General features: G+C 40.2%; 117 protein-coding genes and 1 tRNA gene (2 of these 118 cut by a window edge). 45 read left to right on the top strand and 73 right to left on the bottom strand.

What is annotated here, in order from left to right; translation table 11 throughout:
* On the bottom strand, nt 1-454 hold the 5' portion of the coding sequence (locus NSQ64_RS05685) for an ABC transporter ATP-binding protein (RefSeq protein ID WP_008348877.1). Its footprint begins 287 nt before the window's first position; 454 of the gene's 741 nt are visible here — the first part of the coding sequence; its start codon is at nt 452-454; its stop codon lies off the left edge, out of view.
* A gap of 487 nt (nt 455-941) precedes the next feature.
* On the opposite strand from NSQ64_RS05685, the gene NSQ64_RS05680 reads away from it, so the two are divergent.
* The 3 genes from NSQ64_RS05680 (at nt 942) to NSQ64_RS05670 (ending at nt 3,252) form a co-directional block, all read left to right on the top strand.
* On the top strand, nt 942-1,370 hold the full coding sequence (locus NSQ64_RS05680) for an HIT family protein (protein WP_024719993.1): 429 nt from the start codon (nt 942-944) through the stop codon (nt 1,368-1,370).
* Nucleotides 1,371-1,528: 158 nt separating this feature from the next.
* Entirely contained in the window at nt 1,529-2,608 is a 1,080-nt protein-coding gene (gene serC / locus NSQ64_RS05675; RefSeq protein WP_039167563.1) for a 3-phosphoserine/phosphohydroxythreonine transaminase, read from the top strand.
* Nucleotides 2,609-2,733: 125 nt separating this feature from the next.
* Nucleotides 2,734-3,252 carry a tryptophan transporter gene (locus NSQ64_RS05670; RefSeq protein WP_008348886.1) on the top strand — a complete coding sequence of 173 codons (519 nt, stop codon included), beginning with the start codon at nt 2,734-2,736 and terminating at the stop codon, nt 3,250-3,252.
* Between the two features lie 47 nt (nt 3,253-3,299).
* Here the strand turns inward: NSQ64_RS05670 and NSQ64_RS05665 are convergent, their stop codons facing one another.
* Nucleotides 3,300-3,491: a hypothetical protein gene (locus NSQ64_RS05665; RefSeq protein ID WP_008348888.1), complete on the bottom strand. Its 192-nt coding sequence runs from the start codon at nt 3,489-3,491 to the stop codon at nt 3,300-3,302.
* Between the two features lie 128 nt (nt 3,492-3,619).
* On the opposite strand from NSQ64_RS05665, the gene NSQ64_RS05660 reads away from it, so the two are divergent.
* Nucleotides 3,620-3,976: a YtxH domain-containing protein gene (locus NSQ64_RS05660; RefSeq protein ID WP_007497160.1), complete on the top strand. Its 357-nt coding sequence runs from the start codon at nt 3,620-3,622 to the stop codon at nt 3,974-3,976.
* 187 nt (nt 3,977-4,163) lie between these two features.
* Complete coding sequence (locus NSQ64_RS05655) at nt 4,164-4,778, top strand: HTH-type transcriptional regulator Hpr (RefSeq protein WP_008348891.1); 615 nt, start codon at nt 4,164-4,166, stop codon at nt 4,776-4,778.
* Here the strand turns inward: NSQ64_RS05655 and NSQ64_RS05650 are convergent.
* A complete protein-coding gene (locus tag NSQ64_RS05650) occupies nt 4,756-5,100 on the bottom strand; it encodes a YhaI family protein (protein WP_007497157.1) in 345 nt (114 codons plus the stop codon). The genes NSQ64_RS05655 and NSQ64_RS05650 overlap by 23 nt on opposite strands.
* 234 nt (nt 5,101-5,334) lie before the next feature.
* Between NSQ64_RS05650 and NSQ64_RS05645 the strand changes: the two genes are divergently transcribed.
* Nucleotides 5,335-5,853 (top strand): DUF3267 domain-containing protein, encoded by a 519-nt coding sequence (locus NSQ64_RS05645; RefSeq protein ID WP_268381641.1) that lies wholly within the window; start codon nt 5,335-5,337, stop codon nt 5,851-5,853.
* An 82-nt stretch (nt 5,854-5,935) separates the two neighbouring features.
* Complete coding sequence (locus NSQ64_RS05640; RefSeq protein ID WP_072368131.1) at nt 5,936-6,121, top strand: hypothetical protein; 186 nt, start codon at nt 5,936-5,938, stop codon at nt 6,119-6,121.
* A 51-nt stretch (nt 6,122-6,172) separates the two neighbouring features.
* Here the strand turns inward: NSQ64_RS05640 and NSQ64_RS05635 are convergent, their stop codons facing one another.
* Both NSQ64_RS05635 and NSQ64_RS05630 read right to left on the bottom strand, forming a co-directional pair.
* The gene (locus NSQ64_RS05635; protein WP_034647786.1) at nt 6,173-6,262 is read right to left on the bottom strand and encodes a YjcZ family sporulation protein; all 90 of its coding nucleotides are present in this window, start codon (nt 6,260-6,262) and stop codon (nt 6,173-6,175) included.
* A gap of 145 nt (nt 6,263-6,407) precedes the next feature.
* Nucleotides 6,408-6,494 carry a YjcZ family sporulation protein gene (locus NSQ64_RS05630; protein WP_008361129.1) on the bottom strand — a complete coding sequence of 29 codons (87 nt, stop codon included), beginning with the start codon at nt 6,492-6,494 and terminating at the stop codon, nt 6,408-6,410.
* Nucleotides 6,495-6,655: 161 nt separating this feature from the next.
* On the opposite strand from NSQ64_RS05630, the gene NSQ64_RS05625 reads away from it, so the two are divergent.
* The gene (locus tag NSQ64_RS05625) at nt 6,656-7,531 is read left to right on the top strand and encodes a peptidylprolyl isomerase (RefSeq protein ID WP_024719991.1); all 876 of its coding nucleotides are present in this window, start codon (nt 6,656-6,658) and stop codon (nt 7,529-7,531) included.
* A 60-nt stretch (nt 7,532-7,591) separates the two neighbouring features.
* Here the strand turns inward: NSQ64_RS05625 and NSQ64_RS05620 are convergent, their stop codons facing one another.
* The 4 genes from NSQ64_RS05620 to NSQ64_RS05605 all read right to left on the bottom strand — a co-directional run bounded on the left by NSQ64_RS05620 (nt 7,592) and on the right by NSQ64_RS05605 (nt 12,964).
* Nucleotides 7,592-7,822: a sporulation YhaL family protein gene (locus NSQ64_RS05620; protein WP_017360318.1), complete on the bottom strand. Its 231-nt coding sequence runs from the start codon at nt 7,820-7,822 to the stop codon at nt 7,592-7,594.
* Nucleotides 7,823-7,930: 108 nt separating this feature from the next.
* Nucleotides 7,931-8,884 carry a 3'-5' exoribonuclease YhaM gene (gene yhaM / locus NSQ64_RS05615; protein ID WP_007497151.1) on the bottom strand — a complete coding sequence of 318 codons (954 nt, stop codon included), beginning with the start codon at nt 8,882-8,884 and terminating at the stop codon, nt 7,931-7,933.
* 62 nt (nt 8,885-8,946) lie between these two features.
* Nucleotides 8,947-11,733: an ATP-binding protein gene (locus NSQ64_RS05610; protein ID WP_341015486.1), complete on the bottom strand. Its 2,787-nt coding sequence runs from the start codon at nt 11,731-11,733 to the stop codon at nt 8,947-8,949.
* A 16-nt stretch (nt 11,734-11,749) separates the two neighbouring features.
* Nucleotides 11,750-12,964: a metallophosphoesterase family protein gene (locus tag NSQ64_RS05605; RefSeq protein WP_341015483.1), complete on the bottom strand. Its 1,215-nt coding sequence runs from the start codon at nt 12,962-12,964 to the stop codon at nt 11,750-11,752.
* 173 nt (nt 12,965-13,137) lie between these two features.
* Between NSQ64_RS05605 and NSQ64_RS05600 the strand changes: the two genes are divergently transcribed.
* Entirely contained in the window at nt 13,138-13,326 is a 189-nt protein-coding gene (locus NSQ64_RS05600; RefSeq protein ID WP_024719988.1) for a YhzD family protein, read from the top strand.
* 35 nt (nt 13,327-13,361) lie between these two features.
* Here NSQ64_RS05600 and NSQ64_RS05595 read toward each other — a convergent pair whose 3' ends face one another.
* Nucleotides 13,362-14,177: an enoyl-CoA hydratase gene (locus NSQ64_RS05595; protein WP_081105402.1), complete on the bottom strand. Its 816-nt coding sequence runs from the start codon at nt 14,175-14,177 to the stop codon at nt 13,362-13,364.
* A gap of 526 nt (nt 14,178-14,703) precedes the next feature.
* On the opposite strand from NSQ64_RS05595, the gene NSQ64_RS05590 reads away from it, so the two are divergent.
* Nucleotides 14,704-15,201 carry a cation:proton antiporter regulatory subunit gene (locus NSQ64_RS05590; protein ID WP_017366937.1) on the top strand — a complete coding sequence of 166 codons (498 nt, stop codon included), beginning with the start codon at nt 14,704-14,706 and terminating at the stop codon, nt 15,199-15,201.
* 3 nt (nt 15,202-15,204) lie between these two features.
* Nucleotides 15,205-16,428, top strand: coding sequence for a cation:proton antiporter (locus tag NSQ64_RS05585; RefSeq protein WP_007497140.1), 1,224 nt, complete (start codon nt 15,205-15,207; stop codon nt 16,426-16,428).
* A gap of 38 nt (nt 16,429-16,466) precedes the next feature.
* On the opposite strand, the gene NSQ64_RS05580 is transcribed toward NSQ64_RS05585, so the two are convergent.
* The 5 genes from NSQ64_RS05580 to NSQ64_RS05560 form a co-directional block, all read right to left on the bottom strand.
* Nucleotides 16,467-17,741: a lysine N(6)-hydroxylase/L-ornithine N(5)-oxygenase family protein gene (locus NSQ64_RS05580; RefSeq protein ID WP_341015481.1), complete on the bottom strand. Its 1,275-nt coding sequence runs from the start codon at nt 17,739-17,741 to the stop codon at nt 16,467-16,469.
* Between the two features lie 75 nt (nt 17,742-17,816).
* Nucleotides 17,817-19,316, bottom strand: coding sequence for a coproporphyrinogen III oxidase (locus tag NSQ64_RS05575; RefSeq protein ID WP_039167580.1), 1,500 nt, complete (start codon nt 19,314-19,316; stop codon nt 17,817-17,819).
* 113 nt (nt 19,317-19,429) lie between these two features.
* Nucleotides 19,430-20,296, bottom strand: a complete 867-nt coding sequence (locus NSQ64_RS05570; protein ID WP_008348923.1) for a Cof-type HAD-IIB family hydrolase — start codon at nt 20,294-20,296, stop codon at nt 19,430-19,432.
* A gap of 446 nt (nt 20,297-20,742) precedes the next feature.
* On the bottom strand, nt 20,743-21,099 hold the full coding sequence (locus tag NSQ64_RS05565) for a YlbF family regulator (RefSeq protein ID WP_008348927.1): 357 nt from the start codon (nt 21,097-21,099) through the stop codon (nt 20,743-20,745).
* 122 nt (nt 21,100-21,221) lie between these two features.
* On the bottom strand, nt 21,222-22,355 hold the full coding sequence (locus NSQ64_RS05560) for a DUF445 domain-containing protein (RefSeq protein WP_135009093.1): 1,134 nt from the start codon (nt 22,353-22,355) through the stop codon (nt 21,222-21,224).
* Between the two features lie 214 nt (nt 22,356-22,569).
* Here NSQ64_RS05560 and NSQ64_RS05555 point away from each other — a divergent pair, with 214 nt between their 5' ends.
* The 7 genes from NSQ64_RS05555 to NSQ64_RS05525 all read left to right on the top strand — a co-directional run bounded on the left by NSQ64_RS05555 (nt 22,570) and on the right by NSQ64_RS05525 (nt 28,820).
* Nucleotides 22,570-23,676, top strand: coding sequence for a YheC/YheD family protein (locus NSQ64_RS05555; protein ID WP_341015475.1), 1,107 nt, complete (start codon nt 22,570-22,572; stop codon nt 23,674-23,676).
* Nucleotides 23,633-24,991, top strand: coding sequence for a YheC/YheD family endospore coat-associated protein (locus NSQ64_RS05550; protein ID WP_341015473.1), 1,359 nt, complete (start codon nt 23,633-23,635; stop codon nt 24,989-24,991). Before NSQ64_RS05555 ends, NSQ64_RS05550 begins: the two co-directional genes overlap by 44 nt.
* Nucleotides 24,992-25,136: 145 nt before the next feature.
* Nucleotides 25,137-25,346 (top strand): YheE family protein, encoded by a 210-nt coding sequence (locus NSQ64_RS05545; protein WP_008348933.1) that lies wholly within the window; start codon nt 25,137-25,139, stop codon nt 25,344-25,346.
* Nucleotides 25,347-25,366: 20 nt separating this feature from the next.
* Complete coding sequence (locus tag NSQ64_RS05540; protein WP_268381631.1) at nt 25,367-26,242, top strand: helix-turn-helix domain-containing protein; 876 nt, start codon at nt 25,367-25,369, stop codon at nt 26,240-26,242.
* Between the two features lie 139 nt (nt 26,243-26,381).
* Entirely contained in the window at nt 26,382-27,488 is a 1,107-nt protein-coding gene (locus tag NSQ64_RS05535; RefSeq protein WP_268381630.1) for an ABC transporter ATP-binding protein, read from the top strand.
* 226 nt (nt 27,489-27,714) lie between these two features.
* A complete protein-coding gene (locus NSQ64_RS05530) occupies nt 27,715-27,918 on the top strand; it encodes an alpha/beta-type small acid-soluble spore protein (RefSeq protein WP_008348940.1) in 204 nt (67 codons plus the stop codon).
* Nucleotides 27,919-28,202: 284 nt separating this feature from the next.
* Nucleotides 28,203-28,820, top strand: a complete 618-nt coding sequence (locus NSQ64_RS05525; RefSeq protein WP_008348943.1) for an NAD(P)-dependent oxidoreductase — start codon at nt 28,203-28,205, stop codon at nt 28,818-28,820.
* Nucleotides 28,821-28,945: 125 nt separating this feature from the next.
* Here the strand turns inward: NSQ64_RS05525 and NSQ64_RS05520 are convergent, their stop codons facing one another.
* Together NSQ64_RS05520 and NSQ64_RS05515 are read right to left on the bottom strand one after the other, a co-directional pair.
* On the bottom strand, nt 28,946-30,961 hold the full coding sequence (locus NSQ64_RS05520; protein WP_047946617.1) for an ABC transporter ATP-binding protein: 2,016 nt from the start codon (nt 30,959-30,961) through the stop codon (nt 28,946-28,948).
* Nucleotides 30,958-32,715: an ABC transporter ATP-binding protein gene (locus tag NSQ64_RS05515; RefSeq protein ID WP_024719974.1), complete on the bottom strand. Its 1,758-nt coding sequence runs from the start codon at nt 32,713-32,715 to the stop codon at nt 30,958-30,960. Before NSQ64_RS05515 ends, NSQ64_RS05520 begins: the two co-directional genes overlap by 4 nt.
* 559 nt (nt 32,716-33,274) lie before the next feature.
* Here NSQ64_RS05515 and NSQ64_RS05510 point away from each other — a divergent pair.
* Nucleotides 33,275-33,781, top strand: coding sequence for a universal stress protein (locus tag NSQ64_RS05510; RefSeq protein WP_017360333.1), 507 nt, complete (start codon nt 33,275-33,277; stop codon nt 33,779-33,781).
* A 48-nt stretch (nt 33,782-33,829) separates the two neighbouring features.
* Here the strand turns inward: NSQ64_RS05510 and dat are convergent, their stop codons facing one another.
* Complete coding sequence (gene dat, locus NSQ64_RS05505; RefSeq protein WP_212360696.1) at nt 33,830-34,684, bottom strand: D-amino-acid transaminase; 855 nt, start codon at nt 34,682-34,684, stop codon at nt 33,830-33,832.
* A 295-nt stretch (nt 34,685-34,979) separates the two neighbouring features.
* On the opposite strand from dat, the gene NSQ64_RS05500 reads away from it, so the two are divergent.
* A complete protein-coding gene (locus tag NSQ64_RS05500; RefSeq protein WP_024719972.1) occupies nt 34,980-35,834 on the top strand; it encodes a polysaccharide deacetylase family protein in 855 nt (284 codons plus the stop codon).
* Nucleotides 35,835-35,872: 38 nt separating this feature from the next.
* On the opposite strand, the gene NSQ64_RS05495 is transcribed toward NSQ64_RS05500, so the two are convergent.
* The 3 genes from NSQ64_RS05495 to NSQ64_RS05485 all read right to left on the bottom strand — a co-directional run bounded on the left by NSQ64_RS05495 (nt 35,873) and on the right by NSQ64_RS05485 (nt 37,988).
* A complete protein-coding gene (locus NSQ64_RS05495; RefSeq protein ID WP_373368002.1) occupies nt 35,873-36,604 on the bottom strand; it encodes an NAD-dependent protein deacylase in 732 nt (243 codons plus the stop codon).
* A gap of 29 nt (nt 36,605-36,633) precedes the next feature.
* Nucleotides 36,634-37,722 (bottom strand): mechanosensitive ion channel family protein, encoded by a 1,089-nt coding sequence (locus tag NSQ64_RS05490; RefSeq protein ID WP_017360337.1) that lies wholly within the window; start codon nt 37,720-37,722, stop codon nt 36,634-36,636.
* 164 nt (nt 37,723-37,886) lie between these two features.
* Nucleotides 37,887-37,988, bottom strand: coding sequence for a YhdX family protein (locus NSQ64_RS05485; RefSeq protein ID WP_017360338.1), 102 nt, complete (start codon nt 37,986-37,988; stop codon nt 37,887-37,889).
* A gap of 306 nt (nt 37,989-38,294) precedes the next feature.
* On the opposite strand from NSQ64_RS05485, the gene NSQ64_RS05480 reads away from it, so the two are divergent.
* From NSQ64_RS05480 to NSQ64_RS05470, 3 genes are read left to right on the top strand one after another with little or no spacing between them, the layout of a single operon-like run.
* Nucleotides 38,295-39,011: a glycerophosphodiester phosphodiesterase gene (locus NSQ64_RS05480; protein ID WP_135009101.1), complete on the top strand. Its 717-nt coding sequence runs from the start codon at nt 38,295-38,297 to the stop codon at nt 39,009-39,011.
* Nucleotides 39,011-39,412 carry a fluoride efflux transporter CrcB gene (gene crcB / locus NSQ64_RS05475; RefSeq protein WP_045034844.1) on the top strand — a complete coding sequence of 134 codons (402 nt, stop codon included), beginning with the start codon at nt 39,011-39,013 and terminating at the stop codon, nt 39,410-39,412. The genes NSQ64_RS05480 and crcB overlap by 1 nt, the downstream gene beginning before the upstream one ends.
* Nucleotides 39,413-39,778: a CrcB family protein gene (locus tag NSQ64_RS05470; RefSeq protein ID WP_007497111.1), complete on the top strand. Its 366-nt coding sequence runs from the start codon at nt 39,413-39,415 to the stop codon at nt 39,776-39,778.
* Here the strand turns inward: NSQ64_RS05470 and NSQ64_RS05465 are convergent.
* Both NSQ64_RS05465 and NSQ64_RS05460 read right to left on the bottom strand, forming a co-directional pair.
* Entirely contained in the window at nt 39,775-40,167 is a 393-nt protein-coding gene (locus tag NSQ64_RS05465; protein ID WP_341015466.1) for a transcriptional regulator, read from the bottom strand. The two genes, NSQ64_RS05470 and NSQ64_RS05465, sit on opposite strands and share 4 nt — an antisense overlap.
* 89 nt (nt 40,168-40,256) lie before the next feature.
* Nucleotides 40,257-41,639, bottom strand: a complete 1,383-nt coding sequence (locus NSQ64_RS05460; protein ID WP_025207018.1) for a hemolysin family protein — start codon at nt 41,637-41,639, stop codon at nt 40,257-40,259.
* 335 nt (nt 41,640-41,974) lie between these two features.
* On the opposite strand from NSQ64_RS05460, the gene NSQ64_RS05455 reads away from it, so the two are divergent.
* Both NSQ64_RS05455 and NSQ64_RS05450 read left to right on the top strand, forming a co-directional pair.
* Entirely contained in the window at nt 41,975-42,415 is a 441-nt protein-coding gene (locus NSQ64_RS05455; RefSeq protein ID WP_008348973.1) for a MerR family transcriptional regulator, read from the top strand.
* A gap of 58 nt (nt 42,416-42,473) precedes the next feature.
* Nucleotides 42,474-43,805 (top strand): hemolysin family protein, encoded by a 1,332-nt coding sequence (locus NSQ64_RS05450; RefSeq protein ID WP_341015463.1) that lies wholly within the window; start codon nt 42,474-42,476, stop codon nt 43,803-43,805.
* A gap of 40 nt (nt 43,806-43,845) precedes the next feature.
* Here NSQ64_RS05450 and NSQ64_RS05445 read toward each other — a convergent pair whose 3' ends face one another.
* The gene (locus NSQ64_RS05445; RefSeq protein ID WP_045034841.1) at nt 43,846-44,448 is read right to left on the bottom strand and encodes a lysophospholipid acyltransferase family protein; all 603 of its coding nucleotides are present in this window, start codon (nt 44,446-44,448) and stop codon (nt 43,846-43,848) included.
* 386 nt (nt 44,449-44,834) lie between these two features.
* Here NSQ64_RS05445 and NSQ64_RS05440 point away from each other — a divergent pair, with 386 nt between their 5' ends.
* Genes NSQ64_RS05440 through NSQ64_RS05430 form a run of 3 tightly spaced genes read left to right on the top strand, consistent with a single transcriptional unit; the run spans nt 44,835 to nt 46,655 of the window.
* Nucleotides 44,835-45,326: a sigma-70 family RNA polymerase sigma factor gene (locus tag NSQ64_RS05440; protein WP_008348979.1), complete on the top strand. Its 492-nt coding sequence runs from the start codon at nt 44,835-44,837 to the stop codon at nt 45,324-45,326.
* On the top strand, nt 45,319-46,377 hold the full coding sequence (locus tag NSQ64_RS05435) for an anti-sigma factor (protein WP_341015460.1): 1,059 nt from the start codon (nt 45,319-45,321) through the stop codon (nt 46,375-46,377). Before NSQ64_RS05440 ends, NSQ64_RS05435 begins: the two co-directional genes overlap by 8 nt.
* On the top strand, nt 46,365-46,655 hold the full coding sequence (locus NSQ64_RS05430; RefSeq protein ID WP_008348984.1) for a hypothetical protein: 291 nt from the start codon (nt 46,365-46,367) through the stop codon (nt 46,653-46,655). The genes NSQ64_RS05435 and NSQ64_RS05430 overlap by 13 nt, the downstream gene beginning before the upstream one ends.
* A gap of 44 nt (nt 46,656-46,699) precedes the next feature.
* Here the strand turns inward: NSQ64_RS05430 and NSQ64_RS05425 are convergent, their stop codons facing one another.
* Nucleotides 46,700-48,100, bottom strand: a complete 1,401-nt coding sequence (locus NSQ64_RS05425) for an amino acid permease (RefSeq protein WP_024719963.1) — start codon at nt 48,098-48,100, stop codon at nt 46,700-46,702.
* Nucleotides 48,101-48,556: 456 nt separating this feature from the next.
* Nucleotides 48,557-49,387: a C40 family peptidase gene (locus NSQ64_RS05420; RefSeq protein ID WP_007497097.1), complete on the bottom strand. Its 831-nt coding sequence runs from the start codon at nt 49,385-49,387 to the stop codon at nt 48,557-48,559.
* 354 nt (nt 49,388-49,741) lie between these two features.
* Here NSQ64_RS05420 and NSQ64_RS05415 point away from each other — a divergent pair, with 354 nt between their 5' ends.
* Entirely contained in the window at nt 49,742-51,106 is a 1,365-nt protein-coding gene (locus NSQ64_RS05415) for an alkaline phosphatase (RefSeq protein ID WP_096881187.1), read from the top strand.
* Between the two features lie 50 nt (nt 51,107-51,156).
* Here NSQ64_RS05415 and NSQ64_RS05410 read toward each other — a convergent pair whose 3' ends face one another.
* Nucleotides 51,157-52,581 (bottom strand): SpoVR family protein, encoded by a 1,425-nt coding sequence (locus NSQ64_RS05410; RefSeq protein ID WP_007497093.1) that lies wholly within the window; start codon nt 52,579-52,581, stop codon nt 51,157-51,159.
* Nucleotides 52,582-52,648: 67 nt separating this feature from the next.
* Nucleotides 52,649-53,848: a globin domain-containing protein gene (locus NSQ64_RS05405; RefSeq protein WP_326242551.1), complete on the bottom strand. Its 1,200-nt coding sequence runs from the start codon at nt 53,846-53,848 to the stop codon at nt 52,649-52,651.
* 183 nt (nt 53,849-54,031) lie between these two features.
* Between NSQ64_RS05405 and NSQ64_RS05400 the strand changes: the two genes are divergently transcribed.
* Both NSQ64_RS05400 and NSQ64_RS05395 read left to right on the top strand, forming a co-directional pair.
* Entirely contained in the window at nt 54,032-54,463 is a 432-nt protein-coding gene (locus NSQ64_RS05400; protein WP_041507532.1) for an Rrf2 family transcriptional regulator, read from the top strand.
* 160 nt (nt 54,464-54,623) lie between these two features.
* On the top strand, nt 54,624-56,099 hold the full coding sequence (locus tag NSQ64_RS05395; RefSeq protein ID WP_024719958.1) for a catalase: 1,476 nt from the start codon (nt 54,624-54,626) through the stop codon (nt 56,097-56,099).
* 45 nt (nt 56,100-56,144) lie between these two features.
* On the opposite strand, the gene NSQ64_RS05390 is transcribed toward NSQ64_RS05395, so the two are convergent.
* Nucleotides 56,145-56,528, bottom strand: coding sequence for a YqzG/YhdC family protein (locus NSQ64_RS05390; protein WP_341015449.1), 384 nt, complete (start codon nt 56,526-56,528; stop codon nt 56,145-56,147).
* A gap of 128 nt (nt 56,529-56,656) precedes the next feature.
* Between NSQ64_RS05390 and NSQ64_RS05385 the strand changes: the two genes are divergently transcribed.
* Nucleotides 56,657-56,905 carry a YhdB family protein gene (locus NSQ64_RS05385; RefSeq protein ID WP_008349000.1) on the top strand — a complete coding sequence of 83 codons (249 nt, stop codon included), beginning with the start codon at nt 56,657-56,659 and terminating at the stop codon, nt 56,903-56,905.
* Nucleotides 56,906-57,063: 158 nt separating this feature from the next.
* On the opposite strand, the gene NSQ64_RS05380 is transcribed toward NSQ64_RS05385, so the two are convergent.
* The 11 genes from NSQ64_RS05380 to NSQ64_RS05330 all read right to left on the bottom strand — a co-directional run bounded on the left by NSQ64_RS05380 (nt 57,064) and on the right by NSQ64_RS05330 (nt 70,746).
* Nucleotides 57,064-57,714, bottom strand: coding sequence for a response regulator (locus tag NSQ64_RS05380; protein ID WP_007497084.1), 651 nt, complete (start codon nt 57,712-57,714; stop codon nt 57,064-57,066).
* Nucleotides 57,711-58,856: a GAF domain-containing sensor histidine kinase gene (locus NSQ64_RS05375; protein WP_041507534.1), complete on the bottom strand. Its 1,146-nt coding sequence runs from the start codon at nt 58,854-58,856 to the stop codon at nt 57,711-57,713. Before NSQ64_RS05375 ends, NSQ64_RS05380 begins: the two co-directional genes overlap by 4 nt.
* A 151-nt stretch (nt 58,857-59,007) precedes the next feature.
* Nucleotides 59,008-60,753 carry a phospho-sugar mutase gene (locus NSQ64_RS05370; RefSeq protein ID WP_268357609.1) on the bottom strand — a complete coding sequence of 582 codons (1,746 nt, stop codon included), beginning with the start codon at nt 60,751-60,753 and terminating at the stop codon, nt 59,008-59,010.
* A 144-nt stretch (nt 60,754-60,897) separates the two neighbouring features.
* Nucleotides 60,898-62,559 (bottom strand): glycerol-3-phosphate dehydrogenase, encoded by a 1,662-nt coding sequence (glpD, locus tag NSQ64_RS05365; protein WP_268381622.1) that lies wholly within the window; start codon nt 62,557-62,559, stop codon nt 60,898-60,900.
* A 139-nt stretch (nt 62,560-62,698) separates the two neighbouring features.
* Entirely contained in the window at nt 62,699-64,195 is a 1,497-nt protein-coding gene (gene glpK, locus NSQ64_RS05360) for a glycerol kinase GlpK (protein WP_007497075.1), read from the bottom strand.
* Nucleotides 64,196-64,210: 15 nt separating this feature from the next.
* The gene (locus NSQ64_RS05355; RefSeq protein WP_008349011.1) at nt 64,211-65,026 is read right to left on the bottom strand and encodes an MIP/aquaporin family protein; all 816 of its coding nucleotides are present in this window, start codon (nt 65,024-65,026) and stop codon (nt 64,211-64,213) included.
* Between the two features lie 215 nt (nt 65,027-65,241).
* Nucleotides 65,242-65,799, bottom strand: coding sequence for a glycerol-3-phosphate responsive antiterminator (locus tag NSQ64_RS05350; RefSeq protein ID WP_017360356.1), 558 nt, complete (start codon nt 65,797-65,799; stop codon nt 65,242-65,244).
* Nucleotides 65,800-66,128: 329 nt separating this feature from the next.
* A complete protein-coding gene (locus NSQ64_RS05345; protein ID WP_144666981.1) occupies nt 66,129-67,466 on the bottom strand; it encodes an aspartate aminotransferase family protein in 1,338 nt (445 codons plus the stop codon).
* A 241-nt stretch (nt 67,467-67,707) separates the two neighbouring features.
* Nucleotides 67,708-69,300, bottom strand: coding sequence for a PucR family transcriptional regulator (locus NSQ64_RS05340; protein WP_341015440.1), 1,593 nt, complete (start codon nt 69,298-69,300; stop codon nt 67,708-67,710).
* Nucleotides 69,301-69,328: 28 nt separating this feature from the next.
* The gene (locus tag NSQ64_RS05335) at nt 69,329-70,246 is read right to left on the bottom strand and encodes an AEC family transporter (protein ID WP_007497064.1); all 918 of its coding nucleotides are present in this window, start codon (nt 70,244-70,246) and stop codon (nt 69,329-69,331) included.
* 83 nt (nt 70,247-70,329) lie between these two features.
* Nucleotides 70,330-70,746: a VOC family protein gene (locus NSQ64_RS05330; RefSeq protein WP_341015436.1), complete on the bottom strand. Its 417-nt coding sequence runs from the start codon at nt 70,744-70,746 to the stop codon at nt 70,330-70,332.
* Between the two features lie 166 nt (nt 70,747-70,912).
* Between NSQ64_RS05330 and NSQ64_RS05325 the strand changes: the two genes are divergently transcribed.
* Nucleotides 70,913-71,329 carry a hypothetical protein gene (locus NSQ64_RS05325; RefSeq protein ID WP_024719949.1) on the top strand — a complete coding sequence of 139 codons (417 nt, stop codon included), beginning with the start codon at nt 70,913-70,915 and terminating at the stop codon, nt 71,327-71,329.
* A gap of 45 nt (nt 71,330-71,374) precedes the next feature.
* Here the strand turns inward: NSQ64_RS05325 and NSQ64_RS05320 are convergent, their stop codons facing one another.
* The 3 genes from NSQ64_RS05320 to NSQ64_RS05310 form a co-directional block, all read right to left on the bottom strand.
* Nucleotides 71,375-72,913 (bottom strand): bifunctional GNAT family N-acetyltransferase/carbon-nitrogen hydrolase family protein, encoded by a 1,539-nt coding sequence (locus tag NSQ64_RS05320; RefSeq protein ID WP_007497061.1) that lies wholly within the window; start codon nt 72,911-72,913, stop codon nt 71,375-71,377.
* A gap of 14 nt (nt 72,914-72,927) precedes the next feature.
* Entirely contained in the window at nt 72,928-73,593 is a 666-nt protein-coding gene (locus tag NSQ64_RS05315) for an HAD family hydrolase (RefSeq protein ID WP_024719948.1), read from the bottom strand.
* Nucleotides 73,594-73,900: 307 nt separating this feature from the next.
* Nucleotides 73,901-74,242, bottom strand: a complete 342-nt coding sequence (locus NSQ64_RS05310) for a DUF5365 family protein (protein ID WP_341015433.1) — start codon at nt 74,240-74,242, stop codon at nt 73,901-73,903.
* 111 nt (nt 74,243-74,353) lie between these two features.
* On the opposite strand from NSQ64_RS05310, the gene NSQ64_RS05305 reads away from it, so the two are divergent.
* Nucleotides 74,354-75,256 carry an RluA family pseudouridine synthase gene (locus NSQ64_RS05305; RefSeq protein ID WP_341015429.1) on the top strand — a complete coding sequence of 301 codons (903 nt, stop codon included), beginning with the start codon at nt 74,354-74,356 and terminating at the stop codon, nt 75,254-75,256.
* Between the two features lie 34 nt (nt 75,257-75,290).
* Here NSQ64_RS05305 and NSQ64_RS05300 read toward each other — a convergent pair whose 3' ends face one another.
* The 3 genes from NSQ64_RS05300 to NSQ64_RS05290 all read right to left on the bottom strand — a co-directional run bounded on the left by NSQ64_RS05300 (nt 75,291) and on the right by NSQ64_RS05290 (nt 82,241).
* Nucleotides 75,291-75,857: a class D sortase gene (locus NSQ64_RS05300; RefSeq protein ID WP_025207002.1), complete on the bottom strand. Its 567-nt coding sequence runs from the start codon at nt 75,855-75,857 to the stop codon at nt 75,291-75,293.
* A 32-nt stretch (nt 75,858-75,889) separates the two neighbouring features.
* Nucleotides 75,890-78,796 carry a 5'-nucleotidase C-terminal domain-containing protein gene (locus NSQ64_RS05295; protein ID WP_341015424.1) on the bottom strand — a complete coding sequence of 969 codons (2,907 nt, stop codon included), beginning with the start codon at nt 78,794-78,796 and terminating at the stop codon, nt 75,890-75,892.
* 82 nt (nt 78,797-78,878) lie between these two features.
* Nucleotides 78,879-82,241: a CheR family methyltransferase gene (locus NSQ64_RS05290; protein ID WP_341015422.1), complete on the bottom strand. Its 3,363-nt coding sequence runs from the start codon at nt 82,239-82,241 to the stop codon at nt 78,879-78,881.
* Nucleotides 82,242-82,385: 144 nt separating this feature from the next.
* Between NSQ64_RS05290 and NSQ64_RS05285 the strand changes: the two genes are divergently transcribed.
* Nucleotides 82,386-83,030 carry a spore coat protein gene (locus NSQ64_RS05285; protein ID WP_017366909.1) on the top strand — a complete coding sequence of 215 codons (645 nt, stop codon included), beginning with the start codon at nt 82,386-82,388 and terminating at the stop codon, nt 83,028-83,030.
* Nucleotides 83,031-83,059: 29 nt separating this feature from the next.
* Here the strand turns inward: NSQ64_RS05285 and NSQ64_RS05280 are convergent, their stop codons facing one another.
* Together NSQ64_RS05280 and NSQ64_RS05275 are read right to left on the bottom strand one after the other, a co-directional pair.
* Entirely contained in the window at nt 83,060-83,935 is an 876-nt protein-coding gene (locus tag NSQ64_RS05280; protein WP_138278319.1) for a hypothetical protein, read from the bottom strand.
* Between the two features lie 154 nt (nt 83,936-84,089).
* Nucleotides 84,090-84,596, bottom strand: coding sequence for a YhcN/YlaJ family sporulation lipoprotein (locus NSQ64_RS05275; protein ID WP_008349054.1), 507 nt, complete (start codon nt 84,594-84,596; stop codon nt 84,090-84,092).
* A 153-nt stretch (nt 84,597-84,749) separates the two neighbouring features.
* Here NSQ64_RS05275 and NSQ64_RS05270 point away from each other — a divergent pair, with 153 nt between their 5' ends.
* Nucleotides 84,750-85,166 (top strand): hypothetical protein, encoded by a 417-nt coding sequence (locus NSQ64_RS05270; protein ID WP_045034826.1) that lies wholly within the window; start codon nt 84,750-84,752, stop codon nt 85,164-85,166.
* Nucleotides 85,167-85,200: 34 nt separating this feature from the next.
* On the opposite strand, the gene NSQ64_RS05265 is transcribed toward NSQ64_RS05270, so the two are convergent.
* Nucleotides 85,201-85,581 carry a hypothetical protein gene (locus NSQ64_RS05265; protein WP_268381617.1) on the bottom strand — a complete coding sequence of 127 codons (381 nt, stop codon included), beginning with the start codon at nt 85,579-85,581 and terminating at the stop codon, nt 85,201-85,203.
* Nucleotides 85,582-85,675: 94 nt separating this feature from the next.
* On the opposite strand from NSQ64_RS05265, the gene NSQ64_RS05260 reads away from it, so the two are divergent.
* Entirely contained in the window at nt 85,676-86,767 is a 1,092-nt protein-coding gene (locus tag NSQ64_RS05260) for a GGDEF domain-containing protein (RefSeq protein WP_039169236.1), read from the top strand.
* 211 nt (nt 86,768-86,978) lie between these two features.
* Nucleotides 86,979-87,179 carry a cold shock-like protein CspB gene (gene cspB / locus NSQ64_RS05255; RefSeq protein WP_008349061.1) on the top strand — a complete coding sequence of 67 codons (201 nt, stop codon included), beginning with the start codon at nt 86,979-86,981 and terminating at the stop codon, nt 87,177-87,179.
* A gap of 114 nt (nt 87,180-87,293) precedes the next feature.
* Here the strand turns inward: cspB and NSQ64_RS05250 are convergent, their stop codons facing one another.
* From NSQ64_RS05250 to queG, 9 genes are all read right to left on the bottom strand, one after another.
* The gene (locus NSQ64_RS05250) at nt 87,294-87,653 is read right to left on the bottom strand and encodes a hypothetical protein (RefSeq protein WP_017360371.1); all 360 of its coding nucleotides are present in this window, start codon (nt 87,651-87,653) and stop codon (nt 87,294-87,296) included.
* A 13-nt stretch (nt 87,654-87,666) separates the two neighbouring features.
* Complete coding sequence (locus tag NSQ64_RS05245) at nt 87,667-88,191, bottom strand: NAD(P)H-dependent oxidoreductase (RefSeq protein WP_008358701.1); 525 nt, start codon at nt 88,189-88,191, stop codon at nt 87,667-87,669.
* A gap of 17 nt (nt 88,192-88,208) precedes the next feature.
* Nucleotides 88,209-89,828, bottom strand: a complete 1,620-nt coding sequence (locus NSQ64_RS05240; RefSeq protein WP_041507548.1) for a DHA2 family efflux MFS transporter permease subunit — start codon at nt 89,826-89,828, stop codon at nt 88,209-88,211.
* A 39-nt stretch (nt 89,829-89,867) separates the two neighbouring features.
* On the bottom strand, nt 89,868-90,500 hold the full coding sequence (locus NSQ64_RS05235) for an HlyD family efflux transporter periplasmic adaptor subunit (RefSeq protein ID WP_007497037.1): 633 nt from the start codon (nt 90,498-90,500) through the stop codon (nt 89,868-89,870).
* A 363-nt stretch (nt 90,501-90,863) separates the two neighbouring features.
* A complete protein-coding gene (gene yhbH, locus NSQ64_RS05230; RefSeq protein ID WP_007497035.1) occupies nt 90,864-92,027 on the bottom strand; it encodes a sporulation protein YhbH in 1,164 nt (387 codons plus the stop codon).
* A gap of 140 nt (nt 92,028-92,167) precedes the next feature.
* Nucleotides 92,168-94,063, bottom strand: a complete 1,896-nt coding sequence (locus tag NSQ64_RS05225; protein WP_017360374.1) for a PrkA family serine protein kinase — start codon at nt 94,061-94,063, stop codon at nt 92,168-92,170.
* A 443-nt stretch (nt 94,064-94,506) separates the two neighbouring features.
* Nucleotides 94,507-94,980, bottom strand: coding sequence for a tRNA (uridine(34)/cytosine(34)/5-carboxymethylaminomethyluridine(34)-2'-O)-methyltransferase TrmL (gene trmL / locus NSQ64_RS05220; protein WP_003211950.1), 474 nt, complete (start codon nt 94,978-94,980; stop codon nt 94,507-94,509).
* A 43-nt stretch (nt 94,981-95,023) separates the two neighbouring features.
* Entirely contained in the window at nt 95,024-95,926 is a 903-nt protein-coding gene (locus tag NSQ64_RS05215) for an amidase domain-containing protein (protein WP_019743970.1), read from the bottom strand.
* Nucleotides 95,927-95,987: 61 nt separating this feature from the next.
* Entirely contained in the window at nt 95,988-97,136 is a 1,149-nt protein-coding gene (queG, locus tag NSQ64_RS05210) for a tRNA epoxyqueuosine(34) reductase QueG (protein ID WP_268356814.1), read from the bottom strand.
* 83 nt (nt 97,137-97,219) lie between these two features.
* Between queG and NSQ64_RS05205 the strand changes: the two genes are divergently transcribed.
* The gene (locus tag NSQ64_RS05205; protein WP_445684637.1) at nt 97,220-97,816 is read left to right on the top strand and encodes a hypothetical protein; all 597 of its coding nucleotides are present in this window, start codon (nt 97,220-97,222) and stop codon (nt 97,814-97,816) included.
* 96 nt (nt 97,817-97,912) lie between these two features.
* Here NSQ64_RS05205 and NSQ64_RS05200 read toward each other — a convergent pair.
* The 12 genes from NSQ64_RS05200 to NSQ64_RS05145 form a co-directional block, all read right to left on the bottom strand.
* Nucleotides 97,913-97,986, bottom strand: a tRNA-Gly gene (locus NSQ64_RS05200).
* 127 nt (nt 97,987-98,113) lie between these two features.
* Nucleotides 98,114-98,770 carry a hypothetical protein gene (locus tag NSQ64_RS05195; RefSeq protein WP_251185306.1) on the bottom strand — a complete coding sequence of 219 codons (657 nt, stop codon included), beginning with the start codon at nt 98,768-98,770 and terminating at the stop codon, nt 98,114-98,116.
* 79 nt (nt 98,771-98,849) lie between these two features.
* Nucleotides 98,850-99,131 carry a hypothetical protein gene (locus tag NSQ64_RS05190; protein WP_008349089.1) on the bottom strand — a complete coding sequence of 94 codons (282 nt, stop codon included), beginning with the start codon at nt 99,129-99,131 and terminating at the stop codon, nt 98,850-98,852.
* On the bottom strand, nt 99,128-100,033 hold the full coding sequence (locus NSQ64_RS05185) for a PqqD family protein (protein WP_212360743.1): 906 nt from the start codon (nt 100,031-100,033) through the stop codon (nt 99,128-99,130). Before NSQ64_RS05185 ends, NSQ64_RS05190 begins: the two co-directional genes overlap by 4 nt.
* Nucleotides 100,017-101,483: a hypothetical protein gene (locus NSQ64_RS05180; protein ID WP_341015404.1), complete on the bottom strand. Its 1,467-nt coding sequence runs from the start codon at nt 101,481-101,483 to the stop codon at nt 100,017-100,019. Before NSQ64_RS05180 ends, NSQ64_RS05185 begins: the two co-directional genes overlap by 17 nt.
* Nucleotides 101,461-102,207: an ABC transporter ATP-binding protein gene (locus tag NSQ64_RS05175; RefSeq protein WP_341015403.1), complete on the bottom strand. Its 747-nt coding sequence runs from the start codon at nt 102,205-102,207 to the stop codon at nt 101,461-101,463. The genes NSQ64_RS05180 and NSQ64_RS05175 overlap by 23 nt, the downstream gene beginning before the upstream one ends.
* Before the next feature lie 115 nt (nt 102,208-102,322).
* Nucleotides 102,323-102,535: a hypothetical protein gene (locus NSQ64_RS05170; RefSeq protein WP_003211695.1), complete on the bottom strand. Its 213-nt coding sequence runs from the start codon at nt 102,533-102,535 to the stop codon at nt 102,323-102,325.
* Between the two features lie 541 nt (nt 102,536-103,076).
* Nucleotides 103,077-104,219, bottom strand: a complete 1,143-nt coding sequence (gene ssuD, locus NSQ64_RS05165; RefSeq protein ID WP_047947124.1) for an FMNH2-dependent alkanesulfonate monooxygenase — start codon at nt 104,217-104,219, stop codon at nt 103,077-103,079.
* Nucleotides 104,220-104,233: 14 nt separating this feature from the next.
* Complete coding sequence (locus NSQ64_RS05160) at nt 104,234-105,022, bottom strand: ABC transporter permease (RefSeq protein WP_234712545.1); 789 nt, start codon at nt 105,020-105,022, stop codon at nt 104,234-104,236.
* Nucleotides 105,023-105,066: 44 nt separating this feature from the next.
* Nucleotides 105,067-106,056 (bottom strand): aliphatic sulfonate ABC transporter substrate-binding protein, encoded by a 990-nt coding sequence (locus NSQ64_RS05155; RefSeq protein WP_047947123.1) that lies wholly within the window; start codon nt 106,054-106,056, stop codon nt 105,067-105,069.
* 14 nt (nt 106,057-106,070) lie between these two features.
* Entirely contained in the window at nt 106,071-106,838 is a 768-nt protein-coding gene (locus NSQ64_RS05150) for an ABC transporter ATP-binding protein (protein WP_058337548.1), read from the bottom strand.
* A gap of 162 nt (nt 106,839-107,000) precedes the next feature.
* Nucleotides 107,001-107,156 (bottom strand): FbpB family small basic protein, encoded by a 156-nt coding sequence (locus tag NSQ64_RS05145; protein ID WP_034647783.1) that lies wholly within the window; start codon nt 107,154-107,156, stop codon nt 107,001-107,003.
* Between the two features lie 265 nt (nt 107,157-107,421).
* On the opposite strand from NSQ64_RS05145, the gene NSQ64_RS05140 reads away from it, so the two are divergent.
* Nucleotides 107,422-108,714, top strand: coding sequence for a homocysteine synthase (locus NSQ64_RS05140; RefSeq protein ID WP_341015398.1), 1,293 nt, complete (start codon nt 107,422-107,424; stop codon nt 108,712-108,714).
* A 43-nt stretch (nt 108,715-108,757) separates the two neighbouring features.
* Here NSQ64_RS05140 and lepB read toward each other — a convergent pair whose 3' ends face one another.
* Together lepB and NSQ64_RS05130 are read right to left on the bottom strand one after the other, a co-directional pair.
* Entirely contained in the window at nt 108,758-109,324 is a 567-nt protein-coding gene (lepB, locus tag NSQ64_RS05135) for a signal peptidase I (RefSeq protein WP_035703366.1), read from the bottom strand.
* A 156-nt stretch (nt 109,325-109,480) separates the two neighbouring features.
* Nucleotides 109,481-111,424, bottom strand: coding sequence for an LTA synthase family protein (locus tag NSQ64_RS05130; protein ID WP_007497007.1), 1,944 nt, complete (start codon nt 111,422-111,424; stop codon nt 109,481-109,483).
* A 533-nt stretch (nt 111,425-111,957) separates the two neighbouring features.
* Between NSQ64_RS05130 and NSQ64_RS05125 the strand changes: the two genes are divergently transcribed.
* From NSQ64_RS05125 to NSQ64_RS05105, 5 genes are all read left to right on the top strand, one after another.
* A complete protein-coding gene (locus NSQ64_RS05125) occupies nt 111,958-112,761 on the top strand; it encodes a DUF2262 domain-containing protein (RefSeq protein WP_048003253.1) in 804 nt (267 codons plus the stop codon).
* An 18-nt stretch (nt 112,762-112,779) separates the two neighbouring features.
* Nucleotides 112,780-113,469: a DUF1963 domain-containing protein gene (locus NSQ64_RS05120; RefSeq protein ID WP_125589200.1), complete on the top strand. Its 690-nt coding sequence runs from the start codon at nt 112,780-112,782 to the stop codon at nt 113,467-113,469.
* A 64-nt stretch (nt 113,470-113,533) separates the two neighbouring features.
* Nucleotides 113,534-113,827: a hypothetical protein gene (locus tag NSQ64_RS05115; protein WP_125589202.1), complete on the top strand. Its 294-nt coding sequence runs from the start codon at nt 113,534-113,536 to the stop codon at nt 113,825-113,827.
* A gap of 117 nt (nt 113,828-113,944) precedes the next feature.
* Complete coding sequence (locus tag NSQ64_RS05110; RefSeq protein ID WP_125589203.1) at nt 113,945-114,136, top strand: hypothetical protein; 192 nt, start codon at nt 113,945-113,947, stop codon at nt 114,134-114,136.
* A gap of 71 nt (nt 114,137-114,207) precedes the next feature.
* Nucleotides 114,208-114,753 carry a histidine phosphatase family protein gene (locus tag NSQ64_RS05105; RefSeq protein ID WP_125589205.1) on the top strand — a complete coding sequence of 182 codons (546 nt, stop codon included), beginning with the start codon at nt 114,208-114,210 and terminating at the stop codon, nt 114,751-114,753.
* A 42-nt stretch (nt 114,754-114,795) separates the two neighbouring features.
* Here NSQ64_RS05105 and NSQ64_RS05100 read toward each other — a convergent pair whose 3' ends face one another.
* Nucleotides 114,796-115,343, bottom strand: the 3' portion of a protein-coding gene (locus NSQ64_RS05100) for a hypothetical protein (RefSeq protein ID WP_125589207.1). Its footprint extends 157 nt past the window's final position; the window shows 548 of its 705 coding nt (coding positions 158-705); the start codon falls outside the window, past its right edge; the stop codon is at nt 114,796-114,798.

Raw genomic sequence — 115,343 nt, 5'->3', positions numbered from 1 at the left:
CCACAAGAAACGCACACATAATCATCACCTTCTGCTTCATCCCTTTAGAAAAATGAGCAGGGAACCATTTCAATCGCTTCTCCATTCGGAATTCCTTCAGCAAAGACGGCAGACGTTCTTCTAATTGTTCTTTTGAAAGGCCGTAAGCCATCGCTGTCAGCTCTAAATGCTCTTTTAACGTTAATTCTTCATATAAGACAGGTGTCTCTGGAATAAACGTAAATTGTGAACGATACGCCTCTTGATCTTCTTGAAGGGTTCGTCCGTTCAGCTCAATGACCCCTTTATGAGGTTTCATTAATCCAATAATATGACGAATGGTTGTACTTTTTCCCGCCCCGTTTAAGCCAATGAGACCAACGATTTGGTTTCTTTCTAATTCAAATGAAATATTTTTCAGAACGGGATTCTTTGTATATCCACCCGTTACATCTTTTACAGTTAGAAGGGACATCAGTTCGTTCCTTTCTTTCTTTTTTCCTTTATAGTACCAAAAACGAAAGACAATTTGAAATGTTTACCTATAGACAACTCATGAATAAAACATAGGCATACTGGTCATCATAATGTATGTAGAAGAAATGAACTTGATGACCAATACGTAAATGAGGTGTTTGTTAAAGGCAATAACCGCATGACAAATTGGTTTTTCATCTAAAAACCTTAGCTTCTGTTTTGCTTCACTGATTCTTGATTTTTGTGTCCTATACAAATCTGTATACGACGAACCAAAATGTCAAATGAGGTGTTTACGGCAGAAATAGCAGGCATATGAATTCTTTATTTCAGTAAATAGAGAATTCAAAAGGCATATCAAATGAAAGCATCAACATTTCTTCTGCAGGAGCAGGATGAGCGACCAAAGGAGTTCGCTTGTCCTGTTTTCTTTTTTGCTTCTTTTTGTGATACGATAAAGGAAAAATAATGAGGAGTGACATGGCGTGAGCGACTGCATTTTTTGCAAGATCATTGATGGAGACATTCCATGTGCAAAAGTATATGAAGACGAGCATGTATTGGCTTTTCTTGATATCAGCCAAGTAACAAAAGGACATACCCTTGTAATCCCGAAAATACATAAAGAAAACATTTATGACATGACACCAGAAGTGTCTAATCATTACTTCCAAGCGATTCCAAAAATCGCTAGAGCCATCAAACAAGAATTTGAACCAATTGGTTTAAACCTTCTGAACAACAACGGTGAAAAAGCCGGACAATCTGTGTTCCATTACCATATGCACATCATTCCACGTTATGGCAAAGGCGACGGCTTTGGTGCCGTATGGAAATCTCACCAAGATCAATATACAGCAGAGGATTTAAAAGATATTTCTTCTGCCATCCATACGCGCCTTACCTCATCTTAATTGATGAGGTTTTTCTTTTTTCCACTTCTTTTATGTGCTTATCCTCTGAATCGTAAGATATTTAGGACGATTCAAATTTTTTGTCCAAATGCTTCAAATTTGTGATAGGATGGTTTTATCTTTTGATCCATTAACGCGAGAAATAGGGAGAGATTGTGATGAAGCGAACGACGAATTTTAATGCTGGTCCGGCGGCGCTGCCGCTAGAAGTGCTTCAAAAAGCACAGGAAGAACTTGTTGATTTTAAACAAACCGGGATGTCTGTGATGGAACTTTCTCATCGCAGCGGTGAGTATGAAGAAGTCCACAATAAAGCGAAAGCACTCTTGGTAGAATTGATGGACATTCCAGAAGATTATGAGGTCCTCTTTTTACAAGGCGGGGCAAGTCTTCAATTTGCAATGATTCCGATGAACTTCTTACATGAAGGCGAAACGGCTCATTTCATCCAAACAGGTGCTTGGTCAGAGAAAGCCTTGTCAGAAGCAAATGGGTTTGGTGAAACATCAGTGTTTGCCTCAAGTGAAGACGACAACTATTCGTATATTCCAGATGTGGATGCTTCCGTTTTAAATGACGGGGCTTACTTGCACATCACATCGAACAATACCATTTTCGGTACTCAGTGGAAAACGTTCCCGAATACGTCACTCCCGCTTATTGCCGACATGTCCAGTGATATTCTCAGCAAAAAAATAGACGTGTCTTCATTTGATTTCATTTATGCCGGGGCACAAAAAAATCTAGGGCCTTCTGGTATCACGATTGTGATCGCGCGCAAACGTTTATTAGAGAAAGAAAAAAGCGGCACACCTAAAATTTTAAAATATTCAACACATGCCAAAGCCAATTCTCTTTATCACACACCACCGACTTTTGCGATTTATATGCTATCCCTTGTCCTGGAGCATGTGAAACAGGCGGGCGGCGTAGAAGCAGCAGAAAAACGCAATGAACAAAAAGCAGCGCTTCTGTATGATACGATTGATCAAAGCGGCGGTTTTTACAAAGGACATGCACGTGCTGACAGCCGTTCACATATGAATGTCACGTTTACCCTTCGTGATGATGCACTCACTGCATCCTTTGTGGAGAAAGCAAAACAAGAACAAATGGTTGGACTCGCCGGCCATCGTTCTGTTGGCGGATGCAGAGCCTCGATTTACAACGCTGTCTCTATAGAAGACTGCCAAAAGCTTGCGGACTTTATGAAAAAGTTCCAGCAAGAAAATGAGTAAAAAGGCTTTTCTATCGTGAAATAAATTTGTTATAATAACGAGAAATATAAAGTCATGACTCTTGCAATAAATGATCAGCCATATTATTGGAGAGTTCTAAGAGCTTAGCAGAGGAGAGCATAGAAATGAAAACAAAAGAATTAGTGATTATGTCATTGCTTGCAGCAATGGGAGCTGTTTTGCATACGATTTTCCCACCCATCTTTTTCGGAATGAAACCTGATATGATGCTGGTCATGATGTTTTTAAGCATCATCCTTTTTCCGAAGGTACAGCATGTCGTTGTGATCGCCCTAGTCACTGGGGTCATTTCCGCTTTGACAACAGGTTTTCCAGGCGGACAAATTCCCAATATGATTGATAAACCGGTGACAGCCTTTATCTTCTTAGCCCTTTTCTTATCTTGCCAGAAGATCAAGAACAAAGTCGTTCTGACCGCTGTACTCACCGCTGTTGGGACCGTCGTATCGGGCGTGATTTTCCTATCTGCCGCTTTACTGATTACTGGACTGCCGGCTGCGTTACCAGCACTTCTTGTAGGTGTTGTCCTGCCAGCAACTGTGATCAATACGATAGCTATGGTATTTGTCTTCCCGATTGCTCAGTCCATATTAAAGCGCGCAAGAATGATTGAAGTCGCTTAACGAATAACTGAACCTCTTCATTAGATGAAGAGGTTTTTTTCATGCTTCTATAAAAGAAAAAGGGTAAGTAGCAAAATGGAGAGCGAAATCCCTGCACCTGCCGCACACACAATTGCTTTTTGTCTTAATACATGTTTTGGCGGATAAGACCCTGCATACCCAAGCTGCCTTACATAATGAATAGAACCACCTGCGAAAATCACACACATACACGTAAAAACGAACAGAAAGACAGACAACCTTCTCCCCTCCCTTTTCTTCAAAAGTATGCTAAAATAAAGCAAGCTATGTATGGAAGTTCAATGAAGCTGATCGTCAGCTCAGAGAGAACATGCGAATGTGTAAAATTTGACTAGAGGTGATTGGAATGGCTAGTGGACGTTCTTTATTAACAGGATTATTTGTAGGCGGTCTCCTCGGAGGTGCGGCAGTGCTCCTGACGACTCCCTCTTCTGGCAGAGATGTACGCGGAAAGATGAAAGACGGCTATGACAAATTCGAAGATACGCTGACAAGATTAAAAAGAGATGGACAAGCTTTAAAAGAGCAGATTGTTGAAACCGCAAAAGAAAGTGCTGAGGTCATTAAAGAGGTCGGGACTGAATTGCAAACATCCATTCAGCAATGGCGCGAGGAAATCAAACCTCATCAGCAGGACTTACAAAAGGAAATTCAGGAAATTGAGGAAAAGCTCAAACAACTGGAGAAAACCTTACAAAACTAATATACTCACAAAAAAATATTCGTTTACAAAAGTGTGCGGGGTGCGTATCCCGCACTTTTTTTGTTGAAAAAAGGTTATTTTGTCAATGTTTTTCATGACTTTTAAAAATTCTTGAATTTTCAGCTTTATTAATCTTTATTTTATTGGCATAATAGAATTACAAGAAAAAGAGAAGTAGGTGAAATGGATGAATCATTCGGAACAGCCTTTCGATGTAAAAGAAGCACTTTTATTCAGTCAAAGAATGGCCCAATTGAGCAAAGCTCTTTGGAAATCCATTGAAAAGGACTGGCAGCAGTGGATCAAACCGTATAACCTAAATATCAATGAACATCATATTTTGTGGATTGCGTATCAATTAAAAGGAGCTTCAATATCAGAAATTGCAAAGTTTGGCGTCATGCATGTATCAACGGCGTTTAACTTCTCTAAAAAATTAGAGGAAAGAGGATTTTTAAAATTTTCTAAAAAGTTAAACGATAAACGCAATACGTATATTGAACTAACGCCAAAAGGCGAAGAGACATTCCATAAACTACTCGAAGATTACGACCCGGCCCGAACTGGTATTGTCAAAGGCGCACAGCCGCTTCATGACATTTACGGAAAGTTCCCTGAAATTTTAGAAATGATGTGTATTATCCGAAACATTTATGGTGAGGATTTCATGGAGATTTTTGAGAAATCGTTTTCAAACATTGAGAAGGACTTTTTGAATGAACGTGGGAAAGTCACGAAAAAGCCTGAAGAACTTGAAGACTCAGCGGAGGAAAAAGCGGCTAAAGCAAATCAAATTGTTTAATGATCTTTATAAATTCATTCATTAACGGCTGAAACAGCCCTTGATCATGCAAAGCAAAAATCGTCTCATGAACATCCAACTTTTCAATTAACTGTCCCGCAAACAGCGCAAGGAGATCGTCGAACATGACGTAGCCTTGTGCTTTTTGCTTGTCCATTTCATCTGAGAGCTCAGCACAAATACGCTCAATGTCCTTTGCCTCTTCTTTCGATACACGCTGCCGGATCAATAGCGCATAATATGGATAACGGCTCATATCTGTAGCCGTCAGTAACAGTTCCATATAATATTCGAGCTGGCTCATTCGTTCCTCAATACTCATGTACGTTCCCTCTTTCTCTTAGTCACTCTATTTTAGCCGAAATTACTCATTGACGAAAGAGACGAACCTCCCTCTTATGTCTTTTTTTCTTGAAAAACCCAAAGTTTCCTCTCTTTATTCCATATGAATGTAACAATTTATTTTTTTTCTTGAAAACCATTGATTTTTATCCTCAGGAAGAGTAAATTATCTTGAGATATTCAATTAGTTTTTTTGAGATTGGAAGGATGAAAAATGAATTGTTGGAAGACCATTAATCTTGAAAAGGATTATGGTTATACGAGAATGATGATTTCAGCCATATGTCTTACTGTATTTTTTTTCATTATGGCATTTTTATGTTTTCAACTGACTCATCCTGAAACGAGGCTCAGCAGTCACAATGCACCGCTTTTTATCGTGCTTTTACTTGCGACATTGCTTGTCCACCGCGTGATTCACTTGATCCCAGTCATGAAACATAAGAAAAAAATGACGTTATTTAAACGAAATTGCTGGCAGCGCGTGCCTAAGAGAGTGATGCTTTTCTCACTGCTCAGCCCGTTTTGTGTCATCTCACCTGTTTACTTTGTTTTAGGAATGGCATTTCCAATGTACGCACACTATTTTATCATGATCGCAAGTATTCATGCAGGCTATTGTTTGCCTGACTTTTTATTTGCTTGGAAACTGCTAAAAGCGCCAAAATCATGCATCATTGATCAAGCCCAAGACGAGTTTGATATTTTAGTTGACCCAACTTCCTCATCATGAGGTTTTTAAAGCCAACTTCTATCTTTTTCATAAAAAATTTGGTAATGTAGTATGGGAATAGCATAGAGAGGGGGGATCTCCGATAGTTTTATTTTACTTCATCGTCTTTGCCGCGTTTATTGTGTATTCAATAAACAGGCTTACTAATACATTATGCCTTGTCAGAGAGATTCCTGAAGAACGGCAAGATAAGGTGTTTCGCTTTATCAATGTATCGATACTGATCTTACTGATCTCATCATTTGTTGAAATTACCATATCTATTTAAGATCAAAGCAAAAGCTGCCTGTTTGATGGCAGCTTTTTGTGTATGATGATATTAGTAAATCCAAGATGCACCGATAATGATCAATAAGATGAATAACACGACGACTAGTGCAAAACCGCCAGCAAAGACTTCTCCTCCCATGTGAAAACACCTCCTGCCAGTTCTTCCTCTGTTCTAAGCTCAGTGTATGCAGAAAATTTTAAAACGTTTAGGCACTTGTCATCGTTTTAAAAAAGAACCGCCCGCACGCATGGCAGGACGGCTCCTTTCTGTCACAGCGATTTAATTAATAAAGATATGCTGCACCAACGATGATCAGCAAAATGAATAGCACGACCAATAAAGCAAACCCATTAGAATATCCTGCTCCCATATAATTCAGCCTCCTTTTTGTGATCAATATATGTGTATGTTGGTCGCAAAAATTTGACTAGACGAATGCCCTCCCATTTGCATTTCTTTTTACAGCATGTCACAATATGTTATGATACAAGCAATGATAAATAAATTGGAAAGATTAGGAGTGTTTTTTGAATGAAAAAAATGGCTTTAGCAGCTGTAACAGCAGTAAGTGTTTTAACTCTTGGCGCATGCAGTAGCGGTGACAAAGAAGTGATCGCAACAACAAAATCAGGAGATGTCACAAAAGAAGAGCTTTACACAACACTTAAGAAACAAGCAGGTGGAGATGCTTTAAACCTACTTGTTCAACAAAAGGTTCTTGCTGACAAATACAAAGTATCAGATAAAGAAATTGATAAGAAATTGGAAGAATATAAAAAGACACTTGGTGAAGATCGTTTAAAACAACTTCAAGATGAATTCGGAAAAGATTACATCAAAGATCAAGTAAAATATGAGCTGCTGACTCAAAAGGCTGCCAAAGCTAACATCAAAATCACTGACAAAGAAGTAAAAGCGTATTACGATGACCTAAAAGGAAAAATCCGCGCAAGCCACATTTTAGTTGCTGACAAGAAAACAGCAGATGAAGTAGAAAAGAAATTAGATAAAGGCGAAAAATGGGATGACCTTGTATCTGAATATTCAACTGACACTGCTTCAGCAGCACAAGGCGGCGATGTAGGCTGGTTCGCAAAAGAAGGCCAAATGGATGAGAACTTCAGTAAAGCTGCCTTCAAACTAAAAGTAAATGAAATCAGCAAACCAGTAAAATCTCAATTTGGTTACCATATCATTAAAAAGACCGAAGAACGCGGTAAATACGATGACATGAAAGCAGACTTGAAAAAAGAACTGCTTGATCAAAAACAAGCAGACAACAATGAAATTCAAACGATCTTAAACAAATTGGTGAAAGATGCTGATGTGAAAGTAAAAGATAAAGAACTTGAAAATACATTCAAAGAAAAATCTGAACAAACCACACAACAAACACCAAACCAATAATGAACGAAAAGAAAAACCCCTCTACATGAACTTGTAGAGGGGTTTTTTTATTCTTATTGATTATGCAATCGAATGGTCCTCATGCTTCGCCGTTTCCTGGGATCGTTTCATTTGCTGTCCTTGACGTCTACGCTCTCTCTCCTGCTCCATTCGTTCGATAAAGATTTCTCCCTCTTTTTCAATAAAGGATTGATCAATCTCTTGTTCCTCTTTGGCTGTCGTCATTAATTTATAGGCACAAAAGATAATACCAATGATACATGCATATACCCACCATGGAAAAAATAACATTGTCTTCGCCTCCTTTTTCAGGACTAATCTCTCTTCCTTTGTGTTACATGCTTATGCGAAAAGAAGACAAGTTATGAAAAAAAACGCCCGCATCAAACGGGCGTTTTATCATGAGGATTCATTGTGAAAGGTTGGTTTATAAAACGAACGATTCTCTAGTGCAAAAATACGCTCTGTATATTCTCCTGGCTTCACATGCTCAAGCGCACGATCCATCATGTTCATTTTTGCATCTAAATTATCTATATAGTGGAGAATTTCGGCTTCCTTCACCATTGGTGGTTTAGGACTGCCCCACTCCCCTTTTCCATGATGACTCAGCACTAAATGCTGCAGAATCAGAATTTCCTCAGAATCAATGCCAAGCTCCTCTGCGGCTTTCGCAATTTCTGTCACCATAATAGAAATGTGGCCAATTAAGTTCCCTTCTACTGTATATGTGGTGGAGACAGGACCCGAAAGCTCTTTGACTTTCCCTAAATCATGTAGAATGATCCCTGAATATAAAAGATCTCGATCTAGTGATGGGTATAGATCAACAATGGATTTCGCTAAATGAAGCATCGATACCACATGATAGGCAAGACCCGAAACAAACTCGTGATGGTTTTTCGTAGCTGCTGGGTAATCAGCGAATTCCTGTCCATATTTCTTCAGCAAATGTCTTGTGACACGCTGAATATTAGGGTTTTTCATATCAAAAATATATTGCATGATGGTATCCATCATATCGTGCTTTGGAATAGGAGCTGTTTCTAGAAAATCATCAATGCGGATTTGCTCGTTTTCAGCAACAGGACGTATATTCCTAAGCTTCAGCTGATTCCTTCCGCGATAATGATGAATATCACCTACTACCTTCACAATGGTTTGCGCAGCATATGTGAGTTCATCATTCTGCTTTGCATCCCATAGCTTCGCCTCAATATCTCCACTTTGATCTTGAAGAATTAACGTTAAAAATGGTTTGCCATTACTCGCAATCCCTTTAGTAGATGATTTAATTAATAAATGCAGGTCAACTTGTTCGCCGACGTCATAGGTCATGATCCCTTTAGCCATTCAATAAATGCTCCTTCCATGTTTCTGCTCATATAAGTATAACATAAGTCATAATTTGTCAATCATTCCACTGCTAAGCTCGTAATCTGCCCGTCTTCCGCTGCTTGTTTCATATAATGATGACAAGTGAAATAAAACAGCTGTGTTTCAAAACGAGTGAGTTCATTCATCAGCTCCAGCACCCTGTCTAGACGGACATGATCAAAGTGAACGAAACTGTCATCCATCATAAATGGGAGCTGACAATCTTGCTGGTGGGACAAAGCAAGTGCAAAACGAATCGAGAGATAAATTTGCTCACATGTTGCTTGTGAAAGCTCCTCCGGGCGGAATAGGCGTCCATCCCTCCGTTTCACAATCAGCCGGTCATCTTCGGCAGAAAATAAAATCACTTCATATCGATCATTCGTTAACGGCTGAATAAATCGGGAAGCTGTTTGGAGGAGTGCTGGTAGCCTCGTTTCTTTATGTTCATTGAGTTTCTCTCGAATGACGGAACGAACGAGCTGAATAGCCGCCCATTTTTTCGCTAGATGCTTTGCCTGCTCCTGCTCTACAGCAAGCTGATGAGTCAAATCAGACACTGTACCTGATGCTTCTATTTGGCGTATTTCTACTGCTAATTCTGCCAAGCGTTTTTTCATATTCGTCACATTCTCTTGCATGTCATTCAGATGTCTTTTTGCTTGTGCACACTGCTCCTCAAGGGTGCGTAAACCTTTACGGACAATGACCTCTTCCTCATCTATATAACCGCTTTTGTGTAGCTCTTGGTTCAGCTGCTGCAAATTGTACAGCCGCTCCCGGTATTCTTTGGATAGATGAGATAGGACATGATAATCTTCTTTTGACGCTGCTTCTACTTTTTGAAAAAGCTCGTCCGTTTGTTTTTCATAATATTGAACTTCTCCTTCTAATGTTGTCAGCTGCTGCTCTACATGTTGAATGGATACGTGCAATGTCTGACGTTCTTTTTCTCTTTTTTCCTCATCTTTCAATACCTCTTGAAAGGCTGAGATATTCTCTTGAATGGTCCCTTCTTTTCTTTGAAGGAGACTCATGAGCGCTGAAACTCTTTTCTCGTAGGTCGATTGCTGCTGTGTGAGCATCTCTATTTCCTTGTTAAGCGCCTCATATGCCGCTGTATTCGCTTTTAATTGTTTCAAGATATGGAAAGCTTCCACAAGGAATGAGAGCTCTGAGGACAAACCCAGCTGCCTTCTCATATCTTCTACTTGTTGCTGTACAGGTTCCAGTTCCCGCTCCCAGTCTTCATATTGCTGTATCATTCTTTCGTATAAAAGCTCCTTTTGCTTCACTAGCGTTTCAGCTGAAGCTGTTTGAACTTGAAAGGAATGATAGGCGTTACTGTCGTTTGCTTCCTTCATCTGAGTCTGTTTAAGCACTGGATAAATAGCGATCAAGACAAAAACGGAAAATCCTGCAAACAGTAACGTCACCCAGCTCTCTGCTAAAACGAATAAGACCGTGAGAATGACAGCACATAGCACGAACATCAGCAGGAATAACCACACTCTGGAATGATTCTGTTTCACTGTAGCCCTTGTGCCCCTGACATCTTCTGCATCTTGCTGTTTAACGGGCTGCTCCTTTAATCCTTTTAGAGCGGTTTCCGCTTCTTCCAGCTCATGTCTTGCATGATCAAACCGGTCATCGAGCTGTGCTTTCCTATCCATTAAACGAACGTATTGGCTCACAGCCTCTTTTAATTCCCACTCAAAGTCAAGTGAATCATCCAGCTGGTCAAGCTTGATTGGACGCTGCCACTTCAGCTTCGCTGATGCTTCTTCTATTTTTTGTTTCAAAGAATTCTGCTCTGTTTTCCCTTCTGCTAAGCGTTTCTTCACAAGTTCAGCATCCGATGATTCAGCTATGACTCGCTTCATCTCCAATACCGTATCCTTGTCATAGAGTGGCTGAACTTGCGTGAGCGACGTTTGCAAATGATCTAATTTTTGTTTCAGTGCCGTCACTTGCGCCTTTTTTGGGTGAAGGTGTGATTCTAATTTATCAAGTTCATGCGCAGTTTCCGGTCTAAACCGTTTGACTCGTTCTGGATAACTAGCCAAATCTTTTTTTAACTCTATCTTGTTTTCTATCATAGGATAAAGTCGAATATGTTCCGTCAAAAGCTGAATCTCTTCTTCAGTCTGTCTCATTTCATGCTGAAGCATTTCTACCTTCTCGGTTAATTCAGCTTGTTCTTTTTTCTTTGCGGTATAACGACTTTCTACCAATTTGGCCTGTTTCAACTTACCTGACAGCTCTTTTACATGATCAAGCTGCTGATTTAATTCAGGCTTACGTCCATTGGGCTTAAAAAGCTGCTCCTGCTGTTTTAGCAGCCTGCTGTCCATTTTGGATGCCGCATCTGAGCCAAACAAACTTGAAAAGAGTAGAAATTCCCCTATTTGATCTTGATTTAATGCTTGTACATTTTGCAGACCAAACACGTCAAAAGAATAGATTGATTGGTATAATCTGCGATCTGTTCCCTTTAACATCGCATGTAGAAACGCTTCATCTTTCACTTCACCATTTGGCAGCAACACCTGAGCTTGGCCGCCATGATCAGATGTTCTTTCAATATGAATCACACCTAATTCCTCATCAAAACATGTAAGAGACCCGCCATAAAATGAGCCATGCTTTGGCTTATACATATGGCTTTTGGAAAAACCAAATAACATCGATTCAATAAACGCCTTCAATGTCGTTTTCCCCGATTCATTCAGGCCATAAACTAACTGAAAACCGTCATCAGAAAAGTGGAAGGTTTGATTGGAAAATTTCCCGAAATTCGCAATATGGAGTGAACGTATTTTCATCATGCCTCTCCTTTTCTCATAAATGCTTCAGCTGTTCTGCCAGCAGCCTTTGTGCCTCTTCTTTAATATCGATCTCGTCCTCTTTTGTAAAAGCTCTTCCTGCCTTTCTATAGGTTGGATGACGCTTGATCGGTGAAAGCAGCTCATCATACGCATCAAACTCGGCAATTTCTGCTGTTAGTTCTGTCAAAAAAGAATCTTCTGGATAGACGGCATCTTCATGTGTCCGGCAGTCAATCGACATCACCCAAACGAACAAGTCTTCATCTTCCTCCTGTTCATGAAGAACAGCCATCAGCTCCTCAAGCACTTCAAGCTGCGTGAGCTCCATATAAGCAGGAGCATCGCCAGTTAGTTCGATTTTCACAAAATGAGGAACACCTCTCTCTTTCAGTCCACTCATCTTTTTGTCCACAAGTATCACAAGATCGGTCATATGAGCGGTATGTGTGATATCTATTGTCAATGTCTCAAAGATGACATCTGAACAGCTCATAAACTCCGCTCTTTGAGCATCTTCAGATAGGTAAACGACATAACAGCCTTTCTCTCCTGTTTCTTTTATATGTCTTCCTTGCACGTTTCCAGGATAGATCACCAGTGGGTCTTCATGCAGAAGAGCCCGCTTATGAATATGTCCAAGCGCCCAATAATCAAAATCCCGCTCTAGAAGCTGCTGAAGCTGAAATGGTGCATACGCATCATGCCCTTCTTGACCTGCTAATGTGCCGTGAAGCATTGCAATATGATAGGGGGCATCTGTTGTTTTTTCATAATAAGGTGTCATATTTTCATGGACAGCTCGATCTTTGTAGCTGAACCCGTAAATACTTGCCACAAGCTGACCTTCTCTATAAAAGGCTTGCTCACTTGGCGTACTGCTCAAAAAAACGTGAACATTCTCTGGCCACTCAATTGGTGTCCATTCACCACCTAAATGATCATGATTACCATAAATAATAAACACTTCAATCCCGTGTGATTGTAGCTTAAGAAACTGATTTCTTAAAAAAAGCTGTGCTTTTAGGCTACGATTCGATTCGTCAAATATATCTCCGCTCAGCAGCATAAAGTCTACTTCTCGATCAATCGCAAGTTCAAACATGTTCTTGGCACTTTGAAATGTACTTTCTTTCAACCTCTTAAAAATTCGGTTCGGTATATTGGACATTCCCGCAAACGGACTATCTAAATGAAGATCTGCGGCATGAATAAAAGTGAGCTTCGTCAAACGTCTATCTCCTTGTACGTTACTGTAGTTGTCCATATTTTATCACGCCGTTTTTACGAATGCACGTTCTATCGCTCTCATTCTAAAAAACACATTTTTAGGGGTGAAAAAAGAGGTTTTAACTTCCTCCTTGTATAATTCATTAAAAAACAAGAAGAAAGGGAAGATCAGAGATGGAGAAAACCTACTATTTGACTGTATTTGATTCGTCAGGTGAAACCTTATTAAACGAAAAAATCACCACAGATAGTGATGAAAAAGCAAAAGAATTAGGACGTCATCGTTTAATCGAACAACAATACACAAAGCATTCTCACCGGCTCGTAAATGATGCAGGTAAACTTCTTTTATTTGAACGTTAAAAAAGCCGGCATCTGCCGGCCATTCATTCTTCTATTTAATGAAACACAGGACGTCTTTTTTCCAAAAATGCTTGAACACCCTCCTGATGATCACGGCTTTGTCTCAGTCTAGCTTGTGCAGCACGCTCTTTTTGAAGAACGGCTAACAGCTGTGATTCTGACTGCTGAAAATAAATCATCTTTGTTTCAACAAAGGCTTGAAGTGGCATATTTAAAAATGGCTTGACGCACGCTTTTTGATACGTATCCACCTCATCTTGAAACACGCCGTCTGCAAGGCGAAGCTTGAGCGCTTCTTCAGCCGGTAGCTTTTGTCCGCTCCAAATCAATTGTTTAGCGGTTTGTTCACTAACTCTTTTGGTGAGGAAAAAATGCCCTCCGCCATCTGGGATTAACCCGATTCCATTAAAGTTCATGGCAAGTTTAGCATCTTGATGCATAAACAAATAGTCACAGCTAAGGGCAAAGCTAAAAGCAAGACCAGCCGCTGCCCCGTGGACAAGTGCAATCGTCACTTTTTTCATACTGGCTAAAGAAAGTGTAATTCCCTCGATCAAATCCATCACGCGATGAAAATCTTCTTCACGATCTTGCTTTAGCATCATGCCAATATCTCCGCCTGCTGAAAACCCTTTGCCCATCCCCTTGAGTACAACAATTTTTGCGCTGCTCTCACTCGCTGTATCACACGCTTCCTTCAATTCAGCAAACATGTCAACATGAAACGAATTATACGCTTCAGGTCTATTGAAAACGATTTCAAAAATATCCCCGTCTACCTGACAATTGATATATGTCATCATCCATTCCCCCTCTTTCTTTTCAAGCTCATGACTTACTTCAATTTCCATCAAGTAATTCCTTTTCCTCTACACAAAAAATTTCAAGATCAACTGATACTAAAATAAGCATAATTGTTGAAACGAGAAATATATTTTTATATAGTAAAATAAGAAATAAAACATCATTTGAAAGGGGGAGGATGATTGATAAGAAGTTCCATATGTATATTGATTAGCTGCATCGTCATGTTTTCTCCCTTTTCAAATGTCGTTTTTGCTTCACAAGCAGAAGCGAGCACACCCAGCCTGATTTCTCCATCGATTTATGATGAAGAAATCAACGCTGTGAAGACACCTCCATTTTCAAAAAAACATGCATCATCTCTTCTGTTAAAACAGAGGTTATCAATAGGCGCTTCAAAAGCTTTTCTTGTAAAGTTTGCATCAACCACAGCGTTATCTATTGATTTATGTTTTTTAGAAATGAAGTGTGCAATCCCCATTATGTACCAATCAAATTACCTCGACTGATTCATTTTATTTCATCCGTACTCACTATATGAAAAACAAAACCTATCATATTCGGAGGGATAAAATGAACATTAAAGAAAATGATCTTCCTGGGATTGGAAAGAAATTTGAAATTGAAACGAGAAATAGAGAAAAGATGACGATTGTGATTCATGATGATGGCAGACGGGAGATTTATCGTTTCGACGATGAAGATCCAGATGAAGTACTGTCCACCATTTCTCTCGATGATGCTGAAGCCCGGCAAATTGCTGCCATTATTGGCGGTATGGTGTATAAGCCGCAAGCACTTGAAACGATTGAAATGGCGTTCAATGATTTGATCATTGAATGGTTTAAGGTAGAAAAAGACGCAAAAGCGGTTGGACATACACTCGGCGATTTAGATGTGAGACAAAATTATGAAGTCACCGTCATTGCGATCATTAAACATACAAATGAAAAATTACTCAACCCCGGTGCCGATTCGATTATTCAAGCAAATGATACGATGGTCATTTCAGGCGAAAGAAAACACTTGAAGCGATTGATACGTGATTTTCTTTCTAGAGGGGGAGAGTGATGAATGGATCATTTAGTCTTTGAAGTTGGAACGGCGCTTATTCTCATCGCCATTGCCAGCTTAATCGCCAATAAAATTAAATTTTCTATCATTCCTTTTCTCATTGTCCTCGGGATGATTGTTGGTCCGCATGCACCAACCATCGGGATCATTGATTTGAAGTTTATCGAGAGCACCGAGATTATTTCGTTTTTTGGTAGAATGGGTGTCCTGTTCCTTCTATTCTACCTTGGGCTTGAGTTCTCTGTCGGCAAACTCATAAAATCGGGTAAATCCATTGCAGTCGGCGGATCTATTTATATTTTGATCAACTTTAGCTTAGGATTGCTTTATGGGTTTATCACAGGCTTTGGATTCCTTGAAGTCCTCATTATGGCAGGCGTTATCACCATTTCATCCAGCGCCATTGTCGCCAAAGTCCTTGTCGATTTAAAACGGACAGCGAACCCTGAAACAGAGTTAATTCTTGGGATTATTATGTTTGAGGATATTTTTCTCGCCGTCTATTTATCTGTCGTATCCGGTCTTGTCCTTGGAGATGCCACGTCCGTTGGCGGTGCCTTATTATCTATTTTAATCGCTTTTGGTTACATGATGATTTTCTTTATCATCGCACGTAAGCTACCAAAACTATTAAACAAACTATTCGATATCCGTTCAAATGAAGTATTTATCATTGTCATTTTTGCCGCTTTGTTCTTCGTGGCTGGTTTTTCAGAGACGATTCATGTCGCAGAGGCCATTGGCGCTCTCTTACTCGGTCTTGTGTTTTCAGAAACAGAGCACTCAGACCGCATTGAACATCTCGTTGTTCCTTTTAGAGATTTCTTTGGCGCCATGTTCTTCTTCAGCTTCGGATTGAGTATTGATCCATTTACATTAGGAGATGCCTTCTGGCTTGCGATCGGCGCTGTCATTCTCACCTTAATTGGGAACTTCACCGCCGGGATGTTTGCTGGAAGAAGAGCCGGTTTCTCTCATAAAGCTTCTTCTAATATTGGATTAACCATCGTATCAAGAGGAGAGTTTTCCATCATTGTAGCCGAACTTGGGATTGCAGGCGGGCTTGCCGCTACATTGAAGCCATTTGCTGCATTATATGTATTAATCCTTGCGATTTTAGGACCGCTAGTGACGAAAGAATCAAAGCGTATCTATCAAATCCTAAACAAAATCTTCAAATGGAAAACTGAAAAACCAAAAGTAAAAAGAGAAACAACCATTTAATTGAAAAGGGCCCAGTGCTGGGGGCCCTTTTTTTATATCTATTCAAATTGCTGAAATGCTGTTTCTTGCTTCACTTGTTCTTTCGTATCCCCGCGAATGGTTCGGATGACTTTCTGATTGCGGTAGATCGATAATTTTAAATTGGTCGCCGCTGTTCCATGAGAGTGATCGAGGTTCGTGAATGTAAAGAAATGATGAGACCGTTTGTCTTTAAACACAAGCCTGAAGTCGTCTGTCACTTTAAAATGCTCATCGCTTTCCCATTCAATCAATGGTTCATATGCGCTAAACCATTCCGGAATATTAGGCGTATATCCTGTAGCCAATACCACATGATCGGCTGTCATTTTCTTTTCTTTCTTGAGCTGCCATTGTTTCAAATGCAGCTCTAACTGCTGCTCATCCTCCATATGTATCGCTTCAAGCTCAGTCATTGGCTGAATGAGTACAGAAGGCTCTTCTCCTGAAACGGAGCGATGGTACAATTCCTGATAAATACGAGAAAGCGTCGATGCATCTATGCCATTCCTTAATCCTGCCAGTCTAGGCAATGTGTTCATCCGTTCTTCATAAGGAAGGGAATGAAAATATTCAACATACTTAGGTGTAAATAGCTCCTGACCAAGCTCCGCTGTCTCTAGTTCTCTAAATTCACTTGAACGTGTAAACCACGAAAGCTGCTGTCCTTTCTTCTGATGCTGAAGCAGGTCTAAGAAAATTTCAGCTGCACTCTGACCTGAACCAATCACCGCCACCGTTTCAGCTTCATGAAGTTCTTTTTGTTGATCTACATAACGACTGCTATGGGTCACATGCGGCAACGCAACTTCTGGCACATCGACAGGAATCATCGGCTTGCTTCCAGTTCCAAGGACGACATGCTTTGCACGATATTCAGAAAGCGCCCCATCTTTCAACCGCCGAACTTTTACAAGATACCCGTCTTCACAGTCGGTCACTTCTTCCACCTTCATCCCGAACTGACAGCTATCTAATTCACCTGCAACCCATGATAAATACTCATTGAATTCTCTCCGGGGGATATCAAATTGTTCAAATGTATAAAATCGGTGAAGCCTGTTTGATTCATGTAAATAATTTAAAAATGTATACTTGCTCCTTGGATTAGCCATTGTCACAAGGTCCGCTAGAAAGGAAACTTGTAAGTCCGTTCCTTTGATGAGCATACCAGGATGCCAAGCAAATTCGGTTTCCTGTTCAAAAAAACAGCATGTCACATCTTCATACTCCTCTAATAAAGCGGCCAATCCTAAATTTGCTGGCCCAATCCCAATTCCGATCACATCCATCATATGTACACCTGCTTTATCTTTTTACCCCCTATATACCCTTTTACAAATGAAAAAAACACTGCGTCACCGCAGTGTTTACATGTGAGAAACAAATAATGACTCAAGAAACTGAATCTTCTCTTCCGTATAGTGCTCATAACGATCATTATAAGACTTTGGATCTTTTGGATTGGCATACTGCGTAATTTTTCCGGTTCGCGGATCAATGAATTTACTCGCAGCGCCGCATCCAATGCCAATGATCGTCTGCACCTCTTCCATAATGATAATATTATACAAACTTTCCTGTCCATCTAACGAATACCCTACATTTTCGAGATTCCCCAAAATGTTTTTTTGTCTGTATAAATAGTACGGATGATAGTCATGTGCCTTTGTCCAAGCAACCGCTTCATCCATCATACGTGTGATCTCTTCACGGTCTGCCACTTGATACTTTTCCTTATTGCGGGTCATTTCAGACGCTCTCTTAAAGGAAAGGGTATGCACCGTTAAAGATTCAGGCTTCAGTTCTTCTGTCTGCTGCAAGGAATGTTGGAATTCCTTTAGCCCTTCTCCTGGCAGCCCAATGATTAAGTCCATGTTAATATTATTCATGCCATACTGCCTTGATAAATGATACTTCTCAATCGTTTCTTCCACACTATGGTGCCGGCCAATCGCTTTCAATGTTTCATTCTCATATGATTGCGGATTGATACTAATCCGGTCAATATGATAACGGTTGAGCACTTCCAGCTTATCAGGTGAAATCGTATCAGGTCGTCCCGCTTCTACAGTGACTTCCCGAATATGTTTCACATCTGGAAAAGAGCGATACATCTCCTCATACAGCAAATCCATTTCTTCTGCTGTAATACTCGTTGGAGTACCTCCGCCAAAATAAACAGTCGTCACTTTAATCCCATGTTCCTTTAACCATTCGCCCATTTTTTGCATCTCATAATGCAGCCCAAAAAGAAACGTTCCCACTCTTCCAGCTTGTCCTTGAATGGCATAAGCAGGGAACGTGCAATAAGCACATTTTGTTGGACAGAAAGGAATACCGATATAAATACTCACTTCCTCCTGTAGATCGTACAGATCTGGAATGGCTTTGATTTGACGATCAACAATTTCCTGCATCAAATTGATCTTTTCATCATGAATCAAGTAATCGCGCTTTAACGCTGCATGTGCTTCTTCCTTTGTCATGCCTTCTCTTAGCATCTTATGAAGTAATTTCGTAGGGCGTATCCCCGTAAGAATCCCCCATTTTTGCGTCATTCCTGTATATTCCTGAAGCAGATGTAAATAAACAGACAGCACAGTGTTTTTGATTTGCTTCCAGCGCTCTTTATCGTTCAAGCCCTCCGGCATCTCTCTTGTAAAACAACTCGTCATATCTGATCCAGCAATATGGCCAGAAGCCTCCACCATACCGCCAGTTTCTTTCCAATCAAACACCATGACCAGGCCATCGTTCGCTTCACCTGAATCAAACAGCACTTCACTATCTTCCTCGAATAAATTGGCTATATTGACAAGCGGTCGATGAAATCGTTCATCAGACAGCCCTTTAACTAAAATTCGCATCGTATCACCTTTATCTTCAAACTTGTTTCATTTTACAAAATTCATCTAGGAAAAGCAATGAAGAGAACAGATGAAGGCCCTGCCATTTCTTAATAGACAGGGCCTTCACTATATTATCGTTTAATATCAAATTGATGTAAAAAACCTTCCCTTTGCTGCATTCTAAAGTATTCTTTGATCATATAAGCAACACCCTGTTCATCATGAGAACGTGTCACCCAATCGGCTTTACGTTTGACCGAATGAGGTGCATTCCCCATCGCAACGCCTAAGCCAGCTAACTCAAGCATCGGGATGTCGTCTGTCCCGTGACCGATCACGACCGTATCTTCTAATGTAAAACCTAGTGCTGAGGTTAAAAGAGAAAGTCCTGCTTCTTTCGATACCCCTTTGCATACAATGTTCATTTTCTCATCACTGATCTTAATCAGATCAACAGATGGGAATGCTTGTTGAATGGTTGTGTGGATTTCAGGCTGAAGTGCTGCCGTCGAATACACTTCAATGACAGGTGTGCTAACCGGTTCATCCATGAGCATATCACTTAATGATTCAACAAATTGAACGGGATAGAAAATTGGATCAGACGGATGAATCAACGTTTTTCCCATCAGTTGAGACTGTGTTTTTTTCCGATTGCCGATTGAGAATTTTTCATGTAACAAGCGAACATTACAATCAAAGCTTTCAAGGATCTGCACAAGATTAAATGTTTTCTCTTCCGTTAATTTCTTCACATGGAGCGGCTCATCAAGCTTATCAGCGATAAATGCACCACTATGCGTCACAAGAGTTGAAGTTGGTATTTTCAACGCCTTGGCAATTTTTTGTGCAGATCGAAAATGACGGTTGGTGACAATCGTCACGTAAACCCCTTTTTTCTTAACATATTCCACAGCTTCTTTTGTAGCGGAATGGATTTTCCCATTGGAACGAAGCAACGTTCCATCTATATTGAGTGCAAGTAGCTTTTTTGACACTGAGGCATCCCCCTTCTTGATGACTGTACTTACGATGAGGATATGCCCTAGCTCAGCGCTTTAGAACATGCAGTTGAAGCAGCCCTTGTTTTATGCCTCAATCGCAAATAAAAAAAGCCTACCCCTAGGCTTTTTTTTATGTATGGTTTGGATGCGTAACAATGGCGTGATGAAGCTCCCCATGATCCCCTCATCTTTCACACACCAAAGCATTGCTTATATCATATCCCCTTATGCTTTGCTTTTCTCCCAGAAGCGCTTCTCTCTCATTTGGCTCATCGCCGTAAATCCAAAGTGGAACGCACCCAATTCATCACGATAGCGCTTTTTGAAAGCACTTTCAATAAGTATTATCGCAGAATTTACGAGCTTCGACAACCCTTTTTTTAAAGATATACAAGCGGCGATATGAATGAAAAAAAGGGCGAATATGATCGCCCTTTCAATTAATTTTCTTCAGTATTTCCATAAAGCTCTTCAAGAGGCTTCATGATAATTTTATTTAATTCACCGATGAGAACACTTACGCGTTGTTCTGCTTCCATCAACTGAGAGATTTTATCGTGTTGCTGCACAAGTGCAACCGTTTTTTGCGCTTGCTCTACTTCTTCTTGTGTAATCTCTTGACCAGTCATTTGTTTTTGTTGAAGGTTTACTTGAATGTCACGGAAGTTCTCAAACATTCTTTTAGAGGATTCATCCCCGTTTACCTCATCATAAAGATTTCTTAACGCTGAATATTCTTCGCTATGACGCAGTGCTTTTTCAAGGTCATATGCAACATCATAAAGATTTACAGACATGTTATGTCTCCTTTCTATCCGTTATCACCGATATGGATCGGCGGACACCACTCCACTATAACAAACTATGGCTTTCGTTTCACATATATACAATAAATTCATCGAAATTTCTCGATCTCGCCTTAGAATAAGGTGACAAAAATCGCTTGGACAGCACCGATCAATCCACCTAAAAGACCGCCTAAAAATGTGATCATCTTCAGCTCCTTATTAGATATGCTGATCACAAGCTCTTCCATTTTTTCAAGCGGGAAAAGTTCAATTTGTTCACGAATAATTTCTTCAAATTGGAGCTTTGCGAGCAGTCCCTCAAGCGCATTAGATGCGGCTTCAATCCCTTTATCAATGAGAGATGGAGCAAACTTGGTCTTAAGATCATCCGCTACTGCACTGATGTAAACTCCTACTGGTCTATCTAACAGCACCTTTGTAGAAAAATGTGAAAGCAATTGCTTTTTCACACTAAATAGAAGCTCCTTCACATTCCATTTTTTATCAAGCTCATGTAAAGAAAATTGCTTTACCTTGTCCCATTCTTGAACAAGTAAATCTGATAAAAACCTTTTTGTCTCTGCATTCTTTAAGAACTTCATCATTTCAGGATGCACGCGATCAATTAAGCTTGAATTCCCTAAAAACATTTGGACCATACTGCCAAGCATTCCTCGTTCTTTTAAGAAATCGTCTATCATATGACCGAGTCTTGCTTTTCCCTCATCACTTTCAAAATAATGAATGCCTCTCTTTAAAATATAATCTGCGGCATCTGGAATTTTTGATGCAAGCTTATTTTCTACATCCTGTGGCAACAGCTCAGACAACGTTTGCTGATCATACTTTTCAAGCAGTGAGTGGAGCTTATGATCAGTCCACTGATGAAGCCATGCGTCAGCTTTAACGTCAGCCTGTGAAAAACCGTATTTTTCTAACATGGAGAAAACCGTCATTTCCATATCAGCACCTTTATCAATATATCGGTGCACTGTCCGCAATATCTCTTGCTTTGCCTCTGATGATTCAAATCGTTTTTTAATGCCCTCTGGCGTTAGTAAATGCTCCATCACCATGACGCCAACCTGCTTGGCTACTTCATCTCTTCTTTTAGGAATGAGACCCGGTGTAAATGGGAGCTGCTTCCCAAATAAATAATATGGCTTATACGGACGAAAAAGCATTTTAATCGCGAGATGGTTTGTTGCTGCCCCTATCACTGCACCTATCACAATCATAAAGATAAACGTTGTGAATATATCCAAAGTCGTCATCTACCTTTCAAACAACACCTGAAGTTTATTGTTTTTATCTATACGTATTATAGTTGTTGTCAAGAGTCCAAGCAAATGAAGCATTCAATGTGACATATGAGACAACGATCTGTCGTAATGATATAGGAACGCCAAGTTTATGTAAAATCAACAAAAAGTGTTTTTCAGATGTTAAAAAAAGAATTTGAAAAGTAGGTGTTGTTTCATGACGTCAACGCTCGGCATTGTCACTCTTTCTCCGAAGCATGAAGAGGCATTCACACATCAGCTTGCCAAAGCAGCCTCTTCTTTTGATTTAGAAGTTGTTCGTTTTTCACCTCTAGATTTAAAGCCTGCTTCAAATGTCATTCACGGTCAAAAATTTAAGACTGGCAAAGGATTTGAAGCGTCAGAATTTCAGATTCCTGACTTGATTTATGATCGTTGTCTTTATCAGCATGACGCACAATCTAAAAAAGCAAAACCTATCATGAACTGGTTAAAAAAGTATCCAAAAACCGTTTTTTTGAATACTGGAATTTCAAATAAAATGCGGCTATTCGAGCAGCTCCGTCTCCTCCCTTCTTTACAACCATACTTACCTGTCTGCTCTCTATTGACAGAGCCTTCAGACCTTCTCAACTTGGTCAGAAAGGGCGGATATTGTAAAATACAGCCGCTTTCTCAACAGCACGCAGCACCCTCTTGCTTCATTTCTTTAAAAGACAAATCACTCATTACTGTGCAGCTAAACGCTAAGCAAATCATCACCTTTTCACATTCAGCAGAGGTTGAGCGCTGGTGCAAAAAATATATCGGCCGATCTTTCCTTCAATTTTTTAACACGAATGATCAAAAAGACGTTATATTCAATGAAATTAGGATTTTTCTTATAAAAAATTCTCAAAATCAATGGAATAGCATGGGGATTCATACAAAACCATCAGTAGAAAACAGCCTTTTAAGCAATACACAAAATTCCATTCATGTGGTAGCCTTTGATCACTATTTAAACTCATTAAAGTCACACATCAAGGAGCTGCTGTTAGATGATATTGCCTCCATTCAGTCATCTCTTCCAGCGTTTATAGACAAAACTTTCTCACCGTGTATTGAATTCGCTATAGACTTGCTTCATACAAATGAAGGCAGACTTTTCATCTCAAATGTAAGATCAAAGCCAGGACGATCCTCTTTTTTAAAAGCTTACCCTGAGAGGGAGAATCAATTGATTCAGACCATACTTGAACATGCCAAATCGATGATGGCTGAAGAAAAGGAGGTTCCTTATGAAGAGAAAACGCTACATCATCGCTCCACATTCAGCAAGTGAAAAAACAGTACATCTCCCTGTCCAGTTTAAAGAACAGGGGGCAATTTTATCTATTGCTTTAGGTTCTTGTTTAGTAGATGATTTCGCCATTTCCTATCATCATCAATCTCAAATGATTTTATTATCAGAAGACCTTTATCGCGCTTTACTCATTCCATACAAAACAAAAGCTGATGTCATATTTGTTCAACAAACACTCTATATAGGACCTCTCATCGGCATTTTCACTGCAGGATTCGAACAAAATACAGCACCTTTAGGCACAAGATCTTCCTATTTTATGAAATTGCTGCAATCTTGCAGGCAGCATGCTGGTTTTGCATATCTTTTTGGTACTCATTCTATCGATTGGGATAAAGGAATAGTAGAAGGTTTGCTTTACCAAGAGGAGCGCTGGGTAAAAAAGCAGATGCCCTTCCCATCCGTTGTTTATGACCGGCTGCCTAATAGAAAGGCTGCTCAGTCGGCATTCATTCAAGAAACAAAACGAAAACTCACTCAAGACTACGATATCCCTTGGTTCAACCCTTATTTTTTTAATAAATGGGACATTCATGAACAGCTATTAACAGATGAAAAAACAAGCTCTTTCTTACCACATTCTATACGATTAGATCCTGTTGATGCTTTAAATAAAATAGAAACACTCCTTCATCTGCATCATGTCATTTATTTAAAACCAACAAACGGCAGTCACGGAGACGGGATTTATCAGTTAAAGAAGACGGAAAACGGGGTCACTGTCTGCTCAAATAAAGGGAAATCCACTTCATATCATTCCGTAGACCATTTCGTGAAAAAACTGCGGGAAGATTGTGCAATTCAAGACTTGATTGCACAACAAGGCATTGAGCTTCTTCAAATAGACAATCAACCACTGGATTTTAGAATTCATACGAATAAAAATAAGTATGGTCATTGGACTGTTACAGCCGCTGCTGGAAAAGTTTCAGGAGATCACACTGTCACAACCCATCAACTGCATGGTGGTTCAGTAAAAACACTGTATGATATCTTTCCTGATGCAGAGAAACGTTTGAAGGTTTTGCAAGAGCTCTCTGATACTGCCCTCGCACTTAGTCGTGTGATAGATGAAAAAATGCCCGGTCTGATTGGGGAAATTGGTTTTGACTTAGGTATTGATCACTTAGGTGCTATCTGGATGTTTGAAGCCAATTCTCGTCCAGGCCGCGAGATTTTTCTGCATGCACCATTGAAAAACTCAGAATGGCTGATTGGGAAAAGAATCGTTGAATACGCATCTTACCTAACACAAATGGCTCTTACTCCTATAGACCATGCAAACGCCTACTGATGTTTTCTTTTCATGTCTCTGAAATCTGTGCTTTCCCTATGCTCTTTTCATCAGATGAGATACAATAAAACCAAGTTCAAGGTTGTTTCCGTATTGTCGTGTGTATTTATTGTTTCATCAATAAAAGCAAGGAGGCAATGATGATATGATTTCTCATTTTCAATGGAAACCTCTCTTTAAAAAAGCGCAATTACCTGGCTGGAAAATATCCTTTTTTCATAATGGTTCACACTATGAAGGCATTTATCACAAAACGGGTGATATTGAATGGGGCTCTCAGCTTCCGCCTCATGAAGTTGAACCAACCTTAAAAGAAGAAATCCACGAATTAATGCTATTCCATGTGTATGATTAAACTGTTTAAGGAGCCTCGCCATGTTAGAAAAACTAAAACTTGTTTACGGACACCATATCATCAGTTCACCAACAAATGATAAACAAATTCTCTGGTATCAAACAGACGAAGGCGAAATTTTTGGAGTAAACAAAACGGAGCTAACAGAAAGGGAAACGCTTCTTCTCAATTCATTCCTCACACCAATTGATGTACCTCATACGCAGGAAACGGAAGAAGAACAGAAATGGTACAGCTATCTCTTTGAAAACAAATCAATCACCATTGATCACTCCGTCCGTGTTCATTTTTTTAAAATGGATCACCAAGCAGAACAAAGGCAGCAAATAAAAGAGGCTGTGAACAGCAGCCTCGAACATATTCATTTCATATGGACAGGCACTGAAACAGCTATGCTCATTCAAACAAACGCTACATCAGAAAATGGTCAACTTGAACAGCTACATGATTTGTCTCAAGCCATCACAAGTGATTTTTTAACAGACGTTGTCTTCATGCAAGGACAGCTGCATTTGCCAAATGGAAATTTAAAAATGAGATTATTAAATGAACATCAGCTCTTCTTATGGCATCTGAAGCAAGGAAAACTTAGGTCAGGGGTTGCAACATTTTATCAATGTTTACCTGCTTTCATTCGCCATGATACAGACATGGTTTCTGCCGCTATATCAGATGCATTTATAGAAACAATCTTTGATCGGGACGTTTACAGAACTCTCACGACCTATATGCAGTGTAATTTAAATGCATCGCAGGCAGCAAAAGCGTTATATGTTCATCGAAACAGCCTTCAGTATCGGATTGATAAATTTATTGAACGGACAGGACTAGATATACGGCATTTTCAAGAAGCGTCAGCTGCTTATTTCATGATGAATCTTCTCGATTTTTCTTAAATGATCCTATCATGAGCACCTTGCCTAAAAATGAAAATAAGATGTTGTGCACGTTGTCCATTTACAGACACCCTTCCTTTTTATACACTTCATTTATAAGTAAAGCGCTTTCAAAAAAAGGACTGGGAGGCTACCAGCTATGGCTGAAATGATGCTGAATCAAATTTATAAAGTGTACGATAACAAAGTAACAGCAGTAGATAACTTTAATCTACATATTGAGGATAAAGAATTTATTGTGTTTGTTGGTCCATCTGGATGCGGAAAATCAACAACTCTCCGCATGATTGCAGGCCTTGAAGAAATTTCACAAGGAGATTTTCTATTAGACGGCAAGCGAATGAATGATGTGGCACCAAAAGATCGGGATATTGCGATGGTTTTCCAAAACTATGCCTTATACCCTCATATGAATGTGTACGATAATATGGCTTTTGGATTAAAGCTTCGAAAATTTCCTAAAGCAGAAATTGATGAGCGGGTACGAAACGCTGCAAAAATATTAGGGCTTGAACAATACTTAGATCGAAAACCTAAGGCATTGTCTGGAGGTCAAAGACAGCGTGTTGCACTTGGAAGGGCCATTGTACGCGATGCAAAAGTCTTTCTTTTGGATGAACCTCTCTCTAATTTAGATGCTAAACTTCGAGTTCAGATGCGTGCCGAAATTTCTAAACTTCATCAGCGGCTGCAGACGACATTCATCTATGTCACACACGATCAAACAGAAGCCATGACAATGGCTACTCGGCTTGTTGTCATGAAAGATGGCTTTATTCAGCAGGTTGGCGCACCAAAGGATGTGTATGAAAACCCAGAGAATGTCTTTGTAGGAGGATTTATTGGCTCTCCAGCGATGAACTTTTTTACAGGAAAACTGTCTGACGGAGCCATTGCCATTGGGAATACGCACATTCGTGTACCAGAAGGAAAAATGAAAGTATTACGCAGTCAGGGCTATATCGGAAAAGATGTGATTCTAGGCATCAGACCAGAAGATTTCCATGATGAGCCTGTGTTTATAGAGGCTTCTGAAGGAACAAAAATTGAAGCAAACGTAGAAGTGGCTGAATTAATGGGAGCCGAAACGATGCTTTATTCTTCTCTCGCTAGTCAAACGTTTATTGCACGTGTTGATTCTCGCACAGATATTCAGGCAGGTCAGACGATCCCTCTTGCCATTGATATGAATAAAGCGCACTTCTTTGATACAGAGACTGAGCTGCGCATCCGCTCAGCTGAATAAGAAGACGTTCCACAAACCATCACCATTGGGTGGTGGTTTTTTGTATATGAAAACAACATTTACCATGTTCTTTTTCCGTATGTTTTTTTCGTAGCGAACCATAATATTTAGTACAAAGCAGTTACCGCATTGGGTTTCGCCAAGTGGCAAATGACTTGGTCATTTCGCTGGTGCGACTCCAGCAAACCCAACCAAAAAAATCATATATAAAAAGGAGATTCACATCATGGCAAATTCTAATAGTTCAAATCAATTACTAGTTCCTGGAGCAGCGCAAGCAATCGATCAAATGAAATACGAAATCGCTTCTGAGTTTGGTGTAAACCTTGGAGCAGAAACAACAGCTCGTGCTAACGGTTCAGTTGGTGGAGAAATCACGAAACGTCTAGTATCTTACGCTCAGCAAAACCTTGGCGGAACAAAAGCTTAATTTCATATCTGGATCATAGAAGGCACCTCTTATGGTGTCTTCTTTTTTTGGTTTTATCCCTCACCGATTCCTTTTGAATTCATATGATGTATTAGAAAGGAGCGGATCTTCATGGACATTATTTCAGGTGTGAATTTTGAACTTCTACAATTTGTCGGTCTCTCTCTATTATGTGAATATGCTCATAGTATTCGGTCCTTTCATCTTTATAAAAAAAGCATGACATAAAACTGTACCATTTTAAGTTCTTTTCACTTATAGTATGTAGTGGAGGGATCGATCAGATGAAAATAGCTCTTTTCGGTGCTCATGGACGTGTAGGACAAGCATTTCTTCGTTTCGTAAAAGAAGATGATCGTTACATGGTTCGCTCGTTAATTCGGACAAACCGGGAAGAAATGCTTGCGGGTATGTTTCAAGTCACCGGCAATTCCAGAAATCAAGAGGATGTGCTTGAAACAATTAAAGGATCAGATATTGTCGTGAGCTGTCTATCAACAGATGGTGATGATACTTTATCTGTTTCAATGGAGCATATCGTACAAGCCATGAAGCAAACAGGAACATCAAGAATTATAACGATTGGCACTGCGGGGATTTTGAAAGCAAGGCAGCAGCCTGAGCTTTACCGCTTTGAAACAAATGAATCAAGGCGAACCACTTCCCGAGCTGCTAAAGAACATGCCAAAGCATTTGAAATTCTTCAATCAACTGAACTAGATTGGACAATCATTTGCCCAACCTATTTACCAGATGGAGAAGTGACACGGTCATATCGCTATGAAAAGAATTTTCTCCCTATAGATGGACAGAAAATCTCAGTTGAAGATACCGCACACTTTTTGTATCAGCAGTTAAACTCAAAAGAATTTGTGCATCAACGTGTCGGTATCGCTTATTGACCATTTAGTTCGTGTAAATGATATACAACCAGTAAAAGTCGAGATCATATCATGAAGCCTCGACTTTTTTCATTGCCATGAAAAAGCCTCTTTCAAATTGAAAGAGGCTTTTGCTGCTCATCCTATCAGCTGCTCGTCACAGCTCCCTTTTGTAATTCGTACATTTGCGCATATAGTCCGCCTTGCTCCATGAGCTCTTCGTGGCTGCCGCGCTCGACAATCTCACCCTTTTCTAACACCAAAATCATGTCAGCTTTCTTAATAGTAGATAATCGGTGTGCAATGACAAAAGTGGTTCGTCCTTCTTTGACGACATCCAGTGCCCGCTGAATGATGGCTTCTGTTTCTGTATCAATGTTAGCCGTCGCTTCATCTAAAATTAAGATCGCTGGATCGTATGCCAGTGCACGGGCAAATGAAATCAATTGACGCTCCCCAGAGGAAAGAGTACTCCCCTTTTCAACAACTGGTTCATCAAAACCTTCAGGCAAATGCTTTAATAGTTCTGCTGCGCCCACTTGCTTTAACGATGTTTCAATCGTTTCTCTTTTAATGTCTTCATTTCCTAAACTGACATTGGACGCAATCGTTCCAGAGAACAAATAAGGATCTTGTAGTACAATGCCCATTTGTTTACGCAGCGTTTGGCGCGACTGATCATAGATGCTTTCTCCATCAATGAGGATGTCCCCATGCTGAATATCATAAAAACGTAGTAGCAAATTCATGATCGAACTTTTCCCAGAACCGGTATGTCCAACGAGTGCCACCGTCTGACCTTTTTTCGCCTCAAAGGTGATGTTCTTTAATACATTTTTCCCTTCATTATACGCAAAGGTAACATCCTGAAATTGGACGTGTCCCTCTAGTTTCTTCTGAATTGGTTCTTCTACTTCAGTACCTGGCTCATCTAATAATCGAAAAACCCGTTCAGATGAAACCCTGGCTAATTCTAATCTAGAAAATTGATTCACAATGCCTGTAATCGGCTGGAACAAACGATTTAAATAATCGACAAATGCATAGAGCACCCCAATCGACACAATGCCCGTCGCACTTAAGGACGCGCCGCCAAAATACCAAATGAGTGCGACATATGCTAAGTTCCGAAGCAGATTCACCAAGTTATGTGAAAGCAGTGAATTTAAATGAAGCATCTTTCGCTGATATCGAAAGTGATTGTTATTCAGCTCATCAAATTCTTCTTTCGTTGCTTGTTCATGTCGAAATGCTTGAATAATCGTCATTCCTTGAATGGCTTCATTTAGCTTGGCATTAATTTCACTGATGATGGATCGAATGCGATGATTGTAAACTGACGCAAACTTTCGATAAGTCATCGACCATAGAAAAATAATCGGAACAGCCACTAAACAAATAAGCGCCAGCTTCACATTTAATAAGAACATGGCGATATAAATTCCAACCATGTAAATGGCACTTGTGACGAAATTAGCGAGTACTGTTACATATAAATCACGAATGGTTTCTGTGTCATTCGTAATCCGCGCGACAACCTTTCCAGCCGGTAAATTATCAAAATACCGAATCGGAAGCGTTTGAATATGTTCAAATACGTCCACTCGCATTTTTTGAATAATGCGATTTGCAATACGCTGGAGTAAATAGTGTTGCCCATATTGAAAGAAAATCGCAATGACGAGCATCCCAAAATAAAATAGAACAAGCTGTACCAAACCACTGATTTCCGGCTGATAAAAAGCAAAGATTTCCTCTTTGGATAAACGCTGTACCTGATACGTCTCACGTTCGCTCCCATTTTCAATGGTGAGCTGATCCCCTTCTATTGTCCTGCTCCCGTCAAATCGAATCGGTTCATTCACAAAATAGTACCCAAATCCGACTTGCACGACATTGATTTGCTTTCCAGCTTCATTTTGATTCTGTAGCCGGTCACTTCTTATATAGTTATTTCCCTGGTAATAAACCGTTTTATCTGTTTTTTCATTTACCTCAACATATGGTTTTTCTACACCTAAAATATGATCATCAATCATTTTTTTCCCAATGAAAGGTCCTGTCAACTCAGCACCAACTGCAATGATCAGAAAGATCAAAGCAACAGACAATACTTTTTTATACAGGAGTGCATAGGCAAGAAGTCTTCTCCCTGTTGTCATGCCTCATCCCCTCCTTCCAGCTGATTTGTCAGCTGCTGACGCAGAAATTGCTCTTTATACCATCCATCTTGCTGAATAAGCGCTTGATGGGTTCCCTTTTGAACAATACGTCCTTCTTCCATGACAAGAATGAGATCCGCATGCTCTACAGCTGATAGACGGTGGGTTGTAATAAATGTCGTTTTTCCATGACGATTTTGTCTTAAATTCTCTAAAATAGCCGTTTCTGTTTTTGCATCAACTGCAGATAAAGAGTCATCCAAAATCAAAATGTCTGGATCAATTAATAAAGCACGTGCAATGGAAATCCGCTGCTTCTGTCCTCCTGACAGCGCCACTCCCTTTTCTCCAACCATGGTTTCCAAGCCTTCTGGTAAAAGGCGTAAATCCTTTTCAAAGTAAGCATCTTTAATCGCTTGTGCTAATTCAGCTTCTCTCGCGTCTCTATGACCGAAACGCATATTCTCTTCTACACTTTTTGAGAAAAGGACATGATCTTGCGGAACATAGCCAATCCATTGGAACAGTTGATCCAATTCAATGTCCTCAATTGGTACACCTGAAAGCAAGATCTTCCCATCACCTGTCGGATACTGACGAAGAAGCTGTTTGACAATCGTTGTTTTTCCACTTCCCGTTTTTCCTGTAATACCAATCGTTTGCCCTTTTCGTACAGTAAAGGAGACATCCGTTAGATTATCTTTAGAGGAAGTTGGATACCTAAATGTCACATGTTCAAATTGAATATCGCCAGGCTCTTGTAATCTTTTTGGCTTGGCTGCGTCAGTTACATCCGGTTGATAACTGAGTGTATGATTCAACCGGTCTAATGAGGCATTTCCTCTTTGCATGATATTAATCAATTCACCAATGGCAAACATTGGCCAGATCATCATTCCCAGATAGACGTTAAATGCGACAAGCTCACCAATGGTTAAATCACTTTGGAACACAAGATATGCGCCGTAACCGATACCGATTAAATAACTGATCCCCACAAGCAATTTCACCGTCGGCTCAAACAATGAATCAATGATCGCTACTCTCATATTTTTTTGAAAGACATCGTCTGTCATTTCTCGAAAGCGATTCACATCTTGTTTTTCCTGCACAAAAGACCGAATCACCCGAACGCCGGCAACTGATTCTAATACACGATCATTCATATCACCAAATGCATCTTGAGCAACTGTAAAGCGTTCATGAATTTTACTGCCATAAAACGCTATCAAAATCGCCATCAGCGGCATCGGAATAATGGCCATTAAAGTTAATTTCCAGCTGATCGTCAGCCCCATTGTAAAAAAGATCATCAGCATGTAAGCAGTGGAATCGACTAATGTTAAAACGCCAAAGCCTGTTGTTAAAGCCACAGCATTCAAATCATTTGTACCTAGCGCCATTAGATTTCCGGTTTTTTTCTTTTCATAAAAGGTGGGTGTCATCTTCAGTAAGTGGCGCATTAATTTTCCGCGCATCACACGCTCCATGACATTCGCGCCGCCAAATAACTGATACATCCAAAAGTAGGTGAGCGCATAGACACTGACACCAAGTAAGCAAAAAATGGTTACGTAAAATAAGATACTGGATGTTGTAAATTGACCAGACCGAATGTCATCAACTGCTTGACCTAGATACCTTGGTGGCAGCATTTCAAGCACATTCACAATGAGTAGCAGCGTAATGGCGATTGTATAGCGCCTCCACTCTTGTTTAAAGAACCAGCCTAATTTCACAAATACTGAAAACATGTTTGTCTCTCCTTTTAAAGCTAGCCGCTTTCTATATTTTCCTGATTGTCACCTTGTTTCGTTTTTTGAACTTTTGTCATTTGTCTTGCCTTTGGCATGTTCACATGCTTTCACTCCTCTTCATTTAGTTGTTGATGCATTCCATTATTTCGAGATACGAAATGTATACAACAAGAAAAGAGGCAACCAGCTAACTGGTACGCCTCTTTTATACATGATAAAAAGGCGCATGTTGACAAATACGCAACATACGCCTTGATTCATCCGATCAATTGGAACATACGAGTCCCTTTTCAATGACCAATGAAGGTGTAATTGTCACGTGAATCAACCCATTCATGCAGTTTGATTTCATTCTTCCAATGATGTTGCACATGACATTTCCTCCTTTTGGCTCTTGAATCTTTTTTTATCTTATAGTGGCTGTCACCATTTTGTCAATAAATATTTTTCAATAAATGAAATTTTCTAACAAAAACACAATCGTTTTCATGTGTATCTTTTTCTCATAACGGGTATACCATGAACGTATAGACTCCTTTTGAAAGGAATGAGGACATTGTTTCAAGCTGATCGGATGGTCGTTGCGTTTGATGGACATGAAGACAGTAAGAAAGCATTAAAGAAGGCAATCGCTTTAGCCAAAACGTTGAATGCCAAGCTGACCGTTGCTTACGCTCATGATGGGAAATCCAGCAGACAGGTGTTTGATGCACCTCGACCAATGACTGGCGGCGCTTATATCGGAGGCGGCATGGCTGACCTTCAAACACCCCCTGTGTATGTACCTCATGATGAACAGCAAAGTCCCTTGATTTTTGAAGATCATACAGAAGAGGTCGTTGCAGAAGCAAGAATGCTGTTAAATGAAGAGCAGTTTGAAGCTGCGATTGAAATTGTTGAAGGGGAGCCTGCAGAAGCGATTATCGAATACGCTGAAAAGATTTCAGCAGACCTCATCGTCATGGGAGCACGTGACCAAAGCAGATTGAAAAAAATGCTCTTTGGCAGTGTGAGTGAAAAGTTATCGTCCAAATCAGATATACCTGTACTGATCGTGAAATAAATATAAATCACAAAAGGCTGTAAACATTGGTTTACAGCCTTTTTCTTTTTACGAAGAAATAGATGCTTCGCTTTCATGCTTAATTTTTTTCTGGAACCCTTCCTGTACACGCTTCGTGATCTCTCCTGGAACACCTTCCCCAACTGGCTGACCATCTATCTCTACAATTGGAATCACTTCAGCTGTCGTTGAACTGATGAAAATTTCCTGTGCATGCAAAAGTTCGTCTTTACTCATGCGGGTTTCTTCCACACGACATCCTTCTTCCTGACAAACCTCTAGCAGCTTTCTACGTGTAATGCCGTTTAAAATCAGGTGATTTGCTGGGTGTGTACGAATGACACCGTCAATGACGGCATATACATTCGAGGACGTCCCCTCTGTCACAAAGCCGTCTCTTATTAAAATCGCTTCAAACGCACCAGCTTCAGACGCTTTCTGCTTTTCCATGACGTTATATAAAAGGTTTAAGCTTTTAATATCACACCTTAACCAGCGAAGATCTTCAGACAATAGAGCTTTCACACCAGCTGTCTGCTCTTGAATAGGCTTTTTCACTTGAAATGTATATGCCGTAATCTGAGGGGTTAGTGCACCATATTGATGTTTACGAGGTGCGACGCCTCGCGTGACTTGAATATACACGCCGCCATCAATCACTTGATTATCTGCGACTAGCTTCTTCAAATTCTCTTCCATATCGGATACTGTACCTTGTAGATGAATGCCGATTTCCTTTGCACTCTTGAATAGACGCTCAGTATGCTCTTTTAATGTAAACAAAGTCCCATTATATACGCGGATGACCTCATAGACTCCGTCGCCAAATTGATAGCCTCTGTCTTCAATATCAACATGTGCATCTTTTTTTTCAATAAAATCCCCATTGTACAATACTTTCATATGGAATCTCCCCTTCGCTTTGCTTAATGGTTGAATCTGATGCTATCTTAGCGGATAAATGTAAACGTTTCAATGATTATTCAGAATTATTTCATATCCATTTGACTGGATAACCTTCTATTGTAACAAATATAGATTCATAACCAAAAAGATTCCAATTTTTTAGCATCTTCTATATTCATAGGCTCTTTTTTCCTGTATACTTACTCCATATGAGCACGACAAAAAACAGCGAAAAAAGACAGAATCCACTACATGATTCGACACAAACTACTGATTTATTGGAGCGATTGTAATGCAACGGGTTACGAAAAAACAGACACCTTCAAACACGATGCTGCTCTCAAAGGCGATTGGTCTAGTCATCCTGACATTGATCCTTTTTTTCATTTGGGATATGTCTAAAACCAATATGCAGGCAGCAGATCAACCGAATGAAGTGTCTGCGAGCAGTCCATTTCGAGACACAAGTACAAGTCTGAAAGCAAAAGATGATTCGCCAAAAACATTAGATGCACATTTTAAGATCAATCCAAACAAACATGTAACGGATCAAACGATCTTTTTGACCTTTGATGATGGCCCTTCTGCTACATCAAATCAGCTGTTAGATGTGCTAAAGTCACAGCAAGTGAAGGCCACATTTTTTATGCTCGGGCCGCAAATCAAAGAACACCCAGCAGCTGTGAAAAGACTTCATCAAGAAGGTCATCAATTAGGACTTCATGGCATCACGCATGATGTGAAACGCTTTTATCAAAAAAGTGATTCTCCTGTAAATGAGATGAAAGAAGATCAGCGCATATTGGCTTCTGTTACTGGTGAATATACACATCTTGTGAGAACACCTTATGGCAGTTCTCCAAACTTAACAGACCAGCAAAAAACACGTTTAAAACAAAAAGGCTTTGTATACTGGGACTGGACCATTGACAGTCTTGACTGGAAATATAAAAGCTCAAAATATGTACCAGAAGTATTAAATCAGCTGCAAGTGCTTGAAACCAAGTACCCGAAAGAGCCAAAAATCATCTTAATGCATGATCAGCCAGCTACCGCAAAATACTTAAACAGTCTGATCACACAATTAAAGGCGAAGGGCTACACGTTTGAAGTCCTTGATGAAACAATGAAGCCACTACAACAATAAAGCAAACCCGCACCTATTAGATGCGGGTTTTTTATAATTTATAAAGCATTCACAAGCTCGCCAATTCGTTCGTGAAAGACAAGATCAAACAGCGGATCGAATTCCGTTTCACTTAAATTCATCATGACCTTAAAGATGGAAGGATGATGAGCAGCATCTTCTGGAATATATCGGGCTGGTGCCACTTCTAAGGACGTTCCCATGACGAGTAGCATGTCCGTTTGCAGGAGCGATTTCTCCACTTGATCAAAGTGCTTCACCATGTCCCCAAAAAGGACAACATCTGTTTTAAGTACTCGTCCACATGTACGGCCGTCTGATGAAATCCGCTCACAAACCGGTACCTCTTCTTGTAATAAATAAGGCAGTTCGTATGTTGACCCGCATGATGGACATGTAGCTGTTTGAATGGAACCATGCAGTTCATACACATGCTGGCTTCCCGCTTTTTTATGCAGACCATCGATATTTTGCGTGAAAATATCCACACGTTTTCCTTGCTTTTCTAAATTGGCTAAAAAAGCATGTCCAGCGTTTGGCTCGTACTCTCCACTCATCTTCATTTGAAACAATTCTTTGAATTTCGGCCAAAATTGATGCGGATGTGATAAAAAGTAGGACCGGCTCATTGCCTCCATGCGAGAAGTATCTTCTGTCCATAGTCCACCCGTTGATCTAAAATCGGGAATTCCCGATTCTGTGCTCATCCCAGCACCTGAAAGGACTGTAATATGTGAGGCCTTTGATAATCTCTCTCTTAGCGCTGCCACTTTTGTTTGATCCAACCACCATTCCTCCTTTATTCACCGAGCTGTTTCTCACCTTTTTGTTTCATATAAATGGTCTGTCCAGGAAAAGCAAATTCTACCCCTTCTTCATGGAAGATATCAATAATGCGATAGTTAATATCCTGCTTAATATCCAGGTTTTCAGACCAAGCCGTTGTGTTTGTATAAAAGTTAAAGAATAAGTTTAAATAGCTGTCTGCCAGCACATCGAAATTCACCATAATCGTTTCCTTATGAACCCCATCATGCTCATAAAGCATTTGCTTCAGACGTTTGATGCACTTATCAATGTTTTCTTTCGGTGTATTGTAAGATACGCGAACGGAGAACGTAATTTGACGTTTATTCATTCTCGTCCAATTTGTGATCGGCTCCTTTGAAAGGGTCGAATTTGGCACGGTCACCACCGCTTCAGCAGGTGTTCTAAATTTTGTGCTTCGGAAGGTAATGTCCTCTACAGTCCCAAGTACACTTGGAGTCTCTACAAAATCGCCCATTGTAAAAGGCTTCTCTGTAATAATCACAATTCCTCCAAAAAAGTTCGCCACTGTATCCTGCGCAGCGAGTGCAAAAGCAAGACCACCTAGGCCAAGCCCTGCCACAAGTCCGTTCACATCATAATTAAATTCTTGTGCAATGACGCTAATACTCAGTGCAATAATAATAAACCGAAGAACCTTTGATAAAAATGGGGCTAAAATATCATCCATCTCTAATTCAAATTTTGAATTCACTTTTTGAAATAAGAAGGAAGAAGCTGCGGTTAGATTACAAAGTCCCCACGTCAGCATCAAAATAATAGAAGATCTATACAATTTGACAATGACATCCATATGGTGCTCAAAGTATGGGGCTTGTCTTAACGCAAAATATAAACCTAGTGCCACAAAAAACAGTCTCGCAGGTTTTTCAAACGCCACGACAATTTGGTTAATGACTTCGGTTTTAGACCGGTTTGTCAGCTTAAAGAGCAGGTGAAACAAGTATTTCGTAAATACTTTTCGAAGTAATAAAAAAAGCAATAAAATACAAAGGCTAATGCCTATTTGGATCGCAATATCGACTGTAAAATATGTATCCATCCATTTTTGTGTAAACATCTCTGTCTCTCTCCTTTAAAACAATCCTCTCTAGTTTATAATATAACCTTCGTTTATGTCCTCTCTTAAATGTCTGACCTCTATATAAAAAGCCTCGGGACCTATCCCGAGGCATGATGTTCAATTATGAAATTTTGGCTTGAGACATATCGACGGGCAGCAAACTACTTTTTCTTCTGAGCCTGATCAAGGAGAGTCGCTTTAAACATTTCAGCATCCGTTTCGGCCTTAATACGTTCTTCCACTCTAATTCTCCCTTTACCCAATCATCTCGCCTCCTTTTCATCATTATAAAACATCAGAATTTTCAGTCAACATGACGAAAGCACTAATATTTTGACGAACGCTGACGATTTGGACAAAATTGATCGAAGAAAAATTGATGTAATTCAGGTTTACTCAATCAAAGCTTGCTCTATTCCTGTAAATTTTTCAAAATGATACATCAAGCTTTTTCGGTACATGAGGTTCCATGATAATACGGCGCTCTTCTTCTCCATATAGTAAAGAAGGAAAACCACCAAAGCATTTGATATGATAAGACCAGAACTTATGTCAGGGAGCTGGAGCAAGTGTATATTATCGCACATAGAGGGTCATCAAGCGCAGCCCCAGAAAATACAATCGCTGCGTTTGATGTAGCTGTCGAGCAAGGAGCAGATTATATTGAATTAGACGTACAAATGACAATGGATCAGCACGTCGTCGTCATCCATGATGATACCGTTGATCGAACGACGAACGGAAACGGATTAGTCAAAAGCTATACACTTGATCAGTTGAAAAAACTGGACGCAGGAAGCTGGTTTGACCAACAGTATACGAATGAACGAATTCCAACATTACAAGAAATTCTTGAAAGATACAGTCAGCGGATTGGAATATTGATCGAGATCAAACACCCAAAACGGCAGATAGGAATCGAAAAGGCCGTTGTCGACATCATCAATCGGTTTGCCTATTCTCGTCATATCATGATTCAATCTTTTGATGTTCATGCACTACAAAGAATCAAAGCATTCGCCCCTTCTCTTCGCACAGCTTTGATTATAAAGCCTGATGCATTTAAACTAACAAAGCGAAAGTTAACGACATACAGCTCGTTTGCAAATTGTCTTAATATGAAGAAAACGATGATCAATAGATGGTGGATAGACCGCATCCACACATTCGGGATGGATGTGTTTATATGGACTGTAAAAGATCAAAAAACAGCGGATCGAATCAAAAAATATCCAATTGATGGTGTGGTAACGGATAACCCGCTATTTTTTCAAAAGGAGAAATGATGCACATGAAAACTTATTTCGCCGTTTTTATCGGTGGATTGATTGGTACACTTTGCAGATATGAACTAAGCCAAACTGTCATCAGCCAGACATTCCCCTATGCAACGATGATTGAAAACATTTCCGGCAGCCTGCTTCTTGGTTTTGCGACAGGATACTTTCTATTTCAGAAAGGAAAAAAATATCTTGCAGCTTTGATTGGAACAGGGTTTTGCGGCGGGTTTACGACCATGTCCACCTTTTCTAAAGAGACAGTTCTTCTGTTACAGGCAGGGCAGTTCAATTTAAGTATGATGTACATCCTGCTCTCAGTCATTGCTGGAGTAGCCGCTGCTTTAGCTGGCCTGATCCTTGCTGAACGGCTCTTTCATCAAAATAAGCAGCAGAAAGGAAGCAGATAAATGATTGTTTTTTGTACAGCTGTAGCTGGAGGGATCGGTAGTGCATGTCGTTTCTTCATCAGCCAAACAATCCAGAAAACTCCATCCCATGCCCTTTTCCCGTACAGTATTATTTTCATTAATTTATTAGGTGCAGCCGGTTTGGGTTTTCTCACAGGAGCTGTAACGTCCAATCATCCACTGCTAGTGATCATAGGAACCGGTTTTTTTGGCGGCTTTACCACATTCTCTACGTTTAGTGTAGAATCTGCGACGATGCTGATGCAGCGTCAAATAGGAAAGCTTGCTGCCTATTTACTTGTGACAATTATCGGCTCTTTATGCCTTTTTGCGGCGTTTTATCAAATAGGACAACTTCTGTTTTAAATATCTGTGATGGCAGCTAGGCTGATGAGCAGTTGATCCATCAGCTGGCGCTTCATTAAAAATAGTGTCTTCTCACTATAGCCGATTTCGATTGCACATTTTGCCATGCGCCAATCTCGAAAATACTTATAATCAATGAGCTGCTGCTCTATTTCATCCAATTCTTTTAAAGCCGTTTCAATACAAGCAACAATCAGTTCATACTGACTTTTCTGCTCTTCTAATTTTTGACGTGCTATATGATGATGTTGGAGAGAACTTCGTTTTTCAAGCTGTCTTTCAATATTTAAAATGGCTGCTTGATAGTTCTTGAAATTTTTTAAATGAAACTCAATACGTTTCATTGAGGTTTTTTTCTCCGTGATACTTGCTGTTTCATACCAGAGCATGTCCATCCCCCTTTTACGAACGTTTGTTCTTATTATATACGAACATACATTCTCAAAAAAGAGGCTAAATACCTAAAAAAACCTTGAGCTTATTTTTCGCTCAAGGTCATTTCATTTACTAACAGCGGCTCTTTTATATCAAGCCCTGTGCGTGTATTTTCTTTTTCTGATGATGTGACGCCTTTTTTCAGATCGATCTTTTTCACATAGCGTCCATCCATCTCCAAGACCTTCATCCGAATATCATCAAGGTAAATGGATTGTCCTTCTCGGATATCAATGTTCTCATTTAAGATTAGCCCGCCTATCGTATCAATTTCTTCATCATGATATGACATTTCGATCAAATCTTGAACTTCCTCTAATCTCACTTTTCCATCTAATATATAATGATGCTCCGCTCTCTTTTGAATGACCGGCTGCTCATCTTCATCGAATTCATCTCGAATGTCTCCAACAATCTCTTCTAAAATATCCTCCGTTGTAACAAGTCCAGATGTCCCGCCATATTCATCCGTTAAAATCGCCATATGCATTCGATCGCGCTGCATCTTGACGAGAAGCTCTTGAATTGGAATCGTGTCAATCACTTCAATCACTGGATAAATATAATCTTGAAGCTTCAGTTGATCTTTTTCTCCTAGATACACAATATCTGCAAAGAGCTGCTTTTTGTTGAGCATGCCAATGACATGGTCTTTATCCCCTGAAAACACGGGGAAGCGTGTGTACTTTTCCTTTGTCATGATCGCCAGTATTTCGTCTAACGGCATATCTTCTGGAATCGCACAAATTTCTCTTCGCGGTATCATAATTTCTCTTGCGATTCGATTATCAAAATCGAATATCTTGTTCATATAATTATACTCTGATGAGTTGATTTCCCCATTTTTTAAGCTTTCAGATAATAAAATCTTTAATTCCTCTTCGGAATGGGAATGTTCTTTTTCAGACCCCATATCGATACCCATCATTTTCGTTAGTACACGGGCTGACCCGTTCAACACATAAATGAAAGGGTACATAAGGATATAAAATGCATGCAGCGGTCCTGACAGCCAAAGCGTCATTTTTTCTGCCTTTTGTATGGCAAGTGTTTTTGGTGCAAGCTCGCCAACAACTACATGCAAAAAGGTAATAATAGAGAACGCAAGTGTTGCTGAGATCAGGCTGATTGCTGAATCAGGAATGTTTGTCAAACCAAAACCTCGAACTAAAAGTTCTTTTACTGCCGGTTTACCGATCCACCCTAAACCAAGGGATGTCACTGTAATACCGAGCTGGCAGGCTGACAAATATTCATCTAGCCTTGATGTCACCTTTTTCGCCATGATAGCCTTTTTGGACCCTTCGGCAACAAGCTGATTAATTCTTGAACTTCTCACCTTTACAATGGCAAATTCAGATGCAACAAAGAAAGCTGTTAAAGCAATCAAAACTCCGACTATACTCAGATTAACAATATCGTCCATTTAACCTTGCTCTTTCTTAGAAGAACAAGGAGTCACCTCCTGATTGATGATGTTGTCTTTTGCAAAACGGTTAACTGATTAAATAAGACTACTTTGAGGGCCCCACTTAACCACCTCCGGTTCACGTAAAATCCGTCTCTCTACATATATATGAAACGGTATTCATTTTATCTTACCATAAATAATCTGAAAATTCCTGTATCGCTACAGTATTTTAGAGATGACAACCTAAATTGATGGAAATGCCCTTTGTTTCTTCATATTGGCAGGAAATCTGAACAATTATCTTGTATTTCAGACTCGAATTATATTAAACTATTTTCATAAACTATAACGTGACGGTTAGGAGGAGATGTTCAGATGGGGCTGAGAAAAAGTATCGTATTGGTGAACTAGCACAGATTGCACAGGTGACGAAACGAACTGTAGATTATTATACGAATCTAGGGTTGCTTGCGCCTGTTAGATCTTGCTCTAATTATCGTTATTACGATGAACATGCTTTAAAACGATTACAATTAATCGTTCTTTGCAAACAGCAGAGATTGGCTCTTTCTGACATCAAATCCAGATTAGATGAACAATTCCCTTCTCAAAAGGAAGATCCTGATGAACTTGTCCATTTAACCTCTGATATCGATCGGATGAATGAGCATATGGACCGCATTTTGGCACGTTGTAAGCAGCTTCAGCCAGAACAACGTGAAAAATTAAAAGAACAGCTTACACCTGAGAAGATGACGGCTGTCCAATCATTTTTACTGCTGTTAAGTTAAAATTTTTACTAAACAGGAGGTGTTACCTTCGTTCTCAAAGTCAGAACGAAGGCCTTAATTGGACATAGTTAATTTACTTATAGTTGCTTTGCTTATAGCTTTAACCGCATTTTTCGTTGCATCAGAGTTTGCGATCATTCGCTTAAGAAGCTCAAGAATTGATCAGTTAATCGCAGAAGGTAATAAAACAGCAGTTGCTGTCAAGCATGTCACGACTCACCTTGATGAGTATCTGTCGGCCTGTCAGCTCGGTATTACCATTACCGCCCTTGGGATTGGTTGGTTAGGGGAAGAAACAATTGCGCACATGCTTGCTCCACTATTTGTAGAGCTGTCCATTCCTCAATCAGCTAGTTCTATTGTCACTTTTATTATTGCGTTTAGTATTATGACGTTTTTACACGTCGTGGTTGGAGAGCTTGCACCAAAAACACTCGCCATTCAAAAGGCTGAGCAAGTGTCCCTTCTATTTGCTAGACCGCTTATGATATTTTATAAAGTGATGTTTCCGTTCATTTGGGTGTTAAATGGATCTGCTCGTTTATTAACGAAAGCATTTGGTCTTCAGCAAGTTTCTGAGCATGACATGGCGCACTCTGAAGAAGAATTGCGGATTATTTTATCAGAGAGCTATAAAAGCGGCGAGATTAACCAGTCTGAATTCAAATATGTGAATAAAATTTTTGAATTTGATGACCGTCTGGCGAAAGAAATTATGATTCCTCGTACCGAAGTTGTCAGCTTCCCTCACGATATTACCATTGAGGAAATGCTGAAAGTGACCAAGGTCGAGAAATATACACGTTATCCAATTGAAGATGGCGATAAAGACAACATCATAGGTGTTGTGAATATTAAAGAAGTACTCACTGCATGTATTAGTGGTGAATGTTCCACACGTGATACGATCGAACATTTTGTAAACCCGATTATTCATGTAATTGAAACAGTTCCTGTTCATGATCTACTGCTTAAAATGCAGCGTGAGCGTGTACACATGGCCATTTTATCAGATGAATATGGCGGTACAGCAGGACTTGTAACAGTTGAAGACATCCTTGAAGAAATTGTCGGTGAGATTCGTGATGAATTCGATATTGATGAAATCAACGAAGTGCGTAAATTGGGAGAAGACCACTACATCTTTGATGGAAAGGTCCTTGTGGATCAAGTTAACCTGCTACTAGGTATTCAGCTTGATAACGAAGAAGTCGACACAATCGGCGGCTGGTTCCTTACACAAAAATATGAAGTCGAGAAAAATGACGCGATTCGTGAACAAGGCTATGAATTTATCATTAATGAAGTCGATGGACACCATGTGGCATACATCGAAGTCAAAAAACTAAACGAACAACTATTAGAAGCAGCTGAAGAAGGCGCTTCTTAAGAAAAAAAACGACCCTTGCCTTAGCAAGTGGTCGTTTTCTTTATCCCTTTTCGATTAACTTAGCTTCAAGTTCTTTGATTCTTGTGTTTAATACTTCTGTCATCGCACCTAATCTTTCTTTTGGCGGCAGATGATCAAATTCAGACTGCTCAATCGGTTCACCAATGATTAAGCGCATTTTCCCCTTCTTAAAAAGGCTTTTTGCATTAGAAGGTCCTTTGTACGCTGCTGGTACGATTGGTGATTTGCCGAGCTGCGCAATCGTAACGGCCCCTCTTTTTAAAGGAACATCTTCTGTTGTACGTGTTCCGCTTGGAAAAATCCCAACGATTTTCCCCTCTTTTAATAATTTAATGGGCGTTTTAATACTGCTTGGCCCAGGATTCTCTCGATCAACTGGAAAAGCATGAATCTTCTTTAAAAATCCGCCGATCCATTTATTTGCAAACAATTCTTTTTTCGCCATGTAGTGGATCTCAAACGGAAGAATTCCTGCGCCTAATGCAAGAACATCCACAAAACCCTCATGCGTACAAGCAATGACAAACCCCCGGTCTGTTGGCAGATTCTCTTTTTGATATACTTTGATTCCGCCTCGGAGAGCAAAAAATGCTTTGACGGTATAGCCTGAAAATTTATACATAGTGCACTTCCTTTGTTTGAAGAATGAAGGATTTGTTTCTATTATAACAAATTTTTTATTACCTGGTACTAAAAATTTTCTCCTGCTGATAAAATAGAGACGGTTCACTAAAATCATCTTTTCACTTAAGATGACCGCTCCTTCTGTATTCAAGCATGTGTTTTTAGGAGAGAATAGAGGAAGAAATGTGTCCAAAATTGTCGTTTTTTGAGTTTTTTTCCTGATTTGTTCTATTGAAAACACTTTATAAATGATGCAAATTTCGCTATGATAAGGAGAAATGATTTTGATTCGGCGAAAGAGATGAGTAATGTACGGCCTATGAGAAGTTTCGTGCAACTTTATGCCTTTCTTATGCGTGTATAACATAGAGGGGAGAAAAATCAGTGACGATCGATGAAATTTATCAAATGTATATGAACGATGTTTACAGGTTTCTGCTCTCCATGACAAAAGACAAACATTTGGCAGAGGACTTATTGCAGGAAACCTTTATGCGTGCTTATATACATATTCATTCCTACGACCATAGCAAAGTGAAACCTTGGTTATTTCAGGTGGCACGAAATGCTTTTATTGATTATGTCAGGAAACATAAAAAAGAAGTGACCATATCGGATGATCTCATTGGCGGCCTTTTACAAACGTCTGTACAAAGTCCTGCTGAACAGATTGAAATAAAAGAAGTTCTCAACATGTATTTGGAGCAGCTTCCAGATAACTACAAGGAAGCGTTGACATTGTATTATTTAAAAGAACTGAATTACAAAGAAGCATCCAAGGTCATGAATATTACTGAAGCAAATTTTAAAAGTGTTTTATTTCGTGCAAGGCAGCGCCTAAAAGCACTATATAACAGAGGTGTTAATGATGAATGAAGAGTTTAATAAGCGATGGGAACAATATAATAATGGCGAGATGAATGAAGAAGAAATGATGGCGTTTGAAGAAGAGCTCGAAGAAAATGAAAAACGCTTAAGCCAAGAACTGAATGACTCAGATTGGACAGACTTCTCCATCAGTCCTGAAAAACAAAAAGCCATTTTACAATACGGAAAAAGAAAGTCCTATTTACGTATTTCTGTGCTTGCTGTCATATCTACACTGATTATTTTACCGCTTTGTACACTAGGTAGTTATCTATACTACGGCGTTGGCGGAGCAGACAGTAAAGGCAATCATTTTATGGAAACGGCCGCTGTAACAGTCGCCCTAACAAAACCGAATGTCGCCATTGATATGAAGGATTTAAAAGGGCAAGTCAAACTGTTTGGTATGAACACAGAACTTAAGCTACAAAAACAAATTGGCAATAAAACAGAAGCCATCGGCAGTGAACAAATCGAAATGTTTTTCGATAAATTAAAACAGCCTACGATCTCTTATTATGGGGACAGCGCACGTAATACGGAGGATTTCTTTACGCACCCTTCGTCTCAGGCAGATACATCTAAAAAACAAACACTCACTACTCTAGACAAGCTACCTGAAGGAACAGTGAGTGAAGTGTATGTATCCTATGACAAAGCATACACACCGAAAGACGTGTATTCATTTGCTAAAAAATATGATATGAAAGTGCTTTGGAATGCGATAAAAACAGAAGATTCATTAAGTGGAAATCAGCGTCCAATCGGTTTTCCTGGGAAAGACTCTGAATTTTTAAAAGAGCTTCAGCACACATCAAAAACAGAGGTTGATCAGTTCAAAGATGCCCTCGCCTATGTCAACCAGCATCCATCCTGGGCAAAAACGATCTCTGGCAGACCTGAACTTGACCTCTCTAAACGAATACGCTACATCAATCAAAATGGTGTCACGGTTTACGGTTCTGTTGTCACAGGTCCTTCTAAAGAAATAGAGAAATTTGTGAAGACAAAACGTATTAAAACGGCCAAAGTGAGCGAGGTGGAATTATGGAATTGGTAAGAATTTTTAAAGAGCATAATGTGTTTGGCTGGATTTCGGTCGGCACCGCTATTTTATCGCTGCTCATGCTGAACCTCGCCATTATTAGCAATGTGACATTTTATTCGTTTCAAATGCTTCCTTTTGCAATGGCCGCAGTTCCATTCGGTGTAATTGAACTGTTCATTAAAAAAGGCCGCACTGGACCAGGTTTCCTAGGCGTCGTTCTGAATATTTTTGTCATCGTTTGTGTCTATGCGATCGTCTCGATTGATGTCGATCTTCAATTAGGTTTTTAATACTAAAAAGCCAGTCATACTTGACTGGCTTTTTCTGTACACTCTTATTTTTTGTTTAATTCGGAGTGCTTTCTTGAATATAAGAAATAGACAACAAGCCCAATGGCAAGCCAGATTAAGAAACGAACAAATGTGATGGTGCCAAGCTTATAAATGAGCAGTCCGCAAGATAGAATAGCCAAGATTGGAATGAGCGGCACTGCGGGGCATCTGAATGCTCTCGGTAAATCAGGCTGTGTTTTTCTCATGACAATGACAGCAACTGAAATCAAAATGAAAGCTGAAAGTGTTCCGATGTTCACTAGACTTGCCAACTCATCAAGCGGAATGAATCCACCCATTAATGCTGACAATGTCCCAAAGAAAAGAGTATTGATATAAGGTGTTTTATGTTTTGGATGAACCTTTGAAAGAACCTTTGGTACCAAGCCATCACGAGACATGGCAAACATGACACGTGTTTGGCCGTACAGCATGACAAGCATGACCGTGGTCATCCCTAAAATCGCCCCAACATCTACAATACCCGCCACCCAATTTTGACCGGCTACTTGTAAAACAAGAGACACTGGATGGGATACTCCCTCAAAGTTCATAAATGGAACAATGCCTGTCATGATGGCACTGACTACCACATACAACATGGTACAAATCAATAAGGAAGTGATGATTCCTCTTGGCAAGTTGCGGGATGGATTTTTTGTTTCCTCTGCCGCAGAAGCAACTGCATCAAATCCGATAAATGCAAAGAATACGAGAGCTGCTGCACTTAACACGCCTGAAGTTCCAAAAGGAACGAATGGTGTCCAGTTTTCAGGTTTTACATATTTCACAGCGACTAAAATAAAGAGCAGAATCACCGCAATTTTCATAATGACCATGATGTTGTTGACTCGTTTTGATTCTTTAATACCGAAGTACAGCAAGAAGGTGATGATCATTAAAATAATAAATGCAGGAAGATTAAAATATGTCACTTGACCCTTTAAACCACCTGGTGCTGCTGTTAATTCAACCGGTATATGAATCCCTATCCCATTTAAAAACGACACAAAGTAGCCTGACCAGCCTGCTGAAACGGCACTAGCGGCTAGCATATATTCTAATATCAAATCCCAGCCAATGATAAACGCTAAAAATTCTCCCATAGATGCGTACGTAAATGTATAAACAGATCCTGATACTGGCACTGTGGAAGCGAATTCCGCATATGACAATGCCGCAAATAAACATGCAAGACCTGCAATCACAAATGATAAAACAAGTCCTGGTCCTGCTGTGACGGCGCCTGTACCTGTCAGAACAAATATCCCTGTACCGATAATCGCTCCAATACCAAGCATCGTTAAGTCAAATGAACCTAATTCCTTTCTTAACGCTTTTTCCCCTTGTGTTGCCGCAATTAGCTCTGAAATGCTCTTCTTTCTAAACAACGAATTGCTCATACCATCACTCCCAAAACTTAGTATCCGTCTAAAGACGCCACCACTTCGTAATTAACTTTATTTTCTGAATATTTAGATTTAATTTAGCGCAATAAATTGGTGGCGTAAAATTATTATATATGAAAATTAAAAAATGAAAACACTTTTTTTCAAAATAGAGTGAAAATTCTTATTTATCAACAAAATACTTGTCAATATTCATGGTAGATTTTCTTCAATCTTTATTCAAATCATAGCTTGGCCTCTTCTATTTATTATACAACATACAAAATTATACTTTTTTGGTATAATTTTTATAAAGTGAAAATAAAATTATTCTTTTGATAACTTGTCTTCACTTTTGCTTATTTAAAAGCCTTTAGACTCATAGAGAGCTATGATAAAGGACTGTTTTAGCTGCGCAAACGATATACAAAAAAAGAGACTGCCTAGTAAGCAGTCTCTTAAGATCCATTATTAATTTACAAATGTCTTTGCGCCAAGGTAAATTGGCTTCCAATAGCTTGAAGTCATATCGCTGATCGTCACACCATCAGAAGCAGCGTGGATAAACTTGTTGTTCCCAAGGTAGACACCCATGTGAGATGGGCCAGATTTATAGGTTGTAAAGAAGACAAAATCTCCAACTTTAGGTGTTGAGACGCTTTTCATTGATCCCCAAAAACCTTCAGTCGTTTGTCTTGAAATCTTTGTTTGTTTGTTAATGATATACCACATAAAACCGCTGCAATCAAAGCCTTTCGGTGTCGTTCCACCCCATTTATATGGTGTACCGTTTTGTGCTTTCGCATCTGCTACGAGTTTAGACGTATTTAAAGAAGAAGTAGCAACTGTTTTTTCTTTGACAGGTGTTGGTTTCACTTTGGACGTCTTTTTCACTTTCAGCTTTTGTCCAATTTTAATCAGATCTGTTTTGAGTTTATTTAACGATTTCAGCTCTTTCACTGTCATTCCATATTTTTTGCCGATTTTAGATAAAGTATCTCCTTTGACAACTTTATGAGTGGCTGTCGTTGAAGACGCTTTTACTTTTGTTGTTGTTTTTGATGTTTTCGTTACCTTTTTTGAAGAAGTACCATTTACTTTTAAGGTTTGTCCAACATAAATCGTGTTAGATTTCAGTTTATTGTCTGATTTAATCTTACTCACGGTTGTTTTGTATTTTTTCGCTAGAACAGAAAGAGAGTCACCTTTTTGAACCTTTACTGATTGTGCTGAGGCAGCTCCGGCAAATAATGTCGTCCCAAGTAGAACTGCACTTGCAGCTGTGATCAATTGTTTTTTCATTTGTTCCTCCTGTATGTATCTATCGTGATCCGAATTTTTATCTACTTTCTATTATAAGGATCGAATACCAGAAGAAATAGTCTTGACTTCCTACGACATTATGCTTATTAATTCGGCAAAAAATATTTTTTTTTAGGGTTCTTTTTATTTCATTTTTATTACACAATCATGACAAAACAAATGCATCTTGTCATAGATAAATCATACATTCATTTCTCTTTTTGGTTCATTCTATGTAAAGTGGACCTTTACAATTTTAAAGTGAACTTTACGGTGCTGTCATTTGGAATCCACACTTCTGTTCTACCATTGTAAACGTGAGAGCGATACATAAACAATGAGGAGGCAAAATGAATGAGTGTGTTGAAAAGCTCGAAAACGAAAATAGCTGCAATCGCAGCCGCATCAGTGTTATCGATTGGTATTTTTTCAGGAATTGAATTTGGACAGGCTGACAAAGCTGAGGCTAAAAAGAAACCAAAAAATGACGTACAAAATGTGATCGTGCTCATTGGAGATGGCATGGGAACACCTTACCTTTCAACTTACCGCTCATTTAAACACAACGGTGATCTTTCCAAGCAAACAGCGTTTGACCCTTACCTCACTGGCATGCATAAAACATACCCTGATGATTCTAAAAGTAACATTACTGATTCAGCAGCAGCTGGGACAGCCATGGCAACTGGTCAAAAGACATACAACAACGCCATTGGTGTAAACAAAAATGGCAAAAAACTAAAAACAGTATTAGAAGAAGCAAAACGCAAAGGAAAGTCTACTGGTCTCGTCGTCACATCTGAATTAACCAATGCGACACCTGCTGCGTATGCCGCCCACGATGTTTCTAGAAAAAACACAGCAGCCATTGCTGATGATTTCTTCGATGAGAAAATTGGCAAACAGCATACAGTCGATGTCATGCTTGGCGGAGGACTGATCGATTTTGTCCGCAAAGATCGTGATTTGACGAAAGAATTTCAAAAAGCAGGCTATCGTTACGTAACCAATAAAGCTGAATTACAAAAAAACAAACAGCAAAAATTGTTAGGTATTTTTGCTGACGGTGGTCTCGATAAAGCAATTGATCGTGATAAAACGACCCCTTCCTTGCAAGACATGACATCCTCAGCCATCAAACAGCTGTCTAAAAACAAAAAAGGATTTTTCCTCATGGTTGAAGGCAGTCAAATTGACTGGGCTGGACATGACCACGATATTGTCAGTGCGATGAGTGAGATGAAAGATTTTGAAAAAGCATTTGAAGAAGCCATTCGTTTCGCAAAAAAGGATAAAAATACGTTAGTCATCACGACAGCAGATCATTCAACTGGCGGCCTTTCCTTCGGGGCAGACGGCTCGGGCAGCTGGGATTATCAGCCTGTCAAAGCAGCAAAAAAGACACCTGATTTCATTGCAAACAAAATTGTTGGGGGTATGACGGTCGAGACTGCGCTCAAACAATACATCGACCTTGATTTCACAAAAGAGGAAATCGCCTCTATTCAAAAGGCAGCTGAAACAAAAGATCCTGTTCAAATTGATGATGCCATCGAAAAGGTCATCAATACGAGGTCTCATACAGGCTGGACCACATCGGGTCATACAGGGGATGAAGTACCATTTTATGCTTATGGGCCAACAAGCGAACAGCTAAAAGGGCTCATGGAAAATACAGATCAAGCGAAACACATTTTCAAACTGCTGAAAAACCAATAAAGTGCTAATCACAAAAAAAGATGTCTAGTCGTAGACATCTTTTTTGATCATTAAGTGAGATACTTCCTATGAACCCCTTTTCCATCGTATGAAAACATCACTTCTTTTCCTTCAAGAACTGACTCGATATGCACACTTCTTCCCCATAGCTGATACAAATATGGAAGCACCTTTTCTAAGTATTTGAGATCGAGCTCAATGCCTTCATACCAATGTTTAATATAGAGTTCATTGTTTTTTAAATAGTCGCCATCGATGACTGTCAAATACGGAAAGCCGCCATTGACCCTCATACTGACTAGCTGATCACGGACTGCCTTCCATTCTTTATCAATGACTTTATAGTCTCTCCCCTGCTTTTGAAACAAGTACAAATCTTCCCTCATCACAAGGTCTTTCGTTAAGTAATTTCGAATAAAAGAAATGTCTGATTCAATTTCCCGCACTTCAAACATTTTGCTGCGACCGGACCCTTCCGTCACTCCTGCTTTTTTTAATTCCTCGCATGGATGATCGTAGCGCTCTTCAATATCTTCAAAAATCTTCAGCCCTAAATAGTAAGGATTGATTCCTGTCTTAGATGGCTGCACGACACCTGCATTTAATTTGGCAAATTCAATCGATTCACTTGAATCTAAATCAAGTTCACGCATAATCCGCTGGTGCCAATACGATGCCCAGCCTTCATTCATGATTTTCGTTTCTAGCTGTGGCCAAAAATAGAGCATTTCCTCTCTCAGCATCGTCAGCACATCCCGCTGCCAAGGCTCTAGCTCCCGGGAGTGTGCCTCGATAAAGAGCAAAATATCTTTTTCTGGCTTTGGGGGGAATTGCTTGATCGTTTTCTTTTTCTCACGTGTTTTCGGTTCATCCATTCCCCACAAATCATCATATGGCGTTTGACGTTTTGGTTTGTCCTCTTCATATTCATCTTCATCGTCGAGATTCCAGCTTAATTTTGAACGAACAAGCGACGGATCAATATGCTCCTGCAATGCCAATACAGCATCTAAAAAGGACTCGACTTCTTTTGTACCGTGGATATGTTCATATTCTTTAATTCGCTCTGCTGCCGCTGACATACTTTCCACCATATCTCGTTTTGTGTTTTGGAAACGGCAGTTGTTTTTAAAGAAATCGCAGTGTGCCAAGACATGAGCCACAATTAGTTTATTTTGAACAAGCGAATTGTTATCAAGGAGAAAGGCATAGCAAGGATTTGAATTAATCACCAGCTCATAAATTTTGCTTAATCCTAAATCATAATGAAGCTTCATTTTGTGAAATTGCTTTCCAAAGCTCCAGTGGCTAAATCGTGTTGGCATGCCATATGCACCGAATGTATAAATAATCTCCGCGGGACAGATTTCATACCTCATCGGATAAAAATCCAGACCAAATCCTTCTGCAATTTCTGTAATTTCATCAATGGCTCGTTGTAAAAGACGCTTTTCAGATACGCTCAAGGAAACCATCCCTCCTCATCGGACTTATCCCTACTATATGAGCGTACCTAAAAAAACATGATGTTCAGCCAGTTGTTTAGACGACTTCCATCTCTTTCATGGACTGCCCGCCGAACGCTTCAAAATGGATATTCTCTTCAGGAATGTCCAACGCTTTTAAAATAAGGATCATCTCTTGAGTAAATACTGGGGAACCGCAAACATAAAATTGGCCTTTTCCTTCACCAATGACTGATTGAAGGAAAGGTCGGTCAATCCGCGTAGCCACCTTCTCAACCAGCTCACTCTTTACACTCTTTTCAAATTGTTCGTTACAAAGGATAATACGCCCCTCTGGAGATGAAGTGAGAACGTGTTCATACTCTTGTTCAAAAGCGGTTACATCCTCTAGTCTGTCTGCATGAATCATCGTGAATGGCTGATTGTTATGCGACGCTGTTTTCACTAAACCAATCATTGGTGTGACACCAGAACCGGCACTAATCAAATAAACGGGTTCTTTTGTGTCATCTTGCAAGCAGAACATTCCCTGCGGCATACTCACGTGAAGAACATCGCCTTCTTCCATTTCATCATGCAGGAATGTGGAGACATGCCCATCTCGTTTCACTGTGATGCGATAGTAAGATGGGTGATATTGATCTGATAAACTGTATTGTCTGCTGCATACATAGGCTTCACCCGGCATATCTACCTGCACCGTAATGTATTGACCAGCTTCATACATTGGTAGCTCAGATTCATCCTCTGGTACTAAATAAAAGGAAATGAGTGATGGAGATTCTTGTTTCTTTTTCTTCACAATAAACGGTTTGACATCTGCCCATCCACCAGTTTGTTTCACATTTTCAGCCATCATTTCTGCCTCAATGGTGATGAATATATTCGCAATGATGTCATATGCAGCCTTCCAAGCCAACAATGTGTCATCTTCCTCTGATAACCCAAATACCTCTTTCATTGCTTCAAGAAGGTGATATCCGACGATTGGGTACTGCTCTTTTTTCACCATGACACTGACATGCTTATGGGCAATTTGTTTCACAGCAGGAAGCAAGTCTGCCAAGCGGTCAATGTGCAATGCAGCTTGATAGAGTGTTGCGGCAAGCGCCTCTGGCTGGCTTCCATTCATGAGATTTGTTTTATTAAACTGATTGAGTAGCTCTGGATGCTGTCTGATCATATTTTGATAAAAAACTGTCACAAGTTTTGTTCCCTCAGCTTTTAGAAGAGGGGCTGATTGTTTAATGGCATTCATTTGATCTGTGGATAACATCGTTATTCCTTCTTTCAAAAGATGTATTTCAAATACATCTTTATCGTAATGGAAGACAACATATAAAAGCAATATTTATAATACATGTTTTAAATGTTGTCACATTTAGCACTTTCTCGAACAGTTTTTGTCTAAAATGTGTTACGATGATACAAAACTCTATTAGGTTTAGAGGTCGTCCAAATGAAACTTACGAATTATACAGATTTCTCATTAAGGGTACTCATTTATTTAGCTTCGAGAGAAAACAATGAACTGTCAAATATTCAGCAGATTGCCGATATTTATGGCATTTCGAAAAATCACCTTACAAAGGTAATTTACCATCTAGGAAAACGTGGTTATGTAGAAACGATCCGCGGAAGAAATGGTGGGATTAGGCTGGGGAAAAGCCCAGAAAGCATTAATATTGGTGAGGTTGTCCGCTATACAGAGGATGATTTAGTCATGGTTGAATGCTTTGATCCGAAGAAAAACAGCTGTATTATCTCCCCGATTTGTTCATTAAAGCACGTACTTCATGAAGCTCTCACTGCTTATTTACGCGTTCTTGACCAATACACATTAAATGATTTAACACAAAACAAAGATGCTCTAAGAGAGCTTCTGCTCTAAGGCGAAAGAATTTATTTCTTTCGTCTTTTTCTTTACCTCCTTGTAATAATAATTTATTTAAAATAATTATAAATAAATATTGACTATCATGTTTGATTCAATATAATTAGGGTATATAGATTGCTAGAAACCATTTTTTGTTTACAGGAGGAGAAAAAGAATGACAAATTCTAATCATAAAAATTTGACAACGAATCAAGGCGTGCCAGTTGGCGATAATCAAAACTCAAGAACTGCTGGTCACAGGGGGCCTTCATTTCTCGATGATTACCATTTGATTGAAAAACTTGCACACTTTGACCGTGAACGTATTCCAGAGCGTGTCGTTCATGCAAGAGGCGCCGGCGCTTATGGTGTATTTGAAGTAGAAAATAGCATGGAGAAACATACAAGAGCAGCCTTCTTAAGTGAAAAAGGAAAACAAACAGACGTTTTTGTCCGTTTCTCAACGGTTATTCATCCTAAAGGTTCGCCTGAAACATTACGTGACCCTCGCGGCTTCGCAGTCAAATTTTATACAGAAGAAGGCAACTATGACCTAGTTGGGAACAACTTGCCGATCTTCTTTATTCGTGATGCACTCAAATTCCCTGATATGGTTCACTCTCTCAAGCCAGATCCTGTAACAAATATTCAAGATCCTGACCGTTATTGGGATTTTATGACGTTAACACCAGAATCCACTCACATGCTCACATGGCTTTTCTCTGACGAAGGTATTCCTGCGAACTACGCTGAAATGCGCGGTTCTGGTGTTCATACGTTTAGATGGGTAAACAAATACGGAGAAACAAAATATGTGAAATACCACTGGAGACCATCAGAAGGCATTCGCAATTTATCGATGGAAGAAGCTGCAGAAATTCAAGCAAACGACTTCCAGCATGCGACAAGAGACTTGTATGATCGTATTGAAAAAGGAAATTATCCAGCATGGGATCTTTACGTTCAGCTTATGCCGCTCAGTGATTATGATGAACTAGATTATGATCCATGTGATCCGACGAAGACGTGGAGCGAGGAAGATTATCCACTGCAAAAAGTGGGCCGCATGACACTGAACCGCAATCCAGAAAATTTCTTTGCTGAAACAGAGCAAGCTGCTTTCACGCCAAGTGCCCTAGTACCAGGAATTGAAGCATCTGAAGACAAACTGCTTCAAGGTCGTCTGTTCTCTTATCCTGACACGCAGCGTCACCGCCTAGGTGCAAACTACATGCGCATCCCAGTGAACTGTCCTTATGCGCCTGTGCACAATAACCAACAGGATGGCTTTATGACAACAACTCGTCCAAGCGGTCATATTAACTATGAACCAAACCGTTATGACGATCAGCCAAAAGAAAACCCTCACTACAAAGAAAGTGAACCGGTTCTTCACGGTGACCGTATGGTGAGACAAAAAATTGAAAAACCAAACGATTTCAAACAAGCTGGAGAAAAATATCGAAGCTACTCTGAAGAAGAGAAACAAGCATTGATCAAAAACTTGACAGCTGACTTGAAAGACGTAAATGAAAAAACGAAATTACTTGCGATCTGCAACTTCTATCGTGCAGATGAAGATTATGGACAGCGTTTAGCGGATTCACTCGGTGTGGATATTCGCTCATATCTTCAAGGAAGCATGAAATAGATCTTCTTTTCAGCTGGAGCACCTCTTTTTAAAAGAGGTGCTTTTTTATAGCCGAAATACGTTAATACTAATCAAATGACCCGTCACCGGATGAAAATAAATTTCTGCATGTGCTGCAAATCGTGTGGAGCCTTCCTTCACGGTCACGCGAAACACATCTTTTGTTTGAACTTCATTCACTTGTGTACGTCCAATGTAATGATAGTCGTTTAAAGCGGCGCCTTCATATTCATCTTGCAAGGCAGTATACGCAAGTCTTTCCCAATTCTCTGCCGGCTGCTCGGCTGCTTGTGAAGATGGATGAATCATGAGACTGCCAAATAAAACAATTCCTGCTGCAAAAAGCATCCATAATTTCGGGTGCATGATATCAATATTCTCACTTTCATGTCTATTTTGTTTAGGTTTTGCTGGTTGGCTCTTTTTCATACATCAAGCATTTATTCAGCCTATAATTCCCGGTACCCAGTTTATGCAGACACCAACTTTTCCCCTGAAAAAGTCGACCTGATCCGAGCAAACTAATGAGGACTTCTCAAGGGAAAGGAGAAGGTTTAATGAATGTGGCAGATTATGATAAGGCACTTTATTATACGCATCGCTCGCAATGGGATAATTTACTTATTCTTATGGTCCGTACGCAAGATGACTTGCTCTCGAAACGTATTGAGCATTTCTTACACGCGTATCAATTTAACCGGAACGATGCAGATGTTGAAAAATGTTTATATGGACTCCTGCAGTATATCGACCATGCTTCAGAAGCTGCCGTTGCTGAAGCATATGCTGAACCAATGTACACATAAAGGAAAAGGTTGATTTTCTTTCAGATTGTTGACATAGGGCTAGAATGAACTTTATTTTAGCTCTTTGTTTTCACCCTTTTACTAACCGCCTTTCATAAAGAAGAAAAGACTTCATGAGAAATACTCATGAAGTCTTTTGAAATGTCCACCATGACTGTTTACAACAGCTCTTTCGGCTGATTTTTTTGATAATCTACCGCATAGAGAGCGGCCTGAGTTCGATCTGCCAGCTCTAACTTTGATAACACATGAGACACGTGAGTTTTCACAGTCTTTTCAGAAATAAAAAGCGATGAGGCGATTTCTTTGTTACTTTTCCCTTTTGCGATTTCAAATAAGACATCACGTTCTCTATTGGTCAGTTCGTTCATCAATGCCCATTTCTGCTCTTTAGGTTCAGTTAGATGCTGGACAAGAAAAGCTGTAATATGACCATCTAGCTGGTACGTACCATTTTGCACCTCAATCATTGTCGTGAGAAGCTTTTCAGGTGCTACATCTTTGAGCTGATAAGCCTTTGCTCCCGCTTGGATAGCAGGGATCACATAGTCCTTATCTGCATAGCTTGTCAGAATGACAATGCGGACATCCGGCATATCCAGCGTCATTTGCTTTGTCGCCTCAATCCCATTCATTACAGGCATAGAAAGATCCATCAAGACAATGTCAGGCTTTGTCTGCCTCACTACCTGTAGTGCCTCTTCTCCATTGGATGCTTCACCAACGATGTCCACATCTGGCTGGGTTTGCAAGAAAAAGACCAGTCCTTTTCGGACAATGTGATGATCATCTGCAATGACTACCCTCATGACAATCCCTTCCTTTCTTGAGAAAATGGTACTTTCACATCAATCGTCGTTCCCTTCCCTAGCTCAGAATTGATGCAAAATGTACCTCCTGCTCTTCGGATACGGTCAGCCATCCCTTTCAGCCCAAATGAAGGAAGACTCATTTGTTCATCATACTGAAATCCCTTTCCCTGATCGATGATTTTCATACCAAACGTATCTCCTGATTGCTCCAGTTTGACCTCTACTTTCTCAACGCCCGCATGCTTTTGGCAATTATTTAGAGCTTCTTGGCATACGCGAAATAAGGTTTCGTGCTTTGAATGATCTATTTCCATACAGCCTGATAAAGACAATGAACAATTTAGACCTAAAAGCTGTGCATACTCTTCAATCGCTGTTGTAAATCCTTTTTCAAGTCCTTTTGGTCTTAACTGCCAGATGAGTGATCGCATTTCAATGAGGGCATCTTGTGATAAATGCTGAATAAAATCAATCATTTCACCTAATTTTTGATCACTTGTCATTTGACGCGCTGCCTTTGCAGTCAAACTCACGGAAAACAGCATTTGATTCACAGAATCGTGTAAATCCTGCGCAAGCCGGTTTCGTTCTTCTAAAAGTGCATGCTGCTGCTCATTTTGCACAAGCTTCATGCGCTGAATAGCCGTACCAATTTGCAGTGCAATACTTTCAAGCAGATTCAGCTCCTCCTGTGTAAATGTAACCTTCCCTTTTGCCGCCACATTTAATAAGCCAAACGTACGCTTACATGCTTGGAGCGGAACGGTTGCATGATGGGTAATTCCTTCTGTATCTCCAAGCTTTTGCTCAATCGCCGTTTCAATCCGTTTACAATTGATGATATTGGTAGCTGATTGCAGTGAGCCTTTCGTGTAGCGGTTGATGCAATAGCAATCGTTTTGACACATCAATTGCTTTCGATCCTTTGCCAACGCTTCAGGTAAGCACACTTCTGCCATTAGTTCATACGATCCGTCTTCTTCTATAAAATAAATCCATGCTGTTTGAAAGCCTGTCACTTCCATAAGCATATGAAGCACTTCATGAAGCGTTTCCTTCATTTCCATCCCTTCATTTAGCTTTTCAGCAATTTCTTTTAACGTTTTTAATGTTTTGACTTTTTCTTGGTAATCTCCCATCGTGTGTACCCCCGGCTTTTACTGCCTCTCTTATCAATATGTTGATTATACCATGAGCATCTGTGCGGCTCTTTCTCAAAAAGGATGATTTTTTCTCATCCTTTTGACTGAGAAAAAGCCATCATACATGACATGATGGCTTTGTGATATTTTATTTAGCTGTTTCTTCCACAATGTCATAGACGACTTTCATGACTTCTTCTGATAAGTGTTTCAGCTTTTCTTCGCTGTCTGTTAACGATGTGCCTTTGACTGCAATATAAAATTTGACTTTAGGCTCCGTACCAGAAGGTCGTAAACAAAACCATGAGCCATCTTCAAGGAAATATTTCAGGACGTTTGATGCCGGCAGATGAATCGTTTCTTCTTTCTTTTCAGCCACAAGGTGCCTTTGACTTGATTGATAATCCTCAATGACCGTAATGCGCTGACCGGCGATAGAAGCTGGCGGGTTTGATCTAAAGGTATGAAGAATAGCAGAAATCTGCTCTGCTCCTACTTTCCCCTTTAAGGTTAATGACTTTAACCCTTCTCTGTAAAATCCAAATTCCTTAAAAATATCAACAAGCGCATCATATAATGACTTGCCTTGTTTCTTATAAAAGGCTGCGACTTCAACTGCTAATAACGCCGCTTGAACTGCATCTTTATCTCGTGCAAAATCACCGATCAAATAGCCGTAGCTTTCTTCATAGCCGAATTGAAACGTGTATTCTCCGCTTTCCTCGAACTGCTTGATTTTTTCTCCGATAAATTTAAAGCCAGTGAGCGTATCAATCGTGTCAGCTCCAAATGCTGAGGCAACAGCACGCCCAAGCTCACTTGTCACAATCGTTTTCATCACAACGGGGCGAGGCGGCAGCTGACCTAGTTTTTGTTTTTCAGATAATAAATAATGAAGTAGTAAGGCGCCTGTTTGGTTGCCGGTCAAAACGGTAAATTCACCATCATGATTTTTCACAGCGATACCTAATCGATCTGCATCTGGATCTGTCGCAATCAAAATATCAGCATTTTGCTTTTCACCAAGCTTGATGGCGTATTCAAAAGCGGCATGCTCCTCTGGATTTGGAGACGTAACCGTCGAGAATTGCGGATCTGGTTTTTCCTGTTCAGGCACAACCGTCACATGCTTATAACCAAAGGCCTGAAGTCCGTTTCGGACAGGTTTATTCGCCGTCCCATGAAGCGGAGTAAACACCACTTTGACATCGACTTCTTTTGCAAGCTCAGGGTGCACACGAATGGTTTTTAATTTTTCCATATACGCTTGATCGATTTCTTCACCAATCATGCGGATCAAACCATTTTGCTTCAATACTTCTTCTGATTCCACTGAAATGGCTAATTCATTTTCGATGGCATCTACTTCTTTAATGACTTGATCTGCTTCAAATGGGGGCATTTGGCCTCCATCTTCTCCATAAACTTTATAGCCATTATATTCTGGCGGATTGTGACTTGCTGTCACAACAATCCCTGCAAAGGCATTCAGTTCTCGAACTGCAAAAGAGAGTTCTGGTGTCGGACGCAGTTCGTCAAATACGTATGTTTGAATGCCATGTGAAGCAAGTGTTTTAGCCGCTTCCATCGCAAATTCAGGAGATTTATGGCGTGAATCATAGGCAATGGCGACGCCTCTTTTTTTTGCATCCTCTCCATGTGCTGCAATATACGCAGCAAGACCAGCAGATGCTTTTCGAACAGTGTAAACATTCATTCGGTTCGTTCCAGCACCAATTTCTCCGCGCATTCCTCCAGTACCAAACTCAAGGTTTTTGTAGAAGCAGTCTTCAAGCGCTTGATGATCATCTTGATGTGCCTCCAGCCATTCCCTTAGTTCAGTATCCAGGTGCTTCTCATTGATCCAACGCTCATAATTCGTAATCCAACTCATGTTCGTCCTCCCAGTTCTTATCATCAATAAAATAATATCTACTGTTATTTTATATGGAATTATCCTTTATGTCATGTTATATCATGAACATATGAAAAAACGATGTACAAAATAAAAAAAGCCGATACACGATCGGCTTTTTACTTATTCAGCATCAAGCGGTACGACTGCTTCATGGAATAGTCGGTCTAATTCAGTTTGATGTTTCTGTTTTGTCGCTTCATCCCAGCCAAAACGATCTGCCATATAGTCAACAACAGGCTGTGCATACGTTTTTGCCCAATTGATATTAAATAATAGGCTGCCTGTTCTTCTCAAGAAGAAATCGACAGGTGTAACAGCCAATTCTTCTTCGATCGCATAGACAAGTTCAGCCAACACATATGCGGGAATGTTTCGTTTGTCTGCTTCCCCTTGAACCTGCTCCACACGCTTGAAGACATTGCTGACGTTTGAGCCATATTTCTCAGCTAATTTTTGTGCAATCGGTTCTGTCAAACCAACGGATGCTCCTTCTGCCGTTTTCGCTTGAACAAAGGATGCCATATTTTTTGAACCGCCTACATGCCCGCCTGAAATTGGCATATGTTTCGTTTTACATGGTCCAAAATCTTTTCCAGTTTCCTCTTTAAGTCCATCACGTACAAGATTCACAATGTGTTCAGCCATTTTACGGTAACCTGTTAATTTACCGCCAGCAATCGTGATTAAGCCTGAAGATGATGTCCATACCTCATCCTTACGAGAAATTTCTGAAGGATCTTTGCCTTCTTCATGAATGAGTGGACGAAGACCAGCCCAGTTAGATTCAACGTCTTTCTCTGTAATGTTAAGATCTGGGAACATATATTGAATGGCTTTGATCACGTAATCACGATCTGCTTTTGTCATACGCGGATGTTCCAGCTGTTTTTTGTAAACGGTATCTGTTGTTCCCACGTACGTTTTTCCTTCTCTTGGAATCGCAAAGACCATTCGTTTATCAGGTGTGTCAAAGTAGATTGCTTGTTTTAATGGGAAAACAGATTGGTCAAATACTAAGTGAATTCCTTTTGTATGTTGTAAATGTTTCCCCTCTTTTGAGTGGTCCTTGTCTCTTAGCTGATCGACCCATGGACCAGTCGCATTGACGATTTTTTTCGCATATACATCGTATGTTTTCTGTGTTGTGACATCTTCAATGACAACACCGACAACTTTGCCTTTATCATAAATAAATTCTTTTACTTTCGCATAGTTGACCGCTTCTGCCCCGAATTTCACAGCCTCTTTCATGACTTCAATTGTCAGGCGTGCATCATCTGTACGGTATTCAACATAGTAGCCCCCACCTTTTAAGCCATCCTTTTTCACAAGTGGTTCTTTTGCAAGTGTCTCTTTTGCACTTAGCATACTTCTGCGTTCACTATGCTTAACGCCAGCTAAAAAGTCATATACTCTAAGTCCGATTGAAGTTGAAAACTTACCGAATGTCCCGCCTTTATGCATCGGAAGAAGCATCCATTCTGGCGTTGTCACATGAGGACCGTTTTCGTATACGATGGCACGCTCTTTACCGACCTCTGCGACCATTTTCACTTCAAATTGTTTTAAATAACGAAGTCCGCCGTGTACAAGTTTCGTTGAGCGGCTAGACGTACCTGCTGCGAAGTCCTGCATTTCCGCAAGACCGACACGCATTCCGCGTGAAGCCGCATCAAGTGCTGTACCAGCGCCAGTAATACCCCCACCAATGATAAACACATCATATGGTTTTTTTGTCATGTCCTGAAGCATTTGTTCTCTTTCTAAGCTAGAAAAAGTCATCTCTTGTTCCTCCCATGTTGTACGGTAAAGAAAAAGAGACCGCAAACACCCAAAGCGTATTTCTACACTTCGGTGCTTGCGGTCTCTCCAGTTCTCCAACCGTTCTATTAACTTACTTGAAGTATACCATACTTTTTGTTTATTTGAAAGCTTGAGCTGCTTTTACAGCCTTTTTCCACCCGCTGTATAACGAGTCACGGCTGTCTTCTTCCATTTTAGGTTCAAAGCGCTTGTCAAGGTTCCATTGTTTTGCAATGTCTGAACGGTCGTTCCAGAAGCCAACTGCTATTCCCGCAAGATAGGCCGCACCGAGTGCCGTCGTTTCATTAATTTCTGGACGTTCTACTGGCACATCCAGCAAATCACTTTGGAAGCCCATTAAGAAATCATTCTTTACAGCCCCGCCATCGACACGCAATGTTTTAAGTGAGATGTTTGAATCTTTTTCCATCGCATCTAAAACATCTTTCGTTTGATAAGCAAGTGATTCTAATGTTGCACGAACAAAGTGCTCTTTAGAAGTACCGCGTGTTAAACCGAATACAGCGCCTCGGACATCACTATCCCAATATGGTGTGCCTAAACCAACGAATGCTGGTACGACATATACGCCGTCTGTTGACTCAACACGCTCAGCATAAGCTTCACTGTCTTTTGAGTCTTTAAACATTCTAAGTCCATCACGCAGCCACTGGATCGCTGAGCCAGCAACGAAAATACTTCCTTCTAAAGCATATTCAACTTTGCCGTCAATGCCCCATGCAATCGTCGTTAACAATCCATGATCCGACTTAATTGCTTTTTCCCCTGTATTCATCAACATGAAACATCCTGTACCATATGTGTTCTTCGCCATTCCTTCTTCAAAGCAAGCCTGACCGAATAACGCAGACTGCTGATCTCCTGCCGCTCCTGCAATCGGAATATTTTTACCGAAGAAGTGATAGTCTGTTGTTTCACCATAAATGTGTGATGATGGTTTGACGTCTGGCAGCATGGAAGCTGGAACACCTAAGATATCAAGTAGTTCTTCATCCCATTTCAGATCGTAAATATTGAACATTAACGTTCTTGATGCATTCGAATAATCTGTCACGTGTGATTGACCGCCAGTCATTTTCCAAATGAGCCATGTATCAATTGTGCCAAACAGCAAGTCACCATTTTCTGCTTTCTCACGAGCACCTTCTACATTGTCTAAAATCCATTTCACTTTAGTACCTGAGAAATAAGCATCAATGAGTAGACCCGTTTTATTTCTAAACGTTTCATCGTGCCCTTGCGCTTTTAGCTCATCACATATACCAGATGTTTGTCGTGACTGCCAAACAATTGCATTGTAAACGGGTGCGCCTGTATGTTTATCCCAAACGACAGCTGTCTCACGCTGGTTCGTAATTCCGATACCGGCGATTTGATCTGCTTCAATTCCTGATTCGATTAAAGCAGTTGAAATAACTGATAGAACAGAGCTCCAAATTTCATTTGCATTGTGTTCTACCCAGCCTGGGTTCGGAAAATATTGATTGAATTCCTTCTGAGCTGTATGGGCAATTTTACCTTCTTGATCAAATAAGATCGCTCTTGAGCTTGTTGTCCCTTGATCTAATGCGAGAATATATTTTTCTTTTGCCATGGTGTTTTCCTCCCCTTACATACTTTCATTGACAGCATTTGTCTGGTTTTTCGTAGAAACATAGAGTCCTAACAATACCACAACTAAAATAACGCTTACAATCCAAAAGGCTGGTGTGACGTTCGCTTTAAAGGCTGCATTATAGAAAACACCGCCAAATGCACCGCCCAAAATTGGACCAACAACAGGAACCCAAGCATATTTCCAATTTGATGGACCTTTACCTGGAATCGGCAGAATGGCATGTGCGATTCTTGGACCTAAATCACGTGCAGGGTTAATTGCGTAACCAGTTGTACCACCTAATGAAAGACCAATTGCGACAATTAAGAAACCAACAATCAGCGGATTGACTCCGTCTGCAAATTTATTTGCACCAATCGCTAAAATTCCTACCACCAATACAAATGTACCAATGACTTCACTGAGCACGTTTGCAAAAGTATGCGGAATCGCAGGACCAGTTGAGAATACGCCTAGTTTTGCACCTGGATCGTCTGTCGCTTTCCAGTGTGGTAAGTAATGTAAGAAGACAATAATAGCTCCGAGTAATGCGCCAAGCATTTGACCGACAATATACATTGGAACATCAGCCCAAGGAAAACTTCCTTCTAGTGCAAGACCTATTGTCAGCGCCGGGTTTAAATGTGCACCGCTGATTCCTCCAGTGGCATAAGCTGCAATCGCTACTGCAAATCCCCATCCGAAAGCGATTACAATCCAGCCGGACTGATATGCGAGCGATTTCTTTAAACTGACTGCCGCACACACACCGCCTCCAAAAATAATCAGAAGCATTGTACCAACGACTTCACCCCAAAATGGTGTCATGAAAAATTCCTCCTCTGGTTCAGTTGCCATCCCCTATAAATGTGTAGAAAAGATAAAGAAAAAAGATCCACAACAAACATACTTTACATCAGGGTCATTTGTCACCTAGTAAAGCGTCGTTGTGGATCTCCGTTTCTCCATCACATGATATTAACTTAGTGCTATAGTAACAGAGGATGAAAACGTTGTCAATCAATTTTCACATTTTATCTTTTTCACTTTTGGAACGCTTTCCAAAGCTCTGTATTCGATGTGGTGACAGCTGTCGCCCCTGCTGCAAGTGCCCTTTCTACATCTTCTTTTGTTCGGATAAATCCTCCTGCAAATATTGGTATTCCAGCTCTTTCGCGCACTTCTGTAATTAAATCTGGCACGACACCCGGCAATACTTCAATAAAATCTGGACGATGTTTCCCGACAAACTCCATGCTTTTTTCCATCGCACTTGTATCAAGTAAAAACATTCGCTGGATGGCATATACCTTTTTCTGCTTGGCTTTTACTATGACAGAAGACCTAGTAGAAATAATGCCAGCTGGTTTCATTTCCTGACAAATAAATTCCGTTCCGTACTCATCATGTTTGATTCCGTGAATGAGATCGACATGGACAAACATTTTTTTATGATGCGCATTCGCCTCATTCATGATGCCCTTAAGCCGCCCTAAGTGAACATCTAGTAAGACCCCATATGTAAATGGACTTTTTAAAAATTCCTCAAATTGCTTCATATTGCGAACAGCAGGTAGAATGGGTTGATCATGAAAACTCATATGCCGTCTCCTTCTCGTGTGTATTGGTTCTATCTTCTCCTTACAGTAATAGAATCGCATGTTTTTTTCAATACACCTAGTGTGCCCATTGACCATTCAGCCTAGCAGATCGATTCAGACCTGATCCTTTCAGGGCATAGAAAAAAGCAGAGAAATCTCTCTGCTACAGGCGTGTAAACAAACCCTCGCATTCTTTGTCAGTCCTGCGTGCTGGTGCTCACGATTGTCAACTTCGCTCCGCGTCAGTACTCGTCCTTTCACGCTGAAAAGAAGACAAGGGCTAAAATAAATAACATTTTAGCCCTTTGTCAACAATCTGAAGCAGACTGCTATAATTGTGCCATGCTTTCTTTTAAAGTATGAATAATGAATGAGGCGTCTTCATCAGTGATATTTAGCGGTGGTGCGAGCTGTGCCACGTTATTATAGCCAGCCACTGTATCGCCATTTTTCCCGATGATCAATCCTCGTTTTTTACATTCTGCAATCAATTGACCGACTACACTTGGATCAGCTGGCTTTTTTGACGCCTGATCCTGCACAAGCTCAATCCCAAACAGCAGGCCTTTTCCTCTCACATCACCGACAAATGGATGCTCTTTTAACTCTTGCAAACGTTCGAGCATGTCTTGGCCAAGCGTGCCTGACCGCTCCACTAATTGCTCGTTTTCCATGATCTCTAGGTTAGCAAGTGCCACCGCACAGGAAGCAGGGTGACCGCCAAATGTATTCACATGCCGTAGCCTATCATACGTATCTTCTCCTGCATACGCTTCATAAATGTCTCGTTTCACGCACGTTGCAGATAGCGGTAAATATCCACTTGTGATCCCTTTTGCCATGGTGATGATATCTGGCTTCACTTCCTCATGCATAAATCCAAACCGCTTTCCTGTCCGGCCAAAGCCGCATATGACTTCATCCACAATAAGGAGCGCTCCATGATCTTCACAGATTTCTTTCACCTTCTTCAAATATCCTTTTGGCGGCATTAAGATACCGCCTCCTGTAATCATCGGCTCCATGATGACGCCAGCAATGGTCTCACTTAATTCCCACGTCATCGCTTGATCGATTGCATCAGCACTTGCCAAGCTCTCTTGATCCTCAGGATGCCGGTACATATCAGGCGGTGCGACATGGATAAACCCCTGCCCTAACGGTTCATATTTGTACTTACGCTGCGCTTGACCCGTTGCGGCTAGAGCTGCTGCTGTATTGCCATGATACGATCGATATCGGGAAATAAATTTTGTGCGTGTACTCTCTCCCTTTTGCGCATGATATTGTTTGGCAATCTTAAATGCCGCTTCATTCGCTTCAGAACCACTGTTAGAAAAGAAAATCACATAGTCCCCGTCTAGCCATTCATTGAGCTTCTCAGCCAGCTGAATCGCTGGCACATGGCTTTGTGTCAGTGGGTAGTAAGGCATCGTATTTAATTGCTTATACGCCGCTTCTGCAAGCTCTTTACGTCCATATCCGGCATTTACACACCATAGTCCTGACATCCCGTCTAAATAGCGATTTCCATGAATATCTGTCACCCATGCGCCTTCTGCCTCATGAATCACCATACTTTCATTTTCTTTGTTTGTCCCTTTCATATGATGCCAAATGAACTGATCATCTTTCGCCTGAAGATCTTGTGCGTTATGTGTTTTCATCTTCTCACGCCCCCATGTATCCGTTTTCATCATCAAAGAAGCTTAAACCGGTCCTGCATATGACCTCTCCATTCATTATATGGATAAAAAGTGAGGCATATGAAACTGAAACAAGACCGCTCGTGTCGTTACTCTCATTATAAAAAAGGGGCCAGACACATTACATTAGACAGATCGTCAACTGATTGAAAAGAACCATGAGACACTCTACTTGATCCCTTAGCAAATCTAACATATACCATTAATGACGATTCCCCTGTAAAAATTCATAAGCAAGGATCGCAAATTCAAGCGCTTGACGTTTTGGCGCTTGCATCATATCCTCACCAAGTAAAGCATGAAGCTTATCCAATCTGTGATAAAGCGTCTGCCTCACAATATAGAGCTGGCTTGCGGTTTCTTTTTTAGAACCGTTTGTCTGTAAAAAGATATTCAGCGTCTGATAGAGCCTGCCGCTATTTTGTTTATCATATAAAATCACCGGCTCTAAATACTCTTTCACCATGCATTCTAATAACCCGCTTTCTTTCATGACAGGCATCAACCGAAGCATATGTAAATCTTGATAAAATGGGCTTTTTATCCGTTGCGGCATCACTTTCTTTAAATGCAGCACTTCTTTCGCTGCTTGAAAACTTTTTCTCATAGACTGAAATTGCTCACAATATGAACCGATTCCATAATTGATGACTGCCTCGCCGGGCTTCTCACGGTCATATAATTGCGTGATGTCGTTTGCCGCTTTTTCTGCACGCTCTTTCCAGTCCTCAACTTTTCTTGTATTCAATAAAATAAATAAGGTTTGTCCTTGATGCTCGTACACAATCAAATAGAAACCAGCACGCTGAAAAATAGAACGGCAAGAGACAAGAAAATAAAGATTCCCTGCGATTTCTTCTATTTGGTGGTTTTTTTGAAAGAGCATCACCACACAGCCGGTCGGTTTTTTCAGTCCTTCTGTTTCCTCAAGGTGTTCTATGATTTCTCTTTCTGTATGCTCTTCATGAAACCATTTTTGCAGCCATTCATTCTCTTTTGTCTTCTTCAGCTCTTCTGTATACAGCTCTCTTAAAGTTTGCTGGGCAAGGGCATTCGCTCCTTTATCCATCACAAGCAGTTCAAATTCCGAGAGCGTGTTCGATTGATGAATGAGGACGAGGTCTGCAAAGGTTTGTTTGAGTGCAAGGACTTGTTTTTGCGTCACTTCATATCCTTTTGGTAATGAAGCATACTGCAAATAATTCATCACAAGCTCTTCTGTTTGTTTGGATGAATCACATAAAATAATCGGCTCACCTTGAACAGGGATCAACAAAAGAATCCCTCTCACGTGCTGATACACTTGATCCAAAATATCCATCTGCGGATGAGGAGTCAATAAAAGCTCATTCAACTTGGTCGACAGTGTTTCTAAATCCGCCATCATCTGATACTGACGCTCAATCATCATCGTATGGAGATGCTGTGTAATATTGACGAACTTCACTTCTTTTGTAAACAGAATAAGCGGAAAATCACGTTCTTCTGCATAAATAATCAGTTCTTCCGGTACATCAAACCGGAGCGGTACAAATTCAATACACAAGCCGGCCGCACCTGAGTCAATCAACTGCCTTAAAAACGCCTGAAAGACTTCCAATTGATCATGGAAGCCTGCGGCCGTCGTTAAGATCAGCTCGCCTCCGTTTAACAAATCCTCTACAGCAGGCACTTCAAGTACATGTACCCATCTTACCTGCCGAAACAATCCCTTTTCCCCAGCTAACACTTTCGCATGCGTAAAATGCTTCGTTTTTAACACATCATTTACTTGAAAATGAACATCTACATTCATTCATAAGTCCCCCTTTGTTTGCCGTCCCCTATCCCAGAGGGTGCATGGATAAAATCCATAATAAAACAGGTAAAGTCACAATACTTAAAATCGTACTGAGAAACGTCGTGCTTGAGACAAACTCAGGCTTCGTTCGAAATTGCACAGCCATCAGCGTTGTATTCGCCGCTGTCGGCATCGCTGCAACTAAAATCATAATTTGTTTCACCAAATCATCTACAGGTAAAATAAGTGTAAAACCAAAGGCGATGAGAGGTGAAATAAACAGCTTGAGCAGCACCGCATAGGAAATATTGCGATAATCCACTTGTTTAAAAGAAATCACTGCGAGCTGCATACCTAAAATCAGCATAATCGTTGGTATCGCTGCATCCCCGACCAGCTGAACACCTGTCATAAGCTCTTTAGGTAATGAAAGGTCAATGAGCTGAAATAATAAACCAAGAAGAGCCCCGTAAGCAACCGGCATACGCAGCACTTTTTTTAGAACGACCTTCAAGTCTCCCGCGTCCTCTCCACCTTTTGCTGCATAATACATGCCGATCGTACTCATGACGAGCTGCTGAAGGACCATTAGCACAATCGCAATATCTAAACCAGCTGCTCCAAAAACAAGAAGGACAACAGGCGTGCCGTAATTTCCATTATTCATAAATGCTGATGACAAAATCATGGCACAATACGTTTCATTCGAATACCCGTAAATTCGAGATAAAATGAAGACACATAAAACAAGTGAAAGACAAAGCCCTACGACAAATATAGATAAGTACACATAGTCCATCGATACTTTATTTTGATAAAAGGTTTCAAACGCAAGAAAAGGTGACATTAAATATAAAGACATTGATGAGAGCGTATGTATATCAAAACCAATTGTCTTCTGCCCAATATACCCTATAAGGAATATGCCGAACACTGGCATTAAGACAAGTAAAAACTCCATGCAGCACCTACTTTTCTCTAGATGAATTCCTTATTTTTTACCCTCTTATCATACCACTGATCATCAATAAAAAAGAAGCACCCTTATGAAAGGTCGCTTCTCTCCTCATCCATATAAAACACTTCCCATAAATGACCATCACGATCCTGAAAGCTCCAGCCATACATGAAATCATGGTCTTGTTTTTCCTTAAACGGTGAACCACCAGCTGCGATCGCACGCTCTACAAGCTCATCAACCTCTTCCCTCGTCTCGACCTGTAAAGAGATAATGACCTCTGCGCTATTTCTGGCATCTACCAATTCCTTCTCTGAAATGGATTGGAAATGCTTAAGTGATAACAGCATGACTGTGATCGTCTCATTCATCACAAAACAAGCAGCATGTTCATTCGTCAGTTCTTGTTGAAAGTCAAAACCTAGCTGTTCAAAGAAATCCTTTGACTCATTTACATGCTTAACCGGCAAATTGATATACAGATGTTTAGATTCTCGCCCCATATCCCTCTCCCTTTGTAAAACATCATTTCCATTCAGTATATTCGTCTTTTCATTTGGCATCCCTTTGTCGCATGAAAAAATAAGCGGTAAGCCCCATTACCTTATTTTAACAAAAATGTATAATAAATCTCGTGCACAATACTAAATGAACTAGGAGGTTTTCTTAATGAAAACAATCGCAAAATCTTTGATGCTCTCCACCTCTGTCCTTTTATTCGCTTCACCTATTACACAAACAGCTGATGCTGCATCTATTCAAACGAAGCAGGTGACAGCAGAAAGTGATTTTCAGCTTCCTTCAACAACAGACACCATTAAACAAAACATCGAACAATCTTTCCAAAAACAAGAAAAGTGGCTACAAAAATTAGAAGTGATTGCCGGACAAGAAAAACGCGAACAATTTGAACAGTTTTTCAACCAGCATGTAGGACCTGATTTAAAAAATCTTTTAGAAGAGCCTGCTCTTACATGGAAACAAGTAGAAAAAACGATTTATCAATCTCTTGTCAAATCAGACGTTCCATTTTTAGCTGCCAAAAGCATTGCCCACTTTGCTACACTCGCATTAAAGAAAATGTAAACATAAAGAAAAGCGCCTCGCATAACTGCGGGGCGCTTGTTTTGATTATTTCTTATATTCAATATGGTACACGTCTCTTCTTCGGTCTTTCAGCTGACGAACCGTCCCATCTTGACGCTGCCTTCTTAATATTTCTAAGTCGACATCACCGACAACCACCATTTCAATATTCGGGTTGCATTCCCCTACAATGCCATCTCTTGCGAATTCAAAATCAGATGGTGCAAAGATTGCTGATTGTGCATATTGGACATCCATGTTTTCTGTTTGCGGAAGGTTTCCGACCGTTCCAGAAATGACCGTATATATCTGATTTTCAACCGCTCTCGCCTGCGCACAGTAACGTACTCGTAAATAGCCTTGACGGTCTTCTGTACAGAATGGAGTAAAAATAATTTTCGCTCCTTTGTCAGCTGCAATTCGAGCAAGCTCAGGGAATTCAATATCGTAGCAAATTTGGATCGCAATTTTCCCGCAATCCGTATCAAATACCCGGACTTGGTCACCAGCTGAAATCCCCCACCATTTTCTTTCATTCGGCGTGATATGCAGCTTATATTGTTTTTCAATCGTTCCATCACGTCTAAATAAATAGGCGATATTATAGATTTTCCCTTCCTCTTCAACGAAATGAGAACCACCGATGATATTAATGTTGTACTTGACCGAGAGATCTGTAAACAAATTGATGTAGTCCTCGGTATATTCTGTGATCCGCTGCACTGCTAGACTTGGTGATCTCTCTTCTAAATATGACATAAGCTGCGTTGTAAAGATTTCCGGGAAAACGGCAAAGTCAGCTGACGCATCTGATGCCACATCCACGTAATACTCGACTTGATTCATAAACTCCTCAAAGGAATGAATTTGCTTCATTGCATATTGAATGACACAAATTCGTACTGGGAACGCCGATTTATAATATCTTTTCGATTGCGGGCGATAATCGACATTGTTCCATTCCATTAGCGTTGCGTACGTACTGGAAGCTTTATCATCCGGCAAGTAATTCGGATTGATCCGCATCAGGCTAAATTCATTTAACAGCTGAAAAGATAGCACAGGATCATAAATTTGGTGTAGCATGACTTGCTCTACATATTGGCGAGGCGTCATTTCCTCTTGATATTTATGATAATTCGGGATACGTCCGCCAATGATGATGCTTTTTAAATTTAATCTTCTCGCTAAGTCTTTTCTTGCTTCGTATAAACGATGACCGATTTTCATCCGGCGGTACTCAGGACTGACCATTACTTCAATTCCGTACATATTCATCCCATCTGGATTATGGTTTGTGATATATCCATCATCTGTGATGTCCTGCCATGTGTGACGATCATCGTATTCATCAAAGTTAATTAATAAACTTGAACATGAGCCAATGATTTCTCCCTCGAATTCCGCACAGAACTGACCTTCTGGGAAATGTTCAAGGTGGCTTTCAAGGTGCTCTTTTTTCCAAGGGTCCATGCCTGGAAAGCATACCTCTTGCAATGCGATGATTCGGTCGATATCTTCTTCTCTAATATTTCGAATCACCATTCTTTTTTCAAATCGCGTTAAATCTAGTTTTTCTGCCATGATGTATTGCCCCCTTACTGATCCTCTTTTTCAAGCTGATGGAATAGCTGGAGCAATTCGATTTCAGCCATAGATTCTAATCTGACATCATATTCTTCAAACTGCAGTGTGCTCGTCACTTTATTTGGCACGATGACACATTTCATACCCGCTCGTTTGGCAGCGATTGACCCATTCACAGAGTCCTCAAATGCCACGCAATCTTTTGGCTCAACGCCTAAGCATTGTGCGGTTTGCAAATAAAGTTCTGGGTGAGGTTTCACTTCTTCCACATCGTCTGACGTGCGGATACATTCAAAGTAATCGAAAAGTCCAATTTGTTTCAGGTGATCAGACACCCATTTATAATCTGAGCTGGAAGCAAGTCCAATCTTAATTCCAAGCTCCTTTGCCGCTTCTAAATAAGCTTCTACACCAGGTCTTGCTGCTTCGTCCTTCATTCTCTTTTGAAAACGTGAACGCCGGTCTTCTGTGAGTGCCTCATGATCTAATGTCTTTCCTAACTGCTCTTCCAAGTATTCAAAAGGCTTAAAACCTGCCTGCGTTCCAATCACATTTCCCCATACAGACAGAGGCAACTCCGATTCATGCTCCGCAAACATTTCCTGCAGAACCTCATATTCATGTGTTTCTGTATCTAAAATTAATCCATCAAAATCAAATATAATCGCCTTTACCAAAGAGGCCACTCCTTTTTTCCGAAAGTCTGAAATATCTTCCATACTGCTATCATATCGTGAATAAAATTGACTTTCAAAGATGAATGTCTGCTAAAATGATTATGTATAAAAGGAGCCTGCATCGTTTTGTCAGGCTCCTGTCATGTTCGATTCTTTCTGCAAGAGATCCAAGCGCTCCGATTCGTGGAGAATAGACATTGTTGAAAAAGAGCGGAATTGGTATTACAGATCTTGAAGGTTTCTCCGTTCCCTTAAAAATAGTATGTGCGACGACCTTGTAAGTTAACAAGGAAGTTCACACCAACTTTTACGCATTTTGAAGGTGACGGCCTGCAAAATCATCTAAATCAAACGGGAAAGAAAAGCCGCACGCATTAACTTGTTCACGGTTGAGTTCAAATAACTCACGATCTCGTTTTGTGATCTGTCGCTTCGGCTTTAAAATAATGGTATGTAATAGCTGAAGACCTGATAAGATACGAAAAGCATCATCCATTGTCCCGTTATACACACCATCAATGAATGTAAGCTGGGGTTGTTTTTCCTGCGCTTCTCCATTGACAGAATGGGATAAAAGATCTTCAATTTCCTTTGATACTTCTTCAATTGCCTGCTCTTGAAGGTCTGTCGCAGCTTTCATTAATCTCACGTGGCATCTACCTCTCTGTCGTTATTACTCCATTCAGAATAGCACAGAAAAAAAGTCATTCGCTAAGGTAAGTGTTTCCTCCTATATATACCCAAAGAGAGGACGAATATCATGATCATAAAAGGACACACGCTCTCCCTAAAAGTAGGTGAGCATCAAAATGGCAATTCCTTAAGTCAATTTTTAAAAGACGAAGTGTCTGCCTCTAAACCGATTATCCATTTTTGGATGGAGCACCAAAAAGTCCGTCTCAATCAAAAACCTGCCCACCATGCTGCAAAAGTGAGTACAGGTGATCAGATTCTCATTGATTTATTTGAGACGGAGGAAAGTGATGTGACGCCAGAATACGGTGAATTAGAGGTACTCTTTGAAGACGAGCATTTATTAGTTGTCCAAAAGCCTGCTGGAAAGCCGACGCATCCAAATGAAAAAGGACAAACAGGTACGCTGGCGAACCTAGTCGCTTTCCATTTTCAAGCAAATGGAGAAGAAAAGCGGGTCAGACATATACATAGGCTGGATCAAGACACAAGTGGCACCGTCATTTTTGCCAAACACAGGTTGGCACATGCTGTACTCGATCAAATGCTTTCAAAAAAAGCGATTAACAGAACGTATCTTGCCCTCGCACAAGGACTGTTTAAGAAAAAGAAAGGAACGATCCAAGCAGCCATTGGACGTGATAAACACCATGCCGTCAGAAGGAGAGTTTCTCCTACTGGTCAAAGCGCCAAGACTCATTATGAGGTCTTCCATCTCAATAAACGTTTACAGATGACGGCCGTTAAGCTGCGATTAGAAACAGGCAGAACGCATCAAATTCGGGTCCATCTTAGCAGTCTCGGGCATCCTTTAGCTGGCGATACATTATATGGCGGGAAGCGTGACCTGATAAACAGATGCGCCCTTCATGCCAAACAAGTAGACATGAACCATCCATTCACAGGTGAAAAGCTGACGATAGAAGCACCGCTTCCACCTGATATGGCTGAATTAATGGACAATATGTAGAAAAAAGAGCCTGAACATACAGGCTCTTTTGACGTTAGACAGATGCTCTTTTCGCATAAATAATGTACCGCTCTGGTGCATTGCCGACAAAATGAAATGGATAGCATGTGGTTAACACAAGCTCTTCTTTTTTATTTTGTAAGGTAATAATGGATGTATCATGCTGATCCACAATTTTCGTATGCGTAATTTCATAAACAAACTCGCCATACGGTACAGTGATTTTCAGCTGATCCCCAATATCCAGTTCACCAGTCCGGCGGAAGACCGTATCCCTGTGTCCCGATAAAACGATTTGTCCATTTTGATCAGGGTAATAACTGCCTTTATAATGACCGACGCCTTTGGCAAGGTCGTCCGCATCTGTCCCTTCAACAATCGGCAAATCGGCTTTTAATTTCGGAATGGTCAGGATGCCAGAGGCTTTCCCCATTTCAGGTGAAAATTTTTCCTTTGTCATCCCTTGATCAGTTTCTACGACCTTCTTTGCTTCCTCTAACGAATGTGCTGTTTGTAAGTGAGTAGAAGCGATTTGCCAGATTCCCCAGCCAAGCACCACAATCCCCGCTGACATGACAATCACTGCAAGCCATTTTTTCATGCGTTAACTCCTTTGTCTTTGCTGATGATTCTTTAGCTTGCTGCTGCCTTTTCTTCTTGTTTCGCTTGTTGAATTCGGCCCTCTTTTTGATACACAATAGAAGCTCCCTCGAAGCTCTTTACAAAAGCGACCGTTGCTTCTAAATCTTCTGGGCCTGTTTCAGGATTTTTCCCTAGCCGCCCAATCGGTGCATACTTACTTCCAGTGGCAGTCGCCATGAAGTTGTTCACTGTGAGTGTATACGTTTTATCGAAATCAACGGAAGAACCATCAGGCAGTTTTAAGTCGACTACTTTATATGTTAACGGATTGTACGAATAAGAAAAGCCTGAAATGCTATAATCCGGTCCAAATTGAGGAGATATTTGAGCTTCAATGATATCAACTAAATCTTTCCCCTTAATGTCCAGCTTCACTAACACATTTCCAAATGGCTGAATATTAAAGAGGTCTCCCCAAGTAATGGGTCCTTTTTCGAGATTTTGTCTGATGCCGCCACCATTCATCATGGCAAAGTCACTTTTCATTGAATATCTCATGCCATCCGCAATGAGATTGCCAAGTGGTGTATCACCATCATTTGAATAGCCGCCCTCCATCTTGACCCCTGCTTCTCCAACCACCTCACTAATAATCGGCTCCACTTCTTTTCCGTAATGAGCTAAAATGTCCGCTGCTTCCTGATCCTTTTCAATACCAGCCTGGTCTACATACTGGATGTTTGCACTCTTTTTGACAATATCCTTTGTTTTCCGGTCAAGTGTGACATTGACTTCTCCAATTGCCTTTCCGTATTCAAAGGCTTGGACAATTAATTTTCCATTCACCTCTCCATTGACCACTTCGTGATTATGTCCAGCGAAAATGACATCAATTTCGTCATCACCTTCTTTGGCAAGCCTTGCGCTTTCTCCAGTAATGGTATCACCATTTTGAGAGGCGGTCATATGAGCCAGAACTGCGATCGCTTTAATCCCTTTTTGCTTTAATTCCTTCGCTGCTTCATTGACAGCTTGGACTTCATCAGTAAATTGAATGTCTTTAATTCCTTCTGGCATGACCATACCTGCCGCTGATGTTGTCACAACCCCGATAAAAGCCACAGGAATTCCTTCGACATCCATGATTTCATAGGCCGGTAAAAGTGGTTTGCCAGTATCCTTATATTCACAGTTTGCACAAACAAGCGGGAAGTTCTGCCCATCGTACCCTTTTGTGCCTTTCGGGTGATCTCCACCTTTTAAGATGCGCAATAATTCATCTACACCTTCATCAAACTCATGGTTGCCAACTGTCCCAACATCAAAGCCGATGTTCTCCATTAGTTCAACCGTTGGTTCATCTTGTAAAAGAGACGATATTGGCGAGCTTCCGCCTATCATATCTCCTGCATGAACTGTCAGTGTATTTTTTTGCGCAGCTTGCTTTTGTTTTATATAAGCCGCCACATAATCCATCCGTCCATATGTTCCTTTACTGCCATCACCTTTTACATCCAGCTCATATTGCTGATCAATTTTCCCATGCAAATCATTCATGCTTAAAATGGTTAATGGGACTTCACTAGATGATTCTGACGCCTGATATCCAGCCTGCTCTGCTTCTTCTTTAGAAGCAAAAAAGATACGTTTATCTACATCGATCTCATTCCAGCTGTCAGGTGATACGTAGGTTTTTGCAGATGAATCACCAACATAACGTGTAAGCCCTTTTTTCTGCTCGCGTGCTCTAAATTCAAACGGCTGTTCTAACAGAGGATCTTCTTCATTCCAAATACCAAGCCCTTTTTCCTTGGCATCTTTCACTGCTTGCTGAAACATCTGATACTCTTTTTCATCTCCAACAGGCCAGATGAAATAAGTAGGGGCATATCCTTTTTTCACAAGCTCTAGGTTCGTATTCAGCCCTTTTTTGGTTTTGACTTGAGCTAAAAGACGTCCATATCCATCCTTTGCTTCCGGGCCAATCTTTAATGTGACTCGATCACCACTTGAAAGGAGCGTTTTTAAATAATCCGTCGCTTTTTGTCCAAAGCGCAGCTGGTTTTGATCTAATTCATTTTTTGGCTTGTGGTAGGTTTCTGGTGTGTCCATATTCACGAAGCGTACCTTTGTTGTGCCGAGCACAGGCTTCTTCAAATGAATGGTATCTCCATCCACAACACGATCTACCGTTGCCTCATATTCTTTTTTGATTTTTGGCGGCTTTGGCTGGTGCTTCAGCAATTTGACATCGGTTTTGTGTCTTGGAAGTACTTGCAGCGTATCATATCTGCTTAAAACGCCAGTAAACTCATACCATTTTCCGGTCTTCACTTGATCAATGGCACCCGTATCAACCATGACTCTAAGGACTGTACTATGATATTTTTTATCAATGATGACCACATTGTATCCACCGCCAGCTGGCTGATCTGGCGCTTGTTCTACATAGCCTTTTACCTTCACTAATCTTCCTTCATATTTGCTTGCCTGATCCGATTCCAATTGTTTAATGGAAACTTTCTTTGGCGAAGGCAATGGCTGATTCACAGCCTCTATCTTCAGACGATCTTGATCTGGCACAATTTCAACGAGCCCTTTATAAGTCGTCACCTTGCCAGTCACCGTGACCTTCATGCCTGCTTTCAGTTCTGGAAAATTCTTAGGCTGCGCAGAATAAATATTGAGACCAGCTGTTTTGTCTTGAATATATGTTGATAGTTTCCCATTCCCTATAGCGGATTGATCTGCTGTTACGATTCCGCTCACCGTTACCGTTTCTCCTATCAGTTTTCGGGCTTTTTTTATGTTCATCGGCTTTGTTTGTTTCCATAAAGTCTCCTTTTTCTCAGAAGAAGAAAACGCCTCAGCTGTCATGATACTAGGCAGTAAAGATTGCAGACTAAATATCACCAAAATCAAACAACAGACCATTCGAACGGATTGTATACGTTTCATTAGATTTCTCCCCTTTGGACTTCATCTCTTCTAGTGTACAAAGCAATTATTAAAACTGGATGGATTTCATGTAAAGCTGATCTCAATTACTTGGAAACGTAATAATCACACGTGTCCCTTCAAAGCTTTTGCTCTCAAAACGAATGGTACCGCCATGGCTTTCAATAATCTTAATGGTCATCATTAATCCAAGACCCGTGCCTTTTTCTTTCGTTGTGTAAAAAGGTTCACCTAATTTCCCAATCTCCTCTTCTGGTATGCCCTTTCCTTGGTCTTCAAATATCAGCATCATTTGGTCGTTTTTCAATAATGAAGTCACTTGGATCACACCTGTTACTCCATCCATCGCTTCAATTCCATTTTTAAGAATGTTAAGGAACACTTGTTTCAATTCATTTGGAATGCCTTGAATATGTGGCAGTGAGGGCGCCAGATTCTTTTGAATCGACACTCCTTTTAAGACCGCCTGAGATTCAACGACCATAATGACTTCTTCGAGGAGAAGATTTACATTCACCGGTTCAAATTTAACAGATTTACTTCTAGAGAGCACAAGGAATTCGTTAATAATAGACTCAAGTCGATTAAACTCTGACATCATCACATCAGCATAATCTTTCTGATACTTTTTACTTTGAATCATTAGCTGTAAAAAGCCTTTTAACGACGTAAGTGGGTTCCGTATCTCATGGGCAATACCAGCTGCAAGCTGTCCAACTGCTGACAGCATTTCAGACTTCATCAGCATTTTCTCAGACTGTTTTTGACTTGTAATATCCTCTGAAATCCGCATGACAGTAGACTGCATTTTGTCAGGGTCATCGATTCGGTGTAAAGAGACTCTTTCCCATCGCTCACGCCCTGATAAGTCCTGAAAATACAGCTCACCTGTCCAGCTGCCCTCTCTTAAACACACGTCCCATTGTTTCGCTAGATCATCACATTGACACAACGCATAATAGACAGAAAAAATATCTTTTCCGATCAAGTCATATTCATGCTGTTGTACAAACTGACAAAAGCGCTGGTTGACACACTGAATGACACCTTCTCCAGTTGCCACCACAATATGAATATGGCTGTTATCAAGTGCTGTCACCGCAAGATGAAGAGCCTGCTTCAATTTCGTCATTTCGGTCATTTTGATCCAGGTCATCACTGCTCCCTCGCGATCTTGATCATAGAAAGGCGTCATATGAACCGTGAATTGTTCTCCTTCGTTCGTTTCAATTTCACGTTCGATCACGCGCCTATCTGAAATGACAGATTGAATATCATGATAGAGCATTTCCTTCGATAACTTCTTCACCATCGACTGAAACGTTTGCTGGTGCCGGGTTTGAGCTGAAGTGAATAAAGAGGTAGCTGTAGGAGTGTGATAGCGAATATTCATTTCCCGGTCCACAAACAACGTGGCAAGTTCTGGCTTCACAGACGGCTGGTACAGTTCTTCTCTTGTCACCTTTAAATTGTTTATAATATTAATAAAATGCTCGTTTGTTTTCTCGCGCACTTCTATTTGCTTGTTTTTTTCTTTTAATTGAGCCCTTGCTTCTTGCTCCTTTTGTTTGACCTCATTGAGCTCGTTTTCTAAATCGACAATTCGCTGTTGATAAACCGAATTCTGCTCTAACATCCCTTTGTCCCTGCCGTTCTTTTGATTTTTTCCTCTCTCACTCTTCCGAATGAGAATGACGTATACTCCTTTAAAACGGCGATCAAAATGTTTCACTGTGAAATCAGCATACTGCTTTCTTCCATTTTCCGAAATGAGGACATGTTGAAAGACAACCTCAGTCTCTTCAGTCCACACCTTTTGAAAGCTTTGACTTAGTATCTCTTTCATATAATCAGGGGTTACATATTCACTTAATTCATCTGAGACTTCTGTATGCGCTAAGAAAGAATAGGCACCGTTTGATATCGCGAGGATTTTCTCGCAATCGTCTATGATGAAACATGCATCATACTCCTGATCTACTTCTTTCATATATTGGACAGCTCGTTCTTTTAACTCCGTATGACCTGCATTGTATTTAGGAACGTTTGAGTGGGTGTAAATGTTCCACTTTTCATTGAACAAATGAAATAAACGAGGGATATTGGGTACCTTTTCATTCGGTCCTAATATCAACATCCCTTGATCCTTTAGTGCATATTGGAATCGAGATAAGACTCGTTTTTGTACTTCTGGCTGGAAGTACATCAGAACATTTCGGCAACTGATAAAATCGAGGTGGATAAAAGGTGAATCGATCAATAAATTGTGAGGAGCAAAGACTATATGTTTTCTAAGCGACTGCTTCACAATAAAAGCGTCACCTTTTTTTTCGAAATATCGCGCCCTCCATTTTTCTGGCATCCGTGCCATAGACTCAAGCGAATAAACACCTTTGCTTGCACTTTGGATGGCTTTCCGATTGATGTCTGTTGCAAACACTTGAAGTTCAATGGACACTTGTCTTCGTTTCATTTCTTCTAAAAATAACATCGCAAAAGAATAGGCTTCTTCACCTGTAGAACATCCTGCAATCCAAATGCGGCATCGAGATTTCCCATTTTTCAATGTATTATCAATGATCGACGGAATGATGTGATGTTCACATACTCGAAAGGCTTCCATATCTCTAAAAAAGGAAGTCGTGCCGCTTAAAAGCTGTACATGCAGACGATCAAGCTCATCTGGTTCTCTCTCTAATAAACGATCGTACTCGGACAATAAGGAGATCGATTGGTTCGCACTCCTCATTCTTTTTTGAATGACAGAGAGCAGCCTGCGCTTCTCATAGGTTGAAAATGCAATTCCTTTATGCATTTCAAGACGTTCAATGATTCTGATCAAAACAGGGTCTGCAACATCTGTATGCGGAACGTTGATGATGTTGGCTATATATGACGCAAGTGCAGAAGGGTCTTGAAATGTTTGATGATACATACGATCAAACCCACTATTTGTCTCACTGCACGATATGGCTGTACCGCCTTGCTCAACGATTTGAAGTAAACCACTTCCTACACAATAGCCTTTTTGAAAAAAGATCGCATAGGCCTCTTCCTTTTGCACATTGGCAAGTGACTGAAACAATGAATTTACAGCACACGCCTTGTTCGTAGGATGCTGCTCTGTTATGTGTAGCCGTTTGTCTTCTGTCAATGTCACAGCTGCATGCTGCGGACAAACATAAATCGTATTTTTCATGACTTTATCACCATGCTTAATCGGCTTTGCCCGGTAGCCAATCGGTAAAACAAGTGCTTCCAAATCAGTTACACAATCGCCTGTCACATGATTTTGCACAACAATAAAAGAGGCATTTAATTCATGCGGAAATGATTGAAAAAAAGCCTCAAGATGATGCTGTTCAAACGGCGAAACACCGATGCCAATCACTGGTGCCTGCACATGTTCGTCTTCTATCAAACGATTAATGATTTTGTCCTGCATCTGGTACCCCCATGTTCATTCGTCTGATACATTTTTTCGACAAAAAGGAAGAAAACCCTCTAATTGTAAATAATGTTTTTTGCATGAAAGGAGGAAAACTTCCTCACATTAAAACAGACTGTATAAACAGAAGGAGGATTCTTTATGCAAAACGATCAGCAACCAAACGTTCAAGGACATGTCCAACAGCCCCAATTCAATCATGGCGGGCATGAGTTATTTGATTTACATGAGGTATTAGCAGGGACCATTAATATTTTGGATCAATACATGATCTTTCGGCAATTTATCCAAGATCCCGCATTATCCGACATGTTAGATCGACAATATCAATTTGTATTGTCCCAGTACAACGTCACGGTAGATTGCTTTTCTACTGGTCAAAAGCCTAGTGAAGAAACATCTACTTATATGATGAAAGAACAGACACAGGTGACATACGGAATAAAACCATCTCAGCCTAAGAAGCCTAATCAATCAATACAGGATGTAAAAGATGCGGGAATTACAGGGCATATGCTTGGTCTCATGAAATCTCATGCTGGATTACTCTCAATGACTGCATTAGAGGTCACAAACCCTGTGGTGCGACGTGTGCTTGCAGCGCAAATCCCGAACTTTATTGAAATGGCGTATGAAATTTTCTTATATCAAAACAAACATAGCTATTATCAAGTTCCGCAGCTTACAGCGCAAGATATGCAGGCGATGACGTCTACATTTGCCCCTATGCAGGGACAAGTGCAGATGCCGCCAAGCAAAGCCAATCAGCAAAAACCGCTTCATTAACCAAAAACAACGGCCGACCTATTTACAGGTCAGCCGTTGTTTCTTTGATAATTCAGTTTAAATTGCTCTTCAAAATCTGTGAGACGTTGTCCTGTCGCTTGTTCAAATCCTCTATCAAAACGACTAGTTTTCGCCGTTTCCTCCATGATCTCATGTATGACATCTCGTCCATAAAGCTGCACAAGCTCATAGATCATATAGTAGCTTTGTAAATAAACATCTGTCTCATACGTCGTGCGAGATTCTTGCCAGTCTTGATCAGAATAAAGAGATTTAAAAGGAATGACGTCAAACCGTTCAGACGTGGCGTTCAGCACATCATAGGCCGTCCATTCTGCTGTTCCTTCATGGAACCAAAGGGGAAAGACGACTGGAGATACATTGTATGCATGCACCTTTTCATAGAAAACAAAATGGGCATACTCATGAATGAATAACGTGTTGAAAAAGTATAAAGGCAGTGTCTCTTTCTTCAACAATTCTTCCCGTTTATCTGGGTATAATCCAATCATATGATCAACATCAGAATAAAAACCTGTAATATGCTTGATACCGGCAAATTGCTCAATCGTCTCTTTATCATCAAAATAAATGATATCTAACGGTTTGTCAGCTTCATACTGAAACACTGACATCGTTCTCTTCTTTGCCTGTTCCAGCGCTTCTATGGTCAAATCGACAAAGGCGCCCTCATCCTTTGCATAGTAGATTCGAATATGTTCATAGACTTGCTTATTGAGTCCTTCCGTTAAGACCGTTTTAGGCGAAGAATGCTGCTCTAGATATTGCTCTGCCAGCTGGAATCCTACATAAATCAAGTACGCAGTGAACGCATAAAAAATCAAACCTGCTGCAATCATTCCGCTTACAAGTTTTTTATGAATTAATGACGGTTTTGCTTTCATTTACTCCCCACCTGAATTCATCCTGCAACCTCTTTCTCTCTATGAAAAAACAAAGATCAACAAGAGGTGATATATTTTTTACTTTATGCAGTCAGGTGCGCAAGGTGCGGTTCCAAACAAAAAAGCCGCATATGACATACGGCTTTTGTCGTAGCTATTTTGATTCAGGGAAGACACGTCGAACCGTTTCAGTAAACTCGTCGAAGAATCCTGAAATTGGCTCTCCACTTCTAATACGTTTTCCGTACCCTGCCATACGATCGACAAAGTCTGGATTAGCAGATACATACACATTATCAATTTGTTGATCCGTCGATTTGACTTTGTCAGAAATTTTCTTTTTCAAATCGTCTGTTACATCTCCGCTTTTATTGCCTTCAAGCACGACAGCAACAAATGCATTTTTCCCTGTGACAAGTACGTTCGCTGTTTTCACTTCAGACATGTTGGCAACAAGCTCTGATGCCTTATCTGCCACTTTCACCTTCTGAGGTGTTTGCACATTTGGTTGATCCTGTCTCATGTTGTCGTTCTTATATGTGACATTTTCGTACTGTCGTTTCATTGTTCCTCTTCGTTCATCGCCTTGGTTGTTCATTCCACACCCAGCAGTGATCAATGTTGGAACGAGTAATAAAGATAGCATCCATTTCTTATTCATCAATTTATTCCCTCCTTTTGCTCATAGGTTTTTCATCCAGCAGACTTTTTATGCACACATCCTCTATTTCAGCAATGAATTCATAAATCAGCCTTGATTGGTCATCCTAAACATGATGAAGAAGTATCATCACGATCAAATGGAGGGATTCGTTTGTTTAAAAAGAGAAAAGGTATGAGTACTGGTGCAATGATCGCAGCATCAACAGCCATCATTGCATTATTTTCACCACTATTACGGAGAAGACTAAGCAGCATGACTCAAATGAATTTGTCCTCAACGATGAAAGGCAAAGATCAACACCATCATGAGTCATCTCGTCATGAGTCCCATTCACATTCACGTAAAGACTCAAAAGGCACAGCTGAAGTAGGACAAATGATCAAGCAAGCATTCACCGCTGTCCAGCCTAATGAAACAAGCCAACATCAAACATCATCAAAAACATACCAAACTCATCAGCCGCCGAGAGAGTCTTACGCCCAGTCTCTTCACATTGATGAAAGTGTCATGAATGTAATGGATGATGAATCTATTCAGCAAGTACTCAATGACATCGAGCACAAATAACTAAAACAGGAGCCTTTTTTCAGAAGGCTCCTGTTTATTCTCCTGAAAAATGCTCTTTCATCATGATGCAGAAGGAAGGCAAGAAGGTGATTTCGATCGTGATAACAAACCGTTCCACACCATCTAATAGTATCAACAGCTCTTTTTCATGCTGCCGATCCTTTTTTATTTCTACATGTCGCACAGTTTTAAAGGCATATACTCCTAAAACGGATGCGTCCTTTTTTCGAACAGCCTTCAAAGAAAATTCTTGTACTCCAAGAGACATCGTCACCACAAATCGCTCTTTCTCATTCTCAAACCGAAACGTTAGATCTTGATATTCAATGGGCATATCTCGTTCAAATCCTTCATCAGGCCACGTCTCAAAAAAAGAAAGCCAGTCCGTTCGATCTGGAAATTGTTCCCTCCTCATTTTAAACCCCTCATAAGTGAAATTTTTATTAATTATCTTGTTTCCCCTTTTCTTTTGCAACAAATTTTAGTAATTTTAAAAAGGTGATTTTATTTTGCTAAGAGACCTCTTTATTAATTTAACAATTCTTGTCACTTTCCATTATTTATTGATGCTTGTGTTTAAAGAGAATTTTTTAAAAAAGGAAGACACCCTGCTCAGACAAATTTATAAAGGAATGATTTCTGGGTTACTCGGTGTCCTCTTAATGTTTTTCTCTATTAAAGCAGGACCAGCCATCATCGATTTAAGACATATCCCCCTTATTTTAACGGCATTTTATGGAGGCATTGCACAAACGTTCATTGCAGCCTGTGTGATCATTATTGGCCGATTATTAATCGAAGCCAATGTCGCTTCTTTCATTAATATTTTTTCCATGATATTTATCGCCACAGCTTCTTTTTTAATTGCTGAGCGTCATATCAATCACGTCGTAAAAATGCTGTTATCTATTACCATGAGCAACGTCATAGCGACGATTTTATTTATCATCATCGTCAATGAAAGATCATTTGAACTGCATGCTGCCTATTGGATGTTCTCGTATATTGCCGGTTTATTTAATTTTTATGTCATTGAGCATCAAACAAAAGCGTATCAGATGTTAAATTTGTATAAATTCCAAGCTCATTATGACTTTTTAACTGGTGTTTTAAATAAACGGAAATTCGATGAGATATTAAGTGATGCTTTTTCTCTGAACTTAAAGCAACCTATCCATCAAATGTCCTTGATTTATCTAGACATCGATTATTTCAAAACCATCAATGATCAGTATGGACATCATGAGGGAGATATCGTTTTAAAAGAAATCGGAACAAGGCTGATTAAAAACACAAGAAGCTCTGATTATATTGGGCGGATCGGCGGTGAAGAATTTGCTGTGCTTTTACCGAATTGTTCCGTTGAAAAAACATGGCAAATTGCGGAACGTTTACGAAAAAAAATGGCGGATCAGCCAATTTATTTACAAAACGGAACATCGATTCACATTACGGTGTCAATTGGATGTGCTTATGATGCAGGAACAAGTGAAAACATGAAACAATTACCGATTATTGCAGACCAGGAGCTCTATAAAGCGAAGCAGTCAGGCAGAAACCAAGTGAGCTTTTCTGGACGAAAAAGAGAACACTTAACATAGGCTTTTTCCTCAATTTGTTAGCGCTAATTATTTTTAAAAAAGTTTTCGTATAACAGTTGTTTTTTCCCGCAAACACTGGTAAAGTAAAGGTAATTATTTTTGTTCGTATCATCTTTAAGAAGAAAGTTTTGAAAGAGTTTTCGTCTTTGAAGTTTGTGTAAGAGCAAGAATAGTGAATTTAAGCGTTAAGATCGCTTTAGGAGGAAATTTCATGTTAGAAGGTAAAGTAAAATGGTTCAACTCTGAAAAAGGTTTCGGATTCATCGAAGTAGAAGGTCAAGACGATGTATTCGTTCACTTCTCTGCTATCCAAGGCGAAGGCTTCAAAACTTTAGAAGAAGGTCAATCAGTTTCTTTCGAAATCGTTGAAGGTAACCGTGGACCACAAGCTGCTAACGTTAACAAAGCGTAATTTAAGAGCATCTGCTCTTTTAGCACTTTATAGAGTGAAGGAAAACCGCTCGGCTTTTAAGCCGGCGGTTTTTTTGTGCAATAAAAAAAGAGAACCTGACGAGAGGTTCTCTTTTTATTTGTCCTTCTGCTTTAGTTTCTGTAAAGCAGAACGATACATATCATCATTCATTTTCGTCTCTGGTTCTTCTTCTTTGACAGGTGGTTCTGGCTGCTTAAACTTTTGAAGCGCCTGTCTATAGAAATCATCACCTGACGGAGCATCATCTGTCTGAGAAGGCTCTGACGCTTTTTCTTCCACTTCAGGCTCTACAGGTCTCGCCGCAACTTCTGGCTCGCTATGCGGCACGTCAGGATGATTCGAAACATCTTCTTTGATCTCTTCCTTCTCGGCCGAAGCGTGTCTGACATTGAACGCTACTAATCCGATAATGACTAGAACAGCAGCTACTAACGCTACAATAATCGTCGCCAAAAGAACCCTCTCCTTATCGCTTAAATGACGCAGTGACTGATGCTACACGTCTTCCTAATGCTTTCCCCAGCTCAATGCCTTCTGCAGAAATCACTTCATCAGAATCAATCGGGCACGTCACACCTGCTCCATAATAAGAACCGTATAACGCATTTTCTGGAACATTTCCAGGAAGGCCGACCACAAGCATCCCTTGATGGAACATTGGCGTAATCAAATTATGCATCGTCATTTCTAATCCGCCGTGTGTTGTGGCAGTGGTACAGAAAACGGCACCGACTTTATCGATGAGTTTTCCTTCTGCCCATAAATACCCAAGACGGTCAATCCATGTCTTTAATCCAGAACTAATGGTACCAAAGTGACCAGGGCAGCCCCAAATGATTGCATCCATTTGATCAAGCTTGCGGATATCCGCATCTTTCACATGATCAATGAACACTTCAGCTTGCTCTGTTTCACCTGCGCCAGCTGCAATCGCTTCTGCAAGTGCTTTTGTATGGTCACCTTCACTATCGTATACGACATAAATTTTCATGTACGGTCCCTCCACACTTATCTTGCATCTTGGTTTGCTTCCTTAGGTGCTGGAAGCAATGTCATTTCTTGTTTCTTATCCTGCTTTTCTTTTCGCTTTTTATCCTTACGTACATCTCGCAGGAACAAGCTGAGAATCACACCAGCTGCACAGAATAATGTCACCCACATGTAAGCATCATTGATGCCCATCACATTGGAATCAACTTGTGCTTTCGTAAAGAGCTGGGTCGACACATATTTTTGAGCAGCTTCTGCTGTCATGCCCATATGGTGCATCACATTAGAGACAGCCGCCTGGAATGAATTCATAAAGAACGGGTCAGCTGTATTCGTTTGATCTGCCATATTGGAATAATGGAATGTCGTGCGATTTGTATAAATCGTCGTGATCAAACTCGTACCGATCGAACCACTGATTTGTCTCAGTGTGTTTGACATCGCTGTACCATGACTGTTTAAATGCTGCGGTAATTGGTTCATCCCAGCAGTCATGACTGGCATCATCAAGAGTGACATACCAAAGGCACGTACTGCATACATGAGCACAATGTGACTATAAGATGTATCAATCGTCAGCCTTGTAAACTCGTATGTGGTGACAACCGTAATCAGCATCCCCACAATGGCAAGTGGACGAGGTCCAAATTTATCAAACAAGATCCCTGAAATTGGAGACATTATGAGCATCGCAAGTGCCCCTGGAAGCATTAATAGCCCCGATTGCAATGCAGTAAACCCAACGAGGTTCTGCAAGTAGATCGGTAGTAAGAACATCCCAGTGTATAAGGCAACGGTAATAATAATGTTGATAACACTTGATAATGAGAAAATGCTGTATTTAAACACGCGGAAATCAAGCATCGGATTATCCGCTTTTAGCTGTTGGAAAATAAAGAGAATGATCGCAATCGCACCAATGATAATCGTAGATAAAACGATTGGATCTGTCCAACCATCACTTCCCGCTTCACTCACTCCGTATAGAAGCGAAGCAAAACCAACGATCGACAGAATCGCACCAAGAGTGTCCAGCTTGATTTTTTTAGGCTCTACAATATTTTTAAACATAAAGAAAGCCGCGATAATGACAATCGCACCGATTGGTACAAGTCCATAAAACATAATACGCCATGAATAGTGTTCAATAATATAACCAGATAACGTTGGTCCGACAGCTGGCGCAAACATCATCGCAAGACCAAAAATCCCCATTCCTTTCCCTCTGTTTTCTGGAGGGAAAATAAAAAGGATTGTTGTCATGACGAGCGGCTGTAAGATACCGCCACCGACTGCCTGAATCAAACGACCAATCAGCATCGTAGAAAAGTTTGGCGCAATACCGCAAATAAAAGTCCCTAGTGTAAATGAAATCATCGCCACGAGGAATAAGCTGCGCTGGCCAAAACGTGTGATTAAAAACGCAGATAACGGAATGAGCACACCGTTGACAAGCATGTAACCTGTTGTAAGCCACTGAATTGTCGTCGCACTCACATTAAATTCAGTCATTAAATGGGGCATGGCTACGTTCAAAAGCGTTTGGTTTAAAATCGCTACGAACAAACCGGCCATTAAAATGATCAGTAAAGACAAGGAGCCTGCTCCCTGTTTTGTCGCTGCAGGTTGATTTGCCATCTCAGACAACCTCCTTTCATTTTTTGATATCAGTCATCATTAAGAAGAGATTTTGACAGAAGCATTCATACCTGGAAGTACTTTGTCAGATGGATTTTTAATTGAAATTTTCACTGCTACTTTTTGTGTCACTTTCGTGTAGTTACCACTTGAGTTTGTTGCTGGCAGCATATTGAATGTTGAGTTTGTTGCATAACCAATTTGTTCAACAGTTCCTTCAAATGTTGTATCAGGATCGCCGTCTACAACGATGTCCACTTTGTCACCTTTTTCAATGTTCTTAATGTCTGTTTCTTTAATATTCGCTGTAATGTAAAGCTTGCTTAGGTCAATCGTTTCACCAAGAACTGTCCCAGGCTGCACTTGTTGGTTGTTTTGTACTTCTTTTTTGACTAATGTGCCATCAGCCACTGCTTTAATGTTTGTTTTTGCTTCTCCTTCAACTTTTGCAACTGTGCTGTCTTTTTGCACTTCGTCACCTTCATTGATGTCCCAGCCTTTGATTTGTCCAGCTGCTGGCGCTGTAATTTGGTACATGTCACCTGTCACTTTTGCTTCATCTGTTTTTACGAAGTTTGTGCTTTCGTAGTAGTAATAAGCACCTCCGGCAATAATGGCAAGAATCACAATAAGGCCAATAATATTCGTTAGCAATAAACGCCCTCTGTTCATGTTTTGTTTCTCCTTTCATGTATAAAAATATAGTGTCATCTGCTTTAGCAAACTTAGAATGCCCATCATCTGACAGATTATGAAACAAGCTCATAGAGCTGCCTGTTTCCCCTTTTTCTACTCCGCTGAAAATGGTGTGCAGCCCATTTATACTTATTGTTCACTTATGAGCAAAAAGCAGAAAAAGAAGAAAAGACAATCGGCATCTTTTTTGAAAAACTTATATTTAACAAGATTAAATATTAATAAATGAAAATTGAAATGTCAAAGAGAAAGTTTTACTTTTTTTCTGGTGATCCCTTCCTTCTCCACACAAAAAAACCTTTCAGCCCTTATGCTGAAAGGTTTTTTTGAATGTTCTCTTTAAGAAAGAACTTCTTCCTGCTGAAAAAATTTTTTTAATGCGAGAAAAACGTCTGATTTTTGCTTCAAAATATAATGCTTAAATTTCTCATCCTGAATATGTTTATATGCTGACATTAACGTAGAATGCCGATTATATTGATTCACTTCACCATAACAAAATAAATTGGCTTTTTTCATAATTTCAGAAACGAGCTTCACGCACCGTGCATTATCTGAGGTCAAATTGTCACCATCAGAAAAATGGAAAGGATAAATATTATATCGTGACGGAGGATATCGTTCGTCTATGAGCTCTAGTGCCTTTCGATAGACAGAAGAACAAATGGTTCCCCCGCTCTCTCCCCGAGAAAAGAAGTGCTCCTCGTCTACGACCTTCGCCTCTGTATGGTGGGCAATGAATTCGATCTCGACTGTCTCATACTTTGTCCGCAAGAAACGTGTCATCCAAAAGAAAAAGCTTCTCGCCATATATTTTTCCCAAAGCCCCATACTTCCGCTCGTATCCATCATCGCTAGGACAACCGCTTTTGATTCTGGTTTGGTGACTTCATTCCACGTCTTATACTTAATATCCTCTGGATAAATGGGATAAAAGGAAGGGCTTCCTGTCATGGCATTTCGTTTAAATGCTGACAGCATGGTTCGTTTTTTATGGATATTACCGGTTAACCCCGTTTTGCGAATATCATTAAACTCAATTTCCTCGACAACGATATCATCAAGTTCCTTTTGTTTAAGATTTGGTAGCTCCAGCTCACGAAATAACGCTTCCTCTAAATCCATTAATGAGACTTCTGCTTCGTAATAATCATCACCGGCTTGATCTCCAGCACCTTGCCCCTTTCCCTGCCCTTGCTTACTGTCAGATCCATCCCGAGCGACCACATCGCCAACCTGGCTGTCTCCATCCCCCTGACCTACATGCTTATTCTTATCATAGTTGTACCGAATTTTATATTCATCTAAAGAACGGATCGGAATTTTGACCACATCTTTGCCATTAGACATGATGATGCTTTCCTCTGTGACAAGATCCGGCAAATTGTTTTTAATCGCCTCTTTGACTTTTTTCTGATGACGCTGCTGGTCATCAAAGCCTTTTCGATGGAGGGACCAGTCTTCCTGAGACACAATAAACTGACTTTTTTCTTGCCGGGACATCCATCCCCCTCCTCACCTTTTTGGACAATTCTTGTACCCATCGATTCCATTATCGTATGCTGGCCGTCGTCGAAATGACGATGATTTTTAAAAAAGACATTACCGGTGCTAGTTTGCGCCAATAATGCCTCCTTCATTTATTAACGATTCAGAAGACTGCCTACATATTTTAAGAGTTCATTTGCACTTGTAGAATTATAGCCATGCTCATCAATCAATCGCGCCACTACTTCATTGACCTTTTTCAACTGTTGCTCATCCGGCGTTTTCGTCGATGTCGTAATTTTCACGACATCTTTCAAATCGGCAAAAAGCTTCTTCTGAATAGCTTCTCGTAATCTCTCGTGAGAATTATAATCAAAGCGTTTGCCCTTTCTCGCATAAGCCGAAATCCGAATAAGGATTTCTTCTCTGAATGCCTTTTTGGCGTTTTCAGAAATGCCGATCTGTTCCTCAATTGAACGCATGAGCTTTTCATCAGGATTCATTTCTTCACCTGTTAACGGATCACGCAGTTTGTTTTTATTGCAGTACGCCTCGACATTATCTAAGTAATTATCCATGAGAGTTTTCGCAGACTCCTCATAGGAATACACAAATGCCTTTTGAACTTCCTTCTTCGCCATATCGTCATACTCTTTTCGTGCGACAGAAATAAAATTCAAATATCGTTCCCGATCTTCACTTGAGATCGATGGATGCTGATCGAGTCCTTCTTTTAAGGAACGGAGGACATCCAGTGCATTGATGGATTCCATGTTCTTTCGAATAATAGTGGATGAAATGCGGTTAATGACATATCTCGGGTCAATTCCGCTCATTCCTTCGTCATGAAATTCCTTTTTCATCTCATCAATATCAACTGATTGGAAACCTTCGACACTTTCCCCATCATACAGTCGCATTTTTTTCACCAAATCGATATCAGACCGCTTCGGCTCTTTCAGCCTTGTCAAAATAGAAAACATCGCAGCCACCTTTAGCGTATGCGGTGCAATATGAACATCTGAGACATCACTTTCTGAAATCATCTTATGATAAATGCGTTCTTCCTCTGTCACCTTTAAATTATAAGGGATCGGCATCACAATAATTCTTGAGTGTAAAGCCTCGTTCTTTTTATTCGAAATAAATGATCGGTACTCCGTTTCATTCGTATGTGCAACAATCAATTCATCCGCACTAATCAACGCAAAACGCCCCGCCTTAAAATTTCCCTCCTGCGTTAATGAAAGAAGATGCCATAGAAATTTCTCATCACACTTTAACATCTCCTGAAATTCCATCATTCCACGGTTCGCTTTATTGAGCTCTCCATCAAACCGGTACGCACGCGGGTCTGACTCTGAACCAAATTCAGCAATCGTTGAAAAATCAATACTTCCTGTTAAGTCAGCAATGTCCTGAGATTTCGGATCCGACGGGCTGAAGGTACCAATGCCGGTCCGTTTGTCCTCTGAGAAAAAAATTCGTTCCACTCTCACATCCTCAATGCGGCCACCATATTCCTCTTCGAGCCTCATCAAGTTCAAAGGTGATAAATTCCCCTGCACACGTATGCCGTATTCTCTATAGAAATCCTCCCGCAGATTTTGCGGAATGAGATGAAGCGGATCTTCATGCATTGGGCAGCCTTTAATCGCATAGACTGCGCCATGATCTGTCAGTGAATACTCTTCAAGCCCTCTTTTCAGCCTTGTGACAAGCGTCGATTTCCCGCCGCTGACTGGTCCCATTAACAATAAAATACGCTTTCTGACATCTAAACGTTTAGCCGCAGGGTGAAAATACTCTTCCACTAGCCTTTCCAATGATTCCTCTAAACCAAAAAGCTCCTGATCAAAAAATTTGTAGGTTCTGACCCCATTCTCCTCTTCAATCCCGCTGTCCTTAATCATATGATAAACGCGAGAATGAGCAGATTGAGCGACAAGTGGATTTTCTTTAATAATATCTAAATATTCGCTGAAGGTGCCTTCCCATTTCAGTCGCTGCTCTTCTTCTCTGTGCTGTTCAATTTTCTTTAAAATATCCATATGAACCTCCTCTTTCAAGATTGAAGCTAGAAATCAGATACTGTTTTACAATCTATGCGGAGGCGTCCTATTACATGCTTTCGTTCTTCAAAATGACGAATTGGCAAACTGAATTGACAACCATCCGCAAGACCCTTCATAATAAAGGAAAAACAGGAGAAAAATGATCTTCATCTCCTGCTTTTCAAGGCGAACTTCACAACATATGAAACCGGCAGCAAAGGAACAAAGGGATAAGGGGGAGCTTATATGAGAACGGTCATTATGATGGGCGTCATCATTACGTTTTTAGTATCCATTTTCACAGCTGGCTACGAAGGCAAGCCTGGTAAATGAAAAAAAGGATGTTCCATCAGCGGAACATCCTTTTTCATTTCGTTCATATTTTCAGCACTTACATATTCACTGAAAGCGAGATGGGATCTCGGCTTTTTATCATGTTCTTATATCAAATCTCGGTATTGCTGCTGGCGAAGCGCCTCATACACAAGAATCGCTGCCGTATTCGATAGATTCAGTGAACGAACATGCTCTGTCATTGGTAAACGTAGACAGCGATCCATATTCCGTTCAATCAAATCTTTTGGCAATCCACTCGTCTCTCTGCCAAATACGAAAAAGTAGTCTTCATCTAGCTGCGAGTAATCGAACGTTGTATGCGGCTTTTGCCCAAACTTTGTGATGTAGAAAAATTGCCCCTTAGGATGAGCCTCAAACAATTCATCTAATGAATCATGATAGACGACATTGGCATATTTCCAATAATCGAGTCCTGCACGCTTCAGCATTTTATCATCTGTCGAAAAACCAAGCGGACGAATCAGATGAAGTGTTGTATTTGTTGCTGCACATGTACGCGCAATATTTCCAGTATTAGCTGGAATTTCTGGTTGATATAAAACGACATGAAGTCCCAAAAAAGTTCACCTCTAATTTTCTTTTCCGCTCAACATTATACCATTAACTATCCTTCGGAGCATCGTCCAAAATGTGAAAAAACGTATAACGAATATTAGGTGTATAAGCCGTTGAATCTTCATACGACCAGTAACGCATACGGCTGTCATACGTTTGTGCATTCACAAGAGGCATTCCGCCTTTATCATGATCAACGACAATGGTTGTATGATTATACCTACCGTCACCCTCAAAATCGTAACAAATAACATCACCTATTTGAAGCTCCTGCGGCTCCTTGAGCTTCTTCGCTCTCAACCCCGCTTTGGAATTTGCTAAATAATTTTTCATCGAATGTGCCACCGTCCAGCTGTAGCTCCACGTATGTGGACGAACCCACCAGCCAGATCCACGGTTCGGATATCCTCTCGTTGGCGCATTCCCTGCTTTTAGACATTGTGAAATAAAATTCGTACAGTTATCTTCAAAATTTTTATAGGCTGGATTCCGTTTATTCCAATACGTCTCAGCATATTGAACAGCTGCACGCCGGTCATAGTGAAAAGCTCTTCCAAATTGGTCTTCATTTTGGAAGCGCTCATCCACCTGATCTTCCTTTTGTCGTTCTTCTAACATCATCCGATCTTTCACAAGCATGTCGTTATAAAGAAACGCTTCTCTTTTCTCAACCTGTTCCTCTAAATAAAAAGAATCGTCTATATCCTTACAGACATAAGTGAGGTGCGCGAGATATTGTACTTGCTGAGCTCCATCATCTTGAATAGCTGAATCGAGAAGCTTTGCTTTTGCTTTCGCCTTGACAATCTCAACTTGTCTTCTTGCAAACAGCTCTTTCTTTCGCTCCACAGCGTCCACATCAGACATCAGCTGGGGCTGTTTGATCGTACTGCCATTTAATAAATATGCCAGTCTGTCTTCTAACGTTTGTTCTAATAATTGTTTCACACAGACACCACCAAACTTTTTTTAACATCTCTGTTTGGTTCATTCTATGTTCAATGGGAGGTTATTTAGTATTTAAAGGTGTTTGTAACAATTCAATCCCTTTGATGATCTCTTGTTTTGCTTCTTCATCACTTTCCCGCTCAAGGGCTTTTTCGAGTTCTGAAAGCTGCTGACCATCGCCAATTTTACCGATTGCCCAAGCAGACGTGCCTCGAATGACCGGTCTTGGATCTTTATGCATCAGTTCAACCAAATCTGGCAAAGCAGATGCATCTTTAAAGTGAGCAAGTGCCAAAATGGCATTCCGCTGAATAGGCTTTTTCCCTCGCCATGATCCAGAAACATGACCATACTTCTCTTTAAACTCACGATTGCTGATTGTCAGCAGTGGCTTTAAGAGCGGCTTTGCAATTTCAGGATCTGGCTCCATTTCAGGATGTAGATGAAAGTCTTTCCCTTTATTAATTGGGCAGACCGTTTGGCACGTATCACATCCATACAACCGATTCCCTATTTTCGAGCGAAATTCGTCAGGTAAAAACCCTTTTGTCTGTGTTAAAAACGAAATACACCTTTGAGAATTGAGCTGGCCTGGATTCACAAGAGCACCCGTTGGGCATGAATCCACACATTTATTACAAGTTCCGCACTGGTCTTCCATTTTCTCATCCGGTTCAAATGGAACATTTGTAATCATCTCAGCCAAATAGACATAAGATCCGAACTCTGGTGTGATAATCATACAGTTCTTTGCACTAAAGCCAATGCCAGCACGTTCGGCTACAGCACGGTCAGACAATTCACCTGTGTCCACCATTGATTTTGTCCGAATATCTTCGTGTTTACTGCGCAAAAATTCTTCAAGCATGTCGAGCTTTTTTTTCAGCACAACATGATAATCAGTTCCCCATGAAGCCCTGCAAAAAATCCCTCTTCTTGCATCCTTTGTACTTCGGGGAGCATCTTTCATTTTAGAAGGATATGCGAGTGCAATGGCGACAATTGATTTTGCTTTTGGAAGCAGCAAAGCAGGATTTGTTCGTTTTTCGATATCAGGCTCTTCAAAACCGGACAAATACCCTAACGATTCATGTAAGATGAGGCGGTCCTTTAATGAATCAAATGTATCAGCACTTGCAAATCGAATTTTATCGACACCAATTTCATTCGCATATTGAATTAACTCTTCTTTTAATTGTCCAACATGAATCACCTTGCAAACCTCCTTTCTTTGTTTCTTCAGTTGTTTTCAGTATAATACGAGTGTATCATGACCGATTGGAGTGAGTCACTGTGAAGATACAAATGGAAATTTTCCAACCTCAAAGCCCGTCTATCCATGTTGGACAGATTGAATATTCACATATTGAGATAGGAAAATCCCCTCAAATGTTAAAAGGCCGACTGCGCCTGTTTCAAGAATCTTTGTTTTTTGAATATGAAGATCAAACTTTGGAAGAAGTACCAGCGATCAAAGAATGGACGAATCTTCTAGAAGATGTCCCCTTTCTTCCACTTCTTGCTGATATTCAAAAAGAACAATTTATTGACTCGACCAATTCCGTACAGGATTTGTCGATATTTTTTTCATTAAAATATTTCTTGCCTATCCTTACATTAGATGCCGATCAATTGAAAGGGCCTCTTTCATTATCCAAAAATGAAACTGGTCATATTGAATGGCAGGATGGCGCAGAGCTTAAAGGGTTATTTTCTCAAGCAAATAAAGCTCAAATTTCTCAAGACACAAAAAGCATTCTTCAAATCATTCTCTTCCCACCATCTATTTCCCGGGAAAAGAGTGAGGCACTTATACAATCCTTGACGAAGATGTTTATACAAATACATGGTGGAGAAAGCAAATATGAACTCATTGAAAAAGCACTGTAGGTGACAGTGCTTTTTACATTATACTGACATAATAAAAAACGCAACACTTCGTTTATCTATGAAACGAAATACTGCGTTATAAACAAAATTATGTATTGGAGCGGGTGATGAGAATCGAACTCACGACATCAGCTTGGAAGGCTGAGGTTTTACCACTAAACTACACCCGCATCAATCTTTTAAAGACAACATCATTGCGTTGACTTTTATTATGTTACAACTTTCTTAACAATTCGTCAAGAGAATATGAAGATTTTTCGTCAAAAAAATTCATATTCTCCATATATATCACGATAGTTATTTGTCTAGCTGGATATAAAATAAGTAGGCATGTGACTTATTCTTCAGCGCTTGCTTAGGATTTTTCTCAATCCTTTCAAGCATCGGTGAATTCCCGTCTTTTCCCATTGCCGCTGTATATGCAATCAGTGCCTTTCCTCCAGAAGAGACTTTGACAGTATCAGATTGTGCAGAAAAAACATAATCACTTATTTTGAACGGAAAACTTGCTGTTGCTTTTGTCATTCCCTCATTCTTGTTGTCTGACCACATACTAAATTGTGATTCATATGTATCTTTCTCATCTCTTAATTGTAAAAGTATATTCATCGTTTGGTCAGTTCCATCCTGATGTAACGTAAAAGTCGAAGAAGATGATTCCTTATCAACTAGCCGGCCATTTTTGTAGTGGCTCCCGATAAACGTAATACTCTTATCATTCTTCGTTAATCCTTTAAGTGTAAGAGCTACTATTTCATTCGTCGTTGATGCCTCTAGTAAGTTTTTTTCTTTCTTTGTCAATTTCATTTTTTCAATCGTTACTTGGTTTTTAGAGTCAGACTCTGTTTCTATTTTAGAGACCGTTTTCTCTGTCGTTGTTGTTTCTGCAGCCTTCTCGCCGCATCCTGCTAATAGAAAAACAGTAAATAAAAGAATGCTCCATTTCTTAATCATTGATATCCCCTTTTATACTTTTATTTTTTATTATACTAAAATTTGGTTGATTATACAAAAAAAGATTAGGAAAATTCTCCTAATCTTTCGCTTTTTTCTGTTTCATGGCTGATAGGAATGCCACAATGAGAAAACTGACAGCAAAAATGACAACCATATAAATAAAAAAGTTTGGTTTGATTTGGAACGTAAAAGCAGACGAACCTTCCATTTCAAAAGCAAGACTGTTAAATAATAATTCATTATTTGTTTTTGATTGAAATAAGTGATAGAACAGAACACCAATGGTCAGCATCGGAAAACCTAAGAAACCTAGGAAACTACCAACAATTGCACCTTGTTTCATTGCCTGAACGTTCATGATCGTTGTCCTCCCATTCCACCAAGCAATAACTGCTTCATAATAGACTTACCATCCCCCATAAACGGAAGAAGGTAGAGTAATTGAATAAAATACGTGATTGAAAAAATGAAAAACCCTGTCGAAATTGGATTTTCTTTTAGAAATAAAACAGTCACAATGATTCCGGCTGCGCCAATGAGCCCCGGCAAAAGCGGACCAAGCAGTGTAATCCACACCTGTTTTTTCTGAAACGGATCTAAAACAGGCCTCACAAATTTCACAGACATCATATCGCTCGCAAAAAAGCCTTGAGGACCATCCCGGCCGGCGAACTTCCGATGTGCATACCCATGTGCCGCCTCATGCAAGGCAGTTCCAGTAATTAACCCGAAATAAATAATCGTAAAATAAATGGCAATGGCTGCAATCGATGGATCAGGAATAAATAAAAAGGCGATTCCCGCCATGATCATAAAGAGCACCCAGAAAAAGATGATTTTGCGCGTCACCATCAGCAGAGCCGTACCCAATATGTGAAGAAATGAATGACCCGTGCAGTCAAACCGCTCTTTCATCTTTACTTGATACTGCTTAAAAAATTGACAGAAGGCTGTGACAGTCCGATATGGTGATTGATAATGAATCGACAGCAAGTGATGCTGATTCAGCCCCATCATCAATTGATAAAAATCGCGGGCAATCACAGACTCATCGACCTGAAACAAATCGGCGAGTTCTGCCGTAATACTCGCCTCTGTCCTTTGACCATCCACTTTCGTTAACATATGATATGCACTTTCGTTAATTGGAAGTGAGCTTCCGTACTGCGTATCAGTCAAATGCCTTTTTTGTAAAGTCACATATGGCCCAAGTGCCGGCACCCGCTCAATCTTTAGCTTATTGTTAAGAAGTTGAATCATGTGAATACCTCCATGAAAAACCTTTATGTATGGCAAAGATGAGCAGACATTCAAATCCTGCCACAAGCAGCCACTGAAGCATTTGACTCGATTCCCCTATCACATAGTTTCCAATAAATACAATCGGAATCATGATTAAAATAAGCGCTCCAAACGAGAAAATACCTGTGTAAGGATTATTTCGATCAAGGGGTAATAAAATACCTACCACATAAAAGAGAGCCGTTGCATTACACAAGACAGCAGCGCCAATCAACACGATCCAGATCTGATCCGGGAGCGTCAGTGTTGTGATCATAAATAAAACAATTTGGATCACACCAACGAGCAAAAGCCCGAGAAACTTATAAAGAGCCACTTCCCACGGCCTTAGACCAAACGTTTTATACATCCCAAGCATACGTTTGTCATTGCCAAATGAATTAAAAGCTGTTAACCCAGCTAGCGCACATAAGACAAAAAAAGCTTCTCCTTCAAAGCGGAAGGCAAACTGATAACGGACAAATAAAATGACAATAAGGAGGATGAGAAAGTTTAAAATATTTTCTTCATTTCTCACTTGTGACTTTATTTCCTTTACAATGAGTGACCACTTTTTCGAAGATGAAAATGGTAGTTTGTGCAGAAAGGTTAACGCTTTTTTCTCAGCCATAATTGGCATTAAAGCAAGAGAAATAAATGCGCCTCCCGCAGATAATAAGATGAAGAGGACCAAAATCGCATAATTCACCCCGTCAGGAGACATCCCTTGTGCCGCTAAGAAAAACGGCGCTGTAAAATACATCAAATGATAATCAAACTGTACATATGATTGCTGTATTTGATTGATGTCGAAATGTGTCATTCCATACGCTACAACTAGCGCTAATAAAACAAATATCGCTGCAAATTTTTGCAACGGTAATTTTAATTTTAGTACGAGTAAATAAGTCACGTTGTAAATGAGCTGAAGCAGTGTTAAGACAAAGAGCGATTGCAAAAGCACCATCAAAAAGAATGTAAGAATAAAGAAAATACCGATCCCTTGTGCAATAAAATTAGGTAAAAGCAAGATCCCGATGAAAAATAAAACAAGCCCTGTCACGACTGTCACCATCGGAATGAAGTAACCAAGACTTTTTTGAAAGGTAGACAGCGGAAACCAGCTGAGCTGCATAGAAAAACGATCTTGTTCAGGTGTTCTGACTTTGATCAGCACAAATAACAAGCTTGTAAAAATGGATGCATTGATTGCCATCGACACAACCAACAACCCAAGTGAACGTTCATCTCCATTTAAGAAAGCCTTCATAAAGACACCCGTAAAACTGTATCCGATGATGGCTCCCATTGTGACTGCAAACAAAAAGAATAAGACCACAATGATTCGCTTCGTTTGAGTATCAAAGAGCTTATACATCTCCTGCTGCCACATTTTAAGCATCATTTTAGAAATGATTAATGATTTCATCAAAATGTTCACCCCTATCACTTAACATTGAAGCTTTCAGAAACACCTGTTCCAATGTGCTTGATTGATACTTTTCTTTTAAGGCTGAAACCGTTCCTTCATCCATTTTATTTCCTTTAGAAATAATGGCGATCTTGTGGCACAGCTCTTCCGCTGAAAGCATATCATGCGTTGAAAGCAAGATTGCACCATGGTGCTCGGCATAACGTTTCATCAGTTTCTTTGTGTTTATAACCGCTTCAATATCAAGTCCTCTAAAGGGCTCATCCATGATCACTAATTGACTCTCAAGCATAAAGGCAGCAATCAGCTGTGTCTTTTTTTTCATTCCATGGGAATAGGTTTCAATCGGTCTTGATAAAGCTGTTTCCATATCAAACAATTCAATTAGTTGATTTCTTCTTTGAATTGTTTTACATTCATACATAGAAGAAACAAAATCTAAATATTCAGCACCAGTCAATGCTTCAGGGAGCAGCAGATCATCTGGAACATAGGCGACTTGTTTTTTAAAGGATGGATCATCATTTGTGACATCCTTGATATGAATGGTTCCTTCTGTATGCTTAATGATGCCGAGTACACAGTTAATCATCGTTGTTTTACCGGATCCATTTGGTCCAGCCACAGCAACGATTTGATGAGGGGCAATTTTCAAATGAAAATCATTGACAGCAGTCACGTTATTTTTATACGTCTTGGTTAAATTCTCGATCGTAAACATATAACCTCCAAGTGTCTGCATATTCTTTAAAAACAGATCAGGCTAAACCGCCCGCCACAGACGGTTTAGCCCTGGTGTCTTATCTAAGAAGTAAAAAGATGAATCCTAAGTATAGCTACTTACATTCAATTTGGACTTTTAAGCCACTTTCCCACTGAACGGCTCCTGTAAAGCTACCCTTGCCGTTTGCTAAACACCAAACTGCTGCTCCTAGAACAACTGTTGCTCCCAATCCAAGAAGGACAGCAACAAATACTAAGAACCAAGCTTGGTCCATAATAGCAGGTTCCATAGTGGAATAGTCAACTTGCGGCGCTGCATAAGTCATACTTTTCACCTCCCAGCTTATGATGATCGTATCATAGGCGTCACACTCCAAACATCAACAGAAGATCCCATTTTTGACCGAACATATTTTCGTATAAAATGTGACTTTTTATTCAATTATTCATGTTCAACTGTATAAATTCTCCCTTTTTTACTATTTTTCACCACAACATAAGAACCACAAAACCCATATATTGGCAATAAATCCATCTTTTTTCTGCCTTTTTTCAAATAGTTCATTTTCATCATCTCTTCTATTTAATCTTTCATTTTTTTGAGATAGAAAGAATTCCCCCGATATATCAGATATAAAAGTCCTAATTATATGTCGTTAACACATCAAATACGACATATTAACTGATAATTCCGACAAAAGAGTGAGCATATTTTCCTTCTTCTCTTGTCTCTTAAAATATGTATATACAAGAAAACCTGTTGGGAAAAAAGCCCTTGCCTTCTTCCACAGCACATATCATTTTACTTGCTTCTCTTTCTATAAAAAAAGCAAAGCAGCCCGACAAGTATGACTGCTTTGCTTTCATTTATGAGGAACTTGCAGCAGAGGCTGTATCAGGAAAGTAATTGTTCCCAATAATTTCACCAGCAGGAACGTGTGGTCCTGCATCACCATTTCTTTTAAATGGGAGAAGCGGGAAAACAAGTTCTGCTAAATAATAAGATTCTTCTAAGTGCGGATAACCAGAAAAGATAAATGTATCAATACCTAGAGACTGATATTCTATTATACGTTCTGCTACTGTATGCGGGTCCCCGACGAGCGCTGTTCCTGCCCCGCCTCTAACTAAGCCAATGCCCGCCCAAAGATTAGGGCTAATTTCAAGCTTCTCTTTATTCCCTTGATGTAATTCAACCATTCGTTTTTGCCCTACTGAGTCCATCCCTTGTAAAGTCTTTTGCGCATCATCAATAGTCTCTTGATCTAAATGACGAATCAGATGTTCCGCTGCCTGCCAAGCTTCATCTTCCGTTTCCCTCACGATCACATGAAGTCGAATACCAAACCTCACCGTTCTTCCCTCCTTTTCAGCCTGCTTTTTCACTTGTGCGATTTTCTCTTTTACTTGTGCAGGCGGCTCGCCCCAAGTTAAATAAACATCTGTATGTTTTGCAGCGGCTTGAATGCCTGCTTCTGATGATCCTCCAAAAAAAACGGGTGGATGTGGTGTTTGAGCTGGTGGAAATAACAGCCGTCCATTTTGTGTTTGCAGATGCTTCCCTTGAAACTGAACATTCTCTCCTTTCAATAACCTCTTCCATATGGTCAAAAATTCTTCTGCTGCCTCATAACGTTCATCATGAGAAATGAATAGCCCGTCTCCTTCAAGTTCTTCTTTACTTCCTCCCGCTACAACATTGATCAGCAGTCTCCCGCCTGAAAGCCGATCAAATGTGGAGGTCATTCTAGCAGCAACAGATGGCTGCATCAACCCTGGCCGAAGAGCCACAAGAAACTTTAAATGGGTTGTTTCTGCAGCTAAAGCGGCCGCTGTCAGCCATGGATCTTCACAAGATCTACCAGTAGGCAGCAAGACCCCTGTGTACCCAAGCTGATCGGCAGCTTGAGCAATTTGTTTAAAATACGGATAGTCTGCCTGTCTTGCCCCTTTCGAAGATCCTAAATAACGCCCATCCCCATGCGTTGGAATAAACCATAGAATATTCATCATATCGCCTCCTATTATTTTTCACCTTGATAACTTATGCGCCATTTGAGCAATCGCTTTTCTAACAGCCGTACAAATGAATCAGTCATCTTACCAACTACCGCAAAGATGATAATCCCTACAAACACTTTATCCGTTTGCGAGAATTGTCTTGCATCCATAATCATGTAGCCGACTCCACTACTCGACCCCATCAATTCAGCCACCACTAAACCAAGCCAGGCAATGCCTAATGAAAGCCTCACGCCCAGAAGAATATGGGGAAGGGCAGCAGGTAAAATGAGCTTTGTGATATTTTGATACAGATTAAACTCTAAAGCGCGAGCCACGTCGAAAAGCTTGTTATCTACACTGCGAATTCCTAGAAAAGTATTGATATAGATCGGAAAAAAAGCCCCAAGTGCAATCAATAAAATTTTCGCTGATTCATCAAAACCAAACCAAAGAATAAATAAAGGAGTCACCGCTAAATGAGGAACTGTTCTCAGCATTTGCAAGGTCGGATCTACATACTGCTCGGTTTTCCTAGAAAAACCGACACACAGACCCATCGCAAGTCCTAAACCTCCCCCAAGTAAAAACCCGCATATTGCTCTGTAGAGACTGATGTAAAGATGGCCAAACAGCTCACCGGAACGAATCAACTCACGAAAAGATTCCGCAATGACAGTGGGTGCAGGTAGTACAGTAGAAGAAACGATTTGGGAAGCAGCAGCTCCCTGCCAAATCGCAATGAGTAAAGCAGGTAATACAAGTCCTTTTAACATGATGAAGGATGAAGCTTTTCTCCTTTTTTTCTTCATTCGCTCAGTTTTAGTCACAAGGGCTGGGTTAGATGCAGCTTTCATCAACTCTTCTCCTCTTTCAGCATTTTTTCAATAAACGAATTATCTACCACCTGATTGACATCAATCTTCCGCTGAATCGCCTTTGTTTGATATTGAAAATCAGCTGTATGCTGCTGAGCGTTTATGATCTTCTTAGAAATGGGCTCATTGAGCGGCTCTGTATTGTTTAATACTTGTGTCACCACCTTCTGATCTAATTGTTTCAAACGAGCATAAAGTGTAATGGCTTCCTGTTGATGGTCTTTCTGCCATTTCACCGCTTTGTCATATACTTTTAAAAATTGCACCACTAGTTCAGGGTACTCATCGGCAAACTTGGATCTGACAAGTGTGAATCCAGGTGAATATAAATCGGTCGCTTCTCCATTAACCAGTAGCTTTGCTCCCTTTTCTATCGTTTCAAGTGATAAGAACGGCTCCCAGATCGACCAAGCATCAACTGATCCATTTTCAAACGCAGATATTGCCTCATCCGGCTGAAGCTGAATGATCTGAACATCCTTTGCAGATAAACCAGCCTGATCTAATACTTTGTATAAAAAGTCAAAACCACTGCTTCCTTTGGCAACGGCGATTTTTTTTCCTTTTAAATCTTCTACTTTTTTAATCTCACTGTTCTTATTCACTAAAATCCCATTCGCCTTTAACCCATCCTGAGATAAACCAATTTCCTTAAAATCAATACCTGCTGCCTGACCAGCTATAACAGGTGAATTACCAACCTGTGAAAAATCTAATTGATTGGCGGCGAGTCCTTCGAATTGGGGAGGACCACTTTGGAACTCCACCCACTTGACTTTCACACCTTCTTTTTCAAATGATTGCTCAAACCACCCTTTTTCCTTTGCTAAAAGAAGTGGGCTTAGACTTTGCTGAATCCCAATCCGAATCTCTTTCGGCTTGTCTTCTGATCCATTCGCTGCTTGACCACACCCAGCTAATACAAGGAGGATACCCAGAAAGAGAACGATCCTTTTTTGCCTTTTCATTCAATTTGACCTCCTTAAATTCCTGAGCCATTCGTCAGTAACAGCTCATCTGTTTTCTCAAATTCTGAAAGCACCTTTTGTCTTAAGCTCTGAAAAGCTGTTGACGTTCTATTCCGCGGGAATGGTAAGTTCACGGGAAGGATTTTATGAATTCGACCGGGTCTTGCTTGTAACAGCACAATTTCATTGGCTAAATAAATGGATTCGTCAATATCATGAGTGACAAGCACCATCGTTGTTCTTTTCTCCTGCCAAATATCCAGCAGTACATCCTGTAAGTGTTTCCGTGTAAATGCATCTAGCGCACCAAAAGGTTCATCAAGCAATAAAATCTCCGGATCACGCAGAAGTGCTCTTGCAATAGCAACACGTTGTGACATCCCGCCTGAAAGCTCATGTGGATAGGCGTGTTCAAAACCTTTTAACCGAACAATTTCAATTAATTCATCCACTTTGCGGCGAACAGCCACCTGTTTTAAATTGAAATTGGCAGCGATATTTTCTTCGACCGTCAGCCATGGAAACAAGCGATGCTCTTGAAAAATAAAGCCCTGTTTCATTCCTGGTTCTACCACACGCCTTTCTCCTATCACGATCTGCCCATCATAATCTGTATCAAGGCCTCCAATCATCTTCAGCAATGTACTTTTCCCGCATCCGCTCGGACCAATCACCGTCACGAATTCACCAGGAACGATGGTGAGCCTTACGTTTTCAAGCACTTGAATGGTTTGTTTGTCTTTCCAAAAAGACTTATCCACAATATCAATGGAAATAGTCATTGCAAGTTCACTCCTCTTGTCATCAGATAAATACACAGAAAGGCCCTTATCCCAAAAGAGAGATAAGAGCCTTCGTGTTGTCCGATCAGCTATTCATATTGAGTTGTTAGCACCATCCTAAATCATATTATTCCTATAAATCAACTATATTTTATAAAATGGTTATTTCGACCTTGTATGCTTTTCATCAATACGATCGTAAATTTCTTCTATTCGTTCTTGATTGCTGTAAATCTCATATTTGTTCCGCTCAATCAAAATGTCTAATGTGATATCCAAATGTTTTCTGTATTTTTTTCGTTTTTTCTTTTTCTCCATCTTCAGCTTCCCTCCTGATTAAAATAAAAAAAGGCCCTTCACTCATGCTTGAGTGAACGAGCCTTCGGTTGACCGATCAGCGATTCTTGTTGGTATTTTTAGTATGCTTATGTTAATACATACTATTCCGACATGTCAACTATATTTATTGTTTTTTCAGATTTATCTAAAAAATGATTGACCGGGCAGTAAACAAGATTTATAGTCTTATTAAATATTTCTTATTAAAGTAGTTGGTTTTATCTAACAAAAGGAGGATACACACATGTCAGAAGAACTTCAATTTCGTTTAGAAACAAAAGCAATACACGCAGGTCAAGAACTGGATTCAGCCACCTATTCAAGAGCTGTACCTATTTACCAAACAAGCTCTTTCGGTTTTAGAGATAGTGAGCATGCGGCGAATTTATTCGGACTTCAGGAACCCGGTAATATTTATTCACGTATTATGAACCCGACAAATGATGTGTTTGAAAAACGGATCGCTGAGCTTGAAGGTGGAATTGGTGCACTTGCTGTCTCCTCAGGACAAGCAGCGACCACTTACTCCATTTTAAACATTGCAGGAGCTGGTGACGAAATCGTATCCTCCAGCAGTCTGTATGGCGGCACATATAATTTATTTGCTCATACCTTGAAAAAGCTTGGAATAACAGTAAAGTTTGTGGATTCCTCAAACCTTGAAGAACTTGAAGCAGCCATTACAGATAAAACAAAAGCAGTGTATGCAGAGAGCATCGGAAATCCAAAAGGCGACATTTTACATATTGAAGCCGTATCAGCCATTGCACACAAGCACCATATCCCGCTAATTGTGGATAACACACTTGCAAGCCCTTATTTGTTAAGACCGATTGAATTTGGCGCAGACATTGTCGTCCATTCAGCGACGAAATTCATCGGCGGCCACGGCACATCCATTGGCGGAGTCATCGTCGACAGCGGCAAGTTTCCTTGGGGTGATAGCGATAAGTTCAAAGGCCTGACTGAACCAGACCCAAGCTATCATGGCCTGACGTATACGGAAGCAATTGGCGAAGCGGCTTATATCACAAAAGCACGTGTACAGCTCTTACGTGATCTAGGGGCGGCTTTATCACCATTCAACTCATTTTTACTCTTGCAAGGCTTAGAAACATTGCATCTTCGCCTTGAACGCCACAGTGAAAATGCATTGAGGACAGCACAATTTTTACAAGATCATCCTCTTGTAGAATGGGTCAGCTATCCAGGTCTTGAAGGCCATGAATCCTTTGAGCTGGCTCAAACTTATTTACCAAAAGGACAAGGTGCCATCCTCACATTCGGCATTAAAGGTGGCAAAGACGCAGGAAAAAAACTCATTGATTCGGTTCAGCTTTTCTCACATCTTGCAAACGTAGGCGACTCTAAATCACTCATCATCCACCCTGCCAGCACAACGCATCAGCAATTAAGTGAAGCAGAGCAAAAAGCCACAGGGGTGACACCAGAACTTATTCGTTTATCTGTTGGAACTGAAGCGATTGAAGATATTCTGGCAGATCTAGAACAGGCGATTTCAAAAAGCCAGTCTTAACCAAACAAAAAAAAGCACACGCCTGTGTGCTTTTTCTTATTGATTAGTGATTGATTAACCGAATATCTTGGACGGGATAAAACACGAATGATGTTGTCCCTTGAATGTCACTCTTTGTAAAAAGACCTAAACCATTGCGACTGTCCATTGACTTTTGGCGATTGTCACCCATGACAAAGTACTTTCCTTTAGGGACTGTAAGAGGACCAAAATCAGGTGTCAGCAAGGTGCCATCTGCGGCAGCTTTCTTTTTGTTTGATGTTAAATAAGGCTCCGCCACTTTTTGACCGTTCACATATAGCTGGTCATTTTTCATTTCGATTTTATCACCAGGTAAACCAATCAATCGTTTCACATAGTGAGTACTGCGGTCTTCCCCATCAAGAACAATGATCTGTCCGCGTTTATAATCGCCGAAGTAATCGACTGTTTTATTCACAAACACCCGCTCTGTATTATGCAGTGTCGGTTCCATAGAAGTCCCCTTCACAATATACGGTGCGAATAAAAAGTTACGAATGATAAAAACAGCAATAAATGCGATTAAGATGGCTTTGATCCAGCCCCATAATTCTGATTTCTTTTTTTGTGTTTTTGTATTTGTTGTCATAAGCTCCTCCTGAAATCCCCTAGGACAAAATGAGTTATCACCAGCTGACCGCTGACGCCACGCTTGTTTCTCCCTAAATATAAACATATTTTGCCAACAAATCAAGCTGTAAGAGAGAAAAAGGCAAGCACCTTTCTGTGCTTGCCCAAAACTCAGTTAGTTAGCAGAAGAATCCGCTTCTGTCTCTTTGTTTGTTTTACCATAGAAATAATCAGATGGATTCACTGGTTTAAAATCAGATAGCTTATGGAATCGAAGAAGATCCCTGTACAGTACTTTATCTGACAGGCTTAACTGATTATCAACACGGGCTTTAATCGCTTCTGTCTTTTTGTTTTGTTTCACCACTTTACCCGTTTTTGTATCGTAGACCGTATTATCTACAAGGGTATATTTTGGTGTCACATAGTTTCCGTTACGGAATGCAACAGTTTGATCATGCTTCTTAGAGAATAAATCTGTTCCAAAATTCACGTACTCATTTGAATCAATACCTTGTAAGTGAAGAAGCGTTGGCATCACGTCTACTTCACCGCCATACGTATGATTCACGCCGCCTTGTTTCCCAGGGATACGAATCATGAGCGGTACACGCTGATTTTGTGCATTTTGATATGGCGTAATTTCTTTCCCTTGAATCTCACTCATTGCACGGTTATGGTTCTCAGAAATTCCATTATGGTCACCATATAATAGAATCACTGAGTCTTTATACAGACCCGATTTTTTCAAGTCCTTAAAGAATTGTTCTAATGACTCATCCAAATATCTCGCTGTTTGGAAATAATTATCCACTGTTTTATCGCCAGTTGTTGCCTTAGCGATTGTCGCATCTTTCTCATCTAAATTAAATGGATAATGGTTGGTCAATGTCATTAAGTGTGCATAAAATGGCTTTTTCATTGATTCTAACATTGGGATTGATTCTTTAAAGAATGGTTTATCCTTCAGACCCATGTTTACAAGGTTTTCTTCATCCATGTTGTAATAAGATGCATCGAAGAATTGATCAATTCCCATATGTTTATAAATCGTGTCACGGTTCCAGAAAGATTTATAATCCCCGTGAAGCACTGCACTCGTATAGCCTGCTTTTTGATCTAAGATAGCAGGAAGTGATTGGAAGGTATTTTCACCTTTTGTCACAAACGCTGCACCCTCTGGCAAGCCAAACATACTATTATCCATCATGAGCTCAGCATCAGAAGTCTTCCCTTGACCAGTCTGGTGGAAGAAGTTATCAAAATACGTAAAATCTTCTTTTCCATGAGCTAGTTTGTTTAAAAACGGCGTCACTTCTTCTCCATTTAACTTGTAGTCAATTAAAAATGACTGGAAGCTTTCTAAATGGATTTTGATGATGTTTTTCCCTTTTGCTTGACCAAAGTATTCTGCATTTGGTTTCGCATAGTGAGAGGTCGTATAGTTCACAACATCCGTTAAATCATCACTACTCGCATTTGCTACCTGCGTTGCATTTTGTGCGGTTTGCACGCCGTCATAAATCGCATAGTTATAAACACCTAAATATTTCACAATATACTTATGATCAAATGTTCTCGTCAATAATTCTGGACGATCTTTTTCAGCTAAGTGTAGGTTAACGAAGAACAGTCCAACACCTGCAGCCACAATCAGCAGTGCGAAAGTTTTTTTCATTTGGAACTTCTTCACTTCTGGTCTCCAAATGACAATGGCAATTAAAATGATGATATCAAGGAAGTACAAAAGGTCATGCGGCTTAATACTTGCTAACACACCGCCGGTCATACCTCCCCCAAGATTACCGGCTTGTTTCATTGTCGGGAATGTTAAAAAATCATCAAAGAAACGATAGTACGCTACATTCGCATATAAAAGTGCGGTCATAATAAAATCAATGACAATTAAAACAATGGCCGATTTACGCCCCTTCAAAAAGAGAGCAAGTCCTAAAAACACGATGGCTGAACTAAATGGATTTAATAAGAGAAGACCCTCTTGAAAAGATCCCTTCACTCCTAAATTAAAGTCCATTTTGTAGGCTGTGTACGATTTTGCCCAAAATAAAAGGACAGCCAAAACAAAAAAGCTATATTTGTTCGCAAATATTTTTTTCATAAAACCTCTTCTTTCTTATTTTCGATCTGATATAAATGAAATCATAAAAAATTTACATTGATTTTGCAAATGTAAATCTTCTGCACCAAGCATTCCGATGCTCTTTTCTCCGCAGGTTACATGTGCTCCTTTAATATAACGAATAAGAAGCATCATAAGTTTCAAAAAAAATACGAGTAAATAAAAGGAAAAATATCCATTTACATTAAATTTACTGCCGCTTCATGTTTCAGAGAATGATGAAGGTTTTGTAAATCACTCAGTACTACTTTACTTTTTTCATCTAATCGTGTCAAAGTAATTATAAAGAAAAGGAAGAATCACCTAGGCTTTTCGACTCACTTAGCCAAATTTATACAAAATCCGAACCGATTTGCTTTTTTATTGTGACTCAACCTCCTACAATCCATGTATCCTCTCTGCTGCCACAAACCTAAAAACAGTTTTAAGTAAAAAAAGCTTGATTTCCCCTACCAATGTAAGGTGTGATAAAGGTATAGCTCCATCAAATAAATCAAGCTGGGGGACATCCTATGAAATCAAACAAACAAATCAACATATTTGAACAAAGATTCTCAGAAGAAGTGATAGACATCATGGCTGTTACAGGACCTTCTGGAGTCGGCGCAGGAAAAGCAGGAAAAGAGACTCTTTGGACTGCTTCAATCCCGCTCATTGCATGGAAGGAAAAAGACCGCATCATAACCGAAAAAGTGAGACTGTGCTGGTTAACAGATGAAAAGGGATTACGAGAAAAACAAGCGCAATTACATAAAGAATCTATCGTCACACTTCAAGTACGTAAAGGTGAAGGTGAATTTATGCTCGTTTCACTTGTTGATACAGATACTGAAGATAAGGAACTTCAAGAAATATTAGAAGAAGCTCAACAACCTATCTTTTACCACGATGACAAGCTGGGTACCTTTGAATTAGTGAAAGGACTGGACTTATTTGAAACAACCATACAGTGGGGCAATGAGGAGTGCCTTCTTTACTTCAATCTTGAAGAAGAGGAAGAAATGAATGACTCTCTGAAAACGGCTAGACAACTCGTAGAAGAGCAGACAACATGGGATGCCTCCATGAAGTCATATGCAGCAAATCAGCTAATTGAACTAGCAAAAGATTGGCAGGAACAAGACGACTCCGCTGAAAATTCAGAAGAGATCACACCGGATCAATTTATCAGCCGCATCTCTCTTGAAAGCCTCCATGCTTATCCAAATGGAGAATTCGAAGCCTACTATCATGACGGAGATTTATTTTGGGGACATGTCATCATTGTCTCTGGCAATATGAATGGAACGTTTCAAGATGCACACATTGCTGGCTAAAGAATGGGGGATGGATAAATGAAGATCAAAGCTTTTGAAGAATTAAATCAACTAGGAAAAACACCTATTGTAGCCAAAATAGGCGGGTTTCGCCCTGATCCATCTAAGTACAGCTGGTTTGCTGGTCATTTTTTCATCCAACGTGATAAAGAGTGGCCGGCAGATCAAGATGGAGCTATGATTCCCATTTTACAAATGTATTTACCCGAAGTACCAGGGGGAATGAACGGCTTTGATGAATGTAAGATGATTCAAATTTTCATCAACAAGAAAACCCTTCCGATCGATATCGCCAAAAACGGTGATGGCTGGAAAATCATTGAATATTCATCAATGGAAGGTTTAGAAATCGCTGAGACCCCTGAAGACGTGAAAGGAATTAAACCTTTTCAGATAGAGTGGCTCGAAGGGGAACAACCGGATTATCCATGCTGGGAGGAAGCTTGGTCATACGTTGACTTATCAGAGGTTAATGAAAGTGAAGAAGCGACAGATCATTTCTTCGAGCATTACTCAAACTACTCGTTCACAAAAATCGGTGGATACGGAGCTTACATCCAACCTCCTCCCCACCAGATGTCAGGAGAATTCATGCTGCAAATCGCCTCAGAAGAAAAACCTCGGTTCATGATTGGTGATAACGGCACGATGTATTTCTATTACGACAAAGACAATAAAGAATGGTTCATGCACTGGGATTGTTTTTAAAACCAATTGTATGGAACCATTCCCCTTTCTAAACGTAATAAACGATATGAAGGGGGCCGGTAATATGGGATTCATTTTAGACATCTTCATTCTTGCTCTATATATCCCTTTTTTACAGGTAGATGAAGATGATATATCACGAAATGCAGCACAGCTAAAAAAATACAGCTGGTTTCAAGCGTTATTAAATGATCAAACGAGCAGAGAGCTGATCATTTATGATCAAGGAGTCCGCCGTGTAATTGGTCAATTTAAGACGAGTAAACTCCATAAGAAGCCATACAACATCAGATGCGAACGAAAGGTACAACAAGCCATACACCGTGCCATGTCAAAACACGGAAAGAGCCGCACTTAGCTGTGGCTCTTTTCGTACAAATGTAATAAATCCTTTTGAAGAAAACAATTGACGCTCGGACAACTCTCCCCGTATATTATGTATAAATCCATCTTTTTTTAGAAAAGGGGGCCTCACATGCGCTTGTTTAAGAACTGGAGAAAAAAGCAGCACAAACAGCCGATTACTTCAGATATGCAAGAAGACAGCATCCCAATTAACTTTTCCACTCTTCCCTTTGGCACAGACACCGTAGATGATTTTTTGTTCAACTTAGACCTAACCTCAAAACTGATAGATCCATACAAAGAAGCAGACACGAACAAATAGAACCTAAACTTTCGTGAACCCTCATCCAATATTGGATGATTTTTTTATACTTAGAGGAAGGTGTCCCCCCTATGAAGACATATTATTTCGTCAGACACTGTCAAGCAGATGGACAATCCGAGGATGCGTCTTTAACGCCTCAAGGCATCACACAATCGCATGAACTCGAACAGTTTTTTTCCGGCATTCAGCTCAACCACATCATCTCAAGTCCTTATAAACGAGCGATTCAAACCGCTGAGCCCCTTGCTCATGCCAAACAGATCAAGGTACAAATGGATAAGCGTCTCTCTGAACGTAGGTTAAGCAGTCAACCAATGAAGGATTGGTATGAAAAACTAAAGCTCAGTTTTTCGGACTTGCATATGACCTGTGAAGGCGGAGAATCGAGCCAAGAAGCGATGAATCGTATTGTAGAGGCACTCTATGAACAAATAAAATTAGGAAGAGATCATACTTTATTCGCCACTCATGGCAATATTATGAGCCTGCTTCTAAAACACGCCGATCCTGCAATTGGATTCAAGGAGTGGAAACAACTAAGCAATCCAGATGTCTACATCCTGAAATATTTTAAACCAGACCATGTAGAAATAGAAAGAATATGGCATAAATAAAAAAGGCAGGGTTGACCCCAGCCTTTTTCTTATGAAAAACAACTATTGGTGATAGTAAAATGTCTGTACCCACTCATAGGGCTTCTTACGATCCGCACACCATTTCACAAAACCTCTTGTCTGCGTCTGCTGAAATTCCTTCCAGTCCGATAAAAGTTGGTTATAGTAGACTGCTAGTTTTTTAACATTGCTTTGAACATTTTTATCTTCGATCAGTTTCATGACATCTTGAATCCCTTGAATTCGCTCATGATCTTTCTCATAGGTGCTTAAATAAAGATCTTCATGTATATGATGAAACGAATACCACAAAGCCGAGAAATAGGTTTCGCAAATTTGAACAATCACTCGCTGCTCTTTGCTGCCTCCCATCTCTAGTGCCTTCAATAAATAGGGCAGCCCTTCCCCCTGATGCACAAACAAGCCTTGCCAGCGATACGGTCTCACATCCATTGGATCAATATTTTCCCACTCTCGAAGAACAGGGTGGATCACCCCATGTACCAATGGATACACAAGCAAATGATGACCATCATCAAAACGTTCAATGTAATCAAACAGCCAAGCAACAAATGAACGCCGTGCTGTAA

It is taken from the genome of Bacillus sp. FSL W8-0183, from assembly GCF_038006825.1.
Taxonomy (GTDB): domain Bacteria; phylum Bacillota; class Bacilli; order Bacillales; family Bacillaceae; genus Bacillus; species Bacillus altitudinis.
The sequence above is the reverse complement of the archived record's forward strand: the minus strand, read 5'-3'. Positions and strand labels throughout refer to the sequence as shown.

Bases quoted from the DNA above. Each gene is read 5' to 3' on its own strand.
- serC (WP_039167563.1), top strand. From the start codon at position 1,529: ATGAAGCGAACGACGAATTTTAATGCTGGTCCGGCGGCGCTGCCGCTA.
- NSQ64_RS05670 (WP_008348886.1), top strand. From the start codon at position 2,734: ATGAAAACAAAAGAATTAGTGATTATGTCATTGCTTGCAGCAATGGGA.
- NSQ64_RS05660 (WP_007497160.1), top strand. From the start codon at position 3,620: ATGGCTAGTGGACGTTCTTTATTAACAGGATTATTTGTAGGCGGTCTC.
- NSQ64_RS05655 (WP_008348891.1), top strand. From the start codon at position 4,164: ATGAATCATTCGGAACAGCCTTTCGATGTAAAAGAAGCACTTTTATTC.
- NSQ64_RS05650 (WP_007497157.1), bottom strand. From the start codon at position 5,100: ATGAGTATTGAGGAACGAATGAGCCAGCTCGAATATTATATGGAACTG.
- NSQ64_RS05645 (WP_268381641.1), top strand. From the start codon at position 5,335: ATGAATTGTTGGAAGACCATTAATCTTGAAAAGGATTATGGTTATACG.
- NSQ64_RS05635 (WP_034647786.1), bottom strand. From the start codon at position 6,262: ATGGGAGGAGAAGTCTTTGCTGGCGGTTTTGCACTAGTCGTCGTGTTA.
- NSQ64_RS05630 (WP_008361129.1), bottom strand. From the start codon at position 6,494: ATGGGAGCAGGATATTCTAATGGGTTTGCTTTATTGGTCGTGCTATTC.
- NSQ64_RS05625 (WP_024719991.1), top strand. From the start codon at position 6,656: ATGAAAAAAATGGCTTTAGCAGCTGTAACAGCAGTAAGTGTTTTAACT.
- NSQ64_RS05620 (WP_017360318.1), bottom strand. From the start codon at position 7,822: ATGTTATTTTTTCCATGGTGGGTATATGCATGTATCATTGGTATTATC.
- yhaM (WP_007497151.1), bottom strand. From the start codon at position 8,884: ATGGCTAAAGGGATCATGACCTATGACGTCGGCGAACAAGTTGACCTG.
- NSQ64_RS05610 (WP_341015486.1), bottom strand. From the start codon at position 11,733: ATGAAAATACGTTCACTCCATATTGCGAATTTCGGGAAATTTTCCAAT.
- NSQ64_RS05600 (WP_024719988.1), top strand. From the start codon at position 13,138: ATGGAGAAAACCTACTATTTGACTGTATTTGATTCGTCAGGTGAAACC.
- NSQ64_RS05595 (WP_081105402.1), bottom strand. From the start codon at position 14,177: ATGGAAATTGAAGTAAGTCATGAGCTTGAAAAGAAAGAGGGGGAATGG.
- NSQ64_RS05590 (WP_017366937.1), top strand. From the start codon at position 14,704: ATGAACATTAAAGAAAATGATCTTCCTGGGATTGGAAAGAAATTTGAA.
- NSQ64_RS05585 (WP_007497140.1), top strand. From the start codon at position 15,205: ATGGATCATTTAGTCTTTGAAGTTGGAACGGCGCTTATTCTCATCGCC.
- NSQ64_RS05580 (WP_341015481.1), bottom strand. From the start codon at position 17,741: ATGATGGATGTGATCGGAATTGGGATTGGGCCAGCAAATTTAGGATTG.
- NSQ64_RS05575 (WP_039167580.1), bottom strand. From the start codon at position 19,316: ATGCGAATTTTAGTTAAAGGGCTGTCTGATGAACGATTTCATCGACCG.
- NSQ64_RS05565 (WP_008348927.1), bottom strand. From the start codon at position 21,099: ATGTCTGTAAATCTTTATGATGTTGCATATGACCTTGAAAAAGCACTG.
- NSQ64_RS05555 (WP_341015475.1), top strand. From the start codon at position 22,570: ATGACGTCAACGCTCGGCATTGTCACTCTTTCTCCGAAGCATGAAGAG.
- NSQ64_RS05550 (WP_341015473.1), top strand. From the start codon at position 23,633: ATGAAGAGAAAACGCTACATCATCGCTCCACATTCAGCAAGTGAAAAA.
- NSQ64_RS05545 (WP_008348933.1), top strand. From the start codon at position 25,137: ATGATTTCTCATTTTCAATGGAAACCTCTCTTTAAAAAAGCGCAATTA.
- NSQ64_RS05540 (WP_268381631.1), top strand. From the start codon at position 25,367: ATGTTAGAAAAACTAAAACTTGTTTACGGACACCATATCATCAGTTCA.
- NSQ64_RS05535 (WP_268381630.1), top strand. From the start codon at position 26,382: ATGGCTGAAATGATGCTGAATCAAATTTATAAAGTGTACGATAACAAA.
- NSQ64_RS05530 (WP_008348940.1), top strand. From the start codon at position 27,715: ATGGCAAATTCTAATAGTTCAAATCAATTACTAGTTCCTGGAGCAGCG.
- NSQ64_RS05525 (WP_008348943.1), top strand. From the start codon at position 28,203: ATGAAAATAGCTCTTTTCGGTGCTCATGGACGTGTAGGACAAGCATTT.
- NSQ64_RS05520 (WP_047946617.1), bottom strand. From the start codon at position 30,961: ATGACAACAGGGAGAAGACTTCTTGCCTATGCACTCCTGTATAAAAAA.
- NSQ64_RS05515 (WP_024719974.1), bottom strand. From the start codon at position 32,715: ATGTTTTCAGTATTTGTGAAATTAGGCTGGTTCTTTAAACAAGAGTGG.
- dat (WP_212360696.1), bottom strand. From the start codon at position 34,684: ATGAAAGTATTGTACAATGGGGATTTTATTGAAAAAAAAGATGCACAT.
- NSQ64_RS05500 (WP_024719972.1), top strand. From the start codon at position 34,980: ATGCAACGGGTTACGAAAAAACAGACACCTTCAAACACGATGCTGCTC.
- NSQ64_RS05490 (WP_017360337.1), bottom strand. From the start codon at position 37,722: ATGTTTACACAAAAATGGATGGATACATATTTTACAGTCGATATTGCG.
- crcB (WP_045034844.1), top strand. From the start codon at position 39,011: ATGCACATGAAAACTTATTTCGCCGTTTTTATCGGTGGATTGATTGGT.
- NSQ64_RS05470 (WP_007497111.1), top strand. From the start codon at position 39,413: ATGATTGTTTTTTGTACAGCTGTAGCTGGAGGGATCGGTAGTGCATGT.
- NSQ64_RS05465 (WP_341015466.1), bottom strand. From the start codon at position 40,167: ATGCTCTGGTATGAAACAGCAAGTATCACGGAGAAAAAAACCTCAATG.
- NSQ64_RS05460 (WP_025207018.1), bottom strand. From the start codon at position 41,639: ATGGACGATATTGTTAATCTGAGTATAGTCGGAGTTTTGATTGCTTTA.
- NSQ64_RS05445 (WP_045034841.1), bottom strand. From the start codon at position 44,448: ATGTATAAATTTTCAGGCTATACCGTCAAAGCATTTTTTGCTCTCCGA.
- NSQ64_RS05435 (WP_341015460.1), top strand. From the start codon at position 45,319: ATGAATGAAGAGTTTAATAAGCGATGGGAACAATATAATAATGGCGAG.
- NSQ64_RS05430 (WP_008348984.1), top strand. From the start codon at position 46,365: ATGGAATTGGTAAGAATTTTTAAAGAGCATAATGTGTTTGGCTGGATT.
- NSQ64_RS05425 (WP_024719963.1), bottom strand. From the start codon at position 48,100: ATGAGCAATTCGTTGTTTAGAAAGAAGAGCATTTCAGAGCTAATTGCG.
- NSQ64_RS05420 (WP_007497097.1), bottom strand. From the start codon at position 49,387: ATGAAAAAACAATTGATCACAGCTGCAAGTGCAGTTCTACTTGGGACG.
- NSQ64_RS05415 (WP_096881187.1), top strand. From the start codon at position 49,742: ATGAGTGTGTTGAAAAGCTCGAAAACGAAAATAGCTGCAATCGCAGCC.
- NSQ64_RS05410 (WP_007497093.1), bottom strand. From the start codon at position 52,581: ATGGTTTCCTTGAGCGTATCTGAAAAGCGTCTTTTACAACGAGCCATT.
- NSQ64_RS05405 (WP_326242551.1), bottom strand. From the start codon at position 53,848: ATGTTATCCACAGATCAAATGAATGCCATTAAACAATCAGCCCCTCTT.
- NSQ64_RS05400 (WP_041507532.1), top strand. From the start codon at position 54,032: ATGAAACTTACGAATTATACAGATTTCTCATTAAGGGTACTCATTTAT.
- NSQ64_RS05395 (WP_024719958.1), top strand. From the start codon at position 54,624: ATGACAAATTCTAATCATAAAAATTTGACAACGAATCAAGGCGTGCCA.
- NSQ64_RS05390 (WP_341015449.1), bottom strand. From the start codon at position 56,528: ATGAAAAAGAGCCAACCAGCAAAACCTAAACAAAATAGACATGAAAGT.
- NSQ64_RS05385 (WP_008349000.1), top strand. From the start codon at position 56,657: ATGAATGTGGCAGATTATGATAAGGCACTTTATTATACGCATCGCTCG.
- NSQ64_RS05380 (WP_007497084.1), bottom strand. From the start codon at position 57,714: ATGAGGGTAGTCATTGCAGATGATCATCACATTGTCCGAAAAGGACTG.
- NSQ64_RS05375 (WP_041507534.1), bottom strand. From the start codon at position 58,856: ATGGGAGATTACCAAGAAAAAGTCAAAACATTAAAAACGTTAAAAGAA.
- NSQ64_RS05370 (WP_268357609.1), bottom strand. From the start codon at position 60,753: ATGAGTTGGATTACGAATTATGAGCGTTGGATCAATGAGAAGCACCTG.
- glpD (WP_268381622.1), bottom strand. From the start codon at position 62,559: ATGACTTTTTCTAGCTTAGAAAGAGAACAAATGCTTCAGGACATGACA.
- glpK (WP_007497075.1), bottom strand. From the start codon at position 64,195: ATGGCAAAAGAAAAATATATTCTCGCATTAGATCAAGGGACAACAAGC.
- NSQ64_RS05355 (WP_008349011.1), bottom strand. From the start codon at position 65,026: ATGACACCATTTTGGGGTGAAGTCGTTGGTACAATGCTTCTGATTATT.
- NSQ64_RS05350 (WP_017360356.1), bottom strand. From the start codon at position 65,799: ATGAGTTTTCATGATCAACCCATTCTACCTGCTGTTCGCAATATGAAG.
- NSQ64_RS05345 (WP_144666981.1), bottom strand. From the start codon at position 67,466: ATGAAAACACATAACGCACAAGATCTTCAGGCGAAAGATGATCAGTTC.
- NSQ64_RS05340 (WP_341015440.1), bottom strand. From the start codon at position 69,300: ATGAATGTAGATGTTCATTTTCAAGTAAATGATGTGTTAAAAACGAAG.
- NSQ64_RS05335 (WP_007497064.1), bottom strand. From the start codon at position 70,246: ATGGAGTTTTTACTTGTCTTAATGCCAGTGTTCGGCATATTCCTTATA.
- NSQ64_RS05330 (WP_341015436.1), bottom strand. From the start codon at position 70,746: ATGGGGCGAGAATCTAAACATCTGTATATCAATTTGCCGGTTAAGCAT.
- NSQ64_RS05325 (WP_024719949.1), top strand. From the start codon at position 70,913: ATGAAAACAATCGCAAAATCTTTGATGCTCTCCACCTCTGTCCTTTTA.
- NSQ64_RS05320 (WP_007497061.1), bottom strand. From the start codon at position 72,913: ATGGCAGAAAAACTAGATTTAACGCGATTTGAAAAAAGAATGGTGATT.
- NSQ64_RS05305 (WP_341015429.1), top strand. From the start codon at position 74,354: ATGATCATAAAAGGACACACGCTCTCCCTAAAAGTAGGTGAGCATCAA.
- NSQ64_RS05300 (WP_025207002.1), bottom strand. From the start codon at position 75,857: ATGAAAAAATGGCTTGCAGTGATTGTCATGTCAGCGGGGATTGTGGTG.
- NSQ64_RS05295 (WP_341015424.1), bottom strand. From the start codon at position 78,796: ATGAAACGTATACAATCCGTTCGAATGGTCTGTTGTTTGATTTTGGTG.
- NSQ64_RS05290 (WP_341015422.1), bottom strand. From the start codon at position 82,241: ATGCAGGACAAAATCATTAATCGTTTGATAGAAGACGAACATGTGCAG.
- NSQ64_RS05285 (WP_017366909.1), top strand. From the start codon at position 82,386: ATGCAAAACGATCAGCAACCAAACGTTCAAGGACATGTCCAACAGCCC.
- NSQ64_RS05280 (WP_138278319.1), bottom strand. From the start codon at position 83,935: ATGAAAGCAAAACCGTCATTAATTCATAAAAAACTTGTAAGCGGAATG.
- NSQ64_RS05275 (WP_008349054.1), bottom strand. From the start codon at position 84,596: ATGAATAAGAAATGGATGCTATCTTTATTACTCGTTCCAACATTGATC.
- NSQ64_RS05265 (WP_268381617.1), bottom strand. From the start codon at position 85,581: ATGAGGAGGGAACAATTTCCAGATCGAACGGACTGGCTTTCTTTTTTT.
- cspB (WP_008349061.1), top strand. From the start codon at position 86,979: ATGTTAGAAGGTAAAGTAAAATGGTTCAACTCTGAAAAAGGTTTCGGA.
- NSQ64_RS05245 (WP_008358701.1), bottom strand. From the start codon at position 88,191: ATGAAAATTTATGTCGTATACGATAGTGAAGGTGACCATACAAAAGCA.
- NSQ64_RS05240 (WP_041507548.1), bottom strand. From the start codon at position 89,828: ATGGCAAATCAACCTGCAGCGACAAAACAGGGAGCAGGCTCCTTGTCT.
- NSQ64_RS05235 (WP_007497037.1), bottom strand. From the start codon at position 90,500: ATGAACAGAGGGCGTTTATTGCTAACGAATATTATTGGCCTTATTGTG.
- yhbH (WP_007497035.1), bottom strand. From the start codon at position 92,027: ATGTCCCGGCAAGAAAAAAGTCAGTTTATTGTGTCTCAGGAAGACTGG.
- NSQ64_RS05225 (WP_017360374.1), bottom strand. From the start codon at position 94,063: ATGGATATTTTAAAGAAAATTGAACAGCACAGAGAAGAAGAGCAGCGA.
- NSQ64_RS05195 (WP_251185306.1), bottom strand. From the start codon at position 98,770: ATGATTAAGAAATGGAGCATTCTTTTATTTACTGTTTTTCTATTAGCA.
- NSQ64_RS05190 (WP_008349089.1), bottom strand. From the start codon at position 99,131: ATGAACGTTCAGGCAATGAAACAAGGTGCAATTGTTGGTAGTTTCCTA.
- NSQ64_RS05185 (WP_212360743.1), bottom strand. From the start codon at position 100,033: ATGATTCAACTTCTTAACAATAAGCTAAAGATTGAGCGGGTGCCGGCA.
- NSQ64_RS05180 (WP_341015404.1), bottom strand. From the start codon at position 101,483: ATGAAATCATTAATCATTTCTAAAATGATGCTTAAAATGTGGCAGCAG.
- NSQ64_RS05175 (WP_341015403.1), bottom strand. From the start codon at position 102,207: ATGTTTACGATCGAGAATTTAACCAAGACGTATAAAAATAACGTGACT.
- NSQ64_RS05170 (WP_003211695.1), bottom strand. From the start codon at position 102,535: ATGACTTATGCAGCGCCGCAAGTTGACTATTCCACTATGGAACCTGCT.
- ssuD (WP_047947124.1), bottom strand. From the start codon at position 104,219: ATGAATATTCTATGGTTTATTCCAACGCATGGGGATGGGCGTTATTTA.
- NSQ64_RS05160 (WP_234712545.1), bottom strand. From the start codon at position 105,022: ATGAAGAAAAAAAGGAGAAAAGCTTCATCCTTCATCATGTTAAAAGGA.
- NSQ64_RS05155 (WP_047947123.1), bottom strand. From the start codon at position 106,056: ATGAAAAGGCAAAAAAGGATCGTTCTCTTTCTGGGTATCCTCCTTGTA.
- NSQ64_RS05150 (WP_058337548.1), bottom strand. From the start codon at position 106,838: ATGACTATTTCCATTGATATTGTGGATAAGTCTTTTTGGAAAGACAAA.
- NSQ64_RS05145 (WP_034647783.1), bottom strand. From the start codon at position 107,156: ATGGAGAAAAAGAAAAAACGAAAAAAATACAGAAAACATTTGGATATC.
- NSQ64_RS05140 (WP_341015398.1), top strand. From the start codon at position 107,422: ATGTCAGAAGAACTTCAATTTCGTTTAGAAACAAAAGCAATACACGCA.
- lepB (WP_035703366.1), bottom strand. From the start codon at position 109,324: ATGACAACAAATACAAAAACACAAAAAAAGAAATCAGAATTATGGGGC.
- NSQ64_RS05130 (WP_007497007.1), bottom strand. From the start codon at position 111,424: ATGAAAAAAATATTTGCGAACAAATATAGCTTTTTTGTTTTGGCTGTC.
- NSQ64_RS05125 (WP_048003253.1), top strand. From the start codon at position 111,958: ATGAAATCAAACAAACAAATCAACATATTTGAACAAAGATTCTCAGAA.
- NSQ64_RS05120 (WP_125589200.1), top strand. From the start codon at position 112,780: ATGAAGATCAAAGCTTTTGAAGAATTAAATCAACTAGGAAAAACACCT.
- NSQ64_RS05115 (WP_125589202.1), top strand. From the start codon at position 113,534: ATGGGATTCATTTTAGACATCTTCATTCTTGCTCTATATATCCCTTTT.
- NSQ64_RS05110 (WP_125589203.1), top strand. From the start codon at position 113,945: ATGCGCTTGTTTAAGAACTGGAGAAAAAAGCAGCACAAACAGCCGATT.
- NSQ64_RS05105 (WP_125589205.1), top strand. From the start codon at position 114,208: ATGAAGACATATTATTTCGTCAGACACTGTCAAGCAGATGGACAATCC.